General features: G+C 27.7%; 115 protein-coding genes and 1 other RNA gene (1 of these 116 running past the window's edge). 33 read left to right on the forward strand and 83 right to left on the reverse strand.

Annotated features, from left to right (window positions below):
• Positions 1-205 precede the first annotated feature (205 nt).
• The 26 genes from CRV01_RS07255 to CRV01_RS07380 form a co-directional block, all read right to left on the reverse strand.
• A complete protein-coding gene (locus tag CRV01_RS07255; RefSeq protein ID WP_129007547.1) occupies positions 206-901 on the reverse strand; it encodes a 5'-methylthioadenosine/adenosylhomocysteine nucleosidase in 696 nt (231 codons plus the stop codon).
• Positions 894-1826 carry an ACP S-malonyltransferase gene (gene fabD / locus CRV01_RS07260; protein ID WP_129007548.1) on the reverse strand — a complete coding sequence of 311 codons (933 nt, stop codon included), beginning with the start codon at positions 1824-1826 and terminating at the stop codon, positions 894-896. The genes CRV01_RS07255 and fabD overlap by 8 nt, the downstream gene beginning before the upstream one ends.
• Positions 1827-1938: 112 nt before the next feature.
• The gene (locus CRV01_RS07265) at positions 1939-2511 is read right to left on the reverse strand and encodes a peptidylprolyl isomerase (protein WP_129007549.1); all 573 of its coding nucleotides are present in this window, start codon (positions 2509-2511) and stop codon (positions 1939-1941) included.
• A gap of 20 nt (positions 2512-2531) precedes the next feature.
• Complete coding sequence (locus tag CRV01_RS07270; protein WP_129007550.1) at positions 2532-3521, reverse strand: tol-pal system YbgF family protein; 990 nt, start codon at positions 3519-3521, stop codon at positions 2532-2534.
• Positions 3522-3525: 4 nt separating this feature from the next.
• Positions 3526-4068 carry an OmpA family protein gene (locus tag CRV01_RS07275; RefSeq protein ID WP_129007551.1) on the reverse strand — a complete coding sequence of 181 codons (543 nt, stop codon included), beginning with the start codon at positions 4066-4068 and terminating at the stop codon, positions 3526-3528.
• 116 nt (positions 4069-4184) lie between these two features.
• Positions 4185-4628, reverse strand: a complete 444-nt coding sequence (locus tag CRV01_RS07280; RefSeq protein ID WP_129007552.1) for an SRPBCC family protein — start codon at positions 4626-4628, stop codon at positions 4185-4187.
• The gene (locus CRV01_RS07285; protein ID WP_129007553.1) at positions 4625-5485 is read right to left on the reverse strand and encodes a TIGR01777 family oxidoreductase; all 861 of its coding nucleotides are present in this window, start codon (positions 5483-5485) and stop codon (positions 4625-4627) included. The genes CRV01_RS07280 and CRV01_RS07285 overlap by 4 nt, the downstream gene beginning before the upstream one ends.
• Positions 5486-5500: 15 nt before the next feature.
• Entirely contained in the window at positions 5501-6211 is a 711-nt protein-coding gene (locus CRV01_RS07290; RefSeq protein ID WP_129007554.1) for a LytTR family DNA-binding domain-containing protein, read from the reverse strand.
• 4 nt (positions 6212-6215) lie between these two features.
• Complete coding sequence (locus tag CRV01_RS07295; RefSeq protein WP_129007555.1) at positions 6216-7205, reverse strand: sensor histidine kinase; 990 nt, start codon at positions 7203-7205, stop codon at positions 6216-6218.
• On the reverse strand, positions 7198-8613 hold the full coding sequence (locus CRV01_RS07300) for an NAD(P)/FAD-dependent oxidoreductase (protein WP_129007556.1): 1416 nt from the start codon (positions 8611-8613) through the stop codon (positions 7198-7200). The genes CRV01_RS07295 and CRV01_RS07300 overlap by 8 nt, the downstream gene beginning before the upstream one ends.
• On the reverse strand, positions 8600-9943 hold the full coding sequence (locus CRV01_RS07305) for a deoxyribodipyrimidine photo-lyase (protein ID WP_129007557.1): 1344 nt from the start codon (positions 9941-9943) through the stop codon (positions 8600-8602). The genes CRV01_RS07300 and CRV01_RS07305 overlap by 14 nt, the downstream gene beginning before the upstream one ends.
• Positions 9940-10893, reverse strand: coding sequence for a DUF523 and DUF1722 domain-containing protein (locus tag CRV01_RS07310; RefSeq protein WP_129007558.1), 954 nt, complete (start codon positions 10891-10893; stop codon positions 9940-9942). The genes CRV01_RS07305 and CRV01_RS07310 overlap by 4 nt, the downstream gene beginning before the upstream one ends.
• 71 nt (positions 10894-10964) lie before the next feature.
• Entirely contained in the window at positions 10965-12233 is a 1269-nt protein-coding gene (gene tolB / locus CRV01_RS07315) for a Tol-Pal system protein TolB (RefSeq protein WP_129007559.1), read from the reverse strand.
• Position 12234: 1 nt separating this feature from the next.
• Positions 12235-12963, reverse strand: a complete 729-nt coding sequence (locus CRV01_RS07320; protein WP_129007560.1) for a TonB C-terminal domain-containing protein — start codon at positions 12961-12963, stop codon at positions 12235-12237.
• 2 nt (positions 12964-12965) lie between these two features.
• Positions 12966-13355 (reverse strand): biopolymer transporter ExbD, encoded by a 390-nt coding sequence (locus CRV01_RS07325; protein ID WP_129007561.1) that lies wholly within the window; start codon positions 13353-13355, stop codon positions 12966-12968.
• A gap of 2 nt (positions 13356-13357) precedes the next feature.
• On the reverse strand, positions 13358-13918 hold the full coding sequence (locus tag CRV01_RS07330) for a MotA/TolQ/ExbB proton channel family protein (protein ID WP_129007562.1): 561 nt from the start codon (positions 13916-13918) through the stop codon (positions 13358-13360).
• Between the two features lie 10 nt (positions 13919-13928).
• Positions 13929-14306, reverse strand: a complete 378-nt coding sequence (gene atpC / locus CRV01_RS07335; RefSeq protein ID WP_129007563.1) for an ATP synthase F1 subunit epsilon — start codon at positions 14304-14306, stop codon at positions 13929-13931.
• 16 nt (positions 14307-14322) lie between these two features.
• Positions 14323-15717, reverse strand: coding sequence for a F0F1 ATP synthase subunit beta (gene atpD, locus CRV01_RS07340; protein WP_129007564.1), 1395 nt, complete (start codon positions 15715-15717; stop codon positions 14323-14325).
• Between the two features lie 18 nt (positions 15718-15735).
• Positions 15736-16623, reverse strand: a complete 888-nt coding sequence (gene atpG / locus CRV01_RS07345; protein ID WP_129007565.1) for an ATP synthase F1 subunit gamma — start codon at positions 16621-16623, stop codon at positions 15736-15738.
• A gap of 10 nt (positions 16624-16633) precedes the next feature.
• Complete coding sequence (gene atpA, locus CRV01_RS07350; protein WP_129007566.1) at positions 16634-18151, reverse strand: F0F1 ATP synthase subunit alpha; 1518 nt, start codon at positions 18149-18151, stop codon at positions 16634-16636.
• Between the two features lie 21 nt (positions 18152-18172).
• Positions 18173-18703: a F0F1 ATP synthase subunit delta gene (locus CRV01_RS07355; protein ID WP_129007567.1), complete on the reverse strand. Its 531-nt coding sequence runs from the start codon at positions 18701-18703 to the stop codon at positions 18173-18175.
• Positions 18703-19221, reverse strand: a complete 519-nt coding sequence (locus CRV01_RS07360) for a F0F1 ATP synthase subunit B (RefSeq protein WP_129007568.1) — start codon at positions 19219-19221, stop codon at positions 18703-18705. Before CRV01_RS07360 ends, CRV01_RS07355 begins: the two co-directional genes overlap by 1 nt.
• 14 nt (positions 19222-19235) lie before the next feature.
• Entirely contained in the window at positions 19236-19658 is a 423-nt protein-coding gene (locus CRV01_RS07365) for a F0F1 ATP synthase subunit B' (protein WP_129007569.1), read from the reverse strand.
• A 104-nt stretch (positions 19659-19762) separates the two neighbouring features.
• Positions 19763-20623: a ParB/RepB/Spo0J family partition protein gene (locus CRV01_RS07370; RefSeq protein WP_129007570.1), complete on the reverse strand. Its 861-nt coding sequence runs from the start codon at positions 20621-20623 to the stop codon at positions 19763-19765.
• Between the two features lie 29 nt (positions 20624-20652).
• The gene (locus CRV01_RS07375; protein WP_129007571.1) at positions 20653-21429 is read right to left on the reverse strand and encodes a ParA family protein; all 777 of its coding nucleotides are present in this window, start codon (positions 21427-21429) and stop codon (positions 20653-20655) included.
• On the reverse strand, positions 21426-22061 hold the full coding sequence (locus CRV01_RS07380; RefSeq protein ID WP_129007572.1) for a biotin--[acetyl-CoA-carboxylase] ligase: 636 nt from the start codon (positions 22059-22061) through the stop codon (positions 21426-21428). Before CRV01_RS07380 ends, CRV01_RS07375 begins: the two co-directional genes overlap by 4 nt.
• A 66-nt stretch (positions 22062-22127) precedes the next feature.
• Between CRV01_RS07380 and CRV01_RS07385 the strand changes: the two genes are divergently transcribed.
• The gene (locus CRV01_RS07385) at positions 22128-23021 is read left to right on the forward strand and encodes an AEC family transporter (protein ID WP_129007573.1); all 894 of its coding nucleotides are present in this window, start codon (positions 22128-22130) and stop codon (positions 23019-23021) included.
• An 8-nt stretch (positions 23022-23029) separates the two neighbouring features.
• Here CRV01_RS07385 and fmt read toward each other — a convergent pair whose 3' ends face one another.
• The 7 genes from fmt to dnaG form a co-directional block, all read right to left on the reverse strand.
• On the reverse strand, positions 23030-23950 hold the full coding sequence (fmt, locus tag CRV01_RS07390; RefSeq protein WP_129007574.1) for a methionyl-tRNA formyltransferase: 921 nt from the start codon (positions 23948-23950) through the stop codon (positions 23030-23032).
• A gap of 48 nt (positions 23951-23998) precedes the next feature.
• Positions 23999-24769: a glutamate 5-kinase gene (gene proB, locus CRV01_RS07395; RefSeq protein WP_129007575.1), complete on the reverse strand. Its 771-nt coding sequence runs from the start codon at positions 24767-24769 to the stop codon at positions 23999-24001.
• Positions 24769-25860 carry a GTPase ObgE gene (gene obgE, locus CRV01_RS07400; protein ID WP_129007576.1) on the reverse strand — a complete coding sequence of 364 codons (1092 nt, stop codon included), beginning with the start codon at positions 25858-25860 and terminating at the stop codon, positions 24769-24771. The genes proB and obgE overlap by 1 nt, the downstream gene beginning before the upstream one ends.
• 156 nt (positions 25861-26016) lie before the next feature.
• Entirely contained in the window at positions 26017-26271 is a 255-nt protein-coding gene (rpmA, locus tag CRV01_RS07405; RefSeq protein WP_129007577.1) for a 50S ribosomal protein L27, read from the reverse strand.
• A 16-nt stretch (positions 26272-26287) separates the two neighbouring features.
• On the reverse strand, positions 26288-26605 hold the full coding sequence (gene rplU, locus CRV01_RS07410; protein ID WP_129007578.1) for a 50S ribosomal protein L21: 318 nt from the start codon (positions 26603-26605) through the stop codon (positions 26288-26290).
• Positions 26606-26708: 103 nt separating this feature from the next.
• Positions 26709-27092, reverse strand: coding sequence for a Rid family detoxifying hydrolase (locus tag CRV01_RS07415; protein WP_129007579.1), 384 nt, complete (start codon positions 27090-27092; stop codon positions 26709-26711).
• Between the two features lie 59 nt (positions 27093-27151).
• Entirely contained in the window at positions 27152-28786 is a 1635-nt protein-coding gene (gene dnaG, locus CRV01_RS07420; protein WP_129007580.1) for a DNA primase, read from the reverse strand.
• 81 nt (positions 28787-28867) lie between these two features.
• Between dnaG and CRV01_RS07425 the strand changes: the two genes are divergently transcribed.
• The 4 genes from CRV01_RS07425 to aroC are packed head-to-tail and all read left to right on the forward strand — an operon-like array spanning position 28868 to position 32084.
• Positions 28868-29917, forward strand: coding sequence for a lipopolysaccharide assembly protein LapB (locus CRV01_RS07425; protein WP_129007581.1), 1050 nt, complete (start codon positions 28868-28870; stop codon positions 29915-29917).
• On the forward strand, positions 29892-30341 hold the full coding sequence (rnhA, locus tag CRV01_RS07430; RefSeq protein ID WP_129007582.1) for a ribonuclease HI: 450 nt from the start codon (positions 29892-29894) through the stop codon (positions 30339-30341). Before CRV01_RS07425 ends, rnhA begins: the two co-directional genes overlap by 26 nt.
• A complete protein-coding gene (gene rnc / locus CRV01_RS07435) occupies positions 30334-31011 on the forward strand; it encodes a ribonuclease III (protein ID WP_129007583.1) in 678 nt (225 codons plus the stop codon). The genes rnhA and rnc overlap by 8 nt, the downstream gene beginning before the upstream one ends.
• On the forward strand, positions 31011-32084 hold the full coding sequence (aroC, locus tag CRV01_RS07440) for a chorismate synthase (RefSeq protein ID WP_129007584.1): 1074 nt from the start codon (positions 31011-31013) through the stop codon (positions 32082-32084). Before rnc ends, aroC begins: the two co-directional genes overlap by 1 nt.
• A gap of 129 nt (positions 32085-32213) precedes the next feature.
• Here the strand turns inward: aroC and CRV01_RS07445 are convergent, their stop codons facing one another.
• Positions 32214-34283 carry a TonB-dependent receptor gene (locus tag CRV01_RS07445; RefSeq protein ID WP_129007585.1) on the reverse strand — a complete coding sequence of 690 codons (2070 nt, stop codon included), beginning with the start codon at positions 34281-34283 and terminating at the stop codon, positions 32214-32216.
• Between the two features lie 109 nt (positions 34284-34392).
• Between CRV01_RS07445 and CRV01_RS07450 the strand changes: the two genes are divergently transcribed.
• Positions 34393-35388 carry an AraC family transcriptional regulator gene (locus tag CRV01_RS07450; protein ID WP_129007586.1) on the forward strand — a complete coding sequence of 332 codons (996 nt, stop codon included), beginning with the start codon at positions 34393-34395 and terminating at the stop codon, positions 35386-35388.
• 4 nt (positions 35389-35392) lie between these two features.
• On the opposite strand, the gene CRV01_RS07455 is transcribed toward CRV01_RS07450, so the two are convergent.
• The gene (locus CRV01_RS07455) at positions 35393-35731 is read right to left on the reverse strand and encodes a hypothetical protein (protein ID WP_129007587.1); all 339 of its coding nucleotides are present in this window, start codon (positions 35729-35731) and stop codon (positions 35393-35395) included.
• Positions 35732-36099: 368 nt separating this feature from the next.
• On the opposite strand from CRV01_RS07455, the gene CRV01_RS07460 reads away from it, so the two are divergent.
• A complete protein-coding gene (locus tag CRV01_RS07460; RefSeq protein ID WP_129007588.1) occupies positions 36100-36690 on the forward strand; it encodes a DUF134 domain-containing protein in 591 nt (196 codons plus the stop codon).
• A 10-nt stretch (positions 36691-36700) separates the two neighbouring features.
• Here CRV01_RS07460 and htpX read toward each other — a convergent pair whose 3' ends face one another.
• Positions 36701-37552 (reverse strand): zinc metalloprotease HtpX, encoded by an 852-nt coding sequence (gene htpX / locus CRV01_RS07465; protein ID WP_129007589.1) that lies wholly within the window; start codon positions 37550-37552, stop codon positions 36701-36703.
• Positions 37553-37609: 57 nt separating this feature from the next.
• Positions 37610-38521, reverse strand: a complete 912-nt coding sequence (locus CRV01_RS07470) for a 5'-nucleotidase (protein WP_129007590.1) — start codon at positions 38519-38521, stop codon at positions 37610-37612.
• A 69-nt stretch (positions 38522-38590) separates the two neighbouring features.
• On the opposite strand from CRV01_RS07470, the gene CRV01_RS07475 reads away from it, so the two are divergent.
• Both CRV01_RS07475 and CRV01_RS07480 read left to right on the forward strand, forming a co-directional pair.
• Positions 38591-39079: a histidine phosphatase family protein gene (locus tag CRV01_RS07475; protein ID WP_129007591.1), complete on the forward strand. Its 489-nt coding sequence runs from the start codon at positions 38591-38593 to the stop codon at positions 39077-39079.
• A gap of 88 nt (positions 39080-39167) precedes the next feature.
• Positions 39168-39647 (forward strand): histidine phosphatase family protein, encoded by a 480-nt coding sequence (locus CRV01_RS07480; RefSeq protein ID WP_129007592.1) that lies wholly within the window; start codon positions 39168-39170, stop codon positions 39645-39647.
• Here CRV01_RS07480 and CRV01_RS07485 read toward each other — a convergent pair.
• The 11 genes from CRV01_RS07485 to CRV01_RS07535 all read right to left on the reverse strand — a co-directional run bounded on the left by CRV01_RS07485 (position 39644) and on the right by CRV01_RS07535 (position 52745).
• Positions 39644-40882 (reverse strand): NAD(P)/FAD-dependent oxidoreductase, encoded by a 1239-nt coding sequence (locus CRV01_RS07485; protein WP_129007593.1) that lies wholly within the window; start codon positions 40880-40882, stop codon positions 39644-39646. The genes CRV01_RS07480 and CRV01_RS07485 overlap by 4 nt on opposite strands.
• 156 nt (positions 40883-41038) lie before the next feature.
• Positions 41039-42379, reverse strand: a complete 1341-nt coding sequence (mnmE, locus tag CRV01_RS07490; RefSeq protein WP_129007594.1) for a tRNA uridine-5-carboxymethylaminomethyl(34) synthesis GTPase MnmE — start codon at positions 42377-42379, stop codon at positions 41039-41041.
• A gap of 2 nt (positions 42380-42381) precedes the next feature.
• Complete coding sequence (locus CRV01_RS07495) at positions 42382-43263, reverse strand: Jag N-terminal domain-containing protein (RefSeq protein WP_129007595.1); 882 nt, start codon at positions 43261-43263, stop codon at positions 42382-42384.
• A gap of 9 nt (positions 43264-43272) precedes the next feature.
• Positions 43273-44880: a membrane protein insertase YidC gene (yidC, locus tag CRV01_RS07500; RefSeq protein ID WP_129007596.1), complete on the reverse strand. Its 1608-nt coding sequence runs from the start codon at positions 44878-44880 to the stop codon at positions 43273-43275.
• Entirely contained in the window at positions 44870-45220 is a 351-nt protein-coding gene (yidD, locus tag CRV01_RS07505; RefSeq protein ID WP_129007597.1) for a membrane protein insertion efficiency factor YidD, read from the reverse strand. The genes yidC and yidD overlap by 11 nt, the downstream gene beginning before the upstream one ends.
• Entirely contained in the window at positions 45213-45557 is a 345-nt protein-coding gene (gene rnpA, locus CRV01_RS13930) for a ribonuclease P protein component (protein WP_129007715.1), read from the reverse strand. The genes yidD and rnpA overlap by 8 nt, the downstream gene beginning before the upstream one ends.
• A complete protein-coding gene (gene rpmH, locus CRV01_RS07515; protein ID WP_044417745.1) occupies positions 45545-45679 on the reverse strand; it encodes a 50S ribosomal protein L34 in 135 nt (44 codons plus the stop codon). The genes rnpA and rpmH overlap by 13 nt, the downstream gene beginning before the upstream one ends.
• A gap of 86 nt (positions 45680-45765) precedes the next feature.
• The gene (locus CRV01_RS07520; protein WP_129007598.1) at positions 45766-48342 is read right to left on the reverse strand and encodes an ATP-dependent Clp protease ATP-binding subunit; all 2577 of its coding nucleotides are present in this window, start codon (positions 48340-48342) and stop codon (positions 45766-45768) included.
• Positions 48343-48400: 58 nt separating this feature from the next.
• A complete protein-coding gene (locus CRV01_RS07525) occupies positions 48401-50536 on the reverse strand; it encodes an ATP-binding protein (protein WP_129007599.1) in 2136 nt (711 codons plus the stop codon).
• Positions 50529-51635, reverse strand: coding sequence for an ABC transporter substrate-binding protein (locus CRV01_RS07530; protein ID WP_129007600.1), 1107 nt, complete (start codon positions 51633-51635; stop codon positions 50529-50531). Before CRV01_RS07530 ends, CRV01_RS07525 begins: the two co-directional genes overlap by 8 nt.
• Before the next feature lie 9 nt (positions 51636-51644).
• Complete coding sequence (locus tag CRV01_RS07535) at positions 51645-52745, reverse strand: ABC transporter substrate-binding protein (RefSeq protein ID WP_129007601.1); 1101 nt, start codon at positions 52743-52745, stop codon at positions 51645-51647.
• 73 nt (positions 52746-52818) lie between these two features.
• Here CRV01_RS07535 and CRV01_RS07540 point away from each other — a divergent pair, with 73 nt between their 5' ends.
• On the forward strand, positions 52819-53385 hold the full coding sequence (locus tag CRV01_RS07540; RefSeq protein ID WP_129007602.1) for a ribonuclease HII: 567 nt from the start codon (positions 52819-52821) through the stop codon (positions 53383-53385).
• On the opposite strand, the gene CRV01_RS07545 is transcribed toward CRV01_RS07540, so the two are convergent.
• Positions 53377-53691 (reverse strand): MTH1187 family thiamine-binding protein, encoded by a 315-nt coding sequence (locus CRV01_RS07545; protein WP_129007603.1) that lies wholly within the window; start codon positions 53689-53691, stop codon positions 53377-53379. The two genes, CRV01_RS07540 and CRV01_RS07545, sit on opposite strands and share 9 nt — an antisense overlap.
• An 82-nt stretch (positions 53692-53773) precedes the next feature.
• Here CRV01_RS07545 and CRV01_RS07550 point away from each other — a divergent pair, with 82 nt between their 5' ends.
• The gene (locus CRV01_RS07550; protein ID WP_129007604.1) at positions 53774-55480 is read left to right on the forward strand and encodes an ankyrin repeat domain-containing protein; all 1707 of its coding nucleotides are present in this window, start codon (positions 53774-53776) and stop codon (positions 55478-55480) included.
• Between the two features lie 86 nt (positions 55481-55566).
• Positions 55567-55905 carry a hypothetical protein gene (locus CRV01_RS07555; RefSeq protein WP_129007605.1) on the forward strand — a complete coding sequence of 113 codons (339 nt, stop codon included), beginning with the start codon at positions 55567-55569 and terminating at the stop codon, positions 55903-55905.
• Between the two features lie 21 nt (positions 55906-55926).
• Here CRV01_RS07555 and CRV01_RS07560 read toward each other — a convergent pair whose 3' ends face one another.
• From CRV01_RS07560 to CRV01_RS07580, 5 genes are all read right to left on the reverse strand, one after another.
• Complete coding sequence (locus tag CRV01_RS07560; protein ID WP_129007606.1) at positions 55927-56784, reverse strand: bifunctional methionine sulfoxide reductase B/A protein; 858 nt, start codon at positions 56782-56784, stop codon at positions 55927-55929.
• Between the two features lie 84 nt (positions 56785-56868).
• Positions 56869-57483, reverse strand: coding sequence for a fumarylacetoacetate hydrolase family protein (locus CRV01_RS07565; RefSeq protein WP_129007607.1), 615 nt, complete (start codon positions 57481-57483; stop codon positions 56869-56871).
• A 9-nt stretch (positions 57484-57492) separates the two neighbouring features.
• Positions 57493-58146: a CoA pyrophosphatase gene (locus CRV01_RS07570; protein WP_129007608.1), complete on the reverse strand. Its 654-nt coding sequence runs from the start codon at positions 58144-58146 to the stop codon at positions 57493-57495.
• 32 nt (positions 58147-58178) lie between these two features.
• Complete coding sequence (locus CRV01_RS07575) at positions 58179-60782, reverse strand: ABC transporter substrate-binding protein (RefSeq protein ID WP_258238351.1); 2604 nt, start codon at positions 60780-60782, stop codon at positions 58179-58181.
• Between the two features lie 83 nt (positions 60783-60865).
• Entirely contained in the window at positions 60866-61882 is a 1017-nt protein-coding gene (locus CRV01_RS07580; protein WP_129007609.1) for a YeiH family protein, read from the reverse strand.
• 94 nt (positions 61883-61976) lie between these two features.
• Between CRV01_RS07580 and CRV01_RS07585 the strand changes: the two genes are divergently transcribed.
• Both CRV01_RS07585 and CRV01_RS07590 read left to right on the forward strand, forming a co-directional pair.
• A complete protein-coding gene (locus CRV01_RS07585) occupies positions 61977-62864 on the forward strand; it encodes a LysR family transcriptional regulator (protein ID WP_129007610.1) in 888 nt (295 codons plus the stop codon).
• A gap of 83 nt (positions 62865-62947) precedes the next feature.
• Complete coding sequence (locus tag CRV01_RS07590; RefSeq protein WP_129007611.1) at positions 62948-63160, forward strand: hypothetical protein; 213 nt, start codon at positions 62948-62950, stop codon at positions 63158-63160.
• Position 63161: 1 nt separating this feature from the next.
• Here CRV01_RS07590 and CRV01_RS07595 read toward each other — a convergent pair whose 3' ends face one another.
• Positions 63162-63602 carry a DUF2059 domain-containing protein gene (locus CRV01_RS07595; protein WP_129007612.1) on the reverse strand — a complete coding sequence of 147 codons (441 nt, stop codon included), beginning with the start codon at positions 63600-63602 and terminating at the stop codon, positions 63162-63164.
• Positions 63603-63747: 145 nt separating this feature from the next.
• Positions 63748-65280 (reverse strand): bifunctional phosphoribosylaminoimidazolecarboxamide formyltransferase/IMP cyclohydrolase, encoded by a 1533-nt coding sequence (gene purH / locus CRV01_RS07600; RefSeq protein WP_129007613.1) that lies wholly within the window; start codon positions 65278-65280, stop codon positions 63748-63750.
• A gap of 143 nt (positions 65281-65423) precedes the next feature.
• Between purH and amt the strand changes: the two genes are divergently transcribed.
• The 5 genes from amt to CRV01_RS07625 all read left to right on the forward strand — a co-directional run bounded on the left by amt (position 65424) and on the right by CRV01_RS07625 (position 69632).
• Entirely contained in the window at positions 65424-67238 is a 1815-nt protein-coding gene (gene amt / locus CRV01_RS07605) for an ammonium transporter (protein ID WP_129007614.1), read from the forward strand.
• Between the two features lie 88 nt (positions 67239-67326).
• Positions 67327-67665 carry a DUF2249 domain-containing protein gene (locus CRV01_RS07610; protein ID WP_129007615.1) on the forward strand — a complete coding sequence of 113 codons (339 nt, stop codon included), beginning with the start codon at positions 67327-67329 and terminating at the stop codon, positions 67663-67665.
• On the forward strand, positions 67665-68915 hold the full coding sequence (locus CRV01_RS07615; protein WP_129007616.1) for a hypothetical protein: 1251 nt from the start codon (positions 67665-67667) through the stop codon (positions 68913-68915). The genes CRV01_RS07610 and CRV01_RS07615 overlap by 1 nt, the downstream gene beginning before the upstream one ends.
• Positions 68905-69210, forward strand: a complete 306-nt coding sequence (locus CRV01_RS07620) for a metal-sulfur cluster assembly factor (RefSeq protein ID WP_129007617.1) — start codon at positions 68905-68907, stop codon at positions 69208-69210. Before CRV01_RS07615 ends, CRV01_RS07620 begins: the two co-directional genes overlap by 11 nt.
• Complete coding sequence (locus CRV01_RS07625; RefSeq protein ID WP_258238352.1) at positions 69210-69632, forward strand: hypothetical protein; 423 nt, start codon at positions 69210-69212, stop codon at positions 69630-69632. The genes CRV01_RS07620 and CRV01_RS07625 overlap by 1 nt, the downstream gene beginning before the upstream one ends.
• A 10-nt stretch (positions 69633-69642) precedes the next feature.
• Here CRV01_RS07625 and CRV01_RS07630 read toward each other — a convergent pair whose 3' ends face one another.
• The 3 genes from CRV01_RS07630 to CRV01_RS07640 all read right to left on the reverse strand — a co-directional run bounded on the left by CRV01_RS07630 (position 69643) and on the right by CRV01_RS07640 (position 73278).
• Positions 69643-70023: a DUF302 domain-containing protein gene (locus CRV01_RS07630; protein ID WP_129007618.1), complete on the reverse strand. Its 381-nt coding sequence runs from the start codon at positions 70021-70023 to the stop codon at positions 69643-69645.
• 13 nt (positions 70024-70036) lie between these two features.
• Positions 70037-72250 carry a phosphoribosylformylglycinamidine synthase subunit PurL gene (gene purL / locus CRV01_RS07635; protein ID WP_129007619.1) on the reverse strand — a complete coding sequence of 738 codons (2214 nt, stop codon included), beginning with the start codon at positions 72248-72250 and terminating at the stop codon, positions 70037-70039.
• A 68-nt stretch (positions 72251-72318) separates the two neighbouring features.
• Positions 72319-73278 (reverse strand): murein L,D-transpeptidase family protein, encoded by a 960-nt coding sequence (locus CRV01_RS07640; protein ID WP_129007620.1) that lies wholly within the window; start codon positions 73276-73278, stop codon positions 72319-72321.
• Between the two features lie 80 nt (positions 73279-73358).
• Between CRV01_RS07640 and CRV01_RS07645 the strand changes: the two genes are divergently transcribed.
• Both CRV01_RS07645 and mgtE read left to right on the forward strand, forming a co-directional pair.
• Positions 73359-74549 (forward strand): M23 family metallopeptidase, encoded by a 1191-nt coding sequence (locus CRV01_RS07645; RefSeq protein ID WP_129007621.1) that lies wholly within the window; start codon positions 73359-73361, stop codon positions 74547-74549.
• Positions 74549-75901, forward strand: a complete 1353-nt coding sequence (gene mgtE / locus CRV01_RS07650) for a magnesium transporter (protein WP_129007622.1) — start codon at positions 74549-74551, stop codon at positions 75899-75901. Before CRV01_RS07645 ends, mgtE begins: the two co-directional genes overlap by 1 nt.
• A 23-nt stretch (positions 75902-75924) precedes the next feature.
• Here mgtE and folE read toward each other — a convergent pair whose 3' ends face one another.
• The 11 genes from folE to tig form a co-directional block, all read right to left on the reverse strand.
• Positions 75925-76497 carry a GTP cyclohydrolase I FolE gene (gene folE, locus CRV01_RS07655; RefSeq protein WP_129007623.1) on the reverse strand — a complete coding sequence of 191 codons (573 nt, stop codon included), beginning with the start codon at positions 76495-76497 and terminating at the stop codon, positions 75925-75927.
• 11 nt (positions 76498-76508) lie between these two features.
• Positions 76509-77693, reverse strand: coding sequence for a type II secretion system F family protein (locus tag CRV01_RS07660; RefSeq protein WP_129007624.1), 1185 nt, complete (start codon positions 77691-77693; stop codon positions 76509-76511).
• A 1-nt stretch (position 77694) separates the two neighbouring features.
• On the reverse strand, positions 77695-79032 hold the full coding sequence (locus tag CRV01_RS07665; protein ID WP_258238353.1) for a GspE/PulE family protein: 1338 nt from the start codon (positions 79030-79032) through the stop codon (positions 77695-77697).
• A complete protein-coding gene (locus CRV01_RS07670) occupies positions 79019-79681 on the reverse strand; it encodes a hypothetical protein (RefSeq protein WP_129007626.1) in 663 nt (220 codons plus the stop codon). The genes CRV01_RS07665 and CRV01_RS07670 overlap by 14 nt, the downstream gene beginning before the upstream one ends.
• Positions 79653-80459 carry a hypothetical protein gene (locus CRV01_RS07675; RefSeq protein WP_129007627.1) on the reverse strand — a complete coding sequence of 269 codons (807 nt, stop codon included), beginning with the start codon at positions 80457-80459 and terminating at the stop codon, positions 79653-79655. The genes CRV01_RS07670 and CRV01_RS07675 overlap by 29 nt, the downstream gene beginning before the upstream one ends.
• Before the next feature lie 86 nt (positions 80460-80545).
• Positions 80546-81430 carry a GTPase Era gene (era, locus tag CRV01_RS07680; protein WP_129007628.1) on the reverse strand — a complete coding sequence of 295 codons (885 nt, stop codon included), beginning with the start codon at positions 81428-81430 and terminating at the stop codon, positions 80546-80548.
• A gap of 44 nt (positions 81431-81474) precedes the next feature.
• Positions 81475-82977, reverse strand: coding sequence for a YifB family Mg chelatase-like AAA ATPase (locus CRV01_RS07685; RefSeq protein WP_129007629.1), 1503 nt, complete (start codon positions 82975-82977; stop codon positions 81475-81477).
• Positions 82978-83041: 64 nt separating this feature from the next.
• Positions 83042-83545, reverse strand: coding sequence for a PAS domain-containing protein (locus CRV01_RS07690; protein ID WP_129007630.1), 504 nt, complete (start codon positions 83543-83545; stop codon positions 83042-83044).
• A 46-nt stretch (positions 83546-83591) separates the two neighbouring features.
• Positions 83592-84107, reverse strand: coding sequence for a peptide deformylase (gene def / locus CRV01_RS07695; protein ID WP_129007631.1), 516 nt, complete (start codon positions 84105-84107; stop codon positions 83592-83594).
• Between the two features lie 5 nt (positions 84108-84112).
• Entirely contained in the window at positions 84113-84697 is a 585-nt protein-coding gene (gene clpP / locus CRV01_RS07700; protein ID WP_129007632.1) for an ATP-dependent Clp endopeptidase proteolytic subunit ClpP, read from the reverse strand.
• A 19-nt stretch (positions 84698-84716) separates the two neighbouring features.
• Positions 84717-86018 carry a trigger factor gene (gene tig / locus CRV01_RS07705; RefSeq protein WP_129007633.1) on the reverse strand — a complete coding sequence of 434 codons (1302 nt, stop codon included), beginning with the start codon at positions 86016-86018 and terminating at the stop codon, positions 84717-84719.
• Positions 86019-86118: 100 nt separating this feature from the next.
• Between tig and CRV01_RS07710 the strand changes: the two genes are divergently transcribed.
• Positions 86119-87840 carry a VWA domain-containing protein gene (locus CRV01_RS07710; protein ID WP_129007634.1) on the forward strand — a complete coding sequence of 574 codons (1722 nt, stop codon included), beginning with the start codon at positions 86119-86121 and terminating at the stop codon, positions 87838-87840.
• A 6-nt stretch (positions 87841-87846) separates the two neighbouring features.
• Here the strand turns inward: CRV01_RS07710 and ppk2 (CRV01_RS07715) are convergent, their stop codons facing one another.
• From ppk2 (CRV01_RS07715) to bioA, 5 genes are all read right to left on the reverse strand, one after another.
• Positions 87847-88962 carry a polyphosphate kinase 2 gene (gene ppk2 / locus CRV01_RS07715; RefSeq protein WP_129007635.1) on the reverse strand — a complete coding sequence of 372 codons (1116 nt, stop codon included), beginning with the start codon at positions 88960-88962 and terminating at the stop codon, positions 87847-87849.
• 5 nt (positions 88963-88967) lie between these two features.
• The gene (gene ppk2, locus CRV01_RS07720) at positions 88968-89888 is read right to left on the reverse strand and encodes a polyphosphate kinase 2 (RefSeq protein ID WP_129007636.1); all 921 of its coding nucleotides are present in this window, start codon (positions 89886-89888) and stop codon (positions 88968-88970) included.
• An 18-nt stretch (positions 89889-89906) separates the two neighbouring features.
• The gene (gene nspC / locus CRV01_RS07725) at positions 89907-91046 is read right to left on the reverse strand and encodes a carboxynorspermidine decarboxylase (RefSeq protein WP_129007637.1); all 1140 of its coding nucleotides are present in this window, start codon (positions 91044-91046) and stop codon (positions 89907-89909) included.
• A 162-nt stretch (positions 91047-91208) separates the two neighbouring features.
• On the reverse strand, positions 91209-92402 hold the full coding sequence (locus CRV01_RS07730; RefSeq protein ID WP_129007638.1) for a saccharopine dehydrogenase family protein: 1194 nt from the start codon (positions 92400-92402) through the stop codon (positions 91209-91211).
• Positions 92403-93653 carry an adenosylmethionine--8-amino-7-oxononanoate transaminase gene (bioA, locus tag CRV01_RS07735; RefSeq protein WP_129007639.1) on the reverse strand — a complete coding sequence of 417 codons (1251 nt, stop codon included), beginning with the start codon at positions 93651-93653 and terminating at the stop codon, positions 92403-92405.
• Between the two features lie 46 nt (positions 93654-93699).
• Here bioA and ssrA point away from each other — a divergent pair.
• From ssrA to CRV01_RS13730, 3 genes are all read left to right on the forward strand, one after another.
• Positions 93700-94099, forward strand: a transfer-messenger RNA (tmRNA) gene (gene ssrA / locus CRV01_RS07740).
• A 332-nt stretch (positions 94100-94431) separates the two neighbouring features.
• Positions 94432-95622 carry a Fic family protein gene (locus CRV01_RS07745; protein ID WP_129007640.1) on the forward strand — a complete coding sequence of 397 codons (1191 nt, stop codon included), beginning with the start codon at positions 94432-94434 and terminating at the stop codon, positions 95620-95622.
• Between the two features lie 127 nt (positions 95623-95749).
• Positions 95750-95902 (forward strand): hypothetical protein, encoded by a 153-nt coding sequence (locus tag CRV01_RS13730; RefSeq protein WP_164970029.1) that lies wholly within the window; start codon positions 95750-95752, stop codon positions 95900-95902.
• Between the two features lie 149 nt (positions 95903-96051).
• On the opposite strand, the gene CRV01_RS07750 is transcribed toward CRV01_RS13730, so the two are convergent.
• The gene (locus CRV01_RS07750; protein WP_129007641.1) at positions 96052-96627 is read right to left on the reverse strand and encodes a hypothetical protein; all 576 of its coding nucleotides are present in this window, start codon (positions 96625-96627) and stop codon (positions 96052-96054) included.
• 20 nt (positions 96628-96647) lie between these two features.
• Positions 96648-97760, reverse strand: coding sequence for a hypothetical protein (locus CRV01_RS07755; RefSeq protein ID WP_129007642.1), 1113 nt, complete (start codon positions 97758-97760; stop codon positions 96648-96650).
• Positions 97761-98304: 544 nt separating this feature from the next.
• On the opposite strand from CRV01_RS07755, the gene CRV01_RS07760 reads away from it, so the two are divergent.
• The 6 genes from CRV01_RS07760 to CRV01_RS07785 all read left to right on the forward strand — a co-directional run bounded on the left by CRV01_RS07760 (position 98305) and on the right by CRV01_RS07785 (position 105131).
• Positions 98305-100617 carry a methyl-accepting chemotaxis protein gene (locus tag CRV01_RS07760; RefSeq protein WP_258238354.1) on the forward strand — a complete coding sequence of 771 codons (2313 nt, stop codon included), beginning with the start codon at positions 98305-98307 and terminating at the stop codon, positions 100615-100617.
• 80 nt (positions 100618-100697) lie between these two features.
• On the forward strand, positions 100698-101258 hold the full coding sequence (locus CRV01_RS07765; protein ID WP_129007643.1) for an LPP20 family lipoprotein: 561 nt from the start codon (positions 100698-100700) through the stop codon (positions 101256-101258).
• Between the two features lie 74 nt (positions 101259-101332).
• Complete coding sequence (locus CRV01_RS07770) at positions 101333-102256, forward strand: CsgG/HfaB family protein (RefSeq protein ID WP_164970030.1); 924 nt, start codon at positions 101333-101335, stop codon at positions 102254-102256.
• On the forward strand, positions 102257-103207 hold the full coding sequence (locus CRV01_RS07775; RefSeq protein ID WP_129007645.1) for an LPP20 family lipoprotein: 951 nt from the start codon (positions 102257-102259) through the stop codon (positions 103205-103207).
• 135 nt (positions 103208-103342) lie between these two features.
• Positions 103343-104239 (forward strand): uroporphyrinogen-III synthase, encoded by an 897-nt coding sequence (locus CRV01_RS07780; RefSeq protein WP_258238355.1) that lies wholly within the window; start codon positions 103343-103345, stop codon positions 104237-104239.
• A complete protein-coding gene (locus tag CRV01_RS07785; protein WP_164970031.1) occupies positions 104232-105131 on the forward strand; it encodes a DMT family transporter in 900 nt (299 codons plus the stop codon). The genes CRV01_RS07780 and CRV01_RS07785 overlap by 8 nt, the downstream gene beginning before the upstream one ends.
• Here CRV01_RS07785 and CRV01_RS07790 read toward each other — a convergent pair.
• From CRV01_RS07790 to CRV01_RS07815, 6 genes are read right to left on the reverse strand one after another with little or no spacing between them, the layout of a single operon-like run.
• Positions 105128-106399, reverse strand: a complete 1272-nt coding sequence (locus CRV01_RS07790) for a glucose-6-phosphate isomerase (RefSeq protein ID WP_129007647.1) — start codon at positions 106397-106399, stop codon at positions 105128-105130. The genes CRV01_RS07785 and CRV01_RS07790 overlap by 4 nt on opposite strands.
• Before the next feature lie 49 nt (positions 106400-106448).
• A complete protein-coding gene (gene galU, locus CRV01_RS07795; RefSeq protein WP_129007648.1) occupies positions 106449-107282 on the reverse strand; it encodes a UTP--glucose-1-phosphate uridylyltransferase GalU in 834 nt (277 codons plus the stop codon).
• Between the two features lie 15 nt (positions 107283-107297).
• Complete coding sequence (locus CRV01_RS07800) at positions 107298-109022, reverse strand: alpha-amylase family glycosyl hydrolase (RefSeq protein WP_129007649.1); 1725 nt, start codon at positions 109020-109022, stop codon at positions 107298-107300.
• Positions 109022-110233, reverse strand: a complete 1212-nt coding sequence (locus CRV01_RS07805) for a glycosyl transferase (RefSeq protein ID WP_129007650.1) — start codon at positions 110231-110233, stop codon at positions 109022-109024. Before CRV01_RS07805 ends, CRV01_RS07800 begins: the two co-directional genes overlap by 1 nt.
• Positions 110233-111393 carry a glycerate kinase gene (locus CRV01_RS07810; RefSeq protein WP_129007651.1) on the reverse strand — a complete coding sequence of 387 codons (1161 nt, stop codon included), beginning with the start codon at positions 111391-111393 and terminating at the stop codon, positions 110233-110235. Before CRV01_RS07810 ends, CRV01_RS07805 begins: the two co-directional genes overlap by 1 nt.
• Positions 111375-112181, reverse strand: a complete 807-nt coding sequence (locus CRV01_RS07815) for a mannosyl-3-phosphoglycerate phosphatase (RefSeq protein ID WP_129007652.1) — start codon at positions 112179-112181, stop codon at positions 111375-111377. The genes CRV01_RS07810 and CRV01_RS07815 overlap by 19 nt, the downstream gene beginning before the upstream one ends.
• 204 nt (positions 112182-112385) lie before the next feature.
• On the opposite strand from CRV01_RS07815, the gene CRV01_RS07820 reads away from it, so the two are divergent.
• Both CRV01_RS07820 and CRV01_RS07825 read left to right on the forward strand, forming a co-directional pair.
• On the forward strand, positions 112386-112802 hold the full coding sequence (locus CRV01_RS07820; protein WP_164970032.1) for a winged helix-turn-helix domain-containing protein: 417 nt from the start codon (positions 112386-112388) through the stop codon (positions 112800-112802).
• A gap of 76 nt (positions 112803-112878) precedes the next feature.
• A protein-coding gene (locus CRV01_RS07825; RefSeq protein WP_258238356.1) for a diguanylate cyclase domain-containing protein crosses the window boundary here: on the forward strand, positions 112879-115343 show its 5' portion. Its footprint extends 196 nt past the window's final position; 2465 of the gene's 2661 nt are visible here — the first part of the coding sequence; its start codon is at positions 112879-112881; its stop codon lies beyond the right edge, outside the window.

Here is a 115343-nt window from a genome sequence, read left to right on the forward strand (position 1 = left end):
AAATTGTAAAAGATCTCCCATATCATCGTAACTCTCTCAAATCTTTTTGATGTCGTTCCTCTGAAATTGGACGGGAATTATAATAGATTTTTCTTGCTTTGTCAAGGGTTTTTTCTTAACTAGAGCTTAAATTTTGAAAATCGTGGTAGTTTACAATAAATATAATCATAAGAGATTATATTTATTGTCTTTAATAATTTTTATATTATTTTTTTAGTTTATCTACTATTTTTACTAAGTAATCTGCTGAATTTTTTGCAGAAGATTTTAAGAACTCATCAAAGTCAATGTCAGCACCACCATCAGCAGTATCAGAAATTGCTCTTAATATAAAAAAAGGGACATTTAAAGAATCACATACTACTGCAACACTTGCACCTTCCATTTCTAATGCATCTGCATTAAATGTTTTTTGAATGAACTCTTTTCTTTCTGGAGAATGAACAAATTGATCACCAGTTGCAATAGTTCCTTCAATAACTTTAATATTGTTTTCACTTGCTACTTCAATTGCAACATCTCTTAAGTTTTTAGTTGTATCAACTAATACACTACCACCAGGAACATAGCCATGAGGATGACCAAAAGCCGTGATATCTAAATCATGTTGACATAGTTTATTAGCAATAATTAAATCTCCAATTTTAAGTTCAGGGTTAATTCCACCTGCAACTCCAGAGAATAATAATGTATCACATCCAAATTTTTGAATCATTGTACTTGCTGTTAATGAAGCAAATACTTTTCCAATCTTTGAGTATGCAATAACAATATCTAATCCATTATGTGATACTTCATAATATTTATTATCTGCATATTCAGTAACTTTTGCTTCACCAAAATGAGCTAATAGAGGTTCAATCTCTTCCTCCATTGCTCCCATAATTGCTAACTTAGTCATTTAATTCACCTAATACTTTCTCTAATGATGCAAAATCACTTACATTTAATGTAGGAGTTTCTTTACAAATTTTTCTATTTAAACCTTTTAATACAATTCCATTTCCAAACTCAATAAAACAATCTACTTTATTAGCATTTGATGCAATTGATTGTTTATATTTTACAGGGCTTGTTAATTGAGAAGATAGTAATTCAACTGCTTCATCTTTAGTTGAGTAAGCTTCAGTAGTTACATTTGATATAACTGGTGAAAACTCATCTTTTAGATACTCTTCTAAATATGGTTTTAAATTCTCAACTGAACTTCTTAATAGTTCACAGTGAGAAGCAACTGACATATCTAATACAATAGCTCTTTTTGCTCCAGCTTCTTTAAATGTATCAACTAAGCTTTCTAAGTCAGCTTTAATTCCTGCTAAAACTAATTGACCATCCATATTATAATTTGCTGGCCAAACTTTTTTTCCTGCTTCTTGTTGTTCTTTACAAATATTTTCAACAACTGAATCATCTAATCCTACTAATGCCATCATTCCTGCATCTTGTCCACTACAAGCTTCTGTCATAAATAAACCTCTTCTATGAACAAGTTCAACTGCATCTAAATAATCAATTGCACCTGCACTTACTAAGGCAGAAAACTCACCTAATGAGTGACCTAATACAAACTCTGGCTGAATATCACATTTTTCTTTAAATATTGCATTAGCAATTGAACTAACAAGTAAAATTGCTGGTTGAGTATATTCAGTTTGTCCAATTTTATCATTTTCTTCAAAAAGTAATTTTTCAAAATCAATATTTAATCTTTGACTAGCTTTTGAGATCATCTCTTTTGCTAATTCACTATTTTCAAAAAAATCTTTCCCCATACCAATAGATTGACTTCCTTGACCTGGAAAAATGAAAGCTACTTTTTTCATTGTAAACCTTTTAAATTAATTTAGTTGTTATTATACTTAAGTTTTTTAGTTAGTAAAATAAAAAGGCTCAGAAGAAACTCCTGAGCCTTTTAAATTTTTTATATTGAGTAAATTAGTGGCTACAACCACAACCACCATGAGATTGTTCTTTAGGTTCAGAACTACAACAACCACCTTCAGAACCATGGTCATGGCTTCCACCACCACAACAACCACCGCCCATAGCAGCCATTCCACCAACAACACCTGTTTGGATTTCTTCTTCAGTTGCATCTCTTAAAGATAATACTGTAACTGAGAACATTAATGTTTTACCAGCTAATGGGTGATTATAATCAATAGTTACATCAGTATCAGTAAAAGATTTAACTGTTACTTGTACAGTTTCACCTTGCTCACCTGTACCATATAAAGACATACCTTCAGTTAGTTCAATACCTGCAAATTGCTCTTTTGGTAAAGTTTGTACAGCTTCTTCATTAAACTCACCATATGCTTCTTTTGGCTCAACCATAACATCAGCTTGCTCTGCTTCTGACATTTCTACAAGTTTAGTTTCTAAACCTGGAATAATTTGACCTTTTCCTGAAACGAACTCTAATGGTGCTCCACCAACATTTGAATCAATTTGCTCACCTGAGTTAGCATCTTTTAAAGTATATTCAATTCCAATTACTTTTGACATTTTTTCTCCTAAATTATTAATTATTTTATACTTGATAAATTTTTTGTGGCAATTTTAGCTTCTTTTGAATCGGGATAAATCTCAATTAAAGAGTTATAAAAATTTGCCGCATTACTATAATCTTTTATTTTTTCAAAAGAAATAGCACTATGTAATAAAAGCTTTGGCATATAGTCTGCTTTGTCATATAACATTGCAGATGTTTTAAAATATGAAATTGCATCTTCATATTTTTTTCTATAATACCACATCTCACCTAAATAAAAATTACCTTCTGCAGGTTTAAAGTTTAACTCTACTAACTCTTCAAACATTGGAATAGCTTTTGTAAAATAATCTTTTTTAAATAGCTCTTTTGCTTCTTCTAACATAGCATCTTTTTCTTTGTATGATAATACCTTGTTAGACTTTTTTTTAGTTGTAGTTTTATTACTAGTTTTTACGCCTAAAGATTTTTTTAAGGCTTCAAACTCTTCTCTAGTAACAAACTGATTCATATTAGACTTAAGTTCTTTTTCTGAAACATAAGTTTTGTTTAGTTTATTTACTGAATCTGTTAATTTAGAAATTGCTGTTTTTAAATTGTTAATATTCTTTTTATTTTGAGAAGAAATTTCTTCTTGCATTGTTAAAATTTGAGTTGATACTGTCTTTAAACCTTGAATATCTGAAGTGTTCTTTTCAGATATACTTGAATTTTCTTCAAGTTTTTTTATAACTTCATTTAATTTAATTACTGTTTTATTAAGTTTTTGAGAATCACCTTCGTAAATTGATTCTAAACCATCAATTCTCTCACTCAATGATCCAACTGTATATTTAACATCTTTTACTTTTGAATCAATGCTACCTAAAGTTTTTTTATTTTTTAAGATATTTTTTTCTGCAGAATTTAATCCATATGGATTTTTAGAGTCTAAATTTCCAGCACCAAAAACTGAAACTTCATCAGCTGTTACAGTTAAGGTACTAGAAATAAAAATACTAGTTAATAGTAGTTTTTTGATCATTTAATTATTTTACTAATTTATGCTCTGATCTTCTATTTTTTTGCCAACAAGTAGAGTTTTTGTCAGTACAAACAGGATTACTTTCACCAAAACTTACAACTTTAATTGTATCTTCAGCGATACCATCCATAACTAATGTATCTTTTACAATTTTAGCTCTTTTTAAACCTAATGCATAGTTATACTCATCAGTTCCCCACTCATCACAGTTACCTTCTACTTTAATAGTAGTTCCTGCTTGAAGACCAGATAGTTTTGATGCATTCTCTTTTGCAACACTTTTCATTTCTGCAGTTAAGTTATACTTATCAAAACCAAAATAGATATTTTGAATAAGTTCTTTTTTACCATTAATCATATAATAGTAACCATTTTCTGAACTCTCAACTAAAGAGTCATTTACAACTTCACTTTGAATATTTGAATTGTCAATGTTATTTAATGCAGATTCAGAGTTATCTGCACCTGAAACCTCAACTTCTTTTTGACTACATCCAGTAAATAATACTGCTGCAATTAGAAAAGTATAGATGCTTAATTTTTTCATAACCAGTTCCCTTTTAGAAAATTTCATTTGATTTTACTAAATCTAAACTTAATGGTACATTACTTAGTTTGTGTTATTTCTTATCAAGAAATTCATTTACTTTGTTTATCTTGATATTATTTTTCTAGGAGTTTCTTTGTCATATTGTGTCTAAAAGTAAACATTGAATCTAACTCTTTTTTAATAAAAAAGTCAAATAACTCCCCTATTTTACCAAATGGTAGTTCATACTCTACAATATCTTTTAACTCACACATATTCCCTCTTTTGGTAAAGATATGGTAATGTTTCCAATACTTAAAAGGGGATTTTATTGCTAAATCAACTAATACTTCTGGTCTTTTAAGCTTTTCAATTTTAACTTCCCATTTTATAGGTATAAAATTCTTAACTGTTTTTATTTTCAATATAGCATTTTCTTTAGGAATAAAATTTTCTTCTAAAAAAATTATTTGTATATTATCAGGAGTAATTGCTTTTAAATTATCTACATCCAAATGAAAATCAAATAACTCTTCTAGTTCACAGTTAAGTAGTGAAATTTTTTCAAATTTTTTCATTTATTATTCACAATACTATTAATTGTTTCATCTATTGTAGTATGTTTAAAACTAAAACCACTATCTAATAATCTTTTAGGTTCAACACACTGACCATCTGTTAATACTTTTGCTCCTTCACTAAATACTAAATTTAGTACAAACTCTGGAACTGGGAAAAATGTTGGTCTATTTAGTGCAGTTCCTAAAGCTTTTGTTAGTCCCTTATTTGTTGTTGGCATAGGAGAAGTTAAATTAAATACTCCATTTAAATCTATATTTTCAATTAAAAACTTATATGCATTTAATAAATCATCTATATGTATAAAAGAGAAGTGCTGGTTTCCATCACCTATTGTTCCACCTACTCCCATTTTAAAGGGAAGTAACATTTTTTCTAAAGCTCCACCATTTCCTAAAATTATTCCAAATCTAAAGATTGCAGTTCTAATATCTAACTCTTTTGCTTTTAATGCTTCTTTCTCCCACTCTTTGCATATATAAGCTAAAAAATCATCTGAATACTCATAGTGTTCTTCATCATAGCAATCTTTATTACTGTATATTCCTACTGCTGATGTTGAAATTAATAACTCAGGTTTATTTTGAGCTTTACTCATTGCATTTACTATAGCTTTAGTTGTATCTATTCTACTACTATAAAGAAGCTTTTTATAAGACTCTGTCCATCTATTTATTATGTTAGCTCCCGCTAAATTAATAACAACATCAGCTTTTTCCATTATTGAAATCAAAGCATCTTCATTTGATAAGTTTTCTCTTTTTATAAATATAACTTCAAAATTCTCTTTAGAAAAAAACTTTTTAATGTTTGTTCCTACAAATCCACTTGCCCCACTTACTGCTATTGTTTTCATTTAAAATCCTTTTTTCTAAATTGTTTTATTATCTAAATATTCTCTGAATTCTTTTGCTCCATCTTTTGATGATGTAACTAAATCATCTATATCAATAAATGATATTTCAAGCTTTGATTGTTCTATACTTTGCATTGATTTTATTTTATCAACATTAACTATATAAGACCTATGTATTCTAAAAAAATTTCTACCTAAAAGAATCTTTTCCATATCCCCAATTTTTTTTCTAACATAGGCATCTGTCTCTTTTATTTTTATGATAACTTCATCAAGATCTGCTTTTATGTAATATATATCATCTAAAGAAATTAAATATATTTTATTTCCTCTTTTTGCAACTATCTTTTTTGTTTCATCTACTTTTGTATCTACATATTTACCTATCTTTTCTAAACACTTTTTAACTGTGTCATTAGAGATAGGTTTTAGTAAGTAATCAATTCCTCCACTTTTAAAAGCATCTAAAGCATACTCTTCATGGGCTGTTTGAAAAATAATAAATATATTAGGATTCATTTCTAAAAGAGTATTAGCTAAATCAAGACCACTCATTGTAGGCATTGAGATATCTAAAAAGGCAAGATCAAATTTTGTTTTTGTTGCTTCTTTTATTGCATCAAGAGGTGTTGATACTTCTGTAATATCACTAATGCCCTCTTCTTTTAAAATTCTTTTTAATCTACTAAGAGCTAATTTCTCATCATCTACAATAAGTGTTTTCAAAACTTTACCTTTTAATTTTTATTATAAAACTCATTTTTTCTTTTTCTATTTTATATTCTAACTTTCCTATGTTTAATAATTGTAATCTTTTTTGTAAATTATTAAGACCTGTACCAAATTTAACTTCTTTGGGAAGAACTCCATCATTTGAAACTTTAATATGATTTTTGTCTGCTTTTATGTCAATATTTAAAGTTTCAGATATATACCCATGTTTAATTGCATTTTCTACTAATAACTGTATAGAAAACTTTGGTACTTGAATATAACCTGATTCTTCATCAAAGGAACTTGTTAATCTTATATTATTATCAAATCTAATATTTTCTATATCCAAATATGTTTCAACCATTTTTATTTCTGTCTCTAAAGGAATAAGACTATCTTTTGTTATAGCATTTCTTAAAAAAGTTGAAATATCAAGTGTAGCTTTTTCTGCTTTTTTTTGATCTATATATATTAGTTCAGAAAGAGAGTTTAAAGCATTGAATAAAAAATGTGGATTTAATTCCCCTTCTAAAGCTTTAATCTTTGTTTCTAAAACTTCACTTGTGATTGACTCATTTCTATATTTCATTGAAATAAATTGATGAAGAATCATTCCAACTAAAAAAGTAAGAAAACCTATAGTAATACTAATATTAAACCAATAAGGCTTAATTAAATTTATAATATTGTAATCACTTAGTGAAAAAACATAATATGAAAATGAAAAACCTAAAAAACCCGCAAAAAAAGAAAAAATAAAACTAATTAAATACCAAAACTTTTCATTAACACGAGGTAAAATATAATCATTTGAAACTGTGATTAATATAAATGCAAAAAAAGAAATAGATACAGCACTTAAAATACTGAAAAAAATAGTTGAAAAATCTTGCAAATCCTCATTTATAAAATATATAAATAAAGATATTAAAAAGCCAAAACATGCTCCAATTAATATAATATATAACCAGTCAAGCATTGAGATTTTTAATCTTACACTATCCATTTAACTCTTCCTTCAAAACTTGTACACCTAAAGCGACTCCTGGCCAACCTTGACCTGCAAATATAGTATCGCCAACATTATATAAACCTTCAAAAGGTGTTTTACAACTTGGAATTTGAAATAAATTTTTTAAAGTTATTGCTTTTCCTCCACAATTGTCTCTATTTATAAATCGATTAAATGTTTTTGCAGTTCCACTAAAATAGACTTGAATATCCTCTTTACTTATATTATCAAAGTTTTCTAAAAAACTATTTATTATAAAGTTTTCTGTTATAAATTTTTGTCTTTTATATTCATCTTTATTTAAATTACTCCAAAATTTTGCTTTTGTATGAGTTGAAATAGTTATACTTATTCCATTTTTAGACATTTTTTCATCATCAATTGAACTAAGAGATACAAAAAAAGAGTTAGAAATAGAGTTTGGTATTTGCTTATCTAAAATTATTTGATAATGATGTAATAAATCTTCTTTTTTATTTATGGTCATATGTATAACAAAAGCACTTTGATCATTATATGAAAATTTTTCATAATATGATTTTATATCTTCATCTACAAATAGTTTAGCACTATCATAAACTGTTGAGTTTAAAACTACATTTTTTGCTTTATATTCACCTTTTCTTGTTTTTAAAATATAGATATCATTCTCTTTTATGATTGATTTTACTTCCTCTTTTTTATGCGTTTCTATTTCTTTAAGCAACTCATCAAAAATTGAACCCATACCTTTATTTACATAAAACACATCATGGAAAGGATAAGCTAAACCTAAAGCAAGTGATAATAAAGATATATCCTTTGACGTAGTTTGTAAAGTTATAAGAAGTTGAGAATCAATAAAATCAAAATACTCTTTAGAAATATTCCCTAAAGTCTTTTTTATAAATCCTCTTGCAGTTTGAAATAAATCAAATTTAAAAGTAATAAAAATTTCATTTACAGATTTTATTGTTTTTAAATATGAAGAGAATGAATATTTTGAATAATGTACATTTTTTAAATTCCAAAACTTTTCATCCAATTCTTTTATTTTTTGCCAAAAAATTCTATTATTTTTATTTGGATAAGCTTTTTCTATTTGAGCTAAAAACTCTTCAAAATCTTTTACTCTATCTATAATGTTTCCATTTTGAAGAACTCTTATTGCAACATCACTTTTTTTCAAATCTAAATTTACATCAGCTTTATCAAAAATCGCTTTTAAAGGATGTTTTTTTTCATATCCAACTAAAGTTGTAGCACCCGTATTATAATAATTGCCAAATCGCTTAAAAGTGCTTGCACAACCACCAAGGTTTATATCTTTTTCAAAAACAATAACATCTTTTTCTTTATTTACTGAGGCAATCATACTGCCTCCCATTCCTGAGCCAATAATGGCTAAATCATAAGTTTTCATCTTTAGCCTTTTTAAAATTTTCTATTGCTCTTTTTCTTGATAATGATATATCAACCATTGCTTTAGGATAATTATAAAAAAGATTAGAAGAAAGAGCATTTTCTATATGAAAAAGTTTTGGATCTACATCTTTTAACTCTTTAATAACTGATTTTATAAATAAACCATCTTTATCAAACTTTGAAGATTGAGTATATGGATTAAATACTCTAAAATAAGGAGATGCATCAGCCCCTGTACTAGCTGCCCACTGCCATGAACCAATATTTGAACTAGCTTCATAATCTAAAAGTTTTAAAGCAAAATATTTCTCACCCTTTTTCCAATCTATAAAAAGATTTTTAGTTAAAAATGAAGCAACAATCATTCTTAATCTATTATGCATAAGACCTGTTCTATTTAAATGAATCATTGCAGCATCGATTATTGGAACCCCTGTTTTACCTTCACACCACTTTTTAAAATCTTCTTCGTTTTGATTCCAAGATATTTTTATGCCATTGAAGTTTTCCTCTTGAGAACTTGGAAAATGAAATAATATATAATTATAAAACTCTCTCCAGAAAATTTCTCTAATGAAAAATTCACTATTTTTTACTTTTGTTTTTTTAACAATATTAAATACTTCTTTAGGTGAAATAAGACCAAATCTTAAATGAACAGATAGTTTTGAAGTAGCATCTTTATAAAAAAAGTCTCTATCTTCTTGATAGCTATCAATTTTTGATAAAAAATCTTTCAATAACTCTCTTGCATTTTTATATAAAAAAGATGGCAAATCTTGTTTTTCAAAACCTAATTCTTCTAAAGATATGACTTTCCTATAATCAAAGTTTGCAAGTTTGAGCTTTTTATTTCGTTTATACTCTTCTATAGAAGAAGATTGAGTTATTAAGTTCAATGATTTATAAAAAGGAGTAAATACTTTGTAAGGAGTTTCATCTGCTTTAAGATGATCATTTGGATTTAAAATAAATGAATCATTAAATCTTTTTAAAGGAAGAAGCTTTTCAACTTCTATATCTCTTTTGATTGCATAAGCATCAAAGTCTATAGAGCATAGAACTTCATCAAAATCTTTTGATAAAGTTTTAAAAACATTTAATGGTTCATTATAAAATATTGCCAAATCTAAACCTAAAGATTGAAGTTCTCTCTTTAGGCTTAATACTGAATGATAAATAAAAGTTACTCTTTTATCATTTTTTGGTAAAGAACTCAAAATATTTTTATCAAAAATAAAAATAGGAAGAACTTCGTGTTCTGCATAGGCTAATAATGCTGAATCTGAAACTCTTAAATCTCTTCTAAACCAAAGTATTTGTTTCATTTATAAGCCTCAACTTTAGAACGAAGTGCTAATTCTTTTGGATATGGATTTATAAATACTTGAGTTTTAAGATACTCAATATCAAATTTGTTTGTATAAAGCTTTATTATTTTTATAACTGCAATTAAAGGTACTATTCCTTTTTTAAAGTCCTCAAGAGTCTCTAAAATATCATCCTTTTCCTCTTTTGATATGACTTTCTTGAAATACCCATAAATATGAAGAAGCACATTGTAAGTTTTAGAGATACTTCCTTTTTTTGAAATTGCTTCTAAAAAAGCAACTTTATATAAAGATAAGACCTCTTCTATATCTTTTTTTTCATGATTTGCAACAATATTTCCAAGCTCTTTATATGAACTTTGAGATTTTGAATATATTAGGTATTTATATGAAGTATGAAAATCAACTAAATCTTTGAAAGATGGCTTTGATTTTAAAAACTCAAAAAGATGTCTATATGCAAATATTTGCATTAAAAAGTTTTCTCTAAGCCATGGGTCACCTAGTCTTCCTTCTTCTTCAATTGGCAAATAAGGGAATCTTTCTTTTAGCTCTTTTGCAAAAACTCCAACGCCTACATTTTCGCTTTGACCATTTTTTTTGTCAGGATATATTTTAACTCTTTCCATACCACATGTTGGAGATTTAGATTTTAATATAAATCCACATAATTGATTATCTTCAATCTTTTTTACTAGCTCTTTAGATATTTCAGTAATAGTATTTGTTACATCTTCATCATCATTTGATGTTCGTACAGTTACTTCACCATTACTTCTAACTAACCTTATTGCAGGTCTTGGAGTTGGGAAAACTAATCTTTCAGGACAAAAAGCCTCAAAATCAAAGTAGTTTGATAGTTCATTAACAATAAATTTGTCTCTTGAATGACCACCATCGTATCGGCAGGTAGTACCAAGTAAGCAAGATGATATTCCTAGTTTCATTTTAAACTCCTTTTAGGAAATTATAATGAAACTAGTATATCTTTGTATATATAAAATGTTAGTTTATAAAGTTACCAATCTATAGATTGGATTTTTCCATTTTTTAATGGGAATGTAAATGCTTTAGAATAATTAAGTCTTATAATACCTATTGAACTTTTATTGTTTATAGTTTTTAAGAATATAACTGATTCCCCATCTTTTGAAAATTTAGGGAATTGATTACTTCCATTTGAAGTAAGTCTCTTAAGGAAATCACTTTTTGTTGACATTAAATAAAGATTAAATGTAAAGTGACCAAATTCACTATTTCTATCTCTACTTGTATAAACTACATAATCTTTATATGTAGTTGCAGAAGAGTTATTATTTCCATGATAAACTAATCTTTCAACACCTCTACCACCAATATCTTTTGCAAAAATATTTGGATATTTTAATCTATCTGATACAAATACAATTCTTTTTTCATTATCTACAAAGTGTGCCCCTACATCAATACCTTTATAAGTTGTTAACCTTTTTTTTGTTCTATTAACTGCATTATATAAATAAATATCTGGTTGATTATTAGGTGCAGCAGTAATTAAAAGTTTTTTTTCATCTTCACTTACATCAGATGCAACAATCATCCCTTCACTTTTCATAATAACTTCTCTTTGTCTAGTATAAATATTAGTTTTAATTAAAGTAGGAAGTCCATTATCATATGTTGTATAATAAAAAGAGTCTTGTTTTTTATTTGCCCATTTAGGGAAAATATTTAGCCCACCTTTTATAACTGGCATTTGGAAAGTAAGAGTATAATCAGCAATTATAATATCTGCCTTTTTAGCACTTTTATATTGAGAAAAAATAACAAACTTATCCATCCAATCAATTGGTGGGGCATTTAAATGTTTATTTATTCTTATTGCAATTCTATGTGCTAAAAATGGGTATCTATCCTCTTTTGAAGTAGAAAAAGTTCTATTAAACACCATCTTTTTAGCATTAATATCATACATTTTAATCATCACTGAATAGCCACCAAAACTACTTACATTTGAACTTACATTTACAAATAGGTCTGTTCCTTTATTTGATAAAACTAGCATATCAGGATTTGAGTTATAATCAACAACTTGTGAAGATTTTATAACATCAAAATGTCCACTTACTAATAAATCTTTCTCAATCATTTTAGCTACTTTTTGAGTAAGTGGCATATTCATTGCACTTGGTGCAACTGAAACTTCAATTTTAGGAATTGATCCTGATTTTTTAACAATATCTAACTCTGCATCAGCTGCAAAAACAAATGTTGTAATTAGAAATAAAACTGATAATATTTTTTTCATATTAACCTTCCGATTTAAAGTTTATAATAATATCAACTTTACTGTTAATATTATGTGTAGGAAAAGTTTCCCTTGTTTGAGAATCTAAAAACTCTTTTAATGATTCATCAAATCGCACATCATTTGAATACTTTATAATTCTGTAATCAAAATCTCCACTATTTGTAATCATTACAAGAACTTTTACAATAAGTCCATCTTCTAATAACTTAGGATTCCATCTTTCCCATAAAATCTGTTTTATTTTTGAGAAGTACTCATGTTCTTCTCCCTTACTTGCTGAATTAACAACAGGTCTATTTGTAGTTGTTTTTACATCATTTAAAAGTTTTGAAACTTTTAGATTATCTGTACTTTTTTCTTTTTGAAACTTTGATCTAAATCTACTAGGATCAATAGATGCTTTTTGGGTAGTTGTCTCTTTTTCTACTACATTTTTAGACTTAGTTTTAACATTAGCAAATAGTGATTTAAAATCTGCTTTTTCTTTATTAGAACGAGATGTAGATTTTTTAACTATCTTCTCTTCTTTTGTATTACTTTTTTTTGCAACTCTTTTTTCAGTTGATTTTGTTGAAATAAGTTCTAGCTCTAAAACAGTAGTTTTAGTATTAATATCAAATTTTTTAGGTTTTGGAGCATTTATATAGAATAAAAATAATAATCCAACAATAATATAGATTGAAACAGATATTACACCTGATAGATAAAAGTAGTTTTTATCTTGCATAATTATCCATCTGTTATAAGTGATACTTTAGTAAAACCAGCTTCTTTTACTGCTTTAAGAATATAAATAACATCATCATACATCAATGTTTTCTCTGCACGAATATGTATTGGTGTTTTTCTATCTTTATTTTGAGCAAATAAAACAAAATTATCTGCAAAAGTATCAAATTCAAAACTTTTTTTATTAATTTTAATTTCTTTATCTTTTGTTAGAAGTATATCAATTTTTTTTACTGCTTGTATTTGTTGAGATTTACTTCCTTTTGGAAGATTTATAGGTTCTTCAAACTCAACTACTGGTGCAGTAACCATTAAGATTGCAAGAAGCACTAGCATTATATCTACTAAAGGTGTAATGTTTAAATCAGGTTTTTGGTTATAATCAAACATGATTAACCTTTAGCAATTAATATTTTAGCTTGTGCCTTAATATATGTATTTAATTCATAAACTTTTCTTACTAAGATTTGATGAAAGGTATATGCAAAAATTGCTACAAAAATACCAGCTGCCGTTGCAACTAAAGCTTCAGAAATTGCAGGTGCAATTACAGAAAAACCTACTTTTGAATGACTTGAGAACTTTGCAAATGACTCAAGAATACCTACTACTGTTCCAAATAGCCCAATAAAAGGAGCAGTTGATGCAATAATTGACATCCATGATATTCCTACACTAGCATCTTTAATAATATTTATTTCACATGCATGAAGAATATCTTTATTTGTAACTCCATTTGCACATTTATTAAGTGCAGACATCGGACTTAAAGTTGAACTTCGTGATGTTAATGCTTCTAGTGATTTTTTTTCAGTAAGAATTGAAGATTTCAATGATAGAAATCTGTAGATGAATATCCAAAAAACGATAACCATATATAATGAAAGTGACCACAACACTAAAAGTGTTATGGCACTACCATTACTCAAATAATTTAAAGCTGAATCAATCATTATCTACTTTTTAAGCGAATGAGTTGATTTTAGCCTCAACTGCTGCTAATGATACGTTTGCATCTTTAACAGAGTTAACTAAATCTTTTGCAGCGTCAATATTTTTCGCAATTTCAGAGTCAGCACCTGAAGTAAGTGCTACAGCTCCGTCAACTAATACGTCAACAGAACTTTCACTTACTTTAACATGACCCCAGTTAATTGCTACTGCTTCAGTTGAATCTGCTTTTTCTATTATAATTACGCCAACAGTTAATGATGATACTAAAGAAGCATGTCCTGGTAAAACTCCGAACTCTCCCTCTTTACCCGGAAGAGTTACAGATTTTACTTCATCACTAAAGATCTGACCATTTGGTGCAACTATTGATAATTTTAGTGTATCCATAAGCATGCCTTATTTTTTATTTCATATCCTCAGCTTTTGCTAATACCTCGTCGATTCCACCAACCATATAGAATGCCATTTCTGGAATGTCGTCATATTTACCATCTAGGATACCTTTAAATCCAGCAATAGTATCTGATAATTCAACATACTTACCTGGAGATCCTGTAAATACTTCTGCAACGAAGAATGGTTGAGATAAGAATCTTTCGATTTTTCTTGCTCTAGCAACAACAAGTTTATCTTCTTCAGATAACTCATCCATACCAAGAATTGCAATGATATCTTGTAAATCTTTATATTTTTGTAATACAGATTGAACACCTCTTGCTACTGCATAGTGCTCTTCACCTAATACATCTGCAGATAAAATTCTAGAAGTTGAATCTAGTGGATCAACCGCTGGGTAGATACCTTTTTCTGCAATTTTTCTGTTAAGTACTGTAGTTGCATCTAAGTGAGCAAATACTGATGCTGGAGCAGGGTCAGTTAAGTCATCCGCAGGAACATATACAGCTTGAACAGAAGTAATAGAACCTTTTGCAGTTGAAGTAATTCTCTCTTGTAATGCACCCATTTCTCTAGCTAATGTTGGTTGGTAACCAACAGCTGAAGGAATTCTTCCTAATAATGCTGACATTTCAGAACCTGCTTGAGCAAATCTGAAGATATTATCAACGAACATTAATACATCAAGACCTTTTTCATCTCTGAAGTACTCAGCCATAGTAAGACCAGTTAAAGCAATTCTATTTCTCGCACCTGGAGGCTCACTCATTTGACCATAACATAATGCAACTTTGTCAAGTACGTTAGAGTCTTTCATTTCGTAGTAAAGGTCATTACCTTCTCTTGTTCTTTCACCAACACCTGCGAATACTGAGTAACCTGAGTGTTTAAATGCAACGTTATGGATAAGTTCCATAATAATAACTGTTTTACCAACACCAGCACCACCGAATAGTCCTACTTTACCACCTTTTGAGTATGGTGCAAGTAAGTCAACAACTTTGATACCTGTTTCAAACATTTCAGTCTTTGTAGACTGCTCTTCAAAAGTTGGAGCAGCTCTATGGATTGACCATCTTTCAGTATCTTCAGAAATTGCTTCACCTTCATCAACTGGATCACCAATTACATTGAAAATTCTACCAAGAACAGCTTCACCAACTGGAACCTTAATTGGTCCACCAGTAGCAGTACATTCTTGACCTCTTTTTAAACCTTCTGTCATATCCATAGCAATAGTTCTAACTCTGCTATCACCAATGTGTGCAGCAACTTCTAGAACTAATCTGTCTTGATTAACGTCAGCTAATGTAACTTCAATAGCTTCGTTAATTTCTGGTAAATATCCGTCGAACTCTACGTCTACAACAGGACCCATTACCTGAATAATATTACCTTTCATACGGGCAGCTCCTTTAAATTATTTTAATGATTCAACACCACTGATAATCTCTATCAGCTCTGTTGTAATTGCAGCTTGTCTAGCTTTATTATATTCAACTGTTAACGAGTTAACTCTATCTTTAGCATTATTAGTTGCAGCTTCCATAGCTTGCATTCTTGCAGAATGTTCTGCTGCTAAAGAGTCGATTAAAGAATAGTACATATTGAAATCAATATATTTATTCGTTAATTCTTCTAACACTTCTTCATCATCATCTGGTTCAATTTCTAGCATAGATGTTTCATTTTCTGTAGTTTCAACATCGTCTAGGCTAATTGGAAGTAGTTCTCTTACTCTAATTTCTTGAGTAAGCATATTTAAAAATCCATTGTAAACTAAAATTACTTTATCAGTTTCACCTTTTTGGAAATCTTCTACTACATCTTTAATAAAATCTGCAGCTCTATCATAATCTGGTGCAGAAGATAAATCTGTTACCTTCTGAGATAATTCAATACCTTGGAAAGAGAAGAAATCAACTCCCTTTCTTCCAGCAGCTCTATATCTTACATTTACACCTTTTGATTTATAATCAGCGGCTAATGCATTAACTTTCTTAATCGTTGCCATGTTAAAACCACCACAAAGACCTTTGTCAGCAGTTACAAAAACAATATCAACTGTTTTTGGGTTCTCGTTAGGGATAAACGCTTTATTGTGATTACCACCATCTTGAACTTTGCTAACTCTGTTTGCGATCTCAGAAAGAACTTCATTAATCTTCTTAGCATAACTTCTAGATTGCTCAGACAGTTGTCTTGTTCTAGTAAGTTTTGCAGAAGATACAAGCTTCATAGCTTTTGTAGTCTTCTGAGTGTTTTTAACACTTCCAATTTTTAATTTAATTTCTTTTAAGTTAGCCATAGACTAATCCTTATTTAGCATTAAAAACAGTTTTAAACTCTTCTAATGCAGCTTTTAATGCTGACTCAGTCTCATCATCTAATTTTTTCTTAGATTTAATATCATCTAAAATATTTGCATATTTTTGTTCAATGAATGAGTGTAACTCTTCTTCGTATTTAACTACATCAGATACAGCAACATCATTTAAGTAACCTTTTGTACCAGCATAGATAATAACGATTTGTTTTTCAATAACTAATGGTTTATTAACACCTTGTTTAAGTACTTCAACCATTCTTTGACCAAGCTCAAGCTCTCTTCTTGTAGACTCATCAAGATCTGATGCGAATTGTGCGAATGCTTCTAGCTCTCTATATTGTGCAAGAGATAATTTTAGTGTACCAGCAACTTGTTTAGTAGCTTTAATTTGTGCAGCTCCACCAACTCTTGATACTGATAAACCAACGTTAATAGCAGGTCTAATACCAGAGTTAAACAAGTTAGTTTCTAAGAAGATTTGACCATCTGTAATAGAAATAACGTTTGTTGGAATATATGCAGCAACGTCACCTGCTTGCGTCTCAATAATTGGTAATGCAGTCATAGACCCAGCACCATTTTCATCAGACATTTTTGCAGCTCTTTCTAATAATCTTGAGTGTAGATAGAATACATCCCCTGGGAACGCCTCTCTACCTGGAGGTCTTCTTAATAATAAAGACATCTCTCTATATGCAACTGCGTGTTTTGATAAATCATCATAGATAATTAAAGCATGTTTACCATTATCTCTGAAGTACTCACCAATAGTAACACCTGTATATGGTGCTAAGAATTGAAGTGCTGAAGACTCAGAAGCACCTGCATTAACTACAACAGTATAATCCATTGCTCCACCCTCTTCTAAAGTTCTAACAACAGAAGCAACAGAAGATGATTTTTGACCAATTGCAACATAAATACAAATTACATCTTCACCTTTTTGGTTAAGAATTGTATCAATTGCAACAGTTGTTTTACCAGTTTGTCTATCACCAATAATAAGCTCTCTTTGCCCTCTTCCGATTGGAACTAGTGCATCAATTGCTTTAATACCAGTTTGTAATGGCTCATGAACAGATTTTCTAGCCATGATTCCAGGAGCTTTTTCCTCAACGAATCTTGACTCAGCTGCGTCAATAGTACCTTTACCATCAATTGGCTCACCAAGTGCATTAACAACTCTTCCAACCATACCTTCACCAACTGGTGTTTCTAATAATTTTCCAAGTCTCTTACAAGAAGAACCTTCTCTTAATCCTTCACCTGAACCAAGAACAACAACACCAACAGAAGCTTCTTCTAAGTTAGATGCTAATCCTCTTTCTCCATTTTCGAATTCAACAAGCTCCCCAGCCATTACATTTTTAAGACCATAAACTTGAGCAATACCATCTGCAAATGAGATGATTTTCCCAGTTTCGTTAACGTCTACATTTAATTCAAAGTTATCAATTCTTTCTTTAATGATAGAACTGATTTCATCTGCTTGAATTTTTGCACCCATTCAATATCTCCTTTATAAGTTCTAAACTGCTTTTAAAATATGTTCAATCATTTGTGACTTAAGTCTATCTTTTGAGAATGAAATCTCAACACCTAGACTATCAATATCAACTTTGATACCATCGTAATCACAAACATTTTGTGATAGTGATAATTGTACATTAAATTTTTCACTGAATTTTTTCTCAATAGTAGAGATATAATCAGATGATAATTCTTTATTACAATATACTATACCTGTGTATGAATTATTCATTTTTGCTACTTGTGATTCTAACTCACTTGTAATAGCAGGAATAATTTCAAGTCTTTTCTTTGTTCCTAATAATTTAACAAGATTAGTTAATTCAACACTTGCATTATCAACAAATGATAAAACTAAATTAATCTTATCTTCTGATTTTACTTCAGAAGAAGTAACAATAGAAATAAACTTTTCATCTTCATAAGCTGAAGAAATAGTTTTTAAATCATTATAAATAGCAGTTGCAGACTCTACATCTCTACCATCTAGTAATGCTTTTACATATCTTTTTGCTATTAAATCATTCATTATGCAACCTTCTTAAGTACGATGTTAGCTAACTCTTCTTGAGTTAATGAAACATTGTCAGAGCTTAATAACTCTTCTAAAACTTCAGAAACAATTTGTTTCTTAGCTTTTGACATTTCAATTTTAGCTTTTTCATCGAAACTTTTATCAAGATTTGCAATTTCTGCATCTACAGCTTCTGAAACTCTTTTCTTAACAGAATCTACATCAGCTTTTGCAGTTTCAACAATTTCATTTGCTAATCTTCTTGCTTCTTCTAACTTGTTAGCAGCATCTTCTACTTTATCTTGAGAAGCTTTTAAAGTATCTTGTACTTTATCAAGCTCTGCTTGAATAGAAGCAGTTCTACCAGCAAAAAAAGCTTTTAATCTATCTGCTAATAAGTACCATAAGATACCAGCAAAAATAATAAAGTTAACGGTTCTTTGTACAATATCGTAATTTGTTTCCGCACCTTCAGCTGAAGCTAATAACGCCATAGGAGTTAAAGCTAATCCAAGTAGTAATAATTTTTTCAACCCTAACCTCCTAATTAAATCGAGCTAATCTTAGCTTTTAAGCTCTCATTAAATTGAGGCATTGCAGCAACTAATGAATCTTTTAAAGCTTTTGTTTCATCTTCAAGTTCTTTAGCGAACTTAACTGACTTAGCTTCTAATTCCTCTTTAGCACTTGCAAGTTTAGCATCAGCTATTTCTTTAGCTTCATTGTATGCTTGGTCTCTAATAGCAGCTGCTTCTTTTTTAGCTTCGGCAATCACATGGCTTGCTTCTTCTAACATACCATCTACATCAGCAGAGTTTGATTGAGCATTTTCTAAATCTCTTTTAATAGATTTATCTCTATCATCCATATGCTTTAATAGGGGTACAAATAGACAACTGTTAAGTCTTGCAACAACAAAAAGAAAGATTATTGCTGTGCTAAGCAATAATACAGGACTTATGTCTAACATTCATTCCTCCATATTTTTTACAGTTTAGTTTGACTAAAACTGGTTATATTTTATCTAAACCAAGTATAAATTTATATTAAAAGGAATAAATCTATGAAAGAATTTTAAAAAGTGTTACGAAAGTAATTAGAAATCTTCTCAATATCTTCTTGAGATTTAATTTCAATCTTAAAATAATTTTTTTCAGCTTTAACTTTTAGGTCACTTTTTTGTAGTTGTTCAATAACATTATCAAGTGGTTTAAAGTCATAATTTTTGGGAGTTTTTTTGTTCTTTTTTATATTTTTCTTATCGCCAGCTTTTAAATCTCTAATTAAAATTTCTGTTTCTCTTACAGAAAGTTTTTGTCCAATAACTGAATCTGCAACTTTAATTTGTGTATCATCATCAAGTCCAAGCATTACTTTTGCATGACCTGCTGTAATCTTATCGTTAGCTAAAAGTTGTTGTACATATGAGCATAATTGTAACAGTCTTAATGTATTAGTAATAGATGTTCTACTCTTAAATACTTTTTTCGATAATTCATCATGGGTAATATTATGTTCATTGATTAGTTGTGCATAAGAGAAAGCTAATTCAATAATATTTAAATCATCTCTTTGAATATTCTCAATTAAAGCTAATTCTCTTAATTTAAAATCATCAATATTTACAACTGTAGCTTTAATAGTATCCAAGTTTGCAAGTTTATGAGCTCTTAATCTTCTTTCACCTGCAACTAATATATAACCATTTTCTTCTTCAATAACAGTAATTGGTTGAATAAGACCATGTTCAACAATTGAGTCAGATAACTCTTTTAATTTTTCTTGATCAAATATCTTTCTAGGTTGATTTGGGTTTGGTTTAATTTGATCAACTTCTAACTCAATAATTCTTCCATATTTAGATTCACTATTTGAGTTTCCGTAAGCTGTTTCTACTTCACCTAATAATTCTCCAAGTCCTCTACCTAATGCCATATTAAAATCCTAATATTAAATTAAATAAATTATCCAGCAATTGCACGTGCTAGATTTGTGTATGCTTTTGTTCCTGGTGCCATTGCATCATAAAGCATGATTGGCTTACCAAAACTTGGGCTTTCTGCAAGCTTGATATTTCTAGGAATCACAACATAAGAACTCTCATCTATTTTGAATAGTTTACTTTCAAAATGCTGCGCCAAATCAGCAAAAACCTGCTTAGACAGGTTATTTTGAGCACTATACATTGTAGGAAGGAAACCTCTAATTTGTAATTGTCTATTAATAGTTTGCTTAACTAACTTTATAGTGTTTAATAATTGTGCTAAACCTTCTAGTGCAAAAAATTCACACTGAATTGGTATTAAAACAGAATTAGCAGCACTTAATGTATTAATTGTGATTGGTCCTAATGCAGGAGGAGAATCAATAATTATATAATCATAATCTTTTTTTACAGGGTCAATTTTTCTTTTTAAAACTAACTCTCTATCTTTCATATTTTTATAGAACTCTTTTTCAATTCCTACCAAGCCAATATTTGATGGTGCTACTTTTAAGTTTTCAATTTCCGAGTCAAGGATTATCTCTGTTAACTCTTTTGTTCCAAGCATCACATGGTAAATATTATACTCATATGTATCTCTTTGAAAACCTAATGATGTAGTTGCATTAGCTTGTGGATCTGCATCAATTAATAAAACTTTTTTACCTTCTAGTGCTAGTGCAGCACTTAGGTTTACAGCAGTAGTAGTCTTTCCTACCCCACCTTTTTGATTTGCAATTGCAATAACTTCAGTCATCTTAAACTAAAAACCTTTTTATCGTCAATTTGTATAGAGCCATCACTATTTAAAATGGCATTTTCCAATGAAATTTTTTTATTTTCAATTGTAGCTTTATATTTTCTACTCTTATGGAATTCTATCTGAAAATAGTTAAAGATTTCCTTCCAAGATGATTTTTTTTCCAAAGTTTTGAAATATAATTTTAATATGTGATTTTTGTCAATTTCTATATCTAGTCTTCCAAATTCGTTATTTACATTTTGTAAATTCACTCCTATGCCACAATAAACTAAATCTTTTGTTGCTGTTGTAATAGTTCCACCAATTTTTTTATTATCAATATAAAAATCATTTGGCCACTTTAACCATAGTTTTGAACCTTGACTTTGCAAAATTTGTTTTAATATATAAGAAAAATATATAGAGGCACTTTGTAGTTGTAAATCTTTTGGTAAATCATTTTTAGAAACTACAAAAGAGAAAAAAAGATTACCTTCTTTACCTTCCCAAGAGTTTCCTCTACTACCAATTCCATTACTTTGATGATCTGCACTAACACATAAAGCAGAAGTGAAACCTTCTTTTTTAATAAGTTCTTTTAAGTAAATATGAGTTGAATCGACTTCTTTTAAATTTATTATTTTCATAAATGATTATACATAATTATTTTTCAAGACATTATTAAATATAATCACTTAAAAAAGAAGAACACTATGCTTGATCCTGTTTTACCTATAGCCTTATATTTAGGTTTTGGTTATTTATTTAAAATCTTTTTTAAAGATAATTCAAAAGAACTAGTAGAGTTTATCATCTACTTCTCCCTTCCTGCTATTGTATTTGCTAAAATTTACCCTTTAGATTTAACATATGAGACATTAGAGCTAATATTTATGTTCAATACTATTATTTTAGGAAACTTGATTTTAGCTTATTTTGTAGGGAAACTACTCAAACTTGATAAAAAAGTACTTGCTACATTTATGATTATTGCAACTTTTGGAAACACATCATTTATAGGACTTTCATATATTAATACATTTTATGGTCAAGATTATGTAGTGTATGCACTTATTTATGATTTATTTGGTTCATTTCTTCTACTTGTTAGCTTAGGAATGATTATTATCAACTGGGGAAGTGGTCAACATGTTAACTTTAAAGGAATAGTTAAAAGTGTTATCTTTTTCCCACCAATTATAATGTTCTTTTTAACAGTATTTGCAAAAAACTTTGAAATGCCCCAATTTATAATGAATACTATGGAAACTATTGGAGCTACACTTGTTCCAATTGCAATGATTGCTATTGGTATGAAATTAGAGCTAAAAAATATCTTCTACAAACTAAATGTAGTGACATCAGCAATTATTATTAAGATGTTTGTTGTTCCTGTAATTGTATTATTTGCTTTTTCTATTTTTTATACTTTAGATGATACATGGAGTAAAACAACTATTTTAGAAGCTGCTATGCCTCCTATGACTATGGCGGTTGTTTTAGCTATAAAAGGTGGACTTGATGAGAGATTAGCAATTAATGCTTTAGTTATTGGGGTATTATTATCATTATTAAGTGTTACAGGTTTTTACTACTATCTTGGATAATAGTAAACTTACTGTAAAATATCACCAACAGATATTCTTTTTCCTTTTAGAAAATCTACTGCACTAACAGCTTTTTTTGAAGGTGCTTGTAAAGTTTGAACTTCTATAGAACCCTTTTTACAAGCTATTACAACTGAATCTTTATTTATTTCAAGGATTTTACCTTCTTCATTAAAAGATTCTTCTTCTACAAGTTTTACATCTTTTAGTTTTAAGCCACTTTCTAAAAAAATACCTGGCCAAAAAGAGTATGCTTTATATTTTAAATATAGTTTTTTTGCATCTAAAAGATTTACTAAGCCATGTTCTTTTTTAATCTTTTTACAAAAACTCACTTGCGCTTGATTTTGTTTTTTTGGATTTATCTTTTCATAATTATCTAAAGTTGTAATAGTTAAACTTGCAGCAATATCAGATAGTTTTGAAAAAGCCTCAACAACATCCATAGTAGGAGTGATTTTTAAATACTCTAAACCTAAAATATCACCACTATCAAGTCCTTCTTCCATAAGCATAGAAGTTACACCTGTATATTCATCATCGTTTAGTAATGATTCTTGAATAGGACTTGCCCCTCTATATTTTGGTAAAAGTGAGGCATGAAGGTTGATACAAGGAGCAATATCTAAAATCTCTTTTGGTAATATTTGTCCATATGCAGCAACAATTATAAAATCAGGAGCTAAAGCTTTAATCTCTTCTTCAACTTCTTTATTTGCTCTTAATTTTAAAGGTTGAAAAACTGGAATATCTAAAGAGTTATCTAAACAAAACTGTTTAATATGAGGAGCAGTTAAAACTTGCTTTCTTCCTACAGGTTTGTCTGGTTGAGTATAAAGAGCAACAACATTATAAGAACTATTAATTAGTCTTTCAAATATCTTTGTTGCATAGTCTGGTGTTCCCATAAGCACAATTCGTTTAGACATATTACTATCCTTTTATAATCTTCTAAAAGAGAAGATATTTATTAAAAATTAGATTTGTTTTTTAAATAAAGTTCCACTTTTATGATTTTCATCAACTAAAAAATCATAAGCATTTGTTAAATCAAAACCTGATGATAAATACATCATTTTGTTTCTTTTTAATAAAAAGTGTGCAGCTTTTAGTTTAGTAACTATACCACCTGTTGCAAATTCTGAGTTTGGAGTATGTTTCATCTCAAGTTCATCATCTTCAATAAAGTTTACAATTTTTCTCATTTTTGCATCTGGATTCTCATGAGGGTTTGAATCATATAAACCATCTACATCAGAAAGTATTGCTAAAATATCAGCATCAAAGAAATGTGCAGCATGTGCTGCTAATTGGTCATTGTCACCAAATAAAAGCTCTTTATTTGCAATTACATCATTTTCATTTAAAATAGGGATAATATCATTACTTAAAAGTATTTCCATAACCCCTTTTGCATTTGCTGATCTTTTTCTTGAATCAAAATCTTCTTCAACTAAAAGCATTTGAGCACACTTAAGACCATGTTCTCTAAACCTTTTTTTATAATGTTTCATTAATAAAGGTTGTCCAATAGCTGCCAATGCTTGTCTATTTAAAATTTGTGTACGGTCTAAATCTAAAGCAGTATTTCCTGCTGCTACTGCACCAGAAGATACTAAAATTACTTCTAATTTTTTTTCATTTTTTAGTTTTGCTATTAAATCAACTAAATTGTTTAATCTTTCAATTGCTAAAACACTGCCTTCTCTTAAAACAGCACTTCCTACTTTAATAACAACTCTTTTCATTATTTATTTTGTCCTAGTAATTCATATAGAGCAAATCTAATTGACTCTGTATTTAAATGTGTCACCGAAGAGATTGGTAACACGAAAAATGGCTTATTCTCATCAAATTTTGAATAAGTTAAATCTTGTACATAATATGGTAAGGATTTATCAAAACCATATGAATTCTCTTTTGATACTTCTAATCCTATTTCTTCAATAAAATCTTTAATATCAGCTTCTAAATCTTCTCCATAATAAGCATCTGTTTTAGTTAAGGCAATAGCAAAATTTCTACCACTAAGTTCTTCAGAGAACTTTTTAACTTCTTCTTTTAAAACTTCATACTGTTCTATTGCTGTTCTATAATTAGCAATATCAATAGTAAATAATAAAGTTTTTGTTCTTTCAATATGTCTTAAGAACTCTAATCCTAAACCTCTTCCATCACTTGCACCATCAATAATTCCTGGGATATCTGCCATTACAAATGAATTATATTCTCCAACTTCAACAACTCCTAGTTTTGGAGTTAAAGTTGTAAACTCATAATTTGCAATCTCAGGAGCTGCATTTGATGTAGTAGAAATAAGTGTAGATTTTCCAACATTTGGATAACCAACTAACCCTACATCTGCAATAAGTTTTAACTCAAGTCTAATCTCTTTACTTTCACCTGGTAATCCTGGCTGAGAATATGTAGGTCTTTGATTTCTTGAGTTTTTAAAGTGAGTATTACCTAAGCCACCTTTTCCACCTTCTAAGAAAACTTCTCTTTGACCTTCTTCTAAAAGGTCTAATAATACTTCATCTGTTTCATTATCAATTACTTGTGTTCCTGGAGGAACAACTAAAACCATTGGTTGTGCAGATTTTCCAGTTCTTCTACCACCTTCACCTTGCTTACCATTTTCGGCTTTTAAAATTTTTCTTCCTTTATACCAAGATAAAGTGTCAGTATTACTATCAACAAGAAATACTACATCTCCACCTTTTCCACCGTCTCCACCGTCAGGTCCACCTTTGATAACAAACTTCTCTCTTCTAAAAGAAGAACAACCTTGTCCACCCTTTCCTGAGGTTACAGTGAATTTTACACTATCTACAAACACATTAAATCCTTTTTTAAATGTTTACTAAATAAGGCTCCTTATAAAACCCATTATTAAGAAGGGATCTTACAAGGAACCTATAATTTCTTTATATTAAAAAAGGGTGTAGGCAAAATGCACTACACCCTTTTGAGAAAATTGTTTTAATTAAACTTTTTATGAAGCGTATACAGAAACTTTTTTTCTAGTTTTACTTTTCACGTCAAATTTAACTACACCATCAATTAGTGCATAAATTGTATGATCTCTTCCGATTCCTACATTTTCTCCACAGTGTACTTTTGTACCTCTTTGTCTAATAATGATGTTACCAGCTCTTACTGTTTCTCCACCAAATTTTTTAACACCAAGTCTTTTTCCAGCTGAATCTCTATTATTTTGAGTACTTCCTTGACCTTTCTTGTGAGCCATTTCTTATCTCCTTAAATTATGCAGCGATTTTAGTAATTCTAATTTTAGTGAAGCTCTTTCTGAAACCTCTTTTTAACTTAGAATCTTTTCTTCTTCTTTTTTTGTAAATGATAACTTTTTTAGCTCTATTTACACCAGTTCCATCTAATACAACCTCTGCTTCAACTTTTGCAGAAGAAACAGCATCACCAGTTTTTAATTCACCATCATTAACAGCTAAAACATCAGTGATTTCAAGAGTTTCTTTAGCAGCTTGACCAGTATAATCGATATCTAAAACATCACCTTCAGTCACTTTATACTGCTTACCACCACACTTAATAATTGCGTACATATTTATTCCTCTAACTTATCAATTCTTTATTAACTTTTTGCTTTAACGGGACGAAATACTATCCAATTGTAGTTTAAAGTTTCTTTAAGCGTAAATGTTTATTTTAATAATAATCGTATGGTTGAGCAATTGCATCAATTACAATCATTGAATTCATTGGTAAACCTTTAGCTGATATAGTAGTTCTTACAGGTTTGTGTTCACCAAATGCTTCAGCACAAAGAACATTTACTACACCAAAATCTTCCATATTTTCTAAATAAATTGTTATTTTAATTACATTATCCATACCACATAATGCGTCATCTAGTAGATTTCTTAAGTTTTCAAATACTTGTCTTGTTTGAACCTTAATATCTCTTTCAACCATATTTCCATCTACATCTAAAGGTACTTGACCTGAAGTATAAATTAGACCATTTGCTTTAACAGCTTGAGAATAAGGACCAATTGCTGCTGGTAATTTTTTAGAGTTGATTTTTTCCATCTATATTTCCTAAAAACTTAAATTTAGAAAAATTATATACTTTTTTCTTAAATATTTAATTAAAGATTGTAACTTACAAGTTTACCTTGTTTTAATTGTCTTAAATTGTCTTGCACTTTTCTTAGTTTAAAACCTTTTTCTTTCAAATTTAATGTTTGATCATATTTTAAAGAAGTCAATTTTTTGGTATAAAAAGTATAAAGTAATACGATTAACTCTTCTTTTAATCTTTGCTCATCATAAACTTCAAGTTTATCATTTAATAAAATCCCATTTAAAGATATATTTTCTGGATCACTTATTAAAAGTTCAAACTCGTTTTTATGGTATTCAAACATAGATATATCCACAATATCAAGTACCATATCTAATCTCTTAGGATTTTCTAATATTGACCTAATAATACAAAGTTCTGCAATATCTATTTTACTTAAATTTACATCAGTTCGTCTAACTACATCAGAACTAACTTTAATAAGATTTTCTCTTACATTTAGCTTTTGAGCTAAATATCTTTTGTATTCATCTTGGTACAATTCACTTAAAGTTTTTAAATAATCATTTGTCTCTATTAATGCTTTTTGTTTCTGACTTGGAATATTTATATCATATTTTGAAATTATATAATCAATAGTATAAGAAATAAAGTTTTGAGGATTTGAGAAAATTTTATTTAACTCTTCTATCTTACCTTCTTTAACCATATCAGCGGGATCTCTTCCTTCCCCAAAGATAACAACTCCACCTTCAAAATTTCCTTGAGAAAGCATAACAGACGCTTTATATGCAGCAGCTAATCCTGCTTTATCTCCATCATAAGCTAAAATAATTTGAGGTTCTCCTCTTCTTAAAAGAGGTAAATGATCCTTTGTAAGTGCAGTTCCTAAAGTTGCAACTGCTGTATTAAATCCTGCTTGATGAAGCATAATTACATCTAAATATCCTTCAGTAACAATCATTCTATTTTTTTTATAAATATTCTCTTTTGCTAAGTTATAGCCGTATAAAAGTTTTGATTTGTTAAATAGTTTTGTCTGGGGAGAATTTATATACTTTGCATTGTGTCCTGAGATTGTTCTTCCACCAAAACCAACAACTTTGCCACTTTGTGAATAAATAGGGAAAGTTATTCTTTCAATAAATCTTGCATATAAACCATTATGCCCTGTATCAATAAGACCTAAATCTTTTGCTTCTGCAAGATTAAGATGATTGTTTTTTAAAAAGTTGATTGTATCATTGGAATAAGGAGCATAGCCAATTTCAAATTTTTCAACTGAAAACTCTGAAATTCCCCTACTTTTTATATACTCTTTTGCAGTTTGATTTGAAACAAAAAGCTTTTGATAAAATTTATTTGCTTCTTCTAAAACTTTTGTGTCTTGTCTTTGTTGATTAACATTATCATATGTTAAAGTAACATTATACATTGAAGCTAATTTTTCTAAAGTTTCAGGATAAGAAAGTTTTTCATACTCCATTACAAACTTTATTGAGTCACCACCTACTCCACATCCAAAACAGTGATAGATTTGCTTTTGAGGACTAACTACAAAAGAAGGAGTGTCTTCACCATGAAAGGGGCAACAAGCTTTAAAGTTTGCACCACTTTTTTTTAATTCTAAAAACTGAGATATTACATCTACAACATCTAGGTGATTTTTTAAATTTTCAATTGACTCTTTTGTTATCATTTTGGGATTATACCCAAAAATTTATAATAGTATATGTGCTTTTATGATATGATATTTAATATTTTATAATTAAGGCATTTCTTGGATAGTTTTATTATTGAATATAGGGACCCTTTATTTGGTGTAATTATATTTTTTACTTTAATTTTTACCATCTCATTTATAACATACTCTTTCTCTCTTTATAAAGAAAGAAGAGCAAGAAAAGATTATAGAGAACTTCTTAAAAGATTTGAAATAGGCAAACTAAAAGAAGAGGATTATGTACATCTATATAAAACCTATAATCTACCATTTGATTCTATTATTTTATTAGCATCAACTTTTATTCATAAAGGTAATTACAATAAAGCAATTTCTGTTTATCTTGCACTTTTAGAACATGTTACAGATAGAGTAAAAAAAGAAGAGCTTTTAGAGCTACTAGGAACCACTTATTTTAAAGGTGGTTTTATGCAAAGGGCAAAAGAGATTTTTCTAAAAATCTTAAAGTTTTCACCTAGAAATACCCATGCTTTAAAATATTTACTTGTTGTAAATGAAAAACTAAATGACTATAAAAGTGCAAAAGAGATCATAGATTGTTTAGATGAACTTGGAGAAACAATCTCTAATGATAAACTATTTATTGAAACTCTGATAATAATAAATGACCCAGTAAAATCTTTTGAAAAAAAGAGCATGGAACTATTTGATGTTTTAAAAGAAACCCCACAAGTTCAAAGATTAATCGCTAAGTTTTATCTAACATATAATAAAGAGTTCTTTTGGGAAAATATAAAACTTTTTGATACTACAAAACTAACTGATTTAATGTGGTATTTAAATTTTGAAGACATAGATTTTGAAAAGATTTCAGAAGATAAATTTTTAACAGAACTATTTAATGCAAAAGGATACTTAAACAATATAAATCATAGTGATGATTTTGTTTTTGATATTTTGATTGCACTTAATAATCATGAACATAAAATTCCGGCAACAATTGATTTTGAGTTTATTTGTTCTTCATGTAAACATATTCATCCTATGTTTGAAGCTAGATGTCCAAACTGCCAAAGTATATTAACATTTGATGTAAAACACCATCTAACAAAGGATTTAGTTGAAAGAAATCAATCTCTACAGTGATGGTTCCTCTTTAGGAAACCCAGGACCTGGTGGCTGGGGTACAATCTTAGAGTACAAAGGAACTGAAAAAGAGCTTAGTGGAGCTCAAGATAATACTACAAATAACCAAATGGAACTTAAAGGTGTAATTGAAGGACTTAAGGCTTTAAAACAGCCTTGTAAAGTTAATATTATTTCAGATTCTACTTATGTAGTTAAAGGTATAAATGAATGGTTAAATGGGTGGGTTAGAAACAATTGGAAGACTTCTGCAAAAAAACCAGTAAAAAATGTTGAATTATGGCAAGAATATATAAATGTTTCAGAAAAACACACTATAATAGCAAATTGGGTTAAAGGGCATGCAGGACATTTTCATAATGAAAGATGTGATATACTTGCACGAACTGAAGCGGAAAAATTAAAAGGAGAGAATAATGGATGATTATTCAAAATTAGAGAAGTGTTTGGATTATCAGTTTAAAAACAAGGATCTGATAATCGAAGCACTTACTCATAAAAGCTATAAAAAGCCTTATAACAATGAAAGGCTAGAGTTTTTAGGAGATGCTGTATTAAACTTAATAGTTGGAGAATATTTATTTAAAAAGTTCCCTAAATCAAATGAAGGTGAACTTTCTAAAATAAGAGCTAGTTTAGTAAATGAAACAGGTTTTACAAAACTTGCCAATCAAATTAAGTTAGGTGATTATATTTTTATTTCAAATGCAGAAGAAAGAAACAAAGGTAGAAGTAAAGCTTCTATTCTTTCTGATGCTTTTGAAGCAATCATGGGTGCAATATATTTAGAATCAGGCTTAGAGGTTTTAAAACCTATTATTTTAAAACTTTTAGAAGAATCATATGACAAAATCAATCTTGATGTACTATTTAGTGACTATAAAACTGCTTTACAAGAGATTACTCAAGCACAATTTGGAACAATTCCTGAATATAAGATTGAAGGTTCTTATGGACCTGATCATAAAAAAGAGTTTGAAGTATCAATTTGGATTGATGGAAAATCTTATGGTAAAGCCATAGGAAAAAGTAAAAAATTAGCCCAACAAGCAGTTGCAAAAATAGCAATTGATAAGCTAAAAGGAAATGTTTAATGAATAGTTTTGGAAATAAACTAAAGTTTACTACTTTTGGAGAAAGTCATGGAAGAGCTTTAGGATGTATTGTTGATGGAGTTCCTGCTGGGATTAATATAGATGAGTCTTTTATTCAAGCAGAAATGGATAGAAGAAAGCCTGGACAAAATGCTTATGCAACTCCTAGAAAAGAGTCAGACAAAGTAGAAATTTTAAGTGGTGTATTTGAAGGTAAAACAACAGGTACTCCTATTTCTATGGTTATTTTTAATGAAAACCAAAAAAGTAGAGATTATACAAATGTAAAAGATCTATTTAGACCTGGTCATGCGGATTTTACATATTTTGAAAAGTATGGAGTTAGAGACTACAGAGGTGGAGGAAGAAGTTCTGCTAGAGAAACAGCTGCAAGAGTTGCAGCTGGTGCTATTGCAAAACTTTTACTAAAAGAATTAAATATTGAAGTTGTAAGTGGTATTTGTGAAATTGATGGTATCAAATCTTCAAAACTTGATTTTGAATTTGCTAAAACATCGGAAATATACACTTTAGACAAAAATAAAGAAGAGTTCCAAAAAGAAGCTATTATAAATGCAAAAAAAGATCATAACTCAGTTGGTGGAGTTGCTTTTGTAAGAGTTAAAAATGCTCCTGCTGGTCTTGGGGAACCTCTATACAACAGACTTGATGCACAAATTGCTAATGCTATGATGGGAATCAATGCTGTAAAAGCTGTTGAAATTGGAGAGGGAACTGAATCAAGCTCTAAAAAAGGTAATGAAAATAATGACCAAATGAGAGCTGATGGTTTTAAAACTAATCATAGTGGTGGTATTTTAGGTGGTATTAGTACTGGTGCAGATATTGATACAAAAGTATATTTTAAACCAACACCATCTATTTTTATTAAACAAGAGACTATTGATGTAAACAACAATGAAGTTGATTGTGAATTAAAAGGAAGACATGATCCTTGTGTTGCTATAAGAGGAAGTGTTGTTGCTGAATCAATGATGTCTTTAGTTATTGCAGATATGTTACTATTAAATATGAGTAGTAAAATTGAAAATATTAAAAAAGTTTATAATTAATTAGATGATTTACTTATTTTTTAAGATTCTTTTTGTAGTATTTATTTAATCCTTTACTTTGGTCAAGTTGAAAGGACAGCGGGTTTTGCCCGCTTTTTTTACTAATACTTTGCTTGTATTTTATCCTATTTAGAATTTATACTTAATTCCTACTCCAATAACCCTCTCATCAGCATATGTTGCAAGAGAGACAAGTGAACTTGATTGATAATATGTTATATATTTTTCATTTGTTAAATTTTTAGCAAAAGCATAAATATCAAAACCTGAATATTTATAACCAATTTTAGCATCTAATGTCGTATAGCCTTTATTTTTTAAAAATTCTTTTTGTCTATCATCATAAAAATATAAAGAACCTTGATTTTTTATATCACCTCTTGCATAAAAACCATTTGGATTGTAATATGTAATACTTAAACTTGCTGTATGAGAAGGAGTATTTTCTATTTTATTTCCACTAAAATTATAATCACCTGCATCATATGAATCATACTTCGTATCTATAAAACCAAATGCTCCATTTATCTCTATTGTATCAGTTGGAAGATAAGTAAAATCAAACTCTATACCTTGAGAATGAGCTTTATTGGCATTATCTGTATAATAATTTCCTAATACTTGTTTATAAATATGAATATCATTAATATTCATTCTAAATATTGATGCATTTAAGATAAGATCATCAAAAATACTCTTTACTCCAATTTCATAGTTTATAGATTCTTGTGGTTCAAACCTATTATTCTTTTCATTTGAAGAAGAGGCAAAGCTATTAAATCCACCTGCCATATAGCCCTTTGAAATAGAAAAATAAGTAGTAAAATTGTCATTTATTTTATAAGACAAAGCACCCTTTGGAATAAAGACATCCCAAGTCTTATCAGCATTAAAATCAAAACTTGAAGTGCCGTTATTCACCTTCATATCTATATCTTTTTTTATTCTTTGATACCTACCTCCTAGTGTAAAATCAATATTATTATTTAAAGGTATAATCATTTGGGAGAATATTGCACTAGTGTCATTATTACTAGTTGAAATTGCATTTGCATATGCAGCTTTTACTCCTGACATATAAAGGGTTTGACTATAAGGGTCTTCTTCAATTTTGTCAGAGTCATAATACAATCCTCCTATCCATTTAATATTTTCACCCTTATTTGATACTCTTATTTCATTAGAATAAGTCTCAGTATTAGTATTTCTAGTCATAAAAGAGCCATCAAGAGTGGTGTTAGCTGTAAAATCAATATCATAAGTACTTTTAAAATCTGTATTTTTATGTGATGTAATAGCTTCAAAAAGATAATTATCCGTTTCATATTTTAAATTTAAACTCTGAGTATCTATTTCATTTTTTTCAATTGTAGGCATATCAAAGTTACTATTTTCAACAGATTTCTTACTAAATTGATCTAAACTCACTACATTTTGTAAGACGCTATAATTTCCCCAATAATTTTTTGTTTTTTCCTTTTTAACTACTAATTTTGTAGAAAAGTTATCAGTAACTTTAAAATATAAAGATGAGCCGAATTTATAACTTCTTTCTTTTGCAGCTTTATCATTATTATCATAACTATTTGTAATCCAACCATCATCAGAAGATAATTGAGAATTTAAATTTAGAAAAAGTTTATCTTTAAGTATTGGAGTATTTAGATTAAAAGTCTCTATATTATAGTTATTACTTCCATATTCAAAGCCAATACTTCCATTTATTTCATTAGATGGTGATTTTGTTATTATATTAATAACTCCTCCAATTGCATCCTTTCCATATAAGGTTCCTTGTGGTCCTCTTAATACTTCAATCTTTTCTATGTTTTCCATAGAAATCTCAAATGCATTTCTACTACTTGTTGGGACGCCATCCACATAAATTACAATTGGATTTGAATTAGTAAACATTGAAGTATTTAAACCCCTAAAATTTATAGCTCCTCCATGGTTTTCAGGATTCATATACATATTAGGAATTATCTTTATTACATCAGAAACACTTTTTATACCTTGCATTTCAATACTCTCTTCATCAATTATTGTGATACTTTGAGGTACATCTTTAATATTTTCTTCTACTTTATTAGCAGTTACTGTGATCTCATCTAGTTTATTAATTGAATTACTTGCAAAAATAACTTGACAATTAATTAATACAAATAAAAAGATTTTTAATTCTTTTTTTAAATACATCTATTCTCCTATATTAATAGTAATTTAAGTATTATTATATTTTAATTAATACTAATTATCAATATTTATATATGTTTAAAAGGAATATTTTTATGACTAAAGGTAATAAATGAGTAGATACATTTCATCAAATGAACTTTGGGATACTATTTGCAAAAAGTTGTGTTATCCCAACAGTAATAGAGGGAAAAATAATATTTTTATAAATGATGATTTTGGAAAAATAAATGTTAACCATTTTAGTACAGGATTTGGAATTATCTATTCTTCTTTTGTTGCAAATTTTTATGAAGACACCATACTTGAAAATTGTAATTCATATAATTCATCTTTTCTAAGTTTTAATACAGGAAACACTATTTATATGAAAGATTCCTTTACTAAAAATGAAATGCAATGGGATTCAAATATTTGCCTAAACGGAGAACAACATTCAGGGCATATATCTTTTTCTAAACACAAAAAAAATCAACAAGTTATAATGCATTATATTGGTTTAGATAATAACTTATTTAAAGATTTTATACAAAATAATCAATATTATAAAGATATTGAACCTTTATATAAAAGTGAACTTATTGAAGTGAATTTTAATAATTATATTAATAAACATCAAAAAACATTACTTAATGATTTACTTCTTACATCTTCATTAGAAGATAAACTTCAAACTTTATATTTAGAATCAAAACTGTTAGAACTTATTTATGCAAGTGTTAACTCTGTAGAAGTACAAAGTAAAATAAATGATATATACTTAAGTGCACAAGATATAGAATCTTTAAATAGAGCTAAAAATTTTCTAATTAATAATATAACCAACCCTCCATCATTAAAAGAGTTAGCCTATAAGTCAGCAATAAATGAATTTAAATTAAAAAAAGGATTTAAACAAGTTTTTGGGAATACAGTCTATGGATTTTTGCAAGAATATAGATTATTTAAGGCTAAAGAGCTTCTTGAATTTAATGAAATAAATATAAATGAAGCCTCTTTATTAGTTGGATATAAATGTTCAAGTCATTTTAGCAAAATATTTAAAAAACAATTTGGAATATCTCCATTGGAAATAAAAAAAGAGAATCGTCGCAAAATTTATTATTAATGATTTATTTTACTTTTATTAGTTTATCTTGCACAAAATCACTAAATGTACTTAATACATTTTTATGTTCTGTAGCAATAAAAACTGAAGTTCCATTCTCTTTTAACTCTTCTATAGGTAGATTCTCTTTATTTGGAAGAATTAATACATTAAAATGGTTTTCTTTACACTCTTTTATGATATCATCACTTGTATGAGGATGAGTGTTTTTGATTAACTTGACTTCTGTTATATTTTGTCCTGTAACATCTAATACAGTGAGATAATTAGATTCTTCAAATGAGCTTTCTACTTTAGATAAGTAACTCATATTTTCATTTGTAGGGAATACTATTCTATTCATAGCAGATCCTTTTTATTAATAGATGGATAATTTAAGAAAGTTTCAAAACATCAGTACAAAAAGAAAGAGTGAAAAAAAGTAATGACTAGGGAAAAGACAATTATATATTTTTATTTCCAATTGTAACTGATGTTTAAAAATATATTCCATATAAGCAAATATAATATATTAAATCTGTAAAATAAGGAAACCAATAAAGGTCACACTAAAAAAGAAGATCACACAAACTTACTTTACAAATATGTAGGAATGAATGTTATATCACTTAATGAACATATGACCGAATTATAACAACTTTTTGAGCATATGTCAAGTATATTTTAAATATTTTATGCTAAAATCAAATTATATAAAATACAAGGTAATAAATGGCTAGAGAAAAACTTCAAAGAAAACTTGAACTAAAGCCTGTGTCCAAGTATTTTGGACCTAAAGATCATAAGGCTAAACAAGATGTAATTTTACTACATGAAGAGCTTGAAGCAATTCATTTAATGGACTCATTTTGTATGTATCAAGAGGATGCTGCAAAAAAGATGAACGTATCAAGAGCTACTTTTGCAAGAATTATTAAAAGTGCTAGAAAAAAAATTTCCCTTGCATTAATTACAGGTAGTAATATTAAAGTACATGAAATCAAAAATGAATTTCATATTGCAGTATGCTCTAATAGTAATACAAAATTAGAATATGCAGATGCAACTGCTAAATATATCTGGATTTATTTTATTAAAGATTATAAACTTAAATCTTCAAACTGTATAAATAATCCAATGTTTGAAAATGAAGATGAAGCTGCATGCAACGTATTGCCAGATGTTTTATATGATTATAAAACAAACTATTTCTTACTTGAAGATGTAGATTATGATTTAAAAATTTCTTTAATTGCTAAGGGAATTTATCCAATATTACAAGCAGAAATAACAGAAGATAAATTAGTAGATATATTTCAATAAGAGGTAACTCTTATTGAAATTCATATTTTAACTCTTCTAACCTAGCTATTCTATCTTCAGTTGTTGGATGAGTTCTAAAAAAATCACCAAATGAAGTTTTTTTACCTGAAAAAGGATTTACAATAAACATATGAGCTGTTTGCTCAGTTGCATTGTTTATTTCATACCCTCTTCTTGCATAATTTTCTAATTTTGATAAAGCACTTTGAAGACCTGCTGGATTTTTAGTCATTCTTGCAGCACCTTCATCTGCCATATATTCCCTACTTCTACTTACACTCATTTGAATAATTGAAGCAGCTAATGGTAAAACTATAGCCATAATTATCATAACAATTGGATGAGCACCTTGTCTATTATTCCCTCCAAATATCGCACCAAATTGCATAATATTTGCAATCATTGCAATTGCACCTGCAAATACCGCTGCTATAGTTCCAATTAAAATATCATAATGTTTTATATGAGATAATTCATGGGCAATTACTCCTTCTAACTCTTGTTCATTTAACATTTCATATAAACCCATAGTAACTGCAACTGCTGCATTCTCATGATTTCTTCCTGTTGCAAAGGCATTTGGTGTATGGTCTGGTATTAAATAAACCTTTGGCATTGGTAAGTCTGCTTTTTCCACAAGCTTTTGTGTTATTCTATATACAGGATGTGAAACATCATCTATAGGGGTTGCATTATAGTGCTTTAAGACTTGCTTATCAGAATAATAGTAGGCGTAGAAATTCATTCCCCCTGCTAAAAGAAAAGCAATAAGCATACCATTTGAACCTCCAAAAGAGTAACCTATAAATACAAATAATACTGTTAGAAGAGCTAACAAAAATACTGTTTTTGCTTGTTCCATATTTATCCTTATAGTTTTTGTTATTTTAACATCTATTTATTAATAAATTTTAAATAATTATAACTTTTTTAATATGGAATTATCGTGGTAAGGAACTTTTGCACTTGGCGTTCGTTTTGAAGTACTTTCTAAATGAACGTCTTGGTCATCAAAGAAAATATCAGCACCAAAAGCTTCTACTACTTCATACTTATCAACTCCACCTAAAAAGAATGACTCATCTAGTCTAACTCCCCATTGAGAAAGTGTTCTAATTACTCTTTCATGAGCTGGAGAGTTTCTAGCAGTAATTAAAGCTGTTCTTATAGGTGTTTGTTCTTCAGGGTACTTATCTTGTAAACTTGAAATAAGTCTTAACAATTGAGCAAAGGGACCAGATTGTAAAGCATTAGTTGCATTCTTTTTTTCGTATTCTAAAAATGCTTCTAAACCTTGAGTTTTGTATATAATTTCAGACTCTTCAGAAAAAAGAACAGCATCACCATCAAATGCAATTTTTACTTGATTTGAATAATTATCTTTATCTTCTTGATATGGTAAGATTCTTGCTGCTGCAATTCCTTCATTTATGGCATTTTGTACATCTATTTCATTTGCAGATAAAAAAAGATCTACCTTAAAAGGTTTAAGATATTTTGAAATATCACTTCCTCCACTCCATGCAGACCTAGCTATATCTAATTCATATTTTTCAATTGATTTTGTTATTCTTAAAGAAGTTGCAGCATTATTTCTTGAAAGAATAATTACTTCAACTTGTTTTTCAGGAAAATCTTCATTAATTTTTAAAAGATTCTTTACAAGTCTAAAACCTGTTCCTTTTTGAATAATTTCATCTTCTTTCTCAATTTGATGTTTATAATATTCATCAAGACCTTTGTTTTCAAAAATTTCATTTTCATCTTCTAAATTGAATAAAGCTCTTGAAGAGATTGCAATAACTAATTTTTTTTCTAAATCATAACCCAAAATATACTCCAGTTTGTATCTTTGACAATTATACAAAAAAAGATATAATATACTCTCTTAGGAGAAAAGATGAAAAAGCTTTACTTAATAAGACATGCAAAATCTGATTGGTCAAACCCAAATTTAGAAGACTTTGACAGACCTTTAAATAAAAGAGGAGAAGAAAATGCTCCTTTTATGGCAACAATTTTAAAACAAAAAAATTCAAATCCAGACTTAATAATATCAAGCCCTGCATATAGAACAAAAAAAACTGCAAAAATAATAAAAAAAGGTGTTAGCTTTAAAGGCAAGATACTTTTTGATGAACATCTATATGAGGCTTCACTAAAAACATCCCTTGAAATTATAAACTTTATAAATGATGATTATGATACTGTATTTTTAATAGGTCATAATCCCACTTTAAATATGCTTGGATTTTATTTTGTTGATTTCAATGAAAACTTACCAACATGTGGAGTTCTTGAAATTGAGTTTGATTGTGATTCATGGAGAGAAGTTAATAAAAAAAGTGCAAAACTAATATCTTTTGAATATCCTAAAAAAAAGTATTAAAACTTTTACTTTTTCTATCTATTTTTATTACTTTTCAAGTAAAAAGTATTTAAAATTGATTAATTACAATTAATTGCTAGGTAAATAAATGAAAACACTTTATATTATGAGACATGCAGATAAGGATACTTCAAATCCAAATATAGATGATTATGACATTCAAATAACCCCAAAAGGTTTAAAAGATGTAGAAAATGTTTCAAAAAAATTAAAAGCAAAAAATGTTTTACCTGATTTATTAGTTGCAAGTCCAGCTCTTAGAACTAAACAAACAGCTGAAATACTTGCAAAAGAGCTAGGTTATGAAAAGAATATTATGTACAACGAAGTACTATTTCAAGCCTTTGTTAATGAAGTAATTGAATCAATCACTTATACTTTTGATGATGTAGATACACTAATGATAGTTGGACATAACCCATCACTAACCGCACTTGGTGTTAATCTTGTTGGTTTAAAAGAAAAAATACTTATGGGAGAGGGCTTAAAAATAGAGTTTGATTGTAATTCTTGGACTTCTATTGATATTTCAAATGCAAAACTTTGCTATCACATAAAGCCTGATTAATCTAAAAGTTTTCCAGCAAGGTTTCCACTTGCAAAAGACCATTGCAAGTTGTAACCTCCACAAGGACCATCTAAATCTACAACTTCACCACAAAAATATAAACCTTTTACAAGCTTACTTTGCATTGTTTTTGGATTTATTTGTTTTAAACTTATTCCTCCTCTTGTAATCATAGCCCTTTCAAAACCTAAGTGATTTGTAATAGTTAAAGGTGTATTTACTAAAATCTTTACTAGATTTTGTCTTACTTCACCTTTTAATTCTTTAAACTTTAATTCATAATCAGCATGGACTAACTTACTCAACTCTTTAATAACAGAATCTGGTAATAAAGGATTTAAAGTTTCTAAAATATTGAAATCTAGATTTTTTGATGTTCTTTTTTTTATATATGAAAAAAGTTCTTCTTCATTTTTACCTTTTAGCATATTTATTAAAATAGGAACTTCTCCATACTTCTCAAGTAAAGGAGTAATCTCCCTTGAAAAATCTAAAACAACTGGACCCCTTACACCTTTGTTTGTAAAGATTAAATCTCCTGTTTTTTTAAGGTTTTTGTATTTTTTTATATTTATACTAACTTGTGCTTTTGCTATTGTATCAGCGCGACATTGTGCAACCCAAGTCTCTTTTGTAAGTAAAGGAGTCATTGCAGGATGTAAAGAAGTTACTTTGTGTCCTGAAGCTTTTGCAAAAGTATAACCATCACCATTTGCTCCAAGCTTAGGATAACCTAAACCTCCTGTAGCTACAATAACTTTTGCTGTGCTAACTTCACCTTTTGAAGTACAAACTTTCTTAACACAGTTATCTTCAAAAACTATATCATCTACTTTTGTACTATAAGCAACTTCTACTCCTACATTAAAAAGTTCTTCTTCTAAAGCTTTTATTATAGTTGAAGAGTTATGAGTAACTGGAAATACTTTAAAACCATCAGGGATATGTGTTTCTACACCAATTTGTTCTAAAAAGTTTATAAGGTCTTGATGATTGAAATCTTTAAGTGCATCAAACATAAACTTACCATTTTTTCCAAATGAGTTCATAAAATCTTCATTTGAAAGAGTATTAGTAAGGTTACATCTTCCTCCACCTGTAGCTTTTAATTTAGGACCTAGTTTCTCTTGTTGTTCGCATAGAAGAACAGCTTTGCCATTTCTTGCTGCAACAATTGCAGATATCATACCAGCAGCCCCTGAACCTATGACTACTAAATCGTAATTAGTTTTCATTTAAATTTTTCCCATTAACTGTAATTTGTATAGATAGAAGTATCTATTTTAGGTTAGTTCAAGGCTAGAAATAAAAGTTTAGCTAGGAGCATACTAAAAGTATGTGACTTATAAACTTTTATAATAACGAAGAAATCATCAAAAGAAATACTTCTATTATTTTCCTAAGCAGAAAGAACCAAACATAACATCTAACATCTGGTCATGTTCATATGGTCTAGTAATATTTGAAATAGAAGCTAAAGCTTCATCTATGTGGTGTGCAAAAAACTCTAACTCCCCAGTTTGCAATGGTATAAATGCTTGTTTTATATGAAAATAAGTGTTTTCTACTTCATCTACTTGTCTTTTTGAAACTAAAGTCATATCATCACTATGAGTATTTGAGTCTAATATTACTTCTATTTTTTGTATTAAAGGGGTAATAGTTTCTTTAGTACTTAGGCTAACATAATTTTCTAAACTATTTTTTTCAAATTTGTTTTCTAAATCACATTTATTTAAAACAGTAATTATTTCTTTATGAGAGTTTTCTTCTAAAAGATTAATAATTTTTCTATCTTCTTCATCTAAAACTTTGCTATTATCAAAAAGAGCAATTACAATATCTGCTTCATTTACTGCTTCAATAGATTTCTCAATACCAATTTTTTCAATTACATCAGAAGCTTCTCTAATACCAGCAGTATCAACTATTTTGATTATATGAGTTCCAATTTTAACAGACTCCTCAATAGTGTCCCTAGTTGTTCCAGCAATATCAGAAATAATAGCTCTATCAAAATTTAGAAGTTTATTTAAAAGTGAAGATTTTCCAACATTTGGTTTTCCAACAATAGCAACTTTAAAACCTTCAATTAAACCTTCTCTTCTTTTACTTGCGTCAAGGGTATTTGATAGTTTTTCTTCTATTTTATTAAGCTTATTTTGAATTTGTTCAAAAATATCACTTGGTAAATCCTCTTCTGCATAATCAATATTTACTTCTGTATATGCAAGCATAAAAAGTAAATCTTCTCTAATATCATTTACAAAATCTGTTAATTCACCCTTTAGCTGTTTTGCTAATAATTTAACCGCATCTTCACTTCTTGCTTCTATAATTTTAGCGATAGCTTCTGCTTTTGTAAGGTCAATCTTTCCATTTAAGAAAGCTCTTTTAGAAAACTCACCTGGATTTGCAAGTCTTGCCCCACATTTTAAAACTTCTTCCATAATAATATTAGAAATTGCAATTCCACCATGACATTGAAACTCTACAATATCTTCACCTGTAAAAGAATGTGGATTTTTAAAATAAATTAAAAGTGCTTCATCTATGATTTCATCATTTGTATTATAAATAGTTCCAAGAGTTGCAACTCTTGGTTTAAGTTCTTTTTTCTTTGAAAGTCTTAGAGCTATTGATAAAGCATCTTTACCACTAACTCTTACGATAGAGATTGAGCCAACACCATTTGCAGTTGCAATGGCTACAATTGTATTATCATCAAACAATTTTATTGCTCTTTGCTTCTGTACTCATTTACAAGTACGTATTTGTCTCCTCTGATGTTTGTTTTCACAGCCACATATTTATCAGGGAATTCTTCTCTTAGTTTTTTTAGTGCAATATGTACTAAAATACCGTCAAGAGGTTTTGTTTTATAAGAACCTTTTTCTTTAATTATTTCAATTACAGGCTCTAAGTAAGTATGAATTGCAGCTTCTTGATTTTTTAAGAATTCTGCTACTTCAAGTCTTAGCATAAGTCCATATTTTTCATTAATCCAGTTAAATAAAATATATGATAAAGCTTTATATCTATAACCTTCTTTACCAATAAGTAAAGCGCTATCAGCACCTGTGAACTCTATATAAAGAGTGTTTTCATCATAAAATTCAACTTTTATATTGTCTATACCATAACAAGTATCAGCAAAAAGCAAATTAAGTCCATCTTTAACTTCTCGCAAAATTTCTTGTGATTCTTTTTTTACAATGATTTTTGAGATTTCACTTTGTTTTTCTGATTCACTATAGAAGTTATCAAAGATCTTTTCTTTTGAATCAACATTAGGAACATCTCTTAATTTTTTTTCTGCTTTTTTAGTATTTGAAACTTTTTGTTCATTTTCATTTCTATTTGAATCTTCAATTCTTTTAGAAACATCTTCAATTTTGATATCTTTTTTTCTAAAACTTTGTTCTCTTTGTCTTCTATTATCTCTTTTTCTTTTTCTTGAAGTTGCAGTAATAATAGCAGTTTTTTTACCAAAGCCAAGAAATCCTTTACTTGGCTGTTGAATAATTTCAATATCTAAATCTGTTATAGAACATTTAAATTCTGATGTTGCTAGCTCGTAAGCCTCTTCTAAACATTTAGCTTCAAATTTTTTCATTATAGACTCCTATTTTTTAGCAGCTCTTTGTTTCTCAAATAGTTTATTAATATAATATTGCTGACAAATTGTAAATACGTTGTTTACGAACCAATATAAAGTTAAACCAGCTGGGAACCATAAGAAGAAGAACGTAAAAATAACTGGTAACATTTGGAAAATCTTTCTTTGCATTTCATCTTGCATTGTATTTGGAGTAATTCTTTGTTGTAACCACATAGAAGCACCCATTAAAATTGGTAATACAAAATATGGATCCATTTCTGCTAAATCGTGAATCCATAAAATCCAAGGAGCACCTTTTAACTCAATTGCATTTAAAAGTACTCTATAGATAGCAAAGAATACAGGAATTTGTAAAATTAATGGTAAACAACCACCCATTGGATTTGCATTGTGTTTTTTATAAAGTTCCATCATATGCATAGATTGTTTTTGTTTGTCATCTTTATATTTTTGTTGGATTTCTTTCATTTTTGGAGCTAATTCTTTTAGCTTATTCATAGAAACCATACCTTTATATGATAAAGGATATAAAACAAGTTTAATTAAAATTGTTAAAATAACAATTGTCCAACCCCAGTTTCCAACATATGATTGAATAAATTGTAATAATTTGAACATAGGTTTTGCAATAAATGTAAACCATCCATACTCAATAACATCTGTTAATTCAGGATGTAAAGCTTTTAAATCATTAAAGTTCTTTGGACCAATGTATCCAGAAAAATTAATACTATCTTTTACATGAATAAACCCTTGAGGATTACTATTTGCATCAGGCATTAATGAAACTTGTAAAGAGTTGTTGAAGTTGTAAATTACAGTTGCGTAATATCTATCAAAACTTGAAACAAATTTGATTCCAGTATAAGTTTTAACTTTTTCTAGGTCTTCATCTTTTGTTAAATCCATAGTTCCATCATTTTGTTTTACATATAAACCATGGTCAGCATACATATCAGCTAATACATTTGGTCTAAATCCATTTGTTACAAAATATTGTTCATCTTTTTTACTTGATGTGATTTTTAAATCATAATGACCATTTGGATAAACTGTAAAGTTTTTAGTTAAAGTAAGACCTGATAATTTTTGAACAAGAATAAATTTCTGAGCTGTTCTTGTTGCATCAACATTTGTTGCAGTAGTTTCATAATTTACTTTAAAGGCTTCATCATTAATATCTGCATTTGCAAATCTAACTTCTAAGGGTCTTAATTGATTTGCTTCAAAAAGTTTAATTTGATCACTATTTTCATCTTTATACTTTACATCTTCTAATGTTACTTGAGCTACTCTACCTAATTTATCAATTTCAATAATATTTGTTTTAGTTTTTATTGTTGTTAAAATATTAGAAGAACCTATTGCTTTAGTTGATAAAGCTGAAATTGAATTATCAGTATTATCTTGAGATTGAGAGATTGAATTAACATCTGCATTAACTGCTATATCTGGCGCAGTATTTTTTTGTTGCTCTTTTGCTACTTGTTGTTGTTTTGTTTTTGCTTCTTGTTGAGGCTTTAATACTAAAAATTCATAAGCTATAAAAAATACAAACACTACAAGTGTCATTATAAGCATTCTTTTTTGCATACCGTTATTATTGTTCATACTGTTGTTCACCATTATTGTTTTTCCACTCCCGATTTTTTACTATGAGGTATTTGTTATTGTCTATTGGAACTAGCCAATATTTAATTTTAATTTTTTTAAAATTGATATTGTTATGTCTAACAATTTTTACAACTGGATAATCGAATCCACCAGCAAAAAGTTGATTACATTTTAATATCCGTGATATTGTAAAATAAGTTGCCTTAAAAAAAGTATTGTTTTCATATTGCCAAATGGCATAATTAGAACAAGTTGGGTAATATCTACAAGACCCAAAAGATATTACAGATAGATATTTTTGATAAAACTTTATCAAATACTTAATTATTTTATTCATCTGCTTTTAGTAGTTGAAGTTTTTTCATAGCATACATAAAATCTTTTTCTAAAGTTTTGAAATCTTTTTCAAAAAGTCTTTCTTTTGCTACAAAAATGTATTTACCAGTTTTTAGTTTATCTTCAAACTTTAAACACAGGGCTCTAAGCTTTCTTTTCGCTTCACTTCTTTTAACTGCATTTCCAACTTTTTTAGAAGCTACAAATGCTAAGTTAAAATTTTCACCAGACGAAAAAAAAGCGACAAAAGTGTGCGTATGCCACTTCTTGCCGCTTTTGTAAAGTTGATTAAAATCTCTTGAATTATTAAGACGGTGCGATTTACTTAAACAGCTAATCTTTTTCTACCTTTAGCTCTTCTAGCTTTGATAACTTTTCTACCGTTTTTAGTTTTCATTCTGATTCTAAAACCATGCGTTCTTTTTCTTGGCGTGTTATGTGGTTGATATGTTCTTTTCATATTCTATGTCCTCTATTCACAAATTAAGTCGCGTATTATATTTAAACTATACTTAAATTTTGTTTAGTTTAAGTGCTTCAAAATATCTATTTTATATTTACTACAACTTTTTCATCTTTAAAATCAAACTCAACAGCCGAACCTTCGGTAATTTCATCTTCTAAAATTAAATCTGCTAACTTATCTTCAACTATTTCATATATTGCTCTTCTTAATGGTCTTGCTCCATATACAGGGTCAAATCCAATTTTTGCAATATACTCTCTTGCACTAGGAGTTAATGAAATATTGATATCTTTTTGTTCAACTTTTTTCTTAATCGAATCAAACATAATATCTACAATGTTTGTAATTGCATCTAATCCTAATTGTTCAAAAATGATTATATCATCAAGTCTATTTAAAAACTCTGGTCTAAAGTGAGATTTTAAATCATTTAGTACTTCTTTTCTTCTATTTTCTTTATCATCAATCTCAATTATCTTAGAACTTCCTATATTTGAAGTCAATATTATAATTGTATTTTTAAAGTCAACAGTTACACCTTTGTTGTCTGTTAATCTTCCATCATCTAATACTTGTAATAGAATATTAAATACATCTGGATGAGCTTTTTCAATCTCATCAAATAAAATTACACTATAAGGTTTTCTTCTAACTGCCTCTGTTAATTGACCACCCTCTTCATATCCAACATAACCAGGAGCTGCACCAATAAGTCTAGATACTGCATGTTTCTCCATATATTCACTCATATCAAATCTAATAAGAGACTTCTCATCATCAAATAAAAACCTTGCAAGTGTTTTTGCACTCTCTGTTTTACCAACACCTGTTGGTCCTAAGAATAAAAATGAACCAATAGGTCTGCTCTCTTCACTTAATCCTGCTTTATTTCTTTTTATTGCCCTACTTATAGCTTTTAGTGCTTCATCTTGTCCTATAACATCTTTTTTTAAAACTTCTTCAACTTTTAAAACTTTTTGTTTTTCTGAGTCCATCATTTTATTTACAGGAATTCCAGTCCATCTTGAAACAATACTTGCTATTGCTTCTTCATCAACAGAATTTCTTAAAAGAGTACCCTCTTCTTGCATTTTAGACCATTTTTCTTGATTCTCTTTTATTTTCTCTTCTAATTGAGGAATCTCTCCATACTCTATAGAAGCTGCCTCTTCAAAGTTTGAATCTCTTTTTGCCCTTGCTGCTTTAGTTTTAAGTTCATCAATTTTTGCTTTTAAAGTACTTTGGGCATTAAATGTTTGTTTTTCATTTTCAAATCTTGATTCTAAAGACTGTTTTTCTTCATTTAAGTTTGCTAACTCTTTTTCTATCTCTTCTAATCTTTCACTATTTTTCTTAGATTTTTCCATCTTTAATGCTTCTTTTTCTACATTAATAGTTTGGATTTTTCTTTTTATATTTGATAATGCAATTGGTTCAGACTCAATTTGCATTTTTAATTCTGCTGCTGCTTCATCAATTAAGTCAATAGCTTTATCAGGCAAGAATCTATCTGTAATATATCTATTTGATAATTTTGCTGCACTAACTAAAGCACTATCATTAATAGTTACATTATGGTGAGTTTCTAATTTTTCTTTTATCCCTCTTAGTATTTGTAAAGCTTCATTTACACTTGGTTCATCTACATTTACAGGTTGGAATCTTCTTTGCATAGCTGCATCTTTTTCAAAATACTTTCTATACTCTTTAAGTGTAGTTGCACCTATTGTATGAAGTTCACCTCTTGCAAGGCTAGGTTTTAAGATATTTGCTGCATCCATACTTCCTTCACTAGCCCCTGCTCCAATAATAGTATGAATCTCATCAATAAATAAAATTATATTTCCAGCTTTTTTTACCTCATCAATAACTGATTTTAATCTATCTTCAAATTCACCTCTATATTTTGCCCCTGCAATCATTGCACTCATATCAAGAGTAATTACTTTTTTATTTTGTAGACTTGTTGGAACATCTTTATTTACTATTCTTTGTGCAAGTCCTTCTGCAATTGCAGTTTTACCAGTTCCTGGTTCACCTAATAAAATTGGGTTGTTTTTTGTTTTTCTAATAAGAATTTGCATCATTCTATTGATTTGCTCATCTCTTCCAATAACTGGGTCAAGCTCACCATCGATTGCTTTTTTATTTAGATTTATTCCATATTTCTCTAAAGCATCAAAGTTTTCATCAGAACTTGCACTATCTACTGTAGCACCTGCTCTCATAGCTTCAAGTTCTTTTACTGCTTCTCTTAGGTCAAGATATTTGCCTAAAACCTCTTTTACTTCATTTGTTTGGAAGTTTGCTACAAGCCAAGTATCTATTGCTATAAACTTATCGCCTTGTTTAGTCGCTTGACCGTGTGCATTCTCTAAAGAGTTTACAAAGTTTCTAGAAAGTTTAATATTCTCTTTTGTTAAAGAAGAAACTGTAGTTAACCTTGCTGCATAAGATTTTGCTTCTAATTCAATACTAGCTTTATCAACATTTATTCTATTTAATAATTGATTTAACACTGAATTTGTATTAGTTAGTAAAGCCCATAAAAAGTGAATAACTTCTACTTCTTGATTTTTATTATGTAAAGCTAAAGCTACTGACGAATCAATAGTTTCTGCCATCTGATTTGTTAATTTTTCAAATAATTGTTTCATTTTTAGCACTCCTTATCAATAACTGCTAATAAAATTATAGCACTTGAGTGATTTATTGTCAAGTAGTCTTATTTAAAGGTAATGAAATTCTAAAGCAAGCACCAAGATAATGTTCGTTTTCATAGTTAACATTTATATTCTCAGCTATTATACTTCCATGCATATGATCAACAATAATTTGGTGTGACATATATAAACCTATACCTGTTCCTTGTGCTTTATGCTTAGTTGTAAAATATGGCTCAAATACTTTATCTATTATATGTTCTGGTATTCCGCCTGCATTATCTTTAATTTCTAAAATATAATTGTTTGATTCTACTTTTTCATTTATATATATAACTCTATTTTCTACATTATTTGCAATAAAAGCATCCTTTGAATTATTTATAATATTTACAAATACTTGAATAAACTCATTTGATAAACCTTCATATAATAATTCTTCTTCTAAATAATTTTCAAAAAGTTCTATTTCATAGTTTTTCAAACTTGCATCTAACAGTTTTAGAGCTCTTTTTATTACAATTTTTGTAACAAATTTTTCTGTCTTTTTATCTGATTTAAAAAAGTTTCTAAAATCATCTATTGTTTTTGACAAAAATTGAGTATTTTCAACTATTATATCCATTGTATCAGCTACCCTGTCATTGTCTAATACACCAAACTCCTTTTCAAACTTTATTCCACTAGCACAAGTACTTATTGTATTTAAAGGTTGTCTCCATTGGTGAGCAATATTACCTATCATTTCACCCATTGATGCCATTTTACTTTGTTGAAATAGAAGTTGATCTTTTTGTTTTAATTCTGTAATATCTATAACAGCAGTTAACCTGATATCCTCACCTTCAAACTCTATTATTTTTCCTTGAACTAAAGCTTGAAATCTTTTACCATTTAATTTTATTAACTCTATTTCATAAGGTTCAGTGTTTTTTATCAAATTAGTTTTTACTATCTTATGATATTTTTCATCTATAAAATTAAACATTGGTTTATTTACAAAATCTTTTCTACTATTTGCTTGAAAAAGTTTTAGACTAACATTATTTATGTCAATTATTATTCCATTTTTTGATAAAACAATAGACTCCATAGTTGAATTAAAAAGCCCTTTAAAACTATTTAATGATTTTTGCAAGTTATCTTCTCTCTTATCAATTTCAACTTGCATTTTATTAAAACTTTCAAGTAAGTTATTTAACTCTTCATAATGCAGTTGATTTACTTTTATATTATAATGTCCATCTGCAATTTGTGAAGTTATTGACTGCATATCATCAAAGGATTTAAATATTTTTTTAGAAATTTTTATAGACAAGAAAATAGCTATAACACTAAAAAAAAGAACTACTAAAACTATTGAAACAATTATTGAAGTTAATGATTTTAAAATATCATCGTGACTTTGTCGAACCAATATACTCCAAGCTGTTTTTTTTACTTTTACATAAGCTCCTAATTGTTTTCCTTTTTTTGTAAATCCATTAAAAATTGCTTGAGTAAAAGGATCTTTTTTATTAATTAAATCTGTAAAAACTGAAAGTGAACTTGCATTAAATCGTTGAAGAACAAATTGCTTTGAATCGGGATTTAAAATCATAATTCCTGTTTCATCAAAAATTCTTAACATATGAGAGTTATCAGTATTTTTAAATCTTTGTATAAAGTTTGATAACTCTGTTAATTTAATCATAATTACACCAATTTTATCTTGCATTTTAAAACTATATGAAATAGTTGGTTCTTCATCTACTGAAGATAAAAAGACATTACTCCAATAATATTTTTTATAGTTCTTTACCTTTTTAAAATAGTTTTTATTAGAGTAATCAAAACCTTTGTATATGTTTAAGTTTGAAACAGCATAGAAATCCTCTATTATTCCCTCTTTATCTAATATTAATATAGAAGATATATTTTTATTTGTTTCTACAATATTTTTAAGAACTAAATAGTTATAAGAGTAGTTTTCAGAAATGTATAAAGAGATATCTTCTATTTCTTGTAATATCTGTTCAACTTCTATAGATACTTGCTTTAAAACAAGATTTTGATTATGTTTTATGATTTCTATTTTTGAGTTATATAGTTTCCATATTGTTAAAATACCAACAATAATAATTACAGAAATTGAAAACAGAACTAAAAGTTGAAGTATCTCTTTTTTTAAACTCTTTATTTTATTCATCTATTTTTATAAACTCCCCATTCTTAACTCTAAAATTATTATAATCTCTAATCACATCTCCATATTTATCAAATATTATTTTACCTTGTAGCCCTTCAAACTCTTTTTGTAAAAGTAGATTCCTTTTTATTTGTGTTTCATCGCCTTTTTTTAACATTTCAATTATTATTTTGCTTAATTCGTAAGCTTTTGATGCATACATAGATGGATAAATCCCATATTTCTTTTTATATTTACGAACAAACTCTTTATATATTTTATCAGAAGAGTGTTCATCATAATCAATATTAAAAATAACACCTTCTGCTGTTTTCCCTGCATTTTCAATAAAAGATGGAGTTCTTGCCCATTCTGATGAGGCAATTTGTGTATTTAATCCTTTTAATCTAATATATTGAATTACCCTTGCAGAATCAACAGAATTTGCACAGATAAATATTAAATCTGGTTCTTTTTCTTTTATATCCTCTACTAATAAATCTAAATTTGTATTTGTTTTAGAAAAAGAGATAAGACCTTGCTCACCTTTTGAAATTAAGTTTTTTTCAAAATTTGTCAGATAATCTTTTGTATAAGTTTCATTATAGGGGTCATATATTCCATAAATTCTTTTAAATTTATTTTTAATAACAAAATCAGTAAAGGAATCAAATCTTTCTGAATTATTTGCTGCATGTACTCTAAAAAAGTTATCGTCTTTTTGGGAAAATTCATTACTTGCAGAAGAGGCTGAAATCATAAATATATCATCATAATTATTTATTATAGACATAGATACTTTACTCATAGAACTTGTAACATTCCCAATAATGATTTTTATATCTTCAGCTATAAAATCTTTTATAATACTTTTTGTCAAATCTTCATCTTGCTTATCATCTCTAAAAATAATTTCAATTTTTCTTTCATTAATTTCATAATCAATTTCTTCAAATGCAAGAAGTATTCCATTTACCATTGCATTTCCTAATATAGAGTATTTACCACTTAAAGCACCTATAAAACCTATTTTAAGAATCTTTTCTTCTTTAAAAAACACTATTGATACTGTTACTATAAAAATAGTTATTGCTAAAAATAAAATCAAAAGCTTTTTCATGATATATCCCTAAATAACTTTATATTGACCATCTATAACTTCCATAAGTATATAATTTCTTTTTATATCCCCATACTCATCAAACTCGATTTCCTCTTGTAGTCCTTCAAACTTTTTTATACTTAAAAGTGTACTTTTAAACTCTTTTATATTTTCATTTTTCTTTAATACTTCAATTATAATTTTTGTAGTTTCATAAGACTGAGAAGCATATATAGAAGGTTTTGTTTTATATTTTTCTTCATATTTTTCAACAAAATCCATATACTTTTTATTTTTTGAATTATTATTATAAGAAGTTAAGAAAATCATTCCTTCTACATATTTGCCACCATTTTCAAGTAACTCAGAATTTTTAGACCAGCTTGAACCAATGATTTTATTTTCAACATCACTAATTCTTAAAAACTGAACTAATCTTGCTGTATCAAGAGTATTAGCAATAATAAGAATTGCATCAATATTATCTCTTTTTTTTATATCTTCAGTTATATATGAAAAATCCTTTGATAACTCCTTCAATAAAACTAAAGAGTCACTTTTAAATTTATGAAATGATTTTTTAAAATTATTTGCATAAGTTTCACTATATGCACGATTATTTGGATCAAAAATAATATATATATTTTTTAAGTTTTTAGATAAAAGGTATTTGCTAAGTTTATCAAAACTTTTTTCTGATTGAGATACTTGTGTTCTAATAAAGTTATCATCTTTTTTTGAAAAGTTATTAGAACTAGCAGAAGCAGAAATTAGTGTAGGCATATATGTTTTATCAAAAGATTCTAATGCAACTTCAGTCATAGAACTTGTACCTGCGCCTAAAATCAAATCTATTTTTTCTTTTTTAAATTCTGATATTGCTAGTTTTGCAGCAGTTTCTCTTTGTTTGTCATCTTTTGAAATAATTCTTACTTTCTTTTTATTTATTTCAAAATTCTCTTCTTCTAAAGCTAAAGTCATACCATTTAATAAAGAGTGTCCCAGGTTTGAATATTTTCCACTTAAACCACCTAAAAAACCAATTTTTATTTCATTATTATTTGTAAAATTAGAATATATTAAAAAAGATGTAACTAAAATAAAAACCAACCCTAAGACTTTATACATTTCTATTCCCACTTTTTAATAAATAATCTACTATTATACAAAAAAACATTTAATTTTTGGAGTATTTTAAAATATGTCACTTTGTGGAATTGATGAAGCTGGAAGAGGTCCTATTGCTGGACCACTTGTTGTTGCAGGAGCAATTATAAAAAAAGAAGTTGAAGGATTAAATGATTCTAAACAACTTACAGAAAAGAAAAGAGAAAAACTTTTTGAAATAATTAAACAAAACTGTTCTTACCATATTGTTTTTACTGATTCTAAAACAATTGATGAAAAAGGTCTAAGTGCTTGTTTAAAATCATCAATAAAAGAGATTATAAATAATTTAAAAGAGGAAACAACTGAATTTTTAATGGATGGAAATACCTCTTTTGGAATTGATACCCTTCAACACAAAATAAAAGCTGATGCTACAGTTCAAGAAGTAAGTGCCGCTTCAATTTTAGCAAAAGTTAGCCGTGATAGATATATGTGTGAAATTGCTTCTAAATATCCAAACTACTCATTTGAAAAACACAAAGGTTATGGAACAAAAGCTCATGTAGAAGCAATCAAAGAGTTTGGAAGATGTGAGCAACACAGATATAGTTTCAAACTAAAAGGAGTAGATGATCAAAATCAGCCAAGCTTATTTTGATACCTCTCCTATTTTATTCTCAATAGATTGGATTTTTGTTTTTAATCTATTGTTCTTACCTTTTCGAATATCAAAAGTCAAAGTAGAATAAACTCTATTGCAACCTAATTCTTCAAGCTTTTCATAACATTTTTGTACAATAGCTAAAGCTTCTGACATCTTATTTGTTTCTATTGTTGTAGCCATTGAAGTTAACTGATAATCAAAGCCTGAATCTCTAATAACTTTTATTACTTCTGACACATATTCACTTTTACTCTCTTTTTGGTCTGTGGGAAACATTGCCATACTTAACAAAACACTCATATTTTTCCTTTTAAGTTAAACTTTTATTATTATTTTAGTTATTGAGTATATAATATCTATATATTAGATAAAAGACAAAAAAATGCTAAAAAATATTTTTAATAAAAAACAACCTTCTGCTGAAGGTTTTAAAAATGCCTTATTTAATAAAATATTTAATCCTGATGAGATTGACTTTCACTATAGTAATAAAATCAATCTATTTAAAACAACAGAAAAAAAAGAAACATTATTACATCTTTGTGCAAAATTTGCTTATCTAGAATCTATAAAATGGCTACTAAATAAAGGTCTAAGTCTAGAAGCTCAAACAGAAGATAAAGAAACTGTACTTTTTTATGCAGTAAAATCAAATAATCTTCTTACAGTAAAATATCTTGTAGAACAAGGTGCAAATGTAAATCACAAAAATTTTTACAACCGTACACCTTTACAAGAAGCAATTCTTTTAGAAAGTAAAACCTATAAATATCTATTAGAAAAAACTGAAGATATAAATAATAAAGACTTTTATGGTAATAGTATTCTTTTTCATGCGGTTTCAAGTAATAGTGATGAAGTTTTAGATGATGTTTTAAATAATAAAAATGTTGATATCAACTGTATTAATAAAAACAAAGATACAGTTTTAAGCTATGCAGTAGAGAATTATTTAAAAGAAAGAAACTCAAATACTGCCCTTTCATATTTTAAAATTATAAAAAAGTTATTAGAGTTTGATGTTGATATAAATAATCTAAACAAAAAAGAACAGAGTGTTCTTTATGAAGCAATAAAAGAAGAAGATTTAAAATTAATAAACCTTTTTTTAAGTCATCCAAATATCAATATCAATCAAAAAAACTATTATGGTGAAACTATATTAATGGAAGCGTGTTTAAAAGGTTTTAAAAACTTAAGTGTAATAAAAGCTTTAGTAAATAATAAAGCTGATGTTAATATTAGGGATAATAATAACGCAACAATAATTGAAAAATTAATAGAGTTAATCTTGCACTATAAAAACCACAAAAAAATAGATTCACATTTACTTGAAAAAGCTTCCTCAGACGAAAACTACTTCGAAGTACTTAAATATCTATTAAGAAATACAAAAGTTAATTTAAACAATTTTAATTCAAATTCAAAACCAATATTCTTTGATGTAATTGCTAACTACAATTTTGAACTTTTCAGTCTTTTAAAAGAGAATGGAATAGATATTAATCAAAAAGATTTAAATCATAATAATGTAATTTCCTATTTAATTGAAAATGCAGATACTTCAACAGCAGCAAAGCAAAAATTGTATTTAAAAACTATGCAAAACCTAATTAATCTTGGTGTTGATATAAACGCAAAAAACAATACAGGTTCAACAGTAGTGCACCAAGCTATTTTAAATGGTTCTATCTATACAATCAAACTTTTATTAGATGCAAAACCAAATTATAAAAGTGTTGACAATAATGGAAGAACTTTTATACATAATGTTGTTTGGAAAGATTGTACAAAAACCTTTAAGCTTATTCATTCTTATGACAATAGTGTTATTAATATTGCAGATAAATATGGAATTTTACCAATAAACTACGCAGTATTTATGGGAAAATATGATCTTGTAATTAGTATGATTGAAGAATTAGCCCATGTAAATAACACAAATAAAATTGATCCAAAAATGAAAGATTTTTTTAAAAAATTCCATAATAATTTAGATGAACTAACAAAACATGCTAAAACAAAAAATGATTTTAAAAACTTAAGAATCTTAAGTGAAAATATGAAAAAAGAGTTTTCAATTCAATAATTAATTTATCTATATAATATGTATTTTTTAATTCAAATTTACAATTTTTTTGATAAGATATCTTAATATTATAAAAAGGAATAAACATGCATTTAGAAGTATCACCTGAAGTTTTACTTTCACAATTAGGTTACTCAAAAAGTGACACATCTCTTAAACAAGCAGAAGAGGTTATGGCACAAACAAAAGATTTTAATAAATTTTCAAAACATTTAATTAGTTTAAATGATCATCTTAAAAAAATGAACGCATATGTTGCATTATCAAACTCTACAAGTTATTTAAAAATCAAATGTGACGAAAATGATGCTGATGAGATTTTAGAAGAGTTTCATGAAGAAGTAAATCATTGGGCAAAAAAATATAATGTAAACTTAAAAAAATTAGATGGAAAAGAAGTTTATTATATTTTAGGTACTGTATAAAATAGAGGGCTTTCCTCTATTTTATTTAAATATTTTTCTATGAGAATGACAATAGGGAACTTTTCCTGTTTTCTCATAATAATCTTGATGATAATCTTCAGCTTTATAGAATCTACTAGCCTCGTGTAAAGAAGTTGCAACTTTGTAATTCATATCTTCTAATTCATCAATTAATTCTAAAGCAGTATTTTTCTGTTTCTCATCAACATAAAAAATTGCAGATAAATATTGTGGACCAATATCAGGACCTTGTCCATTAGTTTGAGTAAAATCATGTATTTCAAAAAATAGTTTTGCTAACTCTTTAAAAGGAATTTGACACTCATCATACTCTACTTTCACAACTTCTAGATGTCCAGTTGTTCCTGTACAAACGGCAGCATAATCTGGATTTTCAAAATGACCACCCATATATCCTGAAACAGCACTATGAACACCTTTTAATTTTTGAAAATAGTATTCAACACCCCAGAAACAACCAGCTGCAAAATATGCTACTGCATGCTCTTTACAATCGCAGTTTCTACTTTCAAATTTCAAAGAAATAGAGTTTACACAATGTCTTGTATTTTTAGAAGTAAAACCTTCTCCTTCAAAAACATGACCTAAATGTGCATCACAGTTTGCACAAACAATTTCGACTCTTCTTCCGTCTGGATCTAAAACTCTTTTTACTGCACCTTTTATTTCATCATCGAAACTTGGCCAACCACATCCTGAAGAAAATTTGTCACTAGATTTATATAAAGGAGCATTACATTTTTTACATTTATAAAGTCCATCTTCATAAAAATCGTTGTATTTTCCACTAAAAGGTCTTTCTGTACCTTTATTTTCAATTACATAAGCTTCTTCTTCAGTTAGTTCATTGTATTTCATTTTAGAACCTCATCTTTAAAATATTTGATGATTGTAGCTAAATGTGAAAAATCTTTAAATAAAAAATCAAAATAATTTTGTCTCTTAAACAACTTCAAATCTTTGCTTAAGTAACAGTTTATCTTTATATAATATTTTTCCTAAAAAAATATCCCCAACTTTAAACTCTCCTACACCTTTAGGAGTTCCTGTCATAAGTACATCTCCATCTTCAAAGGAAGAAAACTTTAATAGCTCATTAATGATTTCTTCTGGCTTATTTATCATTAACTCTACGCCACCTTTTTGTTTAAGCTCATCATTAATATACAATTCAACACTTAAATCGTCTAAATTGCCATTAAAACTTATAAACTCTGAAAATACAGCTGAATGATTAAAAGCTTTTGCTCTTTCCCAAGGTAAACCCTTTTCTTTTAGCTTACTTTGAACTTCTCTTAATGTTAAATCTAAACCAAATGCAAGTGCTGAAATCTTATTTTCTTCAATTAGAAAAGATATTTCAGCTTCATAATGGCAACTTTTATTTCCTTTTGGAAAAATAAGGTTTTTTGAAATAGAAGAATTTGGTTTAAAGAAAAAAACCATAGAATCAGGAGTTTCATTATTTAACTCTTTTATATGGTCAACATAGTTTCTTCCTATACAAACAACTTTTGAAGGGAAAATCTCTTTTTGATTAATTAATATTGAATTCATATATTTCCTTTAAAACCTTTTCATTAAATCATTTAAAATAACAGCAGTAAGTCCCCATATAACATCTTTTTTATATTTATAAACCCATACTTTATGTTTTTTATGACCCCATGGTTTATGGTACATTTTAGGAAGGTTCAATTCTTCTACTGGAAAATGTATCTGTTTATCCCCTTTTTCATCTATTGAATAAGGATGAACTTCGTACCTTAAAGTATACTCTTTAGGTTTATTTTTCTTAAAAAATGAAACAGGAATTAAAATAGTTTTATCTACTTCATTTTTATCTATTTGCATATTTTTTAAAGCTTTCTTCTTTATTTTTGCAACAAAAGATTCTACCACTGCACCAATTGGTGCAACATATGTATCTAATTGCCCTATTATATTTATATCATTTGCTTCAATGCCTAACTCTTCTTTTGTCTCCCTAAGAGCTGTTTGCATATATGAAATATCATCAGGTTCATATCTTCCACCAGGAAAGCATATATCTCCCCCTTGTCTGATATGAGCTGCTCTTTTTTGAAATAAAATATAGTATTTCTTTTTTATTTTTACTAAAGGAATCAATACCGCTGAATTAAAAAATCTATCCCTTGCCATAACCCCTGGTTCTTGAGGTAAGTTTTTTAAAAGTTTTTTTAATTGTTTCTTTTTCATAATTTACTCTATCATTTCTTTAATTCTTCAAACTACTTAAGTCTAAACTTTAAAATAAACTGGGCTCCAATAAACTCTTTGTCTTTATAAGTAAACTTTTCATTTGAAACAGAAATATCTCCATTCATATGTTTTGATATAATTTCTTGACACATAAATAACCCTATTCCCGTCCCTTGATATTGATGTTTCGTTGTGAAATAAGGATTAAATATTTTTTCTACTATTGAATTTGGAATTCCTCCTGCTGTATCTTTTATAGTAATAAATATAGAATCTTCCTTTACTCTTGTTTTTATAAAAATAATCCTTGTATCTAATTGTCTTTCTACAAAAGCATCTTTTGAATTACTTAAAATATTCATAATAACTTGAATAAGTTCACTCTCATAATTAATTAGTTTCACATCTTCAATATCTTTTTCAACAGTAATTTTTGCACTATGTAGGTTATAATCAAAAATATTCAAAGTTTTATTTATTGTATCTTTTATATTAAATACTCTTTGTTCTTCATTAGGTTTGAAAAAATGCATAAAGTCATCAATAGTAGTAGATAAATGAACAGAAGTATCAACTATACTTGTTAAAGTATCATCTAAAAATTCATCATCAATTTTTCCATTCATCTCTTTTTGTAGTTTTAACCCACTAGCTCCTGTAGTTATAACAGATAATGGTTGTCTCCACTGATGGGCAATATTTTGAAGCATTTCACCTATTGCTGCCATTTTTGATTGTTTTGTTAATAATGCATCTTTTTTTAAGTTTTTTTGTACTTCTTCTTGAATAGTTTTCTCTAAATCTTGATTTATTTCTAGTAACTCTTTTGTCTTCTCATCAACAGCTTTTTTCAATTTATTATTCATATTTTTTAAAAGTACTTGTCTATATATAAATATTACAAGAACAATTATAAACACAATTACTACTTGATATAAAGTTTTATAATCAAACTTCTTTTTATACTCAATTGCTACCCACTTTTTAAGAAGTCTTTCTTTCTCTTCTTCACCAATACTTTTTACTGATTTTTGAAGGATTCTGTTTAGATATGTTTTATTTATATTTATTGCAACTGATAAAGGTACATTTTCATCTAATTTTCCAGAAATTTTTAAACCAATAGTATCTAAACTATGAATTTTATTCCAAGCAGTATATAAAAAATCTATATGCCCAAAAATTTCACCATTTTCTATTTTTTCTATAGCCTCATCTAAGTTTTCTACATCAATAAAATTTATATCTGGATATTTTTTTCTTAATAATTTGTTGAAAGAATAGCTTTTATAAATACTTATTTTTTTATCTTTTAAAATATCAATATCATCTATGAAGTTTTTTTCATTTTTAGTAATTAAAACTAAAGACGTAGTTAAAAAAGGCTCAGTAAAAGTCATAAACTTACGTCTTTCTTTGACATCTTGAGCAGAAGCTAAAATATCACATTGCCCATTCTTCACATAGGATAAAGATTCGTTAAAGTTTTTTGTTTTTACAAGATCAAATTTTAATCCTGTTTTTTCTTCAATTAAAGATAAGTAATCAGAAACAAAACCATTAAAAGTATTATTTTCTAAAAAACTATAAGGTTTTAATTCTTGTAAAATACAAGTATTTACATGTCTATTATTCTTTATATAATGTCTTTCAGTTTTTGTTAATTCTAACTTTTCATTGAAATTATCATATAAAACAAACTCATTCAAATCTATTTTATTAGGGATTAATCCCATAACATTGTATAAATCATATATTCTTTGCATTTTGTCAGGCTTTATCAAACCTAACTCCTCTGTATTTGAAAAAGAGAGTTTTTTTAAAACCTTAGCCTCAAACTTTAATTCTTCTTTTGTTAGTTTTTGTTCATTGTATTTATCATAAATTAAATCTACAGTTTCATCAATATGAGAATAAGCATATTGCCAACCTTTTAAAGAAGCATGTTTAAAAGCTAGTACTGTAGGTAAATCATAGTCAACCATATCTTCATTTGTAAATAAAAAATCACTATACATATCAAAGCCATAATCTTTTGGATTAAAGATTTTATAATTAACTTTCATTTTTTGAAGTTCATATGGAGATTTAGATAAATATGCTGACATAAGGTCGGTTTTTGAAGTTATTAGATCATTAACATTATGAGAATGTTGCATAAAATTTATTTGATCCATTCTAATATTCTTAGAAAGAAGCATTGCTTTTATTGATACTTCACTAGAATCATCTATTGTTGTCATAACCTTTTTGCCAATAAAATCTTTAACTGAATTTATTTTGCCATCATCTTTAGAGATAAGAATTAAAGGAGAATCTTGAAAAAGTGCATATAAGGCTACAAGTTTTTTACCATTAACTTTTTTTAAAATAAGAGTTTCTCTATCAACACCAAAATTAGCTTTTTTAGTATCAACTTCTTGGGAAACATTTATTCCAAATTTAAAAGGCTTTATTTCTACGTCTAAACCATAATCTTTATAAAAACCTTGCTCTTTTGCTACATAATAACCTGCAAATTGAAATTGATCAAACCAAGAAAGTTGTAAGGTTACCTTTTTTAACTCTTTTGCATAAACTAAAGAATTAAAAAGTAGAAATAAAATAATAATATTTTGTAATTTTACATTCACAATAACCCTTTTAAGAATTTAAATTATTATATAAAAAGAAATAGCTTTTTTAACTTAAAAGTACTAAAGTAAGGTTATTTTGCTTATAAAGTAATTGTTTTAATAATAAATAATCCCCCAAATATAAGCCAAATAAAAAGTATTGTTGCTAATAATATTGGTTTATATCCAGTTTGTTTTATACTTTTTAAATCTGTTTTTAATCCTAAAGCCATCATTGACATAGCTAAAAGAAAAATATCTATTTCATTTATAGTAAAAACAAACTCTTTTGGCAAAAAATTAAAAGAGTTAAAAACTGCAACTAAAATGAAAAATACAGCAAACCAAGGAATTAGAATTTTACCTTTTCCTTTCTTTTCTTTTTTATTTATTAAAAATAGTGAAACAACTATTAAAAATGGGGCTAATAGCATAACTCTTAGCATCTTAACAACTACAGAATTTTCCTGTATTAATTCACTTTCAAAACTGTTTCCTGCACCAACTACATGAGCTACTTCATGTAGTGTTCCACCAATATATAAAGCTGTTTGCTCTTCATTTAAAGTTATAAGTCCAGCTTTTAGCATGTATGGATATAAAAACATTGAAATAGTTCCAAACAATACTACAGTTGAAACTGCAATAGTACTTTTATAAGCTTTATTTTTTAAAGTTCCTTCTGTTGCTAAAACTGCTGCTGCCCCACAAATAGCACTACCTGCACTTGTTAAAATAGTAATTTCTCTATCAAGTTTTAAAACCTTTGTTCCAATAAAAAATCCTAAAGTAAATGTTGTAAAAACAATTAAAAAACTTATGATTATTCCATCAAAACCAATTTCTAAAATTTCACTAAAAGTTAATCTAAATCCATAAAAAATAATTGCAAACCTTAATAACTCTTTTGTGCAAAAAGTTATTGCACTATCAAAAGTTTTAGGCAATCTGATTTTAAAAATATTAGTTATAATCATTCCTATTAAAATAGATATAATTAATAAAGATAATCCAAGCTTATTAAAAAAATCAAACTGCGAAATATAGTCTGCAAATATTGTTAATACAAATATTGTAGCAAGTGCTATATAAAAATTTTTATCTTTAAATCGTTGCATTTAATCTCCTTTTTGAAATTATAGTAATTTAGTCAATATTTGTAAAATTAATTATTTTTGATATAATCATAAATATTTTTTATAAGGAAATATTTTGATTACTTTTAAAGAACTAGATATATTTTTCAAACTTTGTGAAGAAACAAATCTTTCAAATGTGGCAAAAAAAATAAATATGACACAGTCAGCTATTTCAATTAGCCTTAATTCCCTTGAAAAAAAACTGGAGGAAAAACTCTTTGATAGAATAGGAAGAAAACTTATTTTAAATGAAAGAGGAAGAATCTTTAAAGAGAAATCTTATAAGCCTTTTTTAGAGTTACTTTATGCAAAGGAAAGTTTTAGTTCAGATAGATTAAAAGGTAATTTAAAAATTGCTGCAAGTAAAACTTTTAACAGTATAAACCTATCACAGTGTATCTATAAGTTTATCTCAAACCATGAGATTCATATTACTAAACATTCTATAAATACCAAAGAGATTTTAGAGTCTATTTTAAATTCAAATATTGATATAGGTTTTGTAGAAAGTGATTTTAATGAAGCAAATATTATAAAAGAAAAAGTTGCAAATGATTCACTTATAATTGTTTCATCAAATAAAGAACTTACAACAAAAAGTTATTACATAGACCAACTATATAAATATAATTGGCTTCTAAGAGAAAAAGGCTCTGCTACAAGAGAAGTGTTTTTAAGTAAATTAAAATACCAAGATGAAATGAATATTTCAATGGAAATATCAAACTTTGAGGAAATAAAAAATATCCTTTTAAATAATAAAGAAACTATAACTTGTATCTCCAAACTTGCGGTAAAAGAAGAGTTAGAAAATAAAAAACTCTTTGAGGTTAAAATAAAAAAATTAAACTTTGAAAGGGAGCTATTTATGGTTTACCATAAAGACAAATATCAAAGTAAACTATTTTTAGAGTTTACCTCATATATTAAAAACTGCTTTTTAGAAGGATTAAAAATATAGTTACAAAATGGTAACACAAAAACCTATATTTACTAAGTGTTTTTTTGTCATTATTCCATAAATTTTTATTTTGGAGAATATAAATGACATTTATCCCTGCATCTACTCAACTTTTACAAGCAATAAAAACAAACAATGCATTAAAAGTTGAAGAACTAATTTTAGACTCAGATACAAAAAGAGATTTAATATTAAATCATATAAATGAACATGGAAAAGAGTCTTTACTAAACTTAATTCCACGTTTTAGAAGTAAGGGGTTAATAGTAAGCATAGAAAATATAATTAATATCTAAATTATATTTCTACTGGCTTATAGCCCTTTGCAATTATCTTATCATAGATTTTTTTTGCAGTAAGTTTTCCCCACATCGCACCTATTTGCATACTTTTACTCAATACAATAGGCATTTTTTTAATAATGCTTTGCCCTTCTTCACTCGAATAAAAAGTAAGTAAAGCATCTATTTCTTTTTCAGTATAATTATGATCATAAAGTTTAATTAAAAGTGCTTCAAAATCTTTATTTGTAATCTCTTTTGCAAATTCATCCCACATTTCGTTTGGAACAGTAGGAAACATCTTTTTATACTGGACTATAATTTGATCAGCATACTGTTTGCTAATATCAATAGTATTAGTAGTTTTTAGAAGCTCTTTTATTTTATTATTTTTAAGTTCATCTGCACTAACAAAAGAGATAAGTAAACAGAAGAAAAAGAAAATACTTTTTTTCATTTTTTCACCTTTTATTTATATAATTATTATATTATTACAAACTACATTAAAAGCTTCAATATTAAAAGAAAAACAAATAAAAAAAATAATGAAGAATTAAAAAGAAAGAATTACCTTTAAGGTAATCTTTCTTTTATAATATCAATTAGTGTAAGAAGTGTCTAACACCTGTAAAGTATAAAGCCATTCCGTGCTCATTTGCAGCTTCAATAACTTCATCATCTCTAACTGAACCACCTGGCTCAATCACACATTTAACACCAGCTTCAGCAGCTGCGTCAATTGAGTCTCTAAATGGGAAGAATGCTTCAGAAGCAAGAACTGAACCACTAACATCAATTCCCATGTCTTCTGCTTTTCTAAGTGCTGCTTTAGCTGCATCAACTCTTGAAGTCATACCCATACCAATTGCAACTACTGCAGAATCTTTTACATAAACAACACAGTTAGATTTAGTTCCTGCTGCTACTTTAACAGCAATTTCCATATCTTTTTTCTCTTGTTCTGTTGCAGTTCTTTCAGTTTTTAACTCAGCATTTTTAACTTCATCAACACCTACTACATCAGAGTCTTGGTAAACAAATCCACCATCAACAATTTTGAAGTTGAAATCATCATTTGCAAGGTCTAATTTTTGTGTACCTTGTTTGAATAGTTTAAGTCTTTTCTTCTTGTTAAACTCTTCAATTGCTTCATCAGTAAAATCTGCTGCAAATACAACTTCTAAGAAGATTTCGTTCATTTTAGCTGCTAGTTCACCATCAACTACACCGTTAACTGCTACAACTCCACCAAATGCAGACACAGGGTCACATTTAAGTGCTTCTGTATAAGACTCTAATAATGTGTCTTTAATAGCAAAACCACAAGGGTTACCATGTTTTACGATACATACAGCATTATCATCACCAAAATTAGCAGCAATCTTTGCAGCTCCACTAATATCACCCATGTTATTGAAAGATGCTTCACCTTTTACTGGAATGAATTTTTCAGATAAGTGTTTATCAAACTCATATAATGCACCTTTTTGGTGTGGATTTTCTCCATATCTTGTATCAAATACTTTCTCACCAACGATGAATTGTTTCTCACCCATTCCACCATTGAATCTTTTGTTCATATAATTTGCAATCATTGAGTCATATGCAGCTGTGTGCTCATATGCTTTAATCATCATATCTCTTCTAAACTCTACCGTATTTGTATCGTTTTTAAGATTATTTAATACAGTATCATAATCAGCAACATTAGTTACAATAATTACTGAATCAAAGTTCTTAGCAGCAGATCTAACCATCGCAGGTCCACCAATATCAATATTTTCAATGATTTCTTCAAAGTCATCAGTTTTTTCAATAGTAGCTTTAAAAGGATATAGGTTTACACATACTAAATCGATACCTTCTACACCTAATTCTTTTGCTTGATCAAGGTGAGATTGCTTATCACGTCTATGTAAAATACCACCATGAATATATGGGTTTAAAGTTTTTACTCTTCCTTCAAAGCACTCAGGAAATTTTGTAACTTCATTTGCTTCAATTACTGCAATTCCTGCTTCTTGAAGTTTTTTATATGTACCACCAGTTGAGATGATTTCATAACCTAATTCTACAAGCTCTTTTGCAAAATTTTCAACACCACTCTTATCACTTACACTAATTAATGCTCTCAATTTATTTCCTCACTCGTAATTGTAAACGTGATTATACTAAAAAAGTAATTATGTGTCGCTTGAGTAAAATTGTCTATTTTCTATATAAGTTATATACACTTTAAAGTTATTTTTGGTGCTATAATTTTTCTAAAGGAGCGTTTATGAGTAGTTTAGATTTATTGTGGATATTATTAAGTGCTTTTTTAGTTTTTTTAATGCAATTTGGTTTTTCTTTAATTGAAACAGGAACAGTTAGAACAAAAAACACTATAAATGTAGCAATGAAAAACCTAATAGATACAGTCTTCGGGATTATGTTCTTTTGGCTATTAGGTTTTGGATTTATGTTTGGAAGCAGCTCTTTTGGCTTATTTGGAACTTCAAGTTTTTTAATAGATGGAACAAACTTAGAACAAAATGCAATTTTCTTTTTTCAATCAATGTTTGCAGCAACGGCAATTACTATAGTTTCAGGTGCAGTTGCAGAAAGAATAAAATTCAATGCCTACATTATAGTTGCAATTTTTGTTGCAGCTTTTATTTATCCAATATTTGGACATTGGGCTTGGAATGAAAATGGTTGGTTAGCTAAATTAGGTTTCGTAGATTTTGCAGGCTCAACAGTAGTACACTCAGTTGGAGCTTGGATAGGTTTAGCTGGAACTTTAGTATTAGGACCAAGACTTGGAAAATTTAGAAAAGGGAAAATTAAATATTTTGCTCCATCAAATCACAACTTTATTGTATTTGGTGTTTTTATACTTTTTCTTGCATGGTTTGGTTTTAATGCAGGAAGTCTTTTAAAGTTTGATTTAAAGATTACATTAATACTTCTAAATACTCTTATTTCTGCCATATTTGGTGGCTTTGCAGCTTGGCTTTTAACCTTTGTAAATAAAGAAAAAACCAAAGTAGAAATGTTTAGTTTTGGTATTATTGCAGGACTGGTAGGAATTACTGCTGGATGTCATTTATTTACTATTTATGAAGCAGCTGTTGTGGGATTTATTTCAACTTTAATTATGCATGTATCTAATGATTTTATAACAAAAAAACTAAAAATAGATGATCCTTTAAGTGTCATTGGTATTCATGGTTTTGCTGGCGCTTGGGGAACTATAGCACTTGCTTTATTTACTGCTTCACCAAAAGGTTTATCTTTTGTAGAGTTTTTTATAGTTCAATCTTTAGGTGTGATTGTTGCTTTTATTTTTTCATTTACCCTAGGTATTATTTTATTTTTAATTCTTTATAAATACAAATTTTTAAGAGTTAAAAAAAGAAATGAAGTTATTGGTTTAAATACTAGTGAACATAATGCAAAGCTTCCTTGGGTAGAAACTATTGAAAGTATTGTTAGTATTATGAAAACAGGGAATCTTAACAAAAAAATATATGAAGAAAGAGATACAGAAGTAGGAATTGTTGCAAAATTTTTTAATTATCTTTTAAATATGTTAAAAGAAAGAAATGAAAACTTAAAAAAATCAAATCGCTCACTTCATAAAAAAGCTTATTTTGATTCTTTAACAAAGGTTCTAAACCGTAGAGGTTTTTTAGAAAAGATGAAACGCAAACCTTATGGAGATAATTACTCTGTTATTATTGCTGATATAGATAAGTTTAAAACAATAAATGACACCTATGGGCATGATATTGGAGATATTATTTTAAGTGAATTTGCAGAAGTAATTGGTAATAAAATTAGACTTGATGATATCTTTGCAAGATGGGGTGGAGAAGAGTTTATATTAATTATAAATACATCAAGTTTAAATGCAGTACAAAATATTGCGGAAAAAATAAGACTTGACATTGAAAAAACAAAATTTACTAAAGTAGGAAAAGTTACAGCTTCATTTGGAGTGAGTAGCTTTAAAGCTTCAAATAACTCTTTTGATGATGTATTTAAAAATGCAGATGATGCACTATATCAAGCTAAAAAATTAGGGAGAAATAGGGTTTATTGCTATTAAATATAATTTTTCCATTTTTCTTTATTGATTGGCATCAATAAATCAAATCCTTAAAGAGGTTAAACTTCAAAAAACAAAAGGATGAAAAATGGAAAAAATAGAAGTAATAGGAGCTAGTGTAGATTTTTTTAAATCTATTGAAAATGGATTAACAACTTATCACTTTGATACAAGTAAATGTGCCCCTCCAGAGCCTATGGTAAATGCAATGGCAGGATTACAATTACTAGATGAAAATAGTCAATTAGTTATGATAAACCACAAATCTCCTGCAGGACTTTTCCCAAGAATTGAACAAGATTTCACTTTTGATGTTGAAGAATTAGACAATGGTTTTGCAAAAGTTGTTTTTAGAAAAAAAATAGATTCTAAGAATACAACTAATTTTACTCAAAATAGTTGTAGTGGTTCAGGGTGTAATCACTAATGAATATCTCAACTGCTTTTGCTCCACCTTTTAAACTTGTAGCACCTTTTTTTATCTTAGGTGTAATAACTTTTGCAATAAGTATTTTACTTATGTTTGGGTTTGAACTTGAAAATTTACACTACTTAAATAGCAGTACTTTAGCTTGGGTTCATATCTTTTTACTTTCATTTGTAATGCTTATTATTTTAGGAGCAATGGCTCAACTTGTTCCTGTGGTTTTAGAAGTTGGTCATTGTGCAGTTGATTTGTATTATGCAATTTATCCTCTAATTATAGTAGGTACTATTTTAATGGCTTTTGGCTTTTATACTCTTCCTATTTTACTTCCCTTTGGAGGAACAGCTATTTTTATAGCAATGGCAATATTCTTACTTGAAACATTTTTAACAATCTTAAAAGTTAAGAAGATAAACTTTATTATAAGTACAATTATCATCTCAAATATATTTTTACTATTTGGATTAATACTTGGAATTGCATTAGCCCTTAACCACTCTGGTATTGTATCTATTGATTCTTTTAAACTTTTAAAATCACATATTTTCTTAGTCTTCTTTGGATATGTAGGAACTACTATTATGAGTATGAGTTTAATACTACTTCCAATGTTTTGGTTAAGTCATAGTTTTTCTTGGATTTACGTAAAAAGTGCTTTTTATATTTTATGTTCAAGTATTATTTCAATGCTAATTTTTAGTTTTTTAGATATTAATATTTTTGAAACTATAGCTTATACATTTTGTATAATCTCACTACTTTTATATTTTGTTCAGATATTTGTAATCTATAAAAAAAGAGTAAGAGTTGAAGTTGATATCTATTTTAAAAGTATGATTTTTTCATATCTTAGTTTACTTGTATCATTTATACTTTTTATTGCATACTTTTTTTATGGAAATGACAATCTATTAATTTCAGCCTCATGGCTTATTTTTATTGGTTTTATTGGCTTTTTAATTGCAGGACATCTGTATAAAATTGTTCCTTTTTTAGTTTGGTATGAAAGATTTTCAATATTTGTAGGAAAAAAGCAAGTACCTATGTTAACTGATTTAATACCCAAAAAAAGCTCAAGTTTCCAATTTATCTTATCTTCTTTTGGAACTATTATTGTAACCATAGGTTTAGTGATGAATATAGATGAAATATATAAAAGTGGTTTGTGTTTTTTAACTATTGGTGTTATCTTTTTATTAAAAGATATCTTATATATGGCAACAATAAAGGAGGAATCATATGTATTCTAAAGAAGAAATTTTTGAAGCTATTTCAACTGTTATTGACCCTGAAGTTGGATTTAATCTTGTGGAAATGGGACTTATTTATGATGCAAAATGTAATGAGAAAATGGAAGTTCTTGTAACTATGACACTTAGTACAAAAGCTTGTCCTTTACATCAATTAATTGTTCAATGGGTAGAAGAAGCTGTTTTAAGAGAACTTCCTAAGGTTGAGCTTGTAAGTGTTGAGCTTGTTTGGGAGCCTGTATGGAACATATCAATGGCACAAGATCATGTAAAACAGAGGTTAGGTGGTTTCTAATGAGCTTTTTATTTGTAAAACTAATTCATATTTTTTCAGTATTTATCTATGCAGGTTTTTTATTTACAGATAATCTTATTTTAATGAGAATGCAAAAAACTCTAAGTGAAGAAAAGTATAAAGAAGTTAGAGGATACTTTGCAAAACTAACACGGGCTATTGTTCCTAAAGCATTAATAGTAGCTGTAATATCAGGAATATATCTATTTTATATTAGCTTTGGAAGTATTCCACAAGATAGTAGTTTTTCAACTTTTCAAATCTTACTTTCTTTAAAAGCTTTTTTAGGATTATGGTTAGGATTAAGAGGAGTTTTACAAGTATTTTTTGGTATTCAACCTTTTGTATTTAAAGGTCATAGATTACCATTTATTTTAGTTATTATGATTATATTTATATCGCAGATTATGTATAGTGTTTAATAGATAAAGCTTAGATAGCTTCATCTATTAATTTATATAAAGTTTCTTGTGTTGTTTTTGCTATAGGTAAAACTGTTTCTTCTATTGGTCTAACTAAATCTTCAACAGGATTCATAACTACAGTAGTTTGTCCCTCTTTACTATAAACAGATATTTTACAAGGCATTATTGCTGCTAAGTTTCTATTTGCAGTTAAAAAATCTTTTGCAACACCAGGATTACATACATCAAGAATTTGACACTCATCATCAAACTCTACACCCTTTGAGTTAAGAGTCTCTTTTACGTTATGAATATGTAAAACACCAAACTTATAGTTTGATGCTTTTTCACAAATTGTATCTACTACCTCTTGAACGCTTTTTGAAGAATCTTTAATATATTGTTCCATGTTAAAACCTTTATTATAAGTCTTGCTCAATTACTTCTTTAAATCTATTGAAGTATATATTTTTAGCCTCAGATAATTCTGTATAGATATCATTGATAGCAATTCTTCCACCACCAACTAATCCTAATTCAGTAACTTTCATTCCTTTAGAAGCACATAATTTTTCAAAGGCATCTTTATTTTCAGGAGTTACTTCAACAACAGCTCTACTTAATGTTTCAGAGAATAAATCTTTTTCATCAGCTAATTTAATATTTGCTTCTAAACCTTTGTTTCCAACAACTGCCATTTTTGCTAATGCGATAGCTAAACCACCAACATTAACATCTTTAGCTGCTTTAAGTAAACCTTGGTTATTTGCTTCAATTACTGTATTCCATAAGTTAAGCTCTTTTGCAAAATCGACTTCTGGATGAGCTCCTGCAACTTTTCCATATAACTTTTTAAGATATAAAGAAGCACCAAACTCTCCTTTAGTATCACCTAAAAGATATAAAGTGTTTCCATCTTCTTGTAAACAAGCAGGTAAAACTTTATTTGCATCATCATTTACACCAACCATTGCAATTGCTGGAGTTGGGAAAACACCTACTTCATTTGTTTCATTGTATAAAGATACATTTCCACCAATAACTGGAGTATTTAACTCTTTACAAGCAGATTTGATACCTTCACAAGCTTGAGCAAATTGCCACATTACTTCTGGGTTTTGAGGGTTACCAAAGTTTAGACAATCAGTAATTGCTTTTGGTGTAGCACCTGTCATTGCAACATTTCTTCCTGATTCCATAACAGCTGCTGCAGCTCCAAGTTCAGGGTTAACATAACACTGTCTTGTATTACAATCAGCAGACATAGCTAAAGCTTTTCCTGTCTCTTTAATTCTAATTACAGAACCATCATTTTTACCAGGTCCTTTTACAGTATTTGTTTGCACCATTGAGTCATATTGATTGTAAACCCAAGATTTATCAACTACTTCCATATCTGAAAATAGTTTATCAAAGGCTTCTTGATTTGAAATATCTTTATCTAAAGAAATATTTTCAATATCATTTAAATATGCAGGTTTAGCAACTGGTCTATCTAATACAGGAGATTGTTCAGAAACTGGTTGAACTGGAACTTCTGCACACTTTTCACCATGCCAGAATAATTCCATATTTCCAGTAGCAGTTACTTCACCAATAACAGCAACATCTAGTTCCCATTTTTCAAAAATATCAATAATTTTTTGTTCACTACCTTTTTTAGCACAAATAAGCATTCTCTCTTGTGATTCAGATAACATGAAGTCATAAGGAGTCATTCCCTCTTCTCTAGCTGGTACTTTATCTAAGTGCATAATCATACCACTTCCAGATCTACCTGCCATTTCAAATGAAGATGAAGTAAGTCCAGCAGCACCCATATCTTGAATACCAATAATTAAATCTTCTTTAAATAGTTCTAAACAAGCTTCTAATAATAGTTTTTCAGTAAAGGGATCACCAACTTGTACAGTTGGTCTTTTAGATTCAGAATCCTCATCAAATGAAGCTGAAGACATAACTGCTCCACCAAGTCCATCACGTCCAGTTTTAGAACCCACATACATTACTGGGTTTCCAATACCTTCTGCTTTTCCATAGAAGATTTCATCAGCTTTTGCAATACCTAAGTTAAATGCATTTACAAGGTTATTTCCTGCATAACACTCTTCAAAGTTAGTTTGTCCACCAATAGTTGGAACACCCATGCAGTTACCATATCCACCAATACCAGCAACAACACCTCTTAGTAAATATCTATGCTTTTTAGCAGTTTCACTATCACCTTCAATTCCAGCAAATTGAATTAAGTTCATACTTGCAACAGGTCTTGCACCCATTGTAAATACATCTCTCATAATTCCACCAACACCTGTTGCTGCTCCTTGATATGGTTCAATAAAAGATGGGTGATTATGTGATTCCATTTTAAATACAGCTGCATAACCGTCACCAATATCAATAACACCAGCATTTTCACCTGGACCTTGGATAACCCATGGAGCTTTTGTTGGGAAACCTTTTAAATATTTTGTACTAGATTTATATGAACAGTGTTCAGACCACATTGCAGAAAAAATACCAATTTCTACATAGTTTGGTTCTCTTCCTAAAATTTCTTTGATATTTTCTAATTCTTCAAGTGTTAAAGAGTGTGCAAGTGCTATCTCTTCAAGATTCATCTCTTCTTTTTGCATCTTCGCCCTTAAATTTATGGTAGTTTTAATTAAAGGCGATTATACAAAAAAAGCTCTTAGTATTAGTTTTAACCCTCTGCTAAGATTTGTACTTTATTATCTTTAAGTTCTATATATAATTCTTTCTTACCTACGAAAGTATAATATTTTGTTTTATAATCTTCATCCATAAGAATTTTATACATATTTTTATTTAGTGAGTTAGGATATGGTGCTATGTTTATATTTGTAAAGACAATCTTTTTTTCCTCTTTTTTAGCAAAAATTCTTTTTTTGTATTTTGCAAATTCCTCTAAACTCATTCCTCTTTCATTTTTAAAAGATTCAGAATAGAAGTTTAAATACTCTTCAATATCAGATTTTTTCCAAGCTTCTCGCCACTTATATATTGCAGCTAAAATTGTACTTATCTCTTCTTTCGAAGTTTTAGGAAGATGTTCATCACTTATAAGTAAAATAGACTTTTCATGGGAAATACTCTTGTCAATCTCTTGTAGCTGTTCATTATCTAAAGCAATACATCCTTGAGTAAACTTTTCTCTTTCTTCATTTAAAGGCATACCATGAATCCATATTCCATGACCATTTTTATTTAAAGTCTTATCAAAAGTGTTTGGATATGAAGTTACTAAAGCAAGTGGTCCATAAAATTCATCTAAATTTGTAAGTTTTTTAGTTAGCATATAAGCACCTTCAGGTGTTTTTAAATCACCTTCAACTTGTTTATCGCCCTCTTTTTCACCAACAATAATATTATCTTTTAAAAGTAAGTTATATTTATCTTTTTCTACTTTAAATACTTTTATCTCTTTTTTTTGTTTTTCTGCAATTATTAAAAACTCTTTTGACTCATAATAACCATACTCAACATTTTTATTACTTAGATAATTTTCCCAGTATTCTTTCTTTGTAAGTTCTTTTTCTAATTCAGCTTTAACTGCTTCTAAGCCTTGATTTCTATAAATATCAACTAAATCTGCCAATAAATAAGTGGCCATAAAGAATAATAGAAGTAATAGTTTTTTCATACAATTCCCCAAATATTTTATTAACTCTTTAAGTTGCGGATTGTATAATAATTTTTCTAATTTTAGTATAAAGAAGTCATGTGAAGAAAATCATTTTATTAGTTTTTATATTTTTAAGTACTTTTGCATTTGCAAAAGAGGTGCAAGAATTGTCTTGGCCAAGAGGTGAAACATTTTTAACATTTTTAGAACAATATGGAATTTCACAGTCCTTGTATTATAATTTACCCAAAGAAGATAAAGAGTTATGTTCAGAAATAAACGAAGGTACTTCTTTTCATTTATTGCTTGACGAAGACAATTCACTAAAACAAGTTTTAATCCCAGTATCTGAAGATATTCAGCTACATATAGCAAAACAAAAAGATGGAACATACAAATTCCAAACTCTTCCTATTTCTTACCAAGAAATAGAAGAAACATTAGTACTTGAAACCTCTCATTCTCCTTATCTTGATATTATGAATAAAACTAATAATAAAGATCTTGCAAATGAACTAATTCGTGCATTTAAATCAAGTGTAAACTTCAGAGGAATGCAAAAAGGTGATTTTGTAGTTATTAAATATAAACAAAAAATTAGACTTGGAAAATATTTTGGTCAACCAGAAATTATTGCAGCAATGGTTGAAGTAAATGGAGACAATAACTTTATATTTAGACATGAAAGAGATGGCCAATATTATGATATTCATGGGAAAAGCTTAACAAACTTTACATTTAAAACACCAGTTAGATATACAAGAATTTCAAGTAGATTTCAAAAAAGAAGATACCATCCAGTTTTAAAAAGATACAGAGCTCACTTAGGAGTAGATTACGCAGCTCCAAGAGGAAGAAAAATCTATGCAGCAGCAGATGGAAGAATCATTTTTAGAGGTAGAAAAGGTGGTTATGGAAACACTATTATTATTCAACATAAAAATGGATTAAGAACTCTTTATGCACACCAATACAAATTTAAAGGTGGATTAAGATCAGGAAGTAGAGTTAAAAAAGGTCAACACATTGGATATGTAGGAAGTACAGGACTTAGTTCTGGACCTCATTTACACTTAGGTCTTTATAGAAATGGTAGAGCTATTGATCCTTTAAAAATTATAAAGGTAACTAAGAGTAAACTAAAAGGTAAAGAAAAAAGAGTATTCATTAACTATGCTAAAACTATGTCAAATAGACTTAAAAATAGTACAAAAGATTTAAATGTGTTAATTCCAACTAAACTTGAAGACTCACTATCAAGTACACCAATTACAATTAGGAATATTTAATGGCTGAAGAGATAGTTATAACAAACTCAGAAGAACTTCTAAAAAGAATTGAAGATCTTCACCCAAGTGATATAGCTTACTCTTTAAAAAAGATACATGCAGAAAACAATCAAGATTTTTTTGATACTGTAAAAAAAATCCCTGAAGACTATTTAGGGGAAGTAATTCTTGAACTTCCTGAATATCTTAGAGAAGATGTTTATGAAGAACTGTCAATTAAAAAACTAACAGAAGCAGTAGATGAACTAGAATCAGATGATGCAACAGATATTATTCAAGAAATTGAAGGAATAGACCAAGATAAAGCTAAAGAAGTTTTTGATGGGCTAGAAGAAGAATATCAAGAAGAGATCACTTGGCTTAAAAGATATAACCAAGATGAAGCTGGTTCATACATGCAGACTGAGCTTTTTTCTGCAAATATCAAAGATACTATTCAAAGTTCAATTGATAGATTAAAAGAAGGCAAAGAGAGTGATGAACTAGAAAATATTCATCAAGTTTTTATTATAAATGATGATAAAAAACTTCTTGCTTCAATATTACTTGAAGATTTAATTATTTTTGATTTTTCAAAAACGTATGAAGAGATTTTAAATTCCCATGAAGATAATAAATTTAAACCCTTTGTTGTACAAGATAAAGATGATATTGATGATGTAGCAAAACAGTTTGAAAAATATGACTTATCAGTTGTTGCAGTTACTGGCTATCAAGGTATGTTAATGGGTAGGATTACATCTGATGATATCTTAGATGTAATTGAAGATAATGCAACTGAACAAATGTACCAATTAGCAGGGGTTAATGATGAATTTGAGCAAGATGACAATCTATTAACTGTTGCTAAAAAAAGAGGCTTTTGGTTATTTTTAAATTTAGGAACTGCCATTTTAGCTTCATTGGTTATTGGTATATTTGATGAAACTATTCAATCATATGTTGCATTAGCTATTTTAATGCCTATAGTTGCCTCTATGGGTGGAAATGCAGGAACACAAACTTTAGCCGTTATGGTAAGACAGCTTGCCTTAGGTGATATTGATTTTGACAATAGTAAAAGTGCAATTAAAAAAGAGGTTTTCATATCTATTTTTAATGGTATTGTTTTTGCAATTGTTATAGGACTAATTGCTTGGGTTTGGTTTGATAAAGCTATGCTTGGGGTGGTCATTGCCATGGCCATGGTAATAAACTTATTTAGTGCTGGTTTTTTTGGAGCTTCAATTCCACTTTTTCTTAAAAAACTTGATATTGATCCAGCTATAGGAAGTACAGTACTACTTACTACTGTTACTGATATTGTAGGTTTCTTTAGTTTCTTAATGCTTGCAAAGGTTATTTTACTTTAAAAGTAAGCTTTAAAAGCCTACTTTTATTTATGCAAAGATTGAGCAACTATTGAAAGAAACTCATCTTTTGTTTTTTTATCTTTTTTAAATAATCCTCTTAGTGCAGAAGTAACAGTTGTTGAACAAATTTTTTCAACCCCTCTCATCTCCATACACATATGTCTTGCATCTATCATAACTGCAACACCTTTTGGATTTAAAGATTCGTGAAGTGCATCACAAATTTGTTCAGTCATTTGCTCTTGGATTTGTAATCTTCTGGCAAAAACATCTACAACTCTAGGAATTTTAGAAAGCCCAACTACCTTTCCATTTGGAATATATGCAATATGAGCTTTTCCAATAATTGGTAACATATGATGCTCACACATTGAATAAAACTCAATATCTTTAATAACTACCATCTCATCATTTGAACTTGTAAAAAGTGCAGAATTTATAATCTCTTCTGGATTTTGTTTATATCCACCACACATAAATTCAAAAGCTTTTCTAACTCTACTAGGTGTTTTTTCAAGACCTTCCCTAGTTACATCTTCACCTATATACTCTAAAATATTTTTAACTGAGTTCTCAAACTCTAGCTCATTACTCATAAAAATTCCTCTTATATTTTTAAAATATCTCCTATACTCCATAAAGGAACAAATATAGCCATAATTATCCAAACAATTAATAACATAATCAATATAAAAAATATAGGCTCAATTAATATAGAAAATATTTCTACTTTTTCATTAAATCTTTTTTTATAGATAGTTCTTATTTCATAACTTGTTTTTTCTATTGAGTTTGATATTTCGGCTGTTCTAATTATATTTAAAACAAGCTCATCAAAAATACCACTCTTTTCAAAACTATGATAAATAGACTTACCACTTTTTAGTGAACTATCAATTCGTGTAATTTTATCTAAAAAGTATTTGTTGTTTATTAAAGTTTTACTCTTAATAATAGTTTCATGAAACTCATATCTTCCTTGTAACAAACTATTTACTATATAAAAAAATCTATACATCAACCTATATCTATAAATTTTACTTATTAAAAATAGATTTTCAAAAAGTATCTTATGAACAATAATTTTTATTTTCTTACTTCTTGAATAAAGCAAATATACAAAAAAGATTACAGTAACCACTAGTGCCAAAATTAAAAAAAGGTAGTTTTCAAATATATTTTTTACTAAAAATAGTGACTTTGTAGCAAGATTTAATTTCATGTCATTTTGTAAAAACATATTCTCAAACTTTGGTACAACAAAATTAAAAATACCAATAAGTGCAAATAAAAAAGAACTTACTAAAATCAAAGGATATGCAAAAACTTTTTTAATCTGTTTTTTTACTTCATCTTCTTCTTTTAATATTTCATATAAAGTTTTAATATGCCTTTTGGGTTCTCCACTATTTTGTATAATTTTAAATAATGAGATAACAAAACTATCAACTCTAAACTCTTTTAAACTTTGTTCTAAGTCTAAATGATTAGAAAAAGAGTATTTAATCTTATTTAAAAACTCTTTTATATTTTTGTCATTATTAGAATTTATTAAAATATCAAAAGCTTCATCAAATAAAATATTTGATTCAAGCATTAGATTTAATTCATTTAAGATATTTAATAAAGCTTTCTTAGAAATAGTTTTTTTAGATTTAAATAGATTTGTTAAATCAAGACATTTTTTTATACTTATAATATTTTCAGGAAACTTATTTTTTAGATATTCACTTTCACTTAAAACTAAAGTTTTTACTTTTTTATCTTGTTGATATTTTATTTTATACTTCATCTTAAGAATTTACTACTTTATAGAGCTCTTTTAATGTAGTTTTTTTCTCTTGTACTTTTTTTAAACCATCATCTAAAATAGTTTTATAATTATTTTGTTTTAAATAGTTTTCAATTTGAATTAAAAAATCATCTTTCATTAAAAAGCTTTTTATATTTTTATCACAAGCTAAACTTTCAGCAATACAAACTCTTCCTAAAAAACCTTTATAATTGCAAAGTTCACAACCACTCTTACAAGTACAAAGTTTTAATACTAATCTTTGGGAAATAATATACTTTAAAGTACTTGCTAATAAAAATCTATCTGCTTTTAAATCAATAAGTCTTGAAATTGTATCAATGCTTGAATTTGCATGAATAGAAGCTAATACTAAATGACCTGTTAAAGATGCTTGTAAAGCAATAGACAAAGAAAAGGCATCTCTAATCTCTCCTATAAGAATCACATCAGGGTCTTGACGTAAAATATTTTTAAGTACACTATTAAAACCAAGTTCAATATCTTCATTTATATTTACTTGTTGAACTTGTTCAATTTTATACTCAACAGGATCTTCAATTGTTATTATCTTTTTGTCTTCACTATTTAACTGTTTAATTAAAGAGTATAAAGTTGTACTTTTACCACTTCCTGTTGGTCCAGTTATTAAAACTAAACCCTCTTTTAGTGTAATTATATTTTCAAAAGAATCTATTAGATGAGAAGAAAAACTCATACTTTGTAAATCATCTGTTACATTTAGATTATCTAAGATTCTAATTACTATTGATTCCCCATGAATTGTTGGCATAGTAGAAACTCTAAAGTCAACATTTACAAAAGAAAATCTTCCATCTTGAGGGTTTCTAATCTTTGTTACATCAAGTTTTGATAACATCTTTATATATGAGCTTATAGTTTTAAAAAACTCCTTTTTAAAAATATAAAAAGAGTTAAGTTCTCCATCTATTCTAAATCTTATTACCATTGAGTTTTCTAAAGATTCAAAATGTAAATCACTAGCTTTACAAAATAAAGCTTTATTTAAAAGCTTATTAAAAAACTCTTCCATCAATTTTGGATTTATCTCTTTTTGTTTTATTAATTTTTCACTACTATTATATAAATCAAGTCTTATATTAAAATCACTTAAAAAAAACTCTATTTTATTTCGGGGCAGTTCTATCTTTTCTATTATTAAACTTAAATCAAGTAACTTTAAATTTGACTCTTCACAAACAAAAAATTTACAATATATTCCATCTGCTTTTATAGGTAATACCAATGCCTTTTTTAAAACTTCTATATTAAAAGAATTTACATAATTATAATCAATAAGATATTTATATAGTTTCATCATAAAGCCTTAATATCATTTGAATATTTTCACTTTTTATTAAAACCGAATCTTTATTTATCTTTGAGACTTTAAATTCACTATTTATACTATCACCTAAGCTTAGCCATTTATCATTTATTAAAACACTATTACCTACTATTGCTTTTAAAGTATATCTTTTTCTTTGATTCTCATGTTTTTTTAAGAATTCAAGTTTTGATTGTACTTTTTTATTGCTAGTTTTTATATATAATTTATTAAAAGTTATAGTTAAAAAAAGATTATCCTCTTCCATTTTTAGGGATTCAATGGAAGAAAAATTATTATATTCTTCAATAAATTTTATTAATTTCAAACTTGAAAGAGTAGTTGCTTTTGCTTTAATTTGAATTTTTTCATTTATATTTGATATTTCTATTAACTCAATAGAGTTTTTCGAAAGATAAGATTCTATATCTTTAATTATATCAATCAAAGATTTTTCCATAGATTTTTTTTGAATAAAAACATTGCCACTAAAAAGATTTACTTTTGAGCCTTCTACTTTAGTTTGTTCTAAAAAAAATATTAAAGCACCTATGAGAAAAAGAGGAAAAAGAAAAAGCTCTATTTTTATTCTTTTAGATGCTTTTTCAAAACTATTTTCTAATAAAGCTAATATTTGCATTTACTTTATAACCTCCTATTAATTCATCATATTTAAAACTATTAATTGAAGTTTTATAGTTATTAAAAAACTCATAAATACTCTTTTTTTGTAAAGAGGACAATTCTAATAAAAAGGATTTATTCTGTAGTTGTATGGAAAGGATTTTTATATCTTTTTGTTTAGCATGATAAAATAAATCTACAATCTTTGAAGAAACAAATGAATAAGCACTATTTTGTTTTTGTGTTTCAATTCTTTTTTTTAGATTTTCTATTGATAGTTTATCTTCTACTTTATTATTTGAAGAAAAATAACAAAGTAACACAAGAAACAAAACTAAAATATATAAAAGAAAAAATTTAAATAAATGACTCTTTTTATATCCTATAAAACTATATTGTTTTTCTTGTTTTTTATTTTTATTTATTTCATTTGTTATAGAGAGTTTTTCAATATTAAAACTACTTTTTACAAATTCTAAAATCTGTTTTTCATTTAATTTTTCTTTTATTTCTTGATAAAAATATACTTTTTTTTCTTTATATAAACAAAAATATCTTTCTGTAATTAGAAGTTCATTATCATTTTTACATTTATGAGAAAATATTTCAGGAATATTAGTACTATTTTTATCAAAAACAATCAGTTGATAACTATTTAATTCTTTTAAAAATGAAGCGTATATATAAGAATTTGATGAAAGGAGAATTTCTTCTTTTTCTAAATTTGTAAGAATAAAGTTTTTTAAATGGTTTTGTGAAATTTCTTCAGTAGATTTTATTTCATAAGTTTCCATATTAAACCTTTAATAACAAAATATAATATATCTTATTATTAAAAAGATTTAATAAAGTTTAATTAAATGTTATTTTTTATTATTTTTTAAAAAGTTACGTCGTACCCTAACTCTTTTAGACCTTTTTTATCTTTAGTCCAGCCTTTTCTAATAGAAACAAATAGTTCTAAATAACACTTTCTTCCAGTAAGTTTTTCAATTTTGATTCTTGCGTCTTTACCTATTCTTTTAATGGCAGTTGCACCTTTTCCAATAATCATACCCTTTTGAGTTGATTTTTGAACAATAATTGTAGCTTTAACAACATCAATATCTTTTTTCTCTTCAACTCTATTTACAATAACATCAGTCTCATAAGGAATTTCATCTGAGATATTATCAAAAATAGACTCTCGAATAAACTCTTTAAAAATATCTCTTAGATGTTCTGTAGTCATAATTTCTGGGTCAAATAAATATGGATGTTCTGGTAAGTGTTTTGTTACAACATCTAAAATATCTTCATGTCTTGTTTGCTTTTTGATTGAAACTGGAATTACTGCTTCATATTTGTTGGCATATTGTTCGTACTCTTTCATCTTTTCTAATACTTCATTATTTGAAACATTGTCAATTTTTGTTAAAAGTAAAATATGCTTTGTATTCTTTTTATTTTTTTCTAAAAAGTTTTCATAGTGAGTAAGTTTATCTGTAACTGGAGCTAAGAATAGAATTAAATCACAATCACCAATTGCTTTTAATGCTTCATCAAGCATAAATTGATTTAGAAGTTTTTCTGTTTCATGGATACCTGGAGTATCTACAAAAACAATTTGGTTATCTTCATGCATTACAATTATATTTGATCTTTTTCTTGTCGCATTAGCTTTGTGAGAAACCATTGCAATTTTTTCACCAACTAGCCAGTTTAAAAGTGAGCTCTTTCCTGCATTTGGTCTTCCAACTACAGATACATAACCACATTTAGTCATACAAATCCTTACTATTTTTTTGGATTATAACATATCTAAGCTACTTATCTTCTTCTATAATTTAAGCTTTCTAAAATATGTTGCTTTTTTATACTTGCAGAACTTTCTAAGTCTGCAATTGTTCTTGCCACTTTTAAAACTTTATTTATACTTCTAAATGAAAGGTTGAAATTATTTGTAGCTTTATGTAAAATAGTTCTTGAATCTTCATCTAAAGAGCAAAATTTATTTACTTGTTTATCATTAAGCTTTCCATTTAATTCATTTTGACCTCTTAAAATTTGCATTTTAAATGCATTAATAACCTGTTCATGTAATTTTTTTGAATCTACACTTGGTTTATCATTTATATTTGTTTCATTCATAACTACATACAAATCAATCCTATCTAGAAAGGGTTCACTTAAACGATTTTTATATCTTTTTATTTCTAAGTCATTACATCTACAAGATTTATTTGTAGATAGTAAATTTCCACAAGGGCAAGGGTTCATTGCACCTATAAATAAAAATTTAGTGTTATACTTTACTTTTGAATTTGCTCGACTTATTAATAAACAATTATCTTCTAAGGGTTCTCTCAATGACTCTAAGATAGAACTTGGGAAATGTGGTAGTTCATCAAAAAAAAGTGCTCCTGCATTGGCAAGTGCAATTTCACCTAAACTATTACTACTTCCAACTATTGAAGCTTTTGTTGAGGAACAATGGGGTGACCTTGATACACGTACTGGTTTAAAGTTTGGCTCTTTTAAATCTAAGGCTTGTAATTTTGCAATTTCTAAAATTTCATCTAAACTCATAGGAGCCATTATATAAGGTAGTCTTTTTGCTATCATAGATTTCCCACAACCAGGACTTCCTTCAAGTAAGATATTATGATTACCTGCTGCTGCAATAAGTGCAGCTCTTTTTGCATTTTCTTGTCCTTTTATATCAAAAAAATCATTTTCATAATAGTTTTCAAAATAGAACTCTTTTCCATTTATATTTATTTTTTCATACTTTAACATCTCTTTTTTGTATAAATATTTGTTTTTATTTTCTTCATGGAAAAACTCTATTGCTTCTAAAAGGTTTTTTACACAGTAAATATTTATATTAGGTATTTTACTTATCTTTTTTGCACTATCTTTGCAAACCAAAACATTTGTTATTTTACTTTGTTTTGCAAGGGACAAAATTATAGGAAAAATATTATTGCTATCTTTTATTTCACCATTTAAAGATAATTCTCCAAAGACATGAATATCTTTAAAATCTATTTTTTTCTCTTCATATAAAGCTATTAAAAGTGAAATTGGTAAATCAAAATGTGTTCCGGTTTTTTTGATTTCACTTGGTGATAAATTAATTGTGATTTTCTTTGGAGGAAATTTATAATCATTTGTAAGAAGTGCTGACTTTACTCTATCTTTTGACTCTTTTATTTGATCAGAAGGTAAACCAACTATTGTAAAACTAGGAAGCCCTTTTGTAAAGGTTGATTCTACACTTACTTCACTTGCATCTATATTTGCCAATGTTGCAGATTTTATTATCTTCATATATACTCTTTAAAATAATTTTATAGATTATATAAAAAGTACTATAAAATAAAATTTAATATTATTAAAAATATATATTATCTTCTTTATCTAAAATCTCATGAACTATATCAGATGTTTTTTTTGCATCTGTTATATCAAACCTAATAGATTTAAAACCTTCGATTTCATCATCTTTATTTAAAATAGGAAAAATAATACTATCAACCCAATAATATCCACCATTTTTTTTTAGATTTTTAATTTCTCCACGCCAAACTTTTTTAGATATAATATTTTTCCACATATTTTCAAATACTCTGTCTTCCATATCAGGATGTCTCACTATTCTATGATTTTGACCTAACAACTCTTCTTCAGTATAACCAGATATATCTATAAATGGTTTACTAACATAAGTTATATTTCCATCAATATTTGTTTCTGAAGTAATTGCATACTTATTAAAAAAACTATAAACATAATCTAATCTAAAAAGTTGTTCTTTTAGTGATTTATTTTCTTGTGAAAGTTTTTCTATCTTTTCTTGTAGTTGTAGAATTTGAGGTTGTTTATTTTCAGGGTTCATAACATACTCCTTAAAGGAGTATTATATTATGAAATACATAATATTTTTATTTTTTTGATTTGAGTTTCTTTTTCCACTCTTTTTCAAATTTTTTTCGTTTTGTAATTGATAAGTTTTCAATAAATAAATGTCCAGTTAAATGTTCCATCTCATGTTGCCATGCTACAGCTAAAAAGTCTTCACACTCCATAGTCTGCTTTTCACCAGCTCTATTGTAATACTCTACAATAATATGTTGTGCTCTTTTTACTTCTTCATTAAACCCAGGAACACTTAAACAACCTTCAACAAAAACTTGTTCGCCATCTTTGTGAGTAATTACAGGATTAATTGCTTCAATTAAATCTTCTTTATCTTGAATATCTTCTTCATTTGGAAGGTTAATAATTAAAACATTTAAAGGAATGCCAACTTGTATCGCAGCAAGTCCTACGCCATTTTCCGCAATCATTGTATCATACATATCATCAAGTAATGTATGAAGTTCATTATCGAACTTCTCTACATCACTAGACTTTGTTCTAAGTAGTTTATTTGGATATGTTAAAACTTCTCTAATCATTTTATTTACTTATGACTTGAAATCACTTCATCAACTAAACCATATTTGCAAGCTTCAGTTGCACTCATAAAGTTATCTCTATCTGTATCTTTTTCAACTACCTCTAGAGGTTGTCCTGTTTGCTCTGAAATCATTCTATTTAAATCATCTTTCATTCTTTGGATCTCTTTAGCTTGAATCTGAATATCAGTAGCTTGACCTTGAGCTCCACCTAATGGTTGGTGAATCATGATTCTAGAGTTAGGTAAAGAGTATCTCTTTCCTTTTACTCCAGATGATAATAAAAATGCACCCATAGAAGCAGCTTGTCCTACACAAATAGTACAAACATCAGGCTTAATATAGTTCATCGTATCATAAATAGACATACCACTTGTAATTACCCCACCTGGAGAGTTGATATATAAATAGATATCTTTATCTGGATCTTCAGCTTCTAAGAATAAAAGCTGAGCAACAACTGTAGATGCTACTTGATCATTAATTTCACCACTTAGCATAATAATTCTATCTTTTAGAAGTCTTGAATAAATATCATAACTTCTTTCGCCTCTTCCACTTTTTTCAACTACATATGGTATATAACTCATTTTTAATCCTATTTAGGTTTTAGTTTCCTGCTTTTTCGTCTAATAATTTAGTAATTACTTTTTCTTCAATCATAGACATTTTAATTGCTGGTAAATAACCTGCATTTTGGTATTGTTTTAATACTTCTTGAGGGTTTTGACCAGTTTGCATTGCTTCATAATAAATTACTTGTGTAACTTCTTGATCAGTTACATCAATTTCTTCTGCTTTTGCTAATGCATCAACAATAAAAGTAGCTTTAACTGATTTTTCAGCATCTGCTTTTAACTCATCTCTAATTGCTTCAACTTTAGAAGCATCTTCTTGTAATTCTTTAATTTCATCTTCAGACATAGTTCTTACTTTGTTATTTAAAGAGTAGTTAACTTCTTGATCAACAACAGAAGAAGGTAATGCAAAATTGATTTTTTCAACTAATTTATCTAAGAATGCAGGTTTTAATTCATCTCTATAATAAATAGCTTTAGCTTCACCAGTGATTTGTTCAGCAATTTTTTCTTTTAAAGTTTCAATTGTTGCATCTTCTTCACCTGGTAACATTTTCTTAGCTAATTCGTCATTTAATTCAGGAGCAACTTTTTCTTGAATTTCATGTAAAGTTACTTTAAATGTAGCTTCTTTACCAGCTAAATCTTTTTGTTGGTAAGATTCTGGGAAAGTTACAACAACATCTTTTTGCTCTTCATATTTCATACCAATGATTTGCTCTTCAAATCCTGGGATAAATGCACCAGAACCAATTTCTAATGGGTACTTTTCAGCTTTTCCACCTTCAAATGCAACACCATCTACGAAACCTTCAAAGTCGATAACTGCGAAGTCACCTTCTCTAACCATTCTTTTTCTTTTGATTTTTTCTAATGGTGCAGATTGTTTAGCAATCTCTTCTAATCTTGCTTCAACTTCTTTAGCATCAGCTTCTTTTTTATCAACTGCTGGAACTAATGATTTATAATCACCTAATTCAACTGCTGGTTTGCAAGCAACTTTGATTTCTACATCAATAGAACCATCTTCTTTTTTATCATATTTACCAAAAGTTGGCTCACCAATTAAATCTGCATTTTCAATTTTTAACTCTGCTAAAGCATCAGTTAATACAGCTCTAACTGCTTCACCTTCTGCATCTTCTGTTAATTTATCTGCATATCTTTGTTTTACAACAGAAACTGGTACTTTACCTTTTCTAAAACCTTGAATATCCATAGTTTTAGCAGCTTGTTTAGCTACTTTATCTACGTTTTTTTCAATTGTTTCTTTAGAGATTGTTGAAGTGATAACTGCATTAGCTTCGTCAACTCTTTGTGCGTTAAATTCCATTAAATCTACTCCGATTATTTTAATTTTAGTCGTGATTTTATCTAAAAGTTACTTGGGATAATATAAAATATAAAAACTAAGATTTTATGAGGACTCACAATTGCAATTTCTTTATCCAAATGTACTATTTTTTATGTTAATTCCAATTATAATTTTAATGTTTCTAATAACAACAAATAAAGATAAATTTCAAAAGTTTTTTGACAAAGAAGCATTAGCAAAACTATCTATTAAAAATAAATATATGACAAAAACAACAAGAAATATTCTCTTTTTCATAACACTTATACTGATGACTATTGCCCTTGCACGACCTGTAATAAATGAAAAAGAACATAAAATAGACCAAGAAACAGTCTCTTTTGTAATAGCATTAGATGTTTCAAAATCTATGCTTGCAACTGATATTTATCCAAATAGATTAAGTCTTGGGAAAAAGAAGATTCTTGATATTATTGATTATGCAAAACAAAACTCTATTGCAGTAGTACTTTTTGCTAAATCTGCTTTTATACTTTCACCTATTACTAAAGATTACAACTCCTTAAAAATACTTGTAAATAGGCTTGATACTGGACTTAATTTTGACAATGGTTCAAATATTTTTTCAACTTTAGAAGTAAGTAAAAAGCTTTTAAAAAAAATAAAAGATAAAAATCTAATATTGATAACTGATGGAGCAAATAAATCAAACTATGAAAAAGAAATTGAATATGCAAAGGAAAACAATATTAGAATATATACTTTAGGATTAGCTACAAATAATCCAACTCCTATTAAATTACAAGATGGAAGTTTTCTTTCTAAAAAAGATGGTTCAATCGTAACAGTTAAACTAAATGAAGATATCAAGCAACTTTCATTGAATACAGATGCTGCATATATAAAATACTCAAATTCAAATGACGATATTAAACAACTTGTTGATGATATAAATATTACATCAAAAAAACAAAAGCAAGAATCTAGAAACTTTAAAACCTACACTGAACTTTTTTATTATCCTTTAGGATTAGCTCTTTTTATTTTATTAATAGCATTTTCATCTAGACCAAAGTTATCTGAAATATTTAAAAAAAATAAAAACTCTGTACTTTTAGCTTTAGTTCTAATCTTTTCAAATAATTCGTTAAAAGCTTTTGAATTTGATTTTGAAACAATAAATAAAGCAAATGAATATTATGAAAATAAAGAGTTTAAAGAAGCTTCTAAAGAGTTTAGAAAGGTAGCTAAAACACCTGAGTCTCACTACAATTTAGGAAACGCTTTATACAAACAAGGTGAATATAAAAAAGCTTTAATGCACTATAGAAATGTAGTCACTTCCAATCAAGACTTAGAGTACAAAAAACTTCATAATATGGGTAACTCATACGTAAAACTAAATGACCTACAAAATGCAAAAAGAGTTTATGAAAAAGCTTTAAAAATAAAAGATGATAAAGATACTAAAGAAAATCTAGAAGCAGTTTTAAAAGCCCTTGAAAATAAAGACAAAAAACAAGACCAACAAAATAAAAATGAGCAAAACAAGTCTCAAGATGAAAATAAAGATAAAAAACAAAAAAATAAAAATTCAAAAGATAAGCAAGATAAAGATAAAAAAAATAAAGACTCAAAAAATAGTCAAGAAAAAAGCGAAGATAAAAACAAACAAAAAAGTAAAAAAGATAAACAAGAAAATGCAGATAAACAAAATCAATTAAGTGATGCAGAAGAAAAGAAATGGCTTAAAAAGTTAGAACAATCTAAAGAAGTACCTGTTATGCTTAAAAAGTTTGATTCCAAGGAGCAAAGTGGAGATACTTCAACTCCTTGGTAAAGGGGTTTAATAGTTAGCTGTTTTTCTCATTTGCATTAATTCTCTTTGTACTGAGATATTAATATTTTCATCAGCATCAAAGTTTAAAGCATAGTTTCTTCCATCATAATCTACAGAATTTAAAATAATTTTCATAGCTTCAAGTCTTGCTTTATGTTTATCATCACTTCTAACAATATGCCATGGAGCAGCTCTTGAAGATGTACGTCTAAGCATCTCATATTTTTTCTCAGAAAACTCTGACCATAAATCTTGAGCTTGCATATCTACTTCTGAAAATTTCCATTGTCTTAGAGGATCATTGATTCTTCTATCAAATCTTCTTTTTTGTTCATCTTTAGAAACAGAGAAATAAAGTTTGATTAAAATCATTCCTTGTCTTACTAAATCTTGCTCAAAATTCACAACGTCTTCCATAAAAATTTCATACTCTTCTTTTGTACAAAATCCAAAAATTGGTTCAACCATAGCTCTGTTGTACCAAGATCTATCAAATAATACCATTTCTCCACCAGTTGGGAAGTGTTGAATATATCTTTGTAAAAACCATTGATTTCTTTGCGTTTCAGTTGGTTTACCTAAAGCAACAACTCTATAGTGTTTGTTATTCATATATCTAGTAATTCGTCTAATCGCCCCACCCTTACCTGAAGCATCTCTTCCTTCAAAAAGAATAATCATTCTTTTGTTTTCTGCTTCAAGATAATTTTGTAGTTTAATTAACTCAATTTGATATTTTTTTAACTCTTCTAAATCATAAATTTTTTGTACACCATCTTTTAAAGTCTCTGGGTCTAAATCTTTGAAATCACCTAAAATAGCTTTTAAGTTTTTATTCTCTTCTAATAATTGTTGGTATTTTTTATCAAAGTTTTTTTCTGTAATTGGTTTCTCTACAGTTGTTTCTTCTTTTTCAACTACTATTGAGTCTTTGAATTTTTGCATTAAAGTAAGTGCAGTTTTTTTTGTAAGATTATCTTTTTTTGTATAACCTAATACTTTTACATATCTTTTTTTATTATATTGAAACCTTGCAATATATTTTTTCCCAAAAGTTGGGTGTGCAGCCTTTGAAATATATAAACCACTATATTCAGTTTTATCAAAATCACTTAAATTCATTACAACTACGCCTTTGCAAATTTATTTTGTTTTTCCATATATTCTAACTCTTTTTTCCCTGGAACTAGAATATTACTATCAGTTTTAAACTCTTTATTTTCTATTTTATTTGGATAATTAACTTGTGATAAAATATGCTTAATACAGTTAATTCTAGCTCTTTTTTTATTATCACTTCTTATTATTGTCCATGGTGCAAAATCTGTATTTGAAGACATAAGCATTGAAAATTTAGCTACTGTATATTTATCCCAATATTTTTGAGACTCTTTATCAACAGGAGAAAGTTTATATTGTTTTAAAGGGTCAACTTCTCTTTTCTTAAATCTTCTTGCTTGCTCTTTTTTTGATACTGAAAAATAAAACTTAAGAAGAATAATTCCAGATTTTACAAGCATTTGCTCAAACTCTGGAACTTCTCTTAAAAACTCATGATGCTCTTCAGAAGTACAAAATCCCATAACTGGTTCAACACCAGCTCTGTTGTACCAAGACCTGTCAAAAAGTACAATTTCACCTGCACTAGGTAGATGTTTAGTATACCTTTGAAAATACCATTGTGTTTTTTCTACATCACTTGGTTTTTCTAAAGCAACTACTCTTGCACCCCTTGGATTTAAATGTTCTGTAATTCTTTTGATAGTACCACCTTTTCCAGCAGCATCTCTACCTTCAAAAATCATAAGAACTTTTAATCCTTTGTCTTTTACATGATTTTGAAATTTTAGTAACTCAATTTGAAGTTTTGTTAACTCTTTTTCGTACTCTAAAGTCTCTTTTTTTACCCAAATTTGAACTTTTTTACTTTTAGTTTTTAACTCTTCTTTTTTCTCTGGGTCACTAATTGATACTTGATTCTCATCTTTTTTTGTATCTATTTCTTCGTCTTTAGTCTTTTCATTTTCTATAGTTTTATCTTGCGCCATTATTTTTCCAATTTGTAATTATAATCTTGATTTGTATGCATTATACCCAAAATTATTTACAATTTGGTAACAGCCCTTCTTATTTTTTATTACTTGAGATGGTAACTTAATTCCATTAAAGGTCGTAGTCTTTACCATCGTATAGTGAATCATATCTTCTAAAATAATTTTATCGCCTACTTTTAGGGGCTTATCAAAGGAATAATCACCGATAATATCACCTGCTAAGCAAGTATTTCCTCCTAGACGATAAGTGTATTTTTTTTCATTGGCAAGACCTGAATTTCTAATATCTGCACGGTATGGCATAGCTAAAGTATCAGGCATATGAGCCTCAGCTGAAGTATCTAAAATGGCTATTTGCATTTGATTTTCTACAATATCTAATACAGTTGCCATAAGGTAACCTGTTTGCCAACCTACTGCTTCACCTGGCTCTAGAAAAACATCCAAATGAGGATATCTTTCTTTAAACTCTTTTAATAATTTTATTAAACCTTCAACATCATAATCAGCTCTTGTGATATGATGTCCTCCACCAAAGTTTACCCATTTCATCCCTACTAAATATTCACCAAAGTTTTCTTCAAAGTTTGCTAATGCCCCTTGAAGTGCATCTACATTTTGCTCACAAAGAGCATGAAAGTGTAAACCTTCAATTAAATCTAGTTTATCTGCTTGAAAATTTTTCTTTGTAATTCCAAGTCTTGAATATGTACCACAAGGATTATATAAATCAACTTCTACAGAGGAGTATTCAGGATTTACTCTAAGTCCAATAGAAGTTTTTCCATAAGCTTTTTTACCATATCTTTCAAGTTGAGAAAATGAGTTAAATACTAAGTGATTAGAAATATCTATAATCTCATCTATCTCTTCATCTTTAAAAGCAGGACTATAAGTATGAACTTCTTTTTGAAATTCCTCTTTTGCTAAAAGTGCTTCATGTAATCCACTTGCACAACAACCGTAAAGATACTTTCTACAAAGTTCAAAACTAGACTTTAATGCAAAACCTTTTAAAGCTAGTAAGATTTTTACATCTGCTTCATCTTGAACTTTTTTTAAAAGTTTTAAATTGTTTTCTAAAAGCTCTTCTTCACATATAAATGCTGGACTTGGTAACTCTTCTAGTGACTTAAAAGTTTGTTTTTCCATTTGATTGTTTCCTATGAAATAGTAAGTTTTGTTTTTTCTTGTTTCTGAAGATTAAGATATTTTATTCTAAAACAAGGCTTGAAAAGTATAAAGGGAGGAATTTACTCTTAGTAAATGACTCTCTTTATATCTTTTTGTAAACGAAGTTTTTGGAAAAAAGAATTAATCTAGCTCTAATATCTTCCAAGGAAGACCTTGAGTCATTAATTCATCCATAAATGGTTTTGCATCAAACTCTTCAATGTTGAACACACCTTTTGAATCCCAAATACCTTTGTATAACATTTTAGTTCCAATCATCGCTGGAACTCCTGTAGTATAACTTACAGCTTGTGCTCCTGTCTCTTTGTAACACTCTTGGTGGTCACAAACATTGTAGATATAAACTTTCTTTTTCTTTCCATCTTTAATACCTTCAATGATACAACCAATATTTGTTTTACCAACTGTTCTTGGTCCTAATGAAGCTGGGTCTGGTAATAATGTAGTTAAAAACTCTATTGGAGTAATTTCTACACCTTTGTGCATTACAGGTTCAATACCTAACATACCTACATTTTGTAAACAATTCATATGTTGGATATAAGAATCACCAAATGTCATAAAGAATCTAATTCTTTTTAAACCTTTGATATTTTTAGAAAGACTCTCTAACTCTTCATGATATAAAAGATAAGATGGTTTTACACCAACTTCTGGATAATCATGTTCAACTTTTATTTCTAATGGTTTTGTTTCAATCCATTTACCATCTTCCCAGTATCTACCATTTGCAGATACTTCTCTTAAGTTGATTTCTGGGTTAAAGTTTGTAGCAAAAGGATATCCATGGTCACCTGCATTACAATCCATGATATCAATATAGTGAATCTCATCAAATAAATTTTGTTGAGCATAAGCACAAAATACACCTGTAACACCTGGGTCAAATCCAGAACCTAAAAGTCCCATTATTCCAGCTTTTTTAAACTGTTCATCTCTTGCCCATTGCTCTTTGTACTCAAACTTAGCTTCATCTGGGTGCTCATAATTTGCAGTATCTACGTAATCAACACCTGCTTGTGTACAAGCATCCATAATTGTTAAATCTTGATAAGGTAAAGCTACATTTAAAACAACTTTTGGATTAACTTCTTTGATTAAATCCACTAATTGAGGAATATTATCAGCATCAACTTGTGCAGTTTGAATTTCAACTCCAAGTTTTTCTTTAATATCCATTGCAATTGAATCACACTTTTTAATTGTTCTTGACGCTAGTGTAATTTTTTCAAATGTATCAATATTCATAGCACACTTAACTGTGGCAACTCTACTTACTCCACCTGCACCAATGATTAAAATACCTTTTTTCATCTATTTCTGCTCCATATTTTTAAATTGAATGTTTATTTTTTTAATTGCGTTTATCATTGCATCACATATCTTATTTAATTCTTCATTAGTAATTGTATAAGCAACGATTGAATAAATCAGTTTTCCAAATGGTCTTATCCATACACCTTGATTTTGACACTCATCTTGTATATCTTGAGCGAAATGGGGACTATGAAGTTCTACAACACCAATTGCACCAATTGTTCTAATATCTTTTACGATTTCTACTTCTTCTAAAGTCTTTAGTTTTTGAGTAAATATTTTATTGATATTTGAAACTTTTTCTTGCCAGTTTGATTCTAAAAGTAAATCAATACTAGCATTTGCCACACTACAAGCTAAAGGATTTCCCATAAATGTTGGACCATGCATAAGTACACCTATTTCAGAGTTCGAAATAGTATCACTTATGTGTTTTGTTGTACACATTGCAGCAAGTGTCATCATGCCACCTGTTAGACATTTTCCAATAGTTATAATATCTGGTACCACATCTGCATGTTCACAAGCCCACATTTTACCTGTGTGACCAAAGCCTGTTGCTATCTCATCAGCAATGAAAATTATATCATATTTTGTACATAATTCACGCACTTTTTTTAGATAACTAGGATTGTGAATTCTCATACCACCTGCACCTTGAACCACTGGTTCTAGTACAATACCTGCTACTTCATGGTGATGTTTTTCTATTGTTTTTTTAATATTTTCAATACTTGTAAAGATATTGTTTGGTAAATAGTTTCCATATAGTGAGTGCATACTATTATTTGGGTCACACACTCCCATACAACCTAAGGTATCTCCATGGTAAGCATTTTCTAAAGATATAAACTTATCTACATTTTTACCTTTTGCTTTTTGGTATAAAATAGCTGTTTTTAATGCAACTTCAATACTAACACTTCCACTGTCTGCTAAAAATACACTAGGTAATCCAGTAAGTTTTGCTAACTTTTCACAAAGTAAAGCTGCTGGTTCGTGTGTAAGTCCACCAAACATCACATGGGGCATGATTTTTGCTTGGTTTTGTAAAGCCTCTACTAGCTTTGGATGGTTATATCCATGGATAGCGCTCCACCATGAACTCATGGCATCTATTAGTTCAGTATCATCTTCTAAGACAATAGTTTGTCCAAAAGTTTTCTTTACTGGCAATATTTTTGTTTTCGTTGGCAAGGAGTTATAAGGGTGCCAAGCATGCTTTTTGTCTAATTCTATATAATTCATAAGTAATATTATATAAAAAAAGTGCTATGATTCCACTTTATTTAATGGGGATGACTTGGTATCGATTAGAGCAGTGAGGATCAGTTGCATGTCGGCCTGAACATGCCGTTACGCGGTTCATTTTTTTTAGACGCAAACAATACTGATTACGCTCCAGCTTACGCAAAAGCTGCGTAAGTTTAACAACTTATAGGACTCGCCTTAGGGCTTGAGACCTCGGAGGCTCACACTACTGATTCTATCTAAGTAGATTTTAGTGGGTTCACCCAAGATAGATTATCATCTTAGAGTTGATTTGGCTAATTTGAGACACTTTTAAATCTTAGCTTCGCAATTGTTTTTGCGGGTTGAGCTATTGTGAAGTGAAATTTTTCAACCCTTCTAAGCATGTAGACGCTGGTAGTAGCTGTTTTAAGACTGGAGTTCGATTCTCCACATCTCCACCAATATTAATAATTATACTTTCTATTTTATTCTAAAAGGTTCGATATAATCGAACTTTAACATTCTAAATTATTCTATCTCATTCTTATAGTTTTTAATAATTTCTAAGATTTATTACGGTAATTGCTAAAGTTCAAAAATGGATACCGTATAAATGATAAAATAAGTATCAATTTCCTTTATTTAAAAAAGAATTTAAAAAATTTATAATATAATTTAATGAAATAGTGTTATAAGTATCTATTTTATGGTATATTTAATCTAATAAAAGATTTAAAAAATAATTTAAAAAAAGTATAGATAATCTATACTTTTTTATATAAAAAGGTTACGAATGTATACAACTCCAACTATACCACAAACTGAACATTATCCTTTAAAGCAAGAGATACTTAATAAAGCAGAGCGTATTATAATTGAAAGTGCTAAGTTAACAGGAAATTTAAATATACATATAATTAATGCAATAAAAGAAAATTTACGGACTATAAACTCTTATTACTCAAATAAAATTGAATCAGAAGGTACTCATCCTATTGATATTGAACGTGCAATGAAAAATGAATTTTCACAAGATGATAAAAAGAAAAGTATGCAACAATTGTCATTGGTACATATTGAAGTACAAAAATATTTAGAAACAACACTAGATATCTCATCTAAAGCATATTCATTAGAAAAAATACTAGAGATTCATAAAGAATTTTATAGTAAAGAAGAAATGAAATATGCACTAAATATTAAAAATGGTGAGTTAGAAGTAGAAATGATACCTGGGAAACTAAGAGAAGGTTATGTACGAGTTGGAGAACATATCCCACCTCAAAGTGATGAATTAATAGCTTGCTTCAATGAATTTGAGATGTTATATAATCAATCTAGGAACTCTACACACACAATGAAACTAATCTATGCTTTATGTTCTCATCATAGATTAACATATATACATCCATTTTATGATGGAAATGGAAGAGTATCTAGACTTTATTTAGATTACTTATTGTATCACTCTGATATCCAAGGTTATGGATTATGGAATATATCAAGAGGACTTGCTAGAAATCAAAAAGAGTATAGGAAGTTTCTGTCTTTAGCAGATGAAAAGTTTAGTGGATATAATGATGGAAGAGGACCATTAACATTAAAAGGACTTGAAAACTTTTTAGAATTTATGTTAGATATTGCATTAGATCAAGTATTATTTATGAGTGAATATTTAAAATTAGATTCTATGGCAACAAAGATAAAAGCTTATGTTGAGCTTTCACAAAAAAAACTAATTCATAATGTCAAGCCTCTACCAAAAAATTCAAATAAACTATTAGAATATTTATTGGTTCATGGAGAAGTAACTAGAGGTGATGCACAAGAAATCTTAGGTGTAAGTGCTCCTAAGGCTATAGCTATTGTAAAAGAGTTACTAGAAGAAGATTACTTACAAACAGATAGTCCTAGAGGAAAATTAAGATTTAAATTAAATAGTAAATTATCTAACTATCTTGTACCTGATTTATTTGAAAATTAAATAAATAGACCCATTCTTAAAATATACCTCATAATTGAATATTCATTATTATTCAAAAAATGATTCCTTTTAGTTTCACTATATAGTAAGTAATTATTTTATAAATTTATAATACAAAAGGAAATAAATGGCAATAAAAAATTTAATTTTAGTTGCAATTGCAGTATGTTTAATGATTACTGGATGTACAAGAAAATCAACAGTACAAAAAGAAACATTTAATAAAACATTCAAATATAAAAGGTTCTATAGCTCTTTTAACTGGTTAATTTGGAGATGAAGCTGGACAGCATATTTATTAAAGAGAAGAGTATATTACATTACAAACTGCATTAGGAAAAGTAGTTAAAGACTTAGGACATATATCTGTTAATTATATGATGGAACAAGTTTAATAACAACATAGGTAAGGATATATATGTCCTTACTTTATTTACAATTAACATTATATGTATAATCTATATAATCTCGATCTTTATCTTTATATGATAATTCAATAAAATGCTTAAAAAGTTCAAACTCATTACTGTCTAAAATTAAGTATTGAGGCTTATTATTCAAAAAATCTATATTCCATTTAAACAATTCTGGATATTTAGAATCAAACCACATTAAAAAAGTTAATGTTTCAGGAGTATGTTTATGACCTAATCTACTTAATAGAATAACTGAATCTATAATATGATAATGATTCATAATAGGATCAAAGTTTATTGTTTTATCATGATCTTTATCAGCATGTTTAAAAAAGTTTTTAAACGCATTAATAAAAGTAAATACTTCTTTTTTACTCATTCTTTTTGTATGATTATTTTCTAGCATAGTGTTTGAAATATCCTTTTCTTGCACTTTTACTAACGTTCTTAATATTTCATTAGTAGCACCAACAATAGTATGAATTGATATATCATCTTTTCTTTCAAAAAACATATATATTGATGTGTTTAATTGATTTATTGCAGCAGTAAGTTTATTTATTGTAGTTATATTTTCAAGTTTTACCATTACTTATCACCTTTTATTATTTATATAGAATGTTTTAAAATCTCATCATTAAACTCTTGAAAGTTTTCAATAAAATGTTCTTTTGTCCTTTCTGTTGTATGAAGTGATATTCTAGTATCTCCATTATTTAGATAAGGTCTATAATCGACATAATGATTTTGCCAAACTGTTTTAAAATCATTTAATTCAATAGTTCTAGTAAGTTTGAAAAAACTTTTAAATTCAATATGTTGAAATAAAATAGCCATTGTCTTTATAAATAAATAAGAAGTCGAATTTATAAGTTTTTGTGCAGTTTGAATGATTGGTAAATCATCAATAATATGATCTAAATATAACTTACCTTGAGTTGTAATATAAACACAAAACAAATCACTATTTAATGATAATATATTTCTATTGTGTGCAAATTCATTTCGCAAGTTTGTTTTACCACTAGCTAGATTAATCAATACTCCATCAAAAAAATGTTTACATTCTTCAAAAGCTTCTAAGATCTTAACCGATTCTAAAGATGAACTATCCCTTAATCTTTTTTCAAAATTACTAAAATATCCTTTTTCTTCATAAATAGGTAAAACCCTTTTTAGGACCTTTCCACATTCTTGATCCACTTTTTCATTATTACTACCATTATATAAAGCTTTAAATCTATTTGTTACATACTTTCTATCAGTTGAGTTTGTTCTTTCCATTATATACTTATCATTATACTCAATAAGTCCTACAGTTAGTTTATCCAATATTGCAGAACTTTCTAAAATTAAAGATTGAAAATCAAAATATATTTCTGATGGAGCAAATCTATATTCAACATTTCCACCATTTAAATTTCGATATTCATGATGAGGTCTTTTATTGCCAAATGTATAATCACTATATTCATATGTACTTATAACACTTATTCCAAATCTATGTGCAGCAAATAAAAAATATTGAAAGCTTCTAAGTAAATCTTGTAATATCATCATTCTTGATTCTGTAAGAATAGGTGCATTTGTTATATTAGTTCTGATCTTTTGTTCCAGTTCAAAATAAAAATTTAATACTGTTTGATTGTTATAAACCTCATTGATACGATCATTAAACATACTTTCCCCGGTATAGTAAATAATTGATTCTCCATCAGACATAATCAATACTTCTCATTCTTTCTTTTCACTATTTAAAAATAATGATTATAATGATAACTATATAATACTTAATAAGATAATATTGCATTTTAATGTATTATTATATAGAAATAAATAAGACAACAAGGCTATTTTTCATTAAAAAATAGTAGTTAGTTTTATTTTTTGGTAGATTAATTGATACTTTATAAATTTCAATAATCCCTTAAATAATAGGGTTTAGAAGCATTACTTAGGAGTCTGGAGAAAGTACCTTATCTTTTTTATCAAAATTTTTTAATGGGTATTATATAATAATTACTATTTTATAGTATTCTTCAATTCCCCAGATCCCACCAATATAAAATCTAAAATTAAAGACTTTACTTTAGTCTTCATATTACACTATCATTTAATTTTTATAATGTATACATTTATTCAAATATTATCTAATAAGATATTCTTTCTAACCCACCCAAATTTCTTAAAAACAATTTTAAATTCTGCAAGTTTTAAGCCAGACTTCTTAGCTATCATAATCAAAAATGTCTACAAAGGGTAAGTAATGTTCAATAATATTAATATAAAAACAAAAATCATAATGATTTCTGTTGTTGGTTTGTTAATAATGTCAACAATACTTGGTTTTATTTCTGTAAATGAAGCAAAAGATGCTTTAATGCAAAAAAGTCATGATAGCTTGACTTTTTCAAGAGATAATAAGCTTCAGCAGATTCAGAAATTTTTTAAAAGAGCTTCTAATGATATAAAAGTTTTATCAAAAAGTAAAAATGTCGATCAATTAGCATATGAGTTAAAAAGTCTTTATTATCAAATTAATATCAAAAAAGATGACAAATTCCCTATTGATGATTCTATGTTTATTGATACAATTTCTTCATCTGAAAGATTTTTCAAAAACTACATCAAAGGATATAATTATGAAGATATATATTTAATTGATGCAAAAAAAGGTCATGTATATTATAGCGTTACTAAAAAATCTGACTTTGGTGAAAACCTTAAAAGTGGTAAATTAAAAGATAGTGCTTTAGCCTTAGTTTGGAAGAATACTATTGAAAATAAAAGTATAACTTTTATTGATATGAAAACTTATGCTCCAAGTGACAACAAACCTACAATGTTTTTAGGAATTCCAATATATGAAGATGGTTACGAAGATGGAACAATGCTATCAGTTTTAGTTATTCAAATAAAGACTGAAGATATAAATAAAATCATGCAATCAAGACAAGGGTATGGTACTTCTCAAGAAGATTATTTAGTTGGAGCTGACTATCTTATGAGAAGTGATAGTTTTCTTAATCCAAAAACCCACAATGTAAAAGCATCTTTTTTAAATCCTAATTCTAATAATAAAAAAACTAAAGCTGTTAAAAATGCTTTTTCAGATTTATCAAAAACTGAGGTTATAGATAAAAAGCTCGTATCTTATACAACAGTAAAAATATCAAAAAATATAAAGTGGGCTATAATTTCTGAAATAGATGAATCTGAAGTTTTAGAAACCCCTACTTTATTAAAGAATAAAATTGCAATTATCTCTTTTGTACTATTATTATTTATTTCTTTTATTATTTATGTGTTTATCAACAAAGGAATTATTGCTCCATTAAATGCTTTTCAAAATGGATTATTACAGTTTTTTAAATATTTAAACAGAGAAAATTTGGAAATACAGCTATTAAATGAAAAAAGTAATGATGAAATAGGAAAGATGTCCAAAGTTGTTAATGAAAACATTAAAAATGTTAATCAAAAAATGAAAGAAGATAGAGAAGTAATAGAAGAAACAATTACAGTACTAAAAGAGTTTGAAAGAGGAGACTTAAATCAAAGAGTAACCTTAACAACACAAAACCCAGAGTTAAAAGAACTAACAAAGCTTTTAAACAATATGGCTAAAAACTTAAGTTTTAATATTGATAATATATTAGATGTATTAGATGAATACACAAACTACAATTATTTAGACAAAGTTGACACAAAAGGGATAAAAGAGCATTTATTAAGACTTGCAAATGGAATAAACTCTGTAAGAGATTCTATTACAGAAACTTTAATTGAAAATGAACAAAATGGAACTACTTTAGACAAAAGTAGCAATATATTAATTGAAAATGTATCAATTTTAAATACTAACGCCAATCAGTCAGCTGTAGCATTAGAAGAAACAGCTGCTGCAATAAATGAGATAAGAAGTAATATTTCAAATAGTACAGAAAATATTATTCAAATGTCACTAAATGCAAAAGAATTAACTTCTTCAGTAAAAGAAGGTGAAAAATTAGCTAGTAAAACTACAGTAGCAATGAGTGAGATAAATGAACAAGTTAGTGAAATTACTAATGCAATAGGAATTATTGATCAAATTGCATTTCAAACAAATATCTTATCATTAAATGCTGCAGTAGAAGCAGCAACAGCAGGTGAAGCAGGAAAAGGTTTTGCAGTGGTTGCACAAGAAGTAAGAAATCTTGCAAGTAGAAGTGCAACAGCTGCCAATGAAATAAAAATAATAGTAGAAAATGCAACACAAAAAGCAAATGAAGGAAAACAAATTGCTTCAAAAATGATAGATGGTTATAGTGGATTAAATGAAAATATTGAAAGAACATTGTCTCTTATTTCAAGTGTTGAAACTGCAAGCAAAGAACAAAATCTTGGTATTGAGCAAATTGACAATGCAATAAATTCTTTAGATGAACAAACCCAACAAAATGCTGCTATTTCAAATAAAACAAATGAAATTGCTATTGAAACAGATAGTATTGCAAAAAAGATTGTTTCAACAGTTGCTAAAAAAAAGTTTCATGATAAAAATGATTTAAAAGAAGAGCTTGAAATTAAAAATTAAATAATAACTATATAAAGTCATTTCACTATATCTTCACAAAATTTTGATAAAATAAAAAAAATAAAAAAGAAAGATATATTATGAATAAAAAAATATTTTTAAATTCACTTGCAATATTAGCAATACTTAATTTCACAGCTTGCTCTTCTAAAAAAGAGGCTTACACTCCTAAAAAATTAGAAGTTGAATGTACTATTCAAGGAGAAAAAGCTCCTGCTTGGGTTTGTGGTTCATATGAAGAAGAAAATAGATTTGTAGCAGTTGGTTCAGCACCGTATTCAAAGCTAGGTCATAATTTTACTAGAAATGAAGCCGTTTTAAATGCAAAAACAAATCTTGTAAATAAAATAAAAGCTACTTTACAAACAAACGCAGATTCATATATGAGATCAGCAGGACTAAAAGAGCAAGAAGAAGTTGAAAAAGTTGTAACTACAGTTACTAAACAAACTTCAAATATGACACTTTCGGATTCTAAACAAATAAGTTATTGGCAAAGTTCAAAAGATAATTCTATTTTTGTATTAGTAGCAGTTGATAAAGAAAGCGTAAATAGTTATGTTGCAAATAGTTTTAAAAAAGCAATTGACAATGAGATTCAAATAAGAAACTCAGAAGATGCTTTAAATAATATTCAATAAAAATGAAAAATATATTTATACTTATTTTTATCAGTATTTTTTTTATAGGTTGTGCACAAAAAGTAAATGTGAAAATGATTGAACCTGCAAATATTCAAAGAGCAGCGGATGTAAAAAAAATTGCAGTACTTAGATTCAAAAATGATTCAATTGGATTTGCAAGTAAACTTGAAACTCAATTATCTAAAAAAAATGTTTTAGGTTCACAATATTTTACAGTTATGAATAGAGAAGAAATTGATAAAATTATTGATGAACAAAAATTACAATATTCTGGATTAGTAGATGAAAAAACTGCTGTAAAAGTTGGTAAATTAATTGGAGTAGAAGGTATTATTTCAGGAACAGTTGCTGATTCAAGTATGAATAGAAACTATTACAGAACCTTAAGAAGTAAATGTATTGATAAAGAGTGTAAAAGAAGTAGAACGTATTATGTTTCTTGTACAAGAACAAACTACAACTTAAGTGTAAATATAAAACTTACAGATGTACAGTTTGGAGATATTATTTATGCTGATTCAATTTCTCAAGATAGAACTTACTCAAACTGCGTTGATAGATTTAATAATATTCCTACAAAAGGATATATTATGGATAAGTTATCAGATACAATTGTTCAAAGATTTATCTCAAAGATTTCTCCAAACAAAAGATATGTAAGTATTGAATTACTAGACAGTCCAGAAATAGATTATACTGATGAACAAGAAAAATTACTTGAATATTCCCTGCAATACATTAAAAATGGAAGATTAGATAAAGCAGAAGAACTCTTAAGTAACTTACTTACAAGTACAAAAGACAAATGTTTTGTTGCTGCTTATAATTTAGGTGTAGTAAAAGAAGCTCAAGGAGAATACTCCTTAGCCAAACAATTATATGAGCAAGCAGATGATTTAGTTCTTGAACCAAATGAAGCTATAGACAAAGCTATTTTAAGAATAAAAGAACAAATCACAAACAATAAAATAGTTAAAGAGCAAGTGCAAAATTAGATGAAAAAAAACTTTTTATTTATTATATTTGCATCATTTCTTTTTATTGCTTGTTCTTCTAAAGAAAAAATAGAGTTAAAAACAAATAATAAACTTCCTTCTTGGTATGTTAAACCTTCTGCAAATAATTCATTGTACCTTTATGCAGTAGCAGAAGGTGAGAATTTAGATGAAGCTATAAAATCAGCACTAATATCTATCTCATCTAAACTCTCTTTATCAATAAAAAGTAACTCTACACTTGAAAAAAAATCTATCTTCAAATATAGAGAATATATTTCAAAAGAGTATATTGAAAATATTAATAGTTCAACACAAGAATTAATTTTTCAAGATTATAAGGTTAAGAATATTTATAATGACTACAAAAATGTCTTTGTAGAAGTAGAAATAAAAAAATCAAACTTAATTGAAACACTAAAAACACAGATAAAACAACTTATAAGTAACTACTACATAAAAAAGAGTTCTTTAGAAAACAAAGACCCCTACTCAAAATATCTTAACTACAAAAAAACAAACAAAAACTTAACAAAATATATAAATAAAGTTCAAATTTTAAAAACTCTTGACTCTTCATATAAAGAGGAATCCTTTTATAAAATATTGAAAGAATCAAAAATAAAACAAGAAGAATTTAAAAATAAAACAAGCTTTTATATTGTAAATGAAGGCTCTTACCCACTAATTTCATCAAAAATAAAATCTTTTCTAACAAAAGAAGGCTTTATATTTAAAAAGAATGGAAACTACAAAATAAAAATTGATTCATTTTTGCAAACGAAAGATGCAAGAGGAATTTTTATTACTGAAAATAGTATTACTATAGATTTTATATATAAAAATAGAACTATAAAATCTTACAGTTCTATTATAAAAGGTATTTCAAGTAATAGCATTAAAGATTCAGTAGATAAATCTTTTCAAAATTTTGATTACAATTTTAAATAATTATTTCTTTTTTATTAGATTTTTATCATTTTTTCTACTTCTTAAATGCTAAACTAACCTAAATATAAACTGTTTAAGAGTATTTTAAAGTGAAAAAACATATATTACATTTAGTGTGTAGGAGTAAAATTGATTATGAAAATTAAAAAGTTAATTGATTCATTAAATTTAATATATTACGAATATGACCCAAAAACAAATATTATCAAACCTGACCATAAATACTGCAACCAACACACCCAAAGAGAATTCACAAAAATCACATTCTATTTATCAAAAAAACACATTCAATTTGATGTTTTACCTGATAAAGCTATTATTGTAAATGGAAAAAACTCAATTATGTCAAGAATAAAAAGAGCCTACAATTCAATTTCAGAAGATATTAAAAATAGTAGAAAAAATATCTTTGTACTTAGCAATAAAAAAGTAAAATGGGCTAAAAATATTCCATTATTTGAAATTAAATTTATTAAAAAAGATATAGATTTAGAAAAATACGATGCCTTAGTTTTTACTTCTAAAAATGCAATTGAGTCTATAAACTCTTTTAACAAATCATGGAAAAAGATTCCTGCTTATGTTATCTCACCACAAAGTGCAAAACTTGTAAGAAGCCTAAATGGTAGATTAGAATTTATTGGAAAAGAAAAACATGGAGATAAGTTTGCCGAAGAGATTGCCCAAGATTTAAAGGATAAAAAAGTTTTATACTTAAGAGGAGAAAAAACCATTTCAAATTTAGTTGATATTTTAAGAGAAAAAGGTATTAACTGTGATGAAGAATCAATTTATGAAAATAATTTTAAAAAAATTGATAAAAAAATAAATATCCCAAAAGGTTCTAAGATAATTTTTTCTTCTCCTTCAACTATTGAATACTTTTTCAAAAACTTTGAATGGGATAGTAGTTTTTATGCTATTTCTATTGGACAAACTACTGCAAAACATTTTCCAAAAGACATAAAACCACTTATTGCAGATGATACTTCAATAGAAGCTTGTGTGCAAAAAGCTATTGAAGTTGAATAATTCTATTCTTCAAGGTCACCTTTATATTCTACTAGCCACAATTTTAATTGGTGGTTCTTTTATAGCTGTGGAAAATCTTGCAGGTCTTATTGACCCATTTTCACTTATCTTACTTAGATTCATAGTATCTGCTATCATATTAGCTCCTTTTGTTTTAACAAGTAAAAAAAATAGAGCTATGATAATACCAAGTTTAGGAAAAGGTGCCATACTAAGCTTCTTTTATGCAGGTTTCTTTGTTTTACAACTTGTTGCCTTAGAAACAACAACAGCTTTAAATACAGGTGCTTTATATACACTTATGCCTTTATTAACAGCACTTCTTAGTATTTTTTTCTTTAAAGACAAAATTAGTTTAAGGCAATATGCTATTTTCTTTTTAGCTGCTATAAGTACTTGTGGAGTTATTTTTAAAGGTAGTTTAGATTTACTTCTTTCTTTTTCTTTAAACAATGGTGACCTTGTATTTTTTTCAAGTATGTTTTTAATGGCTTTTTATTCAATTTTCTTAAAGATTCTTCAAAAAGATGAAAAACCTATTGTTATGGTGTTTTCTATTTTACTTGGTGGTTCTTTTTGGATGGCTATTATTTTGTTAGTATTTGATATACCTTTAAACTGGCACTTAGTAAAAGGAGAATTTGCTATAAACATAGCTTATTTAATAGTTATGACAACACTATTTACTCTATATTTATATCAAAAAGCAACTGTAGTTTTAAATCCTAAAATTATCATGTCATATACTTATATAAATCCTGCTGTGGTTGCTATTTTAGTCTCTATTTTAAAAGATGTTAATTTTGGGTTCAAGGTTTGGTTTTTTATTATAATCTCTTGCTTAGTAACGGTATTATTACAATACATTCTTCATAAAGAGAAGAAAATCTAAGCTTGTTGCTTAAACTTTTTAACTAACTTTTGTTTTCCAAGTTCTACCCCTGGTTGATTGTATGCATTTATCATAAGCATTTGACCAACACTTGAAGTTAGAAGTTCATAGTAAGCAATAAGTATTCCTATGTTTTTGGCTGTAATTCTATCTAAGACTATCATATCAGCTGGAATATTATTTTCTAAAATTGTCTCATAAGTGGCATTGCACTCTTCATTTAATAGTTCATTAAAAGAGTGCTTGTTTACATAGTCTGTTTCTTCTAAATATTTTAATTTTATATCTGGAATTTTAGCTCTTTTTTTAAAGTCCTCTACTTTTATAACTGTTACTGTTTTATCTTTTGGACCTTGTAAAATAAGTTGTAAAAAAGAGTGTTGATCAACAGATCCTACAAGATGTACAGGTGTTAGCCCTACACTTTTTCCTAACATATCATGTTTTCCTAAAGATTCACCCCAAAGTTGAACATACCATTGATTAAAATAAGTAAATAAAGAGGAATAAGAAAACAAGACATTAATAGGATATTTTTTTGCAAGTTTTGAATAAAAGTAGGCTTTTTTAAGTATTTTTTTCTCTTTAAACTCAAAAAAAGAGTCAATCAAACCTTTTGCTCCATCTAAAAGTTCTTTTACATCAATTCCTAATAAAGCTAAAGGTACAATTGCTACAGCAGAGAGTACAGAAAATCTTCCTCCTACATTTTTAGGAATATTAAACTGTTTTATTTCATAGTTAGTTGCAAGTTTAGATAAAGAGGAGTTTTTATCTGTAATAAAAGCAAATCTATTTGCATCTTTTTTTAGTGATAAATCAAACTTGTACTTCTCAATAATATACTTGAAAATAGAAGTTGTCTCAATAGTAGTTCCAGATTTTGAGATAATTAAAAATAGACTAGTTTCTTTTTTAATTTCTCGCAGAGTTTCACCAATAATTATTGGGTCAACATTTTCTAGAAAATGTAATTTTATTTTACTCTTAGTTTTAAATTTCAAAAGCTCATAGACTGCTTTAGTACCTAAACTAGAGCCACCAATTCCTACTACAACAATATTTTTAATAGAATCCTTTTTTAAATAAGGATTCTCTTCTTGATAAGTTTTGACTTCTTTTATGGTTCTTAAACCATTTGTTGGAAGTTCATAGTACCCTACTTTTTTAGACTCTTTTTCTTTTTTTAAGGCTTCAAAACTATTTTTTAAAGTCTGCTTGCCTGTTTTAGAAATTTTCGGATAAAAATTTTGTTCAAAACTTACCATCTTTTTACCTTTATTTATATTTTTGTAAATAAAGGTTTTGAGAGTTAAACTATTTTTTCTTTTTCTCTAAATCATAAAAATAGTTAGTAGCCTCAACAAAACCATCTACACTACCACAATCAAATCTTTTTCCTTTGAATTTGTATGCCATTACCATGCCATTTTTAGCTTGTGTACAAAGTGCATCAGTAATTTGTAATTCACCATTTTTCCCAGGCTTTGTATTTTTAATAATATCAAAGATATCTGGAGTTAAAACATATCTTCCAATAACAGCTAGATTTGAAGGAGCTTTATCATTATCTGGTTTTTCAACCATATTTGAAACCATAAATACACCATCTTCTATCTCATTTCCTTCGATAACTCCATACTTATGAACCTCATCTTGAGGAACTTCCATACAAGCTACAATACAACACTTATATTTTTCATATAGTTTTACCATTTGAGCTAATATTCCATCACCATCTGGATTTACACATAGGTCATCTGCTAAGATTACTGCAAAAGGATCTTGTTCACTTAAAAGTGCTTTCCCTTTATAGATTGCATCACCTAAACCTTTCATCTCATTTTGTCTTGTGTATGTAAAAGTACACTTATCAATAATATGTCTGATATCAGCAAGCATCTTCTCTTTTGATGAACCTTGAATTTGATGTTCTAACTCATAAGAAATATCAAAGTGATCTGTAATAGCTCTTTTTCCACGTCCAGTAATAATAGCCATAACATCACATCCAGCATCCATAGCCTCTTCTACACCATATTGAATTAAGGGTTTAGTCAAAATTGGTAACATCTCTTTTGGCATTGCTTTTGTTGCTGGTAAAAACCTAGTTCCATATCCTGCTGCTGGAAATAAACACTTCTTTATCACTTCTTTTTTCTCCTTTTATACATTTCCCTTAAGCCATACTATTTGATAAGGCTCAAGATATATATCTTTATTATCTTTTATTGTAACTGTAAAATTTGATGAAAGTATATCATATAAAGGCAATGATATATCTTCAGGAATAGTGCAAGTAACCCTTTCATTTGAAAAATTATGAATAGCTAAGACTCTTTGTTCACACTCTGTACAAGTTTGCTCTAGGGCAAAAAGTTTAGAACCTAAATCTAAAAATCTAAATGAACCAAAAGGGTCAAAGGCTTTTTCACTAATTCTAATTGAAATCAATCTTTTATAACTATCAAACATAGTTTTTACAGAACTTCCTTGTTTTGCTAACTTTGTTTCTAGCCAATCAATGTTCAGTTTCTCTCTATTTATTGTTCTATTTTGTCCACTATGTTTTACTCCATCATGGTAGTTTCTTGAACCTACAAGGGAATGAAAATAAATTCCAGGAACTCCAGGCATAACCAAAGCTGTAGCTTGAGCTACTAACATTCTTTTTAATCTTATATTACTATCTTCATCTGGATGAGTTAAGGCATCTATATATGAACAGTTTAATTCATATGGACTTTCAACACCATTTTCATCTGTTCTATATGAGACTAAACCTTTATGTTCTTTTACAGTTTTAACTAAATTTTCTATTTCTTTTTTATTTAAAATCCCATTTACAGGTCTTAATCCTATTCCATCATGACTTGCCGTAAAGTTAAAAAAGCAAACTTTATCACTAGGTAAACTCAAAGTTTTTGCCCAAGAAGTAAGTTTTTTGGTATTTTGATTTAAAATTGAGTGTATTAGTAAAGGTGGCAAGGCAAAGTTATAAACCATTTGTGCTTCATCATCTCCACTTCCAAAGTATGAAACATTTTCATTGTGGGGTACATTTGTTTCAGTTATTATTATAACTTCAGGAGCAACTTCATGGATAACTTCTCTTATTAGTTGTATTAGTTCATGGGTTTGGGGAAGATGAACACAAGTCGTTCCAATCTCTTTCCAAATAAAAGCAATGGCATCTAGTCTTATTATTCTTGCACCTTTTTCTATATAATAAAAAAGCGAATCAAGAACATTTCTTAAAACCCTATGACTTCTGTAGTTTAAATCAACTTGGTCTCTACTAAAGGTAGTCCAAATATTTTTTACTCTTCCATTTACATCAATAAACTCACTAAGCAAAGGAGTTGACCTTGGTCTAACTACTTTTCTTAAATCAGCACTTGGATCAACTTCTATAAAAAAATCTTTAAAATACTCATCATTTTCTAAATAAGCTTTAAACCAATCAGAAAACTGTGATACATGATTTATAACTCCATCAACCATAAGTCTATAATCATGACTTATTTGTTCAATCTCTCTCCATGAACCCATATGTGGATCAACTGTATTATAGTTTACAACTGAAAAGCCATCATCTGAAGAGTATGGATAAAAGGGCAAAATATGTATTGAGTTTATTATGCCTTTTAAGTGTTTATCCATAAACTCTTTTAGAGTTTGAAGAGAAGGTTCACTCTCCCTTGTAACTTGGTTTCCATAAGTTATCAAAATAACGTCTTTTTGACTTAATTTGTACTCTTTTGAATGTACTCTTGATTTATATTTAAATATTAAATCTATGATACTATTTACTGCTTTTTGGGCAATCTCAGGAGGATAAAGTCTATTTAACCTTTTATTAATAGTATGTTTTTCATTTGATATATGCATTATTTATTATCTTCTTGTACTGCAAAATAAAATTTATCAGAAAAGTCTGGTAATACAGACCTAACTGTAATCCACGGTGGAAGAGATGGTACTCCCATTGGGTCTTCATAAAACTCTAAAGAGGCTTGTTTAATAGCTTCTTGAAAAGCTTCAACTGCTTTTATCTCTTTTTCTCTATTGTATTCAAGACCATTTATTTTACTTAGGGCATTGTATTTTGAAATTTCAAACCTTGACTCTTGGAAATATGTAGCAAGTAAGGTTTTAAAAGAAGCTTCAGAAAAGACAACTCCTTCTTGAGCTAAAACCCTAAATAAAGTTTTCGCAATGTCATTTGCCATTTTGTATATTCCATCACCACTTTGGGAACTTCCTAAATCTTGATGTTTATGTTCATATGTTTCCATAATCTCAGTTTGGCAGATTCTTTTATTTGAAGTATTTTTGTAAACTTCACTTAAAGTTGAAACCTCTAATCCCCAAGTAGGAGAAATACCAATACCTCTACCAAGTGACCTTATAAATGAGAATTCCCCTGATAAAGAATATCTAAAGCTTGCCATATATTCTAAATATCTATTACTTCCAAAAACTTTTACAAGGGAGTTTACTAAAGGAGTAAAAAGAAGTCTTGTTGCTCGTCCATGAAGTTTTGTTGTAACCCTTGAATAAAAGCCTTTGTTAAACTCAAAGTCTAAGGCAGAGTGAACAATAGGATAAAATAGTCTAGCAGGTATTTCTTTACTATAATTTACAATGTCACAATCATGTAAAGCAAAAGCGTAGGCATCTTTATCTGTAAGTCCATATCCTATCATAGTCCAAACGTTTCTTCCTTTTCCTGGGTCTTGAAGCCCAAGAAAACCTTCTTCTTCGAGTTTTTTATATAAGTTTTGAATATTCGGTCCATCATTCCATAAAACATCAACCCTACAAGGTAAAACTGACATTAACTCTTTTACCTCTTCAAATTGTTCTTTTGTTGCTTTATCTAAACCTAAAATAATTTTATAAAGATATTTAACACTTTTTAACTCTTCAATAATCTTTGCCATTGCTGGAGTTTGAAACTCAGAGTAAAGTGCAGGCAAAAGCAATACCATTCTTCTTCTTTTACTAAACTTTACAAGTTCATTTTCTATACTTTCTAAACTTCTATTACCTAAATTTTGTAAAGTAGTTATTGCCCCATTTTGAAAAAAATCTGCCATTATACACCTCCATTTTTTAGTACAAAGATAAAATCCATCACATTTGTTCCAGTCTTTCCTATAGTAAAATCATATTTTAGTTTTTTGAAAAAACTATTACTATCACAATTTTCTAAATACTCTTTTGCGTCAAGTTTTTGTTTTTGGATTTTTTCATAGATTTTATTATCTAAAAAAGCTCCCGTTGAATTGCTATTTCCATCAATACCATCACTTCCTGCACATAAAATAGTTGTTTTATCTTTTGTTGCACCATTTAATAAAAGCTTTAATGCTAGCTCTTGGTTTCTTCCACCTACTCCATTTGCTTTTACTTCCGTAGTAGTTTCTCCACCAAAAAATAGTGCATAAGAGTCAAACTTTTTATCATACTTTTGTATTGTTTCTTTTATAAATTGAGCTGCTTTACTTGTGTCTTTATTTAAAACAGTAGTTACTATCTTTGCTTTTTTTACTTTAGTTTCAATACTTTTTTTAGCTTTTTGCAAAGCTATTTTATTGCTTCCAATGATATAATTATCTACTTTTTCGTTATACATAAGTCCTGAACCAATAGTCGATAAATCATTTCCTACAACATCACTTAAGACAAGATTCACACATTTTGCTTCTGTATAGTTTGCTAGTTTTCCACCTTTTATTTGTGAAATAGATTTCCTAACAGAGTTTAAAGCTTTTATATCAACTCCACTTTTCAAAACAGCCGTTGAGACTTTTTCAAAATCTTGAAAATTTAATCCTTCAATTGGCTTTTCAATCATAGCAGAAGCTCCACCTGAGAGTAAAAAAATTACTAAATCATTTTTATTTAGAGTTTCAAATTTTTCTATTAACTTATTTGCAGCTTTAAAACTTTTTCTTGAAACTATTGGATGGGATGATTTAAAGGTCTCAATATATTTTAATTTTTTATCATCTAAAGAGATACTCAAGCCACCATTAATCTTATCTTTTAAAATTTTTTCACACTCTTTTGCCATAAGGTAAGAGGCTTTTCCAACGGCAAATACATATATATTTTTATATTTATCAAGGTTATACTCTTTATCTACTATTTTTATACTCTTCAGTAATAATTTGATATTTTTATTTATCAAAGCTTTTGCTTTTACTTCATTTATACTTGTAAAATAAAGCTCTTTTAGTAATTTTCTAGACATTTTGTAATCATCTCCTTAAAACCTTTTGCGCCCTTATATGTAGATTTTAAAATCTTTTTGTTTTTTGTTTCTACAAATAAACCTTTATGATTTTTAATTGCTATTGGTAAATCTACAACTTCAAGCATGGGCAAATCATTTTCCCCATCTCCTAAAGCAATGGAAAAAAGTTTTGAATTAAACTCTTTCTCAAAAATTTCTATTGCTTTTTTTACTGCTTTGCCTTTATCCTGTTTTGCCCCAATTATATGATAAAACCTACCACCTTTTGTAAGAGTTAAGCCATGAACTATTGCCTTTTCTTTTAAAAGTTCAACTTTTTTTTCATCCTTTATAATAAAAGGTTCTGTAAAATCTCTCTTTGCAGCAAGGCTTGCTTTTTTATAGTCAAGTAAAGTTAACTCTTGAATTTGTTCAATAGACATAGAAGAAAAACCTATAAGATTAAACTCATCTTTGTACTTTTTGTAAAATTGTGACACAAGAGAATAAGCTTCACCAATCTTACAATAATAATATTTGTCATTGAAACTTTCTAAAAAAGATAAATTTAAATTTTTATAACCTTTTGGAATAAATAAAGCAGCTCCATTTTCAACAATAAAAGGTTCATCTATTGCCAATTGTTTATGTAGTTCTTCAACTTCACTTCTTGTTTTACTTGTTGTAAAGATTACTGGAATATCATACTTAATTAATCTATTTAATGAGTTCAAAGACTCTTTATAGGAATAGTCATGGTGATTTAAAAATGTACCATCTAAGTCTGTAAATATAATTTTTTTCATAATAGTTTATTTTAACATCTTTTTTTTCAATATTTATTGTACAAATGAATAATTACTATCCAGTGACAAAAATAATTTGTAAATGAACTTTATCATTTTTGTGATTTATGTGACAAATTTTAAAATTTTATTCTATTTTAAACTTTTAAATATTGATTTATGTTACAATAATAATTATATTTTAATTGTATTATGAGGAAAAAAATGAGCAAAGATATAACTATTAAGTTATCTAAAGAGATGGAAGAGTTTTTAACTGAAAAATCACAAGAAGTCGAACTTCCACTTGAAGAAACTATTGAACAATTAATTAATGAACAAATAAATAGTAAGGTTATGTTTGAAGAAGGTTTTTATTATGACAAAATAAAAAATTGTCTTTTTGATAAAAATGGTAAAGCAATTCAATTTACTAAACTACAACATGGTCTATTTAACCTGCTTCTACAAAATAAAGGTGAAATTATAGATTTCGAAACAATTCACAAAGAAGTTTGGAAAAATAAAAAAATGTCTATCTTTACAATGAGAAATATTGTAAAAAGAATTAGAGACTTAACATATTATGGAATTATAATAAATCATTCAAATAAAGGTTACTCTTTAGGAAACACTTTTTAATAAGTTTTTATTATACTTTTTCAACAGATAAAAAGTATTTTCACGCTATAATTAATAAAAAGAAATGTTATTAAATATGAATAATAATTTGAAGATACTTTTTATAGCCTTTATTTTGACAACTGTCACTTTTGTGACTATTATTGTTTATTTGACAAATAATAAAATTGAACAGCAACTAGAATCAGAAAAAGAGATTTTAGATGTGACATACAAAACTATTATAGACTCTTATAAAACCAATGCAAATATTATATACTTCAACAAACTTGATACTAAAGAAGTTAAAAAGCTATTATTTAATGCTTATGAAAGTAATGATTTCCAAAAAAGTAAGATAAGAGAAAAACTTTACAAAAAACTTATTTATATGTATGAAAATATGTATAGTTTTAAAATCAAACAACTTCACTTTCATCTAAAAAACAATGATAGTTTTCTAAGATTTCACCGTCCAGAAAAATTTGGAGATAACTTATCAAATATTAGAGCTACAGTAAAATATACAAATGAAAAGCAACAAGCTATTCAAGGTTTTGAAGAAGGTAGAATCTTCAATGGATATAGATTTGTTTATCCTCTTAGCTACAAAATGAAATATTTAGGTAGTGTTGAAATTTCAGTTTCTATGGATGCAATTATTAAATCTTTAAATAAAGAGTTAAAAGCAGATATTGACTTTATTATTAAAAAAGATGTTGTAGATAACAAAGTATTTAATTCTGAAAAATCTAATTATAGAGTTTGCGAAACAAATAGTGATTACTATCATGAGAAGAATATCAGTAAGAAGAAAAATATTATAATAGAAGATATCACTGCAAACTATATAAATACAAATAAAGAAAAATTTTTAGCAAAAAAGAATAGTGACAAAATATTTAATTTCACTTCAACATATGAAGACAAAAGATATATAACTACATACTTGCCTATTAAAAATGCAATTTCAAAAGAAAAAGTTGCCTACTTAATAATAACAAGAGAACATGCTAACTTACAAGGTGCAATAAATAAACTTAATATATCAATGATATTTTTTATAGTTTTAAACTCTTTATTCTTTTATTTTCTATTTAAATCAGAAAAAAGAAAAATATTATTAAAACATAAAGATGAAATTTTAAGTGAACTTCAAGAGATGGGGCATATTGGATATTGGGAAAGAGACAATATAAAAGAAAAACTTACTTGGAGTAAAGAGTTATTTGAAATTCTTGAAATAAGAAAAGATGAAGTAAAACCTTCTTATAAAAACTTTATGAAATTTATTCACAAAGATGATTTAAAAAGAATAAATACCATTTATAAAGAGTTTTTAAAGAACTTAATTGATTATAAAACTGAATTCAAAATTACAACAACAACTGGGAAAGTAAAGTTTATAGAACAAGAAGCCCATCACATAATAAATGATGAAGGTAAAGCAATTCGTTCAATTGGTACATTAAGGGATGTAACAGAAGTAAAAAAATTCCAAATTGAAGCAGAACATTCAAAAAAAGAGTTTGAAATTTTAGTATCAAATATACCTGATATTGTTTATAAAAGAGAGATTGATAAACAACAAACTATTACATACTTAAACAATAGTTTAAAAAGCATCCTAGGCTATGAAAATGAAGATTTACTTTTTAATAATAAAATCTCATTTAGTCAAATAGTTGATGAAGAAGACTTACCTCATGTAGAGTATTCTTTAAAAAACCTTGCTAAAAGTAATACTACAAAACCTATTACTTTAAAATATAGATTAAAACAGAAATCTGGTGACTTAATTTGGGTAAGCGATAGATTTAAAATTATGAAAAAAGATAATAAAAAATATCTTGAAGGTATTATTAGTGATATAAATTCACAAAAAAATGCCTATGACAAGCTATATAAATTTATCGATTTACAACAAAATATTGTGATACTTACAGATGGGAAAAAACTTCAATTTGCAAATAAAAGTTTCTTTCAGTTTTTTAATTATAGAAACTTGTCTCATTTTTTACAAGACTACAACTGTATATGTGAGCTATTTTTAGAAGATAATAACTACTTTAATCTAACAAAAATAGAAAATCATAATGAGTGGGTACAAGAACTACAAAAACTTCCTCAAACAAGTAGAATTGTAGCTATAAATGATAATAATGGAAGAAAGAAATCTTTTTCTGTAACTATTAATAGTTTTGAAACTTCTTTATATATAGTTAGCTTTACTGATATCACAGAAACTATTTTAATGAATCAAGAGTTACAACAAAAAACTATTCATGATAAACTAACAAATGCCTATAATAGAGAATACTTTGAAATTATAAATAATAAGTTTATCCATGATGCAAATAAAAATCCATCTAGCAGTTTTGCTTTATGCCTTATTGATATTGACTTTTTTAAAAAAGTCAATGATACCTATGGGCACGATGTTGGAGACATTACCTTAATAGCCTTAGTAAAAATTATTAACTCTTCCATTAGAAAAGATGATGTTTTAGTTAGATGGGGAGGAGAAGAGTTTATTTTACTGATGAAAAATCTTAGCGATGA

The sequence above is a fragment of the Arcobacter sp. CECT 8983 genome (genome assembly GCF_004118855.1).
Classification (GTDB): domain Bacteria; phylum Campylobacterota; class Campylobacteria; order Campylobacterales; family Arcobacteraceae; genus Halarcobacter.

Bases quoted from the DNA above. Each gene is read 5' to 3' on its own strand.
- CRV01_RS07255 (WP_129007547.1), bottom strand. From the start codon at position 901: ATGACTAAGTTAGCAATTATGGGAGCAATGGAGGAAGAGATTGAACCT.
- fabD (WP_129007548.1), bottom strand. From the start codon at position 1,826: ATGAAAAAAGTAGCTTTCATTTTTCCAGGTCAAGGAAGTCAATCTATT.
- CRV01_RS07265 (WP_129007549.1), bottom strand. From the start codon at position 2,511: ATGTCAAAAGTAATTGGAATTGAATATACTTTAAAAGATGCTAACTCA.
- CRV01_RS07270 (WP_129007550.1), bottom strand. From the start codon at position 3,521: ATGATCAAAAAACTACTATTAACTAGTATTTTTATTTCTAGTACCTTA.
- CRV01_RS07275 (WP_129007551.1), bottom strand. From the start codon at position 4,068: ATGAAAAAATTAAGCATCTATACTTTTCTAATTGCAGCAGTATTATTT.
- CRV01_RS07280 (WP_129007552.1), bottom strand. From the start codon at position 4,628: ATGAAAAAATTTGAAAAAATTTCACTACTTAACTGTGAACTAGAAGAG.
- CRV01_RS07285 (WP_129007553.1), bottom strand. From the start codon at position 5,485: ATGAAAACAATAGCAGTAAGTGGGGCAAGTGGATTTGTAGGAACAAAC.
- CRV01_RS07295 (WP_129007555.1), bottom strand. From the start codon at position 7,205: ATGGATAGTGTAAGATTAAAAATCTCAATGCTTGACTGGTTATATATT.
- CRV01_RS07300 (WP_129007556.1), bottom strand. From the start codon at position 8,613: ATGAAAACTTATGATTTAGCCATTATTGGCTCAGGAATGGGAGGCAGT.
- CRV01_RS07305 (WP_129007557.1), bottom strand. From the start codon at position 9,943: ATGAAACAAATACTTTGGTTTAGAAGAGATTTAAGAGTTTCAGATTCA.
- CRV01_RS07310 (WP_129007558.1), bottom strand. From the start codon at position 10,893: ATGAAACTAGGAATATCATCTTGCTTACTTGGTACTACCTGCCGATAC.
- tolB (WP_129007559.1), bottom strand. From the start codon at position 12,233: ATGAAAAAAATATTATCAGTTTTATTTCTAATTACAACATTTGTTTTT.
- CRV01_RS07320 (WP_129007560.1), bottom strand. From the start codon at position 12,963: ATGCAAGATAAAAACTACTTTTATCTATCAGGTGTAATATCTGTTTCA.
- CRV01_RS07325 (WP_129007561.1), bottom strand. From the start codon at position 13,355: ATGTTTGATTATAACCAAAAACCTGATTTAAACATTACACCTTTAGTA.
- CRV01_RS07330 (WP_129007562.1), bottom strand. From the start codon at position 13,918: ATGATTGATTCAGCTTTAAATTATTTGAGTAATGGTAGTGCCATAACA.
- atpC (WP_129007563.1), bottom strand. From the start codon at position 14,306: ATGGATACACTAAAATTATCAATAGTTGCACCAAATGGTCAGATCTTT.
- atpD (WP_129007564.1), bottom strand. From the start codon at position 15,717: ATGAAAGGTAATATTATTCAGGTAATGGGTCCTGTTGTAGACGTAGAG.
- atpG (WP_129007565.1), bottom strand. From the start codon at position 16,623: ATGGCTAACTTAAAAGAAATTAAATTAAAAATTGGAAGTGTTAAAAAC.
- atpA (WP_129007566.1), bottom strand. From the start codon at position 18,151: ATGGGTGCAAAAATTCAAGCAGATGAAATCAGTTCTATCATTAAAGAA.
- CRV01_RS07355 (WP_129007567.1), bottom strand. From the start codon at position 18,703: ATGAATGATTTAATAGCAAAAAGATATGTAAAAGCATTACTAGATGGT.
- CRV01_RS07365 (WP_129007569.1), bottom strand. From the start codon at position 19,658: ATGTTAGACATAAGTCCTGTATTATTGCTTAGCACAGCAATAATCTTT.
- CRV01_RS07370 (WP_129007570.1), bottom strand. From the start codon at position 20,623: ATGGCATTAGGTAGAGGACTTGGAGAATTATTAGGTGAAGTAGAAACA.
- CRV01_RS07375 (WP_129007571.1), bottom strand. From the start codon at position 21,429: ATGACTGAAGTTATTGCAATTGCAAATCAAAAAGGTGGGGTAGGAAAG.
- CRV01_RS07380 (WP_129007572.1), bottom strand. From the start codon at position 22,061: ATGAAAATAATAAATTTAAAAGAAGTCGATTCAACTCATATTTACTTA.
- CRV01_RS07385 (WP_129007573.1), top strand. From the start codon at position 22,128: ATGCTTGATCCTGTTTTACCTATAGCCTTATATTTAGGTTTTGGTTAT.
- fmt (WP_129007574.1), bottom strand. From the start codon at position 23,950: ATGTCTAAACGAATTGTGCTTATGGGAACACCAGACTATGCAACAAAG.
- proB (WP_129007575.1), bottom strand. From the start codon at position 24,769: ATGAAAAGAGTTGTTATTAAAGTAGGAAGTGCTGTTTTAAGAGAAGGC.
- rpmA (WP_129007577.1), bottom strand. From the start codon at position 26,271: ATGGCTCACAAGAAAGGTCAAGGAAGTACTCAAAATAATAGAGATTCA.
- rplU (WP_129007578.1), bottom strand. From the start codon at position 26,605: ATGTACGCAATTATTAAGTGTGGTGGTAAGCAGTATAAAGTGACTGAA.
- CRV01_RS07415 (WP_129007579.1), bottom strand. From the start codon at position 27,092: ATGGAAAAAATCAACTCTAAAAAATTACCAGCAGCAATTGGTCCTTAT.
- dnaG (WP_129007580.1), bottom strand. From the start codon at position 28,786: ATGATAACAAAAGAGTCAATTGAAAATTTAAAAAATCACCTAGATGTT.
- rnc (WP_129007583.1), top strand. From the start codon at position 30,334: ATGGATGATTATTCAAAATTAGAGAAGTGTTTGGATTATCAGTTTAAA.
- aroC (WP_129007584.1), top strand. From the start codon at position 31,011: ATGAATAGTTTTGGAAATAAACTAAAGTTTACTACTTTTGGAGAAAGT.
- CRV01_RS07445 (WP_129007585.1), bottom strand. From the start codon at position 34,283: ATGTATTTAAAAAAAGAATTAAAAATCTTTTTATTTGTATTAATTAAT.
- CRV01_RS07450 (WP_129007586.1), top strand. From the start codon at position 34,393: ATGAGTAGATACATTTCATCAAATGAACTTTGGGATACTATTTGCAAA.
- CRV01_RS07455 (WP_129007587.1), bottom strand. From the start codon at position 35,731: ATGAATAGAATAGTATTCCCTACAAATGAAAATATGAGTTACTTATCT.
- CRV01_RS07460 (WP_129007588.1), top strand. From the start codon at position 36,100: ATGGCTAGAGAAAAACTTCAAAGAAAACTTGAACTAAAGCCTGTGTCC.
- htpX (WP_129007589.1), bottom strand. From the start codon at position 37,552: ATGGAACAAGCAAAAACAGTATTTTTGTTAGCTCTTCTAACAGTATTA.
- CRV01_RS07475 (WP_129007591.1), top strand. From the start codon at position 38,591: ATGAAAAAGCTTTACTTAATAAGACATGCAAAATCTGATTGGTCAAAC.
- CRV01_RS07480 (WP_129007592.1), top strand. From the start codon at position 39,168: ATGAAAACACTTTATATTATGAGACATGCAGATAAGGATACTTCAAAT.
- CRV01_RS07485 (WP_129007593.1), bottom strand. From the start codon at position 40,882: ATGAAAACTAATTACGATTTAGTAGTCATAGGTTCAGGGGCTGCTGGT.
- CRV01_RS07495 (WP_129007595.1), bottom strand. From the start codon at position 43,263: ATGAAAAAATTTGAAGCTAAATGTTTAGAAGAGGCTTACGAGCTAGCA.
- yidC (WP_129007596.1), bottom strand. From the start codon at position 44,880: ATGAACAATAATAACGGTATGCAAAAAAGAATGCTTATAATGACACTT.
- yidD (WP_129007597.1), bottom strand. From the start codon at position 45,220: ATGAATAAAATAATTAAGTATTTGATAAAGTTTTATCAAAAATATCTA.
- rpmH (WP_044417745.1), bottom strand. From the start codon at position 45,679: ATGAAAAGAACATATCAACCACATAACACGCCAAGAAAAAGAACGCAT.
- CRV01_RS07520 (WP_129007598.1), bottom strand. From the start codon at position 48,342: ATGAAACAATTATTTGAAAAATTAACAAATCAGATGGCAGAAACTATT.
- CRV01_RS07525 (WP_129007599.1), bottom strand. From the start codon at position 50,536: ATGAATAAAATAAAGAGTTTAAAAAAAGAGATACTTCAACTTTTAGTT.
- CRV01_RS07530 (WP_129007600.1), bottom strand. From the start codon at position 51,635: ATGAAAAAGCTTTTGATTTTATTTTTAGCAATAACTATTTTTATAGTA.
- CRV01_RS07535 (WP_129007601.1), bottom strand. From the start codon at position 52,745: ATGTATAAAGTCTTAGGGTTGGTTTTTATTTTAGTTACATCTTTTTTA.
- CRV01_RS07540 (WP_129007602.1), top strand. From the start codon at position 52,819: ATGTCACTTTGTGGAATTGATGAAGCTGGAAGAGGTCCTATTGCTGGA.
- CRV01_RS07545 (WP_129007603.1), bottom strand. From the start codon at position 53,691: ATGAGTGTTTTGTTAAGTATGGCAATGTTTCCCACAGACCAAAAAGAG.
- CRV01_RS07550 (WP_129007604.1), top strand. From the start codon at position 53,774: ATGCTAAAAAATATTTTTAATAAAAAACAACCTTCTGCTGAAGGTTTT.
- CRV01_RS07555 (WP_129007605.1), top strand. From the start codon at position 55,567: ATGCATTTAGAAGTATCACCTGAAGTTTTACTTTCACAATTAGGTTAC.
- CRV01_RS07560 (WP_129007606.1), bottom strand. From the start codon at position 56,784: ATGAAATACAATGAACTAACTGAAGAAGAAGCTTATGTAATTGAAAAT.
- CRV01_RS07565 (WP_129007607.1), bottom strand. From the start codon at position 57,483: ATGAATTCAATATTAATTAATCAAAAAGAGATTTTCCCTTCAAAAGTT.
- CRV01_RS07570 (WP_129007608.1), bottom strand. From the start codon at position 58,146: ATGAAAAAGAAACAATTAAAAAAACTTTTAAAAAACTTACCTCAAGAA.
- CRV01_RS07580 (WP_129007609.1), bottom strand. From the start codon at position 61,882: ATGCAACGATTTAAAGATAAAAATTTTTATATAGCACTTGCTACAATA.
- CRV01_RS07590 (WP_129007611.1), top strand. From the start codon at position 62,948: ATGACATTTATCCCTGCATCTACTCAACTTTTACAAGCAATAAAAACA.
- CRV01_RS07595 (WP_129007612.1), bottom strand. From the start codon at position 63,602: ATGAAAAAAAGTATTTTCTTTTTCTTCTGTTTACTTATCTCTTTTGTT.
- amt (WP_129007614.1), top strand. From the start codon at position 65,424: ATGAGTAGTTTAGATTTATTGTGGATATTATTAAGTGCTTTTTTAGTT.
- CRV01_RS07610 (WP_129007615.1), top strand. From the start codon at position 67,327: ATGGAAAAAATAGAAGTAATAGGAGCTAGTGTAGATTTTTTTAAATCT.
- CRV01_RS07615 (WP_129007616.1), top strand. From the start codon at position 67,665: ATGAATATCTCAACTGCTTTTGCTCCACCTTTTAAACTTGTAGCACCT.
- CRV01_RS07620 (WP_129007617.1), top strand. From the start codon at position 68,905: ATGTATTCTAAAGAAGAAATTTTTGAAGCTATTTCAACTGTTATTGAC.
- CRV01_RS07625 (WP_258238352.1), top strand. From the start codon at position 69,210: ATGAGCTTTTTATTTGTAAAACTAATTCATATTTTTTCAGTATTTATC.
- CRV01_RS07630 (WP_129007618.1), bottom strand. From the start codon at position 70,023: ATGGAACAATATATTAAAGATTCTTCAAAAAGCGTTCAAGAGGTAGTA.
- purL (WP_129007619.1), bottom strand. From the start codon at position 72,250: ATGCAAAAAGAAGAGATGAATCTTGAAGAGATAGCACTTGCACACTCT.
- CRV01_RS07640 (WP_129007620.1), bottom strand. From the start codon at position 73,278: ATGAAAAAACTATTACTTCTATTATTCTTTATGGCCACTTATTTATTG.
- mgtE (WP_129007622.1), top strand. From the start codon at position 74,549: ATGGCTGAAGAGATAGTTATAACAAACTCAGAAGAACTTCTAAAAAGA.
- folE (WP_129007623.1), bottom strand. From the start codon at position 76,497: ATGAGTAATGAGCTAGAGTTTGAGAACTCAGTTAAAAATATTTTAGAG.
- CRV01_RS07660 (WP_129007624.1), bottom strand. From the start codon at position 77,693: ATGAAGTATAAAATAAAATATCAACAAGATAAAAAAGTAAAAACTTTA.
- CRV01_RS07665 (WP_258238353.1), bottom strand. From the start codon at position 79,032: ATGAAACTATATAAATATCTTATTGATTATAATTATGTAAATTCTTTT.
- CRV01_RS07670 (WP_129007626.1), bottom strand. From the start codon at position 79,681: ATGCAAATATTAGCTTTATTAGAAAATAGTTTTGAAAAAGCATCTAAA.
- CRV01_RS07675 (WP_129007627.1), bottom strand. From the start codon at position 80,459: ATGGAAACTTATGAAATAAAATCTACTGAAGAAATTTCACAAAACCAT.
- era (WP_129007628.1), bottom strand. From the start codon at position 81,430: ATGACTAAATGTGGTTATGTATCTGTAGTTGGAAGACCAAATGCAGGA.
- CRV01_RS07685 (WP_129007629.1), bottom strand. From the start codon at position 82,977: ATGAAGATAATAAAATCTGCAACATTGGCAAATATAGATGCAAGTGAA.
- CRV01_RS07690 (WP_129007630.1), bottom strand. From the start codon at position 83,545: ATGAACCCTGAAAATAAACAACCTCAAATTCTACAACTACAAGAAAAG.
- def (WP_129007631.1), bottom strand. From the start codon at position 84,107: ATGATTAGAGAAGTTTTAACATATCCAAATAAACTACTTAGAACAAAG.
- clpP (WP_129007632.1), bottom strand. From the start codon at position 84,697: ATGAGTTATATACCATATGTAGTTGAAAAAAGTGGAAGAGGCGAAAGA.
- tig (WP_129007633.1), bottom strand. From the start codon at position 86,018: ATGGAATTTAACGCACAAAGAGTTGACGAAGCTAATGCAGTTATCACT.
- ppk2 (WP_129007635.1), bottom strand. From the start codon at position 88,962: ATGAATTTAAGTGATTTTGATAAAACTGAATATAGTGGTTTATATATT.
- ppk2 (WP_129007636.1), bottom strand. From the start codon at position 89,888: ATGGCGCAAGATAAAACTATAGAAAATGAAAAGACTAAAGACGAAGAA.
- nspC (WP_129007637.1), bottom strand. From the start codon at position 91,046: ATGGAAAAACAAACTTTTAAGTCACTAGAAGAGTTACCAAGTCCAGCA.
- CRV01_RS07730 (WP_129007638.1), bottom strand. From the start codon at position 92,402: ATGAAAAAAGGTATTTTAATCATTGGTGCAGGTGGAGTAAGTAGAGTT.
- bioA (WP_129007639.1), bottom strand. From the start codon at position 93,653: ATGAATTATATAGAATTAGACAAAAAGCATGCTTGGCACCCTTATAAC.
- CRV01_RS07745 (WP_129007640.1), top strand. From the start codon at position 94,432: ATGTATACAACTCCAACTATACCACAAACTGAACATTATCCTTTAAAG.
- CRV01_RS13730 (WP_164970029.1), top strand. From the start codon at position 95,750: ATGGCAATAAAAAATTTAATTTTAGTTGCAATTGCAGTATGTTTAATG.
- CRV01_RS07750 (WP_129007641.1), bottom strand. From the start codon at position 96,627: ATGGTAAAACTTGAAAATATAACTACAATAAATAAACTTACTGCTGCA.
- CRV01_RS07755 (WP_129007642.1), bottom strand. From the start codon at position 97,760: ATGTCTGATGGAGAATCAATTATTTACTATACCGGGGAAAGTATGTTT.
- CRV01_RS07760 (WP_258238354.1), top strand. From the start codon at position 98,305: ATGTTCAATAATATTAATATAAAAACAAAAATCATAATGATTTCTGTT.
- CRV01_RS07765 (WP_129007643.1), top strand. From the start codon at position 100,698: ATGAATAAAAAAATATTTTTAAATTCACTTGCAATATTAGCAATACTT.
- CRV01_RS07770 (WP_164970030.1), top strand. From the start codon at position 101,333: ATGATTGAACCTGCAAATATTCAAAGAGCAGCGGATGTAAAAAAAATT.
- CRV01_RS07775 (WP_129007645.1), top strand. From the start codon at position 102,257: ATGAAAAAAAACTTTTTATTTATTATATTTGCATCATTTCTTTTTATT.
- CRV01_RS07780 (WP_258238355.1), top strand. From the start codon at position 103,343: ATGAAAATTAAAAAGTTAATTGATTCATTAAATTTAATATATTACGAA.
- CRV01_RS07790 (WP_129007647.1), bottom strand. From the start codon at position 106,399: ATGGTAAGTTTTGAACAAAATTTTTATCCGAAAATTTCTAAAACAGGC.
- CRV01_RS07800 (WP_129007649.1), bottom strand. From the start codon at position 109,022: ATGCATATATCAAATGAAAAACATACTATTAATAAAAGGTTAAATAGA.
- CRV01_RS07805 (WP_129007650.1), bottom strand. From the start codon at position 110,233: ATGGCAGATTTTTTTCAAAATGGGGCAATAACTACTTTACAAAATTTA.
- CRV01_RS07810 (WP_129007651.1), bottom strand. From the start codon at position 111,393: ATGTCTAGAAAATTACTAAAAGAGCTTTATTTTACAAGTATAAATGAA.
- CRV01_RS07815 (WP_129007652.1), bottom strand. From the start codon at position 112,181: ATGAAAAAAATTATATTTACAGACTTAGATGGTACATTTTTAAATCAC.
- CRV01_RS07820 (WP_164970032.1), top strand. From the start codon at position 112,386: ATGAGCAAAGATATAACTATTAAGTTATCTAAAGAGATGGAAGAGTTT.